This window comes from Mesorhizobium sp. CC13 (genome assembly GCF_039907765.1).
Classification (GTDB): Bacteria; Pseudomonadota; Alphaproteobacteria; order Rhizobiales; family Rhizobiaceae; genus Aminobacter.
Genome location: NZ_JARDJI010000006.1, coordinates 1 through 113662, shown reverse-complemented (window position 1 = coordinate 113662; position 113662 = coordinate 1). Strand labels below are relative to the sequence as shown.

106 protein-coding genes, 2 tRNA genes and 2 pseudogenes (1 of these 110 cut by a window edge) are annotated in these 113662 nt (G+C 65.7%); 36 read left to right on the top strand and 74 right to left on the bottom strand.

The features are described from left to right. The 3 genes from PV773_RS11125 to PV773_RS11115 form a co-directional block, all read left to right on the top strand. On the top strand, positions 1-503 hold the final stretch of the coding sequence (locus tag PV773_RS11125) for an efflux RND transporter periplasmic adaptor subunit (RefSeq protein ID WP_347966400.1). 628 nt of this gene lie to the left of the window's left edge; 503 of the gene's 1131 nt are visible here — the last part of the coding sequence; the start codon falls outside the window, past its left edge; its stop codon occupies positions 501-503. A 3-nt stretch (positions 504-506) separates the two neighbouring features. Next, positions 507-3665 (top strand): efflux RND transporter permease subunit, encoded by a 3159-nt coding sequence (locus PV773_RS11120; RefSeq protein ID WP_347966399.1) that lies wholly within the window; start codon positions 507-509, stop codon positions 3663-3665. A gap of 95 nt (positions 3666-3760) precedes the next feature. Then, positions 3761-3919, top strand: a complete 159-nt coding sequence (locus PV773_RS11115; RefSeq protein ID WP_347966398.1) for a DUF3309 family protein — start codon at positions 3761-3763, stop codon at positions 3917-3919. 181 nt (positions 3920-4100) lie between these two features. Here the strand turns inward: PV773_RS11115 and PV773_RS11110 are convergent, their stop codons facing one another. Beyond that, on the bottom strand, positions 4101-5288 hold the full coding sequence (locus PV773_RS11110) for an MFS transporter (RefSeq protein ID WP_347966397.1): 1188 nt from the start codon (positions 5286-5288) through the stop codon (positions 4101-4103). 365 nt (positions 5289-5653) lie between these two features. Between PV773_RS11110 and PV773_RS11105 the strand changes: the two genes are divergently transcribed. Next, positions 5654-6499 carry an SH3 domain-containing protein gene (locus PV773_RS11105; RefSeq protein ID WP_347966396.1) on the top strand — a complete coding sequence of 282 codons (846 nt, stop codon included), beginning with the start codon at positions 5654-5656 and terminating at the stop codon, positions 6497-6499. Between the two features lie 200 nt (positions 6500-6699). On the opposite strand, the gene pyc is transcribed toward PV773_RS11105, so the two are convergent. The 7 genes from pyc to PV773_RS11070 all read right to left on the bottom strand — a co-directional run bounded on the left by pyc (position 6700) and on the right by PV773_RS11070 (position 16905). Beyond that, positions 6700-10158 (bottom strand): pyruvate carboxylase, encoded by a 3459-nt coding sequence (gene pyc, locus PV773_RS11100; RefSeq protein ID WP_347966395.1) that lies wholly within the window; start codon positions 10156-10158, stop codon positions 6700-6702. Between the two features lie 192 nt (positions 10159-10350). Beyond that, complete coding sequence (locus tag PV773_RS11095; protein ID WP_347966394.1) at positions 10351-11469, bottom strand: branched-chain amino acid ABC transporter substrate-binding protein; 1119 nt, start codon at positions 11467-11469, stop codon at positions 10351-10353. A 133-nt stretch (positions 11470-11602) separates the two neighbouring features. Beyond that, positions 11603-11950 carry a DUF6867 family protein gene (locus PV773_RS11090; RefSeq protein WP_347966393.1) on the bottom strand — a complete coding sequence of 116 codons (348 nt, stop codon included), beginning with the start codon at positions 11948-11950 and terminating at the stop codon, positions 11603-11605. 11 nt (positions 11951-11961) lie between these two features. Continuing rightward, positions 11962-12690 carry an ABC transporter ATP-binding protein gene (locus PV773_RS11085; RefSeq protein ID WP_347966392.1) on the bottom strand — a complete coding sequence of 243 codons (729 nt, stop codon included), beginning with the start codon at positions 12688-12690 and terminating at the stop codon, positions 11962-11964. After that, complete coding sequence (locus tag PV773_RS11080) at positions 12687-14579, bottom strand: ATP-binding cassette domain-containing protein (protein ID WP_347966391.1); 1893 nt, start codon at positions 14577-14579, stop codon at positions 12687-12689. The genes PV773_RS11085 and PV773_RS11080 overlap by 4 nt, the downstream gene beginning before the upstream one ends. After that, positions 14579-15997 carry a high-affinity branched-chain amino acid ABC transporter permease LivM gene (gene livM / locus PV773_RS11075; RefSeq protein WP_347966390.1) on the bottom strand — a complete coding sequence of 473 codons (1419 nt, stop codon included), beginning with the start codon at positions 15995-15997 and terminating at the stop codon, positions 14579-14581. The genes PV773_RS11080 and livM overlap by 1 nt, the downstream gene beginning before the upstream one ends. Positions 15998-16002: 5 nt before the next feature. Further along, complete coding sequence (locus PV773_RS11070) at positions 16003-16905, bottom strand: branched-chain amino acid ABC transporter permease LivH (RefSeq protein WP_340038006.1); 903 nt, start codon at positions 16903-16905, stop codon at positions 16003-16005. A gap of 820 nt (positions 16906-17725) precedes the next feature. Here PV773_RS11070 and PV773_RS11065 point away from each other — a divergent pair. Next, positions 17726-18373, top strand: a complete 648-nt coding sequence (locus tag PV773_RS11065) for a GntR family transcriptional regulator (RefSeq protein WP_347966389.1) — start codon at positions 17726-17728, stop codon at positions 18371-18373. 8 nt (positions 18374-18381) lie between these two features. Here the strand turns inward: PV773_RS11065 and PV773_RS11060 are convergent. The 3 genes and pseudogenes from PV773_RS11060 to PV773_RS11050 form a co-directional block, all read right to left on the bottom strand. Then, positions 18382-18829 (bottom strand): annotated as a pseudogene (locus tag PV773_RS11060) (PIN domain-containing protein). Positions 18830-19191: 362 nt separating this feature from the next. After that, complete coding sequence (locus PV773_RS11055) at positions 19192-19509, bottom strand: hypothetical protein (protein ID WP_347966388.1); 318 nt, start codon at positions 19507-19509, stop codon at positions 19192-19194. 376 nt (positions 19510-19885) lie between these two features. After that, positions 19886-21382 (bottom strand): CoA-acylating methylmalonate-semialdehyde dehydrogenase, encoded by a 1497-nt coding sequence (locus PV773_RS11050; RefSeq protein WP_347966387.1) that lies wholly within the window; start codon positions 21380-21382, stop codon positions 19886-19888. Positions 21383-21567: 185 nt separating this feature from the next. Here PV773_RS11050 and PV773_RS11045 point away from each other — a divergent pair, with 185 nt between their 5' ends. The 3 genes from PV773_RS11045 to PV773_RS11035 all read left to right on the top strand — a co-directional run bounded on the left by PV773_RS11045 (position 21568) and on the right by PV773_RS11035 (position 23286). Beyond that, entirely contained in the window at positions 21568-22449 is an 882-nt protein-coding gene (locus tag PV773_RS11045; RefSeq protein ID WP_347966386.1) for a LysR family transcriptional regulator, read from the top strand. Positions 22450-22511: 62 nt separating this feature from the next. Beyond that, on the top strand, positions 22512-22880 hold the full coding sequence (locus PV773_RS11040) for a hypothetical protein (RefSeq protein WP_347966385.1): 369 nt from the start codon (positions 22512-22514) through the stop codon (positions 22878-22880). 4 nt (positions 22881-22884) lie between these two features. Beyond that, positions 22885-23286, top strand: coding sequence for a VOC family protein (locus PV773_RS11035; protein WP_347966384.1), 402 nt, complete (start codon positions 22885-22887; stop codon positions 23284-23286). A gap of 3 nt (positions 23287-23289) precedes the next feature. Here the strand turns inward: PV773_RS11035 and PV773_RS11030 are convergent, their stop codons facing one another. From PV773_RS11030 to PV773_RS11000, 7 genes are all read right to left on the bottom strand, one after another. Continuing rightward, positions 23290-24543: a D-amino acid dehydrogenase gene (locus PV773_RS11030; RefSeq protein WP_347966383.1), complete on the bottom strand. Its 1254-nt coding sequence runs from the start codon at positions 24541-24543 to the stop codon at positions 23290-23292. A gap of 81 nt (positions 24544-24624) precedes the next feature. Continuing rightward, positions 24625-25167, bottom strand: a complete 543-nt coding sequence (locus PV773_RS11025) for a nucleoside-diphosphate kinase (protein WP_347966382.1) — start codon at positions 25165-25167, stop codon at positions 24625-24627. Between the two features lie 65 nt (positions 25168-25232). Then, complete coding sequence (rnk, locus tag PV773_RS11020; RefSeq protein ID WP_347966381.1) at positions 25233-25661, bottom strand: nucleoside diphosphate kinase regulator; 429 nt, start codon at positions 25659-25661, stop codon at positions 25233-25235. Between the two features lie 349 nt (positions 25662-26010). Further along, positions 26011-26529 (bottom strand): RNA pyrophosphohydrolase, encoded by a 519-nt coding sequence (locus tag PV773_RS11015; RefSeq protein WP_347966380.1) that lies wholly within the window; start codon positions 26527-26529, stop codon positions 26011-26013. A gap of 6 nt (positions 26530-26535) precedes the next feature. Next, positions 26536-27693: a divergent polysaccharide deacetylase family protein gene (locus PV773_RS11010; RefSeq protein WP_347966379.1), complete on the bottom strand. Its 1158-nt coding sequence runs from the start codon at positions 27691-27693 to the stop codon at positions 26536-26538. A 106-nt stretch (positions 27694-27799) separates the two neighbouring features. Next, on the bottom strand, positions 27800-29128 hold the full coding sequence (locus PV773_RS11005; RefSeq protein WP_347966378.1) for a S41 family peptidase: 1329 nt from the start codon (positions 29126-29128) through the stop codon (positions 27800-27802). A 1-nt stretch (position 29129) separates the two neighbouring features. Then, a complete protein-coding gene (locus tag PV773_RS11000; RefSeq protein WP_347966524.1) occupies positions 29130-30359 on the bottom strand; it encodes a murein hydrolase activator EnvC in 1230 nt (409 codons plus the stop codon). Between PV773_RS11000 and PV773_RS10995 the strand changes: the two genes are divergently transcribed. After that, complete coding sequence (locus PV773_RS10995; protein WP_347966531.1) at positions 30286-30456, top strand: hypothetical protein; 171 nt, start codon at positions 30286-30288, stop codon at positions 30454-30456. The two genes, PV773_RS11000 and PV773_RS10995, sit on opposite strands and share 74 nt — an antisense overlap. Positions 30457-30593: 137 nt before the next feature. Here the strand turns inward: PV773_RS10995 and rlmH are convergent, their stop codons facing one another. The 4 genes from rlmH to PV773_RS10975 all read right to left on the bottom strand — a co-directional run bounded on the left by rlmH (position 30594) and on the right by PV773_RS10975 (position 33057). Continuing rightward, positions 30594-31076, bottom strand: coding sequence for a 23S rRNA (pseudouridine(1915)-N(3))-methyltransferase RlmH (gene rlmH, locus PV773_RS10990; RefSeq protein ID WP_347966377.1), 483 nt, complete (start codon positions 31074-31076; stop codon positions 30594-30596). Between the two features lie 17 nt (positions 31077-31093). Further along, a complete protein-coding gene (gene rsfS, locus PV773_RS10985) occupies positions 31094-31471 on the bottom strand; it encodes a ribosome silencing factor (protein WP_340038112.1) in 378 nt (125 codons plus the stop codon). 177 nt (positions 31472-31648) lie between these two features. Further along, complete coding sequence (locus tag PV773_RS10980; RefSeq protein WP_347966376.1) at positions 31649-32899, bottom strand: MFS transporter; 1251 nt, start codon at positions 32897-32899, stop codon at positions 31649-31651. Beyond that, positions 32878-33057 (bottom strand): hypothetical protein, encoded by a 180-nt coding sequence (locus tag PV773_RS10975; RefSeq protein ID WP_347966375.1) that lies wholly within the window; start codon positions 33055-33057, stop codon positions 32878-32880. Before PV773_RS10975 ends, PV773_RS10980 begins: the two co-directional genes overlap by 22 nt. A 54-nt stretch (positions 33058-33111) precedes the next feature. Between PV773_RS10975 and PV773_RS10970 the strand changes: the two genes are divergently transcribed. Next, entirely contained in the window at positions 33112-33942 is an 831-nt protein-coding gene (locus PV773_RS10970; RefSeq protein ID WP_347966374.1) for an AraC family transcriptional regulator, read from the top strand. Here the strand turns inward: PV773_RS10970 and PV773_RS10965 are convergent. From PV773_RS10965 to obgE, 4 genes are all read right to left on the bottom strand, one after another. Continuing rightward, positions 33932-34579 (bottom strand): nicotinate-nucleotide adenylyltransferase, encoded by a 648-nt coding sequence (locus tag PV773_RS10965; protein WP_347966373.1) that lies wholly within the window; start codon positions 34577-34579, stop codon positions 33932-33934. The two genes, PV773_RS10970 and PV773_RS10965, sit on opposite strands and share 11 nt — an antisense overlap. A 275-nt stretch (positions 34580-34854) precedes the next feature. Continuing rightward, the gene (locus tag PV773_RS10960) at positions 34855-36135 is read right to left on the bottom strand and encodes a glutamate-5-semialdehyde dehydrogenase (protein WP_347966372.1); all 1281 of its coding nucleotides are present in this window, start codon (positions 36133-36135) and stop codon (positions 34855-34857) included. 4 nt (positions 36136-36139) lie between these two features. Beyond that, positions 36140-37282: a glutamate 5-kinase gene (proB, locus tag PV773_RS10955; RefSeq protein WP_347966523.1), complete on the bottom strand. Its 1143-nt coding sequence runs from the start codon at positions 37280-37282 to the stop codon at positions 36140-36142. Between the two features lie 17 nt (positions 37283-37299). Further along, on the bottom strand, positions 37300-38337 hold the full coding sequence (gene obgE / locus PV773_RS10950; protein ID WP_347966371.1) for a GTPase ObgE: 1038 nt from the start codon (positions 38335-38337) through the stop codon (positions 37300-37302). 120 nt (positions 38338-38457) lie between these two features. On the opposite strand from obgE, the gene PV773_RS10945 reads away from it, so the two are divergent. Beyond that, on the top strand, positions 38458-39318 hold the full coding sequence (locus PV773_RS10945; RefSeq protein ID WP_347966370.1) for an endonuclease/exonuclease/phosphatase family protein: 861 nt from the start codon (positions 38458-38460) through the stop codon (positions 39316-39318). A 6-nt stretch (positions 39319-39324) separates the two neighbouring features. Here PV773_RS10945 and PV773_RS10940 read toward each other — a convergent pair whose 3' ends face one another. From PV773_RS10940 to rplU, 3 genes are all read right to left on the bottom strand, one after another. Beyond that, positions 39325-39915 (bottom strand): GNAT family N-acetyltransferase, encoded by a 591-nt coding sequence (locus PV773_RS10940; protein ID WP_347966369.1) that lies wholly within the window; start codon positions 39913-39915, stop codon positions 39325-39327. 119 nt (positions 39916-40034) lie between these two features. Continuing rightward, a complete protein-coding gene (gene rpmA / locus PV773_RS10935; RefSeq protein ID WP_347966368.1) occupies positions 40035-40304 on the bottom strand; it encodes a 50S ribosomal protein L27 in 270 nt (89 codons plus the stop codon). A 24-nt stretch (positions 40305-40328) separates the two neighbouring features. Then, the gene (gene rplU / locus PV773_RS10930; RefSeq protein ID WP_347966367.1) at positions 40329-40760 is read right to left on the bottom strand and encodes a 50S ribosomal protein L21; all 432 of its coding nucleotides are present in this window, start codon (positions 40758-40760) and stop codon (positions 40329-40331) included. Positions 40761-41190: 430 nt separating this feature from the next. Here rplU and PV773_RS10925 point away from each other — a divergent pair. Then, a tRNA-Ser gene (locus PV773_RS10925) sits at positions 41191-41280 on the top strand. 129 nt (positions 41281-41409) lie between these two features. Here the strand turns inward: PV773_RS10925 and PV773_RS10920 are convergent. The 8 genes from PV773_RS10920 to rfbA form a co-directional block, all read right to left on the bottom strand. Beyond that, a complete protein-coding gene (locus PV773_RS10920) occupies positions 41410-41649 on the bottom strand; it encodes a hypothetical protein (RefSeq protein WP_347966366.1) in 240 nt (79 codons plus the stop codon). 148 nt (positions 41650-41797) lie between these two features. Continuing rightward, on the bottom strand, positions 41798-43057 hold the full coding sequence (locus PV773_RS10915) for a glycoside hydrolase family 99-like domain-containing protein (protein WP_347966365.1): 1260 nt from the start codon (positions 43055-43057) through the stop codon (positions 41798-41800). Positions 43058-43059: 2 nt separating this feature from the next. Further along, positions 43060-43896: a glycosyltransferase gene (locus tag PV773_RS10910; RefSeq protein WP_347966364.1), complete on the bottom strand. Its 837-nt coding sequence runs from the start codon at positions 43894-43896 to the stop codon at positions 43060-43062. Continuing rightward, entirely contained in the window at positions 43893-44876 is a 984-nt protein-coding gene (locus tag PV773_RS10905) for a rhamnan synthesis F family protein (protein WP_347966363.1), read from the bottom strand. The genes PV773_RS10910 and PV773_RS10905 overlap by 4 nt, the downstream gene beginning before the upstream one ends. Positions 44877-44888: 12 nt before the next feature. After that, on the bottom strand, positions 44889-45791 hold the full coding sequence (gene rfbD / locus PV773_RS10900; RefSeq protein WP_347966362.1) for a dTDP-4-dehydrorhamnose reductase: 903 nt from the start codon (positions 45789-45791) through the stop codon (positions 44889-44891). Next, positions 45788-46867, bottom strand: a complete 1080-nt coding sequence (rfbB, locus tag PV773_RS10895; RefSeq protein ID WP_347966361.1) for a dTDP-glucose 4,6-dehydratase — start codon at positions 46865-46867, stop codon at positions 45788-45790. The genes rfbD and rfbB overlap by 4 nt, the downstream gene beginning before the upstream one ends. Next, positions 46864-47427: a dTDP-4-dehydrorhamnose 3,5-epimerase gene (gene rfbC, locus PV773_RS10890; RefSeq protein ID WP_347966360.1), complete on the bottom strand. Its 564-nt coding sequence runs from the start codon at positions 47425-47427 to the stop codon at positions 46864-46866. The genes rfbB and rfbC overlap by 4 nt, the downstream gene beginning before the upstream one ends. Then, the gene (rfbA, locus tag PV773_RS10885; RefSeq protein WP_347966359.1) at positions 47420-48301 is read right to left on the bottom strand and encodes a glucose-1-phosphate thymidylyltransferase RfbA; all 882 of its coding nucleotides are present in this window, start codon (positions 48299-48301) and stop codon (positions 47420-47422) included. Before rfbA ends, rfbC begins: the two co-directional genes overlap by 8 nt. A gap of 649 nt (positions 48302-48950) precedes the next feature. On the opposite strand from rfbA, the gene PV773_RS10880 reads away from it, so the two are divergent. The 3 genes from PV773_RS10880 (at position 48951) to PV773_RS10870 (ending at position 51209) form a co-directional block, all read left to right on the top strand. After that, positions 48951-49544, top strand: coding sequence for an ankyrin repeat domain-containing protein (locus PV773_RS10880; RefSeq protein ID WP_347966358.1), 594 nt, complete (start codon positions 48951-48953; stop codon positions 49542-49544). A gap of 11 nt (positions 49545-49555) precedes the next feature. Then, positions 49556-50026, top strand: a complete 471-nt coding sequence (locus PV773_RS10875) for a nucleoside deaminase (protein WP_347966357.1) — start codon at positions 49556-49558, stop codon at positions 50024-50026. Positions 50027-50111: 85 nt separating this feature from the next. Then, positions 50112-51209: a CaiB/BaiF CoA-transferase family protein gene (locus tag PV773_RS10870; RefSeq protein ID WP_347966356.1), complete on the top strand. Its 1098-nt coding sequence runs from the start codon at positions 50112-50114 to the stop codon at positions 51207-51209. 63 nt (positions 51210-51272) lie between these two features. On the opposite strand, the gene PV773_RS10865 is transcribed toward PV773_RS10870, so the two are convergent. The 7 genes from PV773_RS10865 to PV773_RS10835 all read right to left on the bottom strand — a co-directional run bounded on the left by PV773_RS10865 (position 51273) and on the right by PV773_RS10835 (position 57138). After that, positions 51273-51671, bottom strand: coding sequence for a F0F1 ATP synthase subunit epsilon (locus PV773_RS10865; protein ID WP_347966355.1), 399 nt, complete (start codon positions 51669-51671; stop codon positions 51273-51275). Continuing rightward, complete coding sequence (locus PV773_RS10860; RefSeq protein WP_340038044.1) at positions 51671-51910, bottom strand: hypothetical protein; 240 nt, start codon at positions 51908-51910, stop codon at positions 51671-51673. The genes PV773_RS10865 and PV773_RS10860 overlap by 1 nt, the downstream gene beginning before the upstream one ends. A 1-nt stretch (position 51911) precedes the next feature. Continuing rightward, positions 51912-53453 (bottom strand): F0F1 ATP synthase subunit beta, encoded by a 1542-nt coding sequence (atpD, locus tag PV773_RS10855; protein WP_347966354.1) that lies wholly within the window; start codon positions 53451-53453, stop codon positions 51912-51914. 60 nt (positions 53454-53513) lie between these two features. Continuing rightward, a complete protein-coding gene (locus PV773_RS10850; protein WP_347966353.1) occupies positions 53514-54398 on the bottom strand; it encodes a F0F1 ATP synthase subunit gamma in 885 nt (294 codons plus the stop codon). A gap of 16 nt (positions 54399-54414) precedes the next feature. Then, complete coding sequence (gene atpA / locus PV773_RS10845) at positions 54415-55944, bottom strand: F0F1 ATP synthase subunit alpha (RefSeq protein WP_340038047.1); 1530 nt, start codon at positions 55942-55944, stop codon at positions 54415-54417. After that, positions 55944-56504, bottom strand: a complete 561-nt coding sequence (locus PV773_RS10840) for a F0F1 ATP synthase subunit delta (RefSeq protein ID WP_347966352.1) — start codon at positions 56502-56504, stop codon at positions 55944-55946. Before PV773_RS10840 ends, atpA begins: the two co-directional genes overlap by 1 nt. 238 nt (positions 56505-56742) lie before the next feature. Next, a complete protein-coding gene (locus PV773_RS10835; protein ID WP_347966351.1) occupies positions 56743-57138 on the bottom strand; it encodes a DUF4345 family protein in 396 nt (131 codons plus the stop codon). A 110-nt stretch (positions 57139-57248) separates the two neighbouring features. Between PV773_RS10835 and PV773_RS10830 the strand changes: the two genes are divergently transcribed. After that, entirely contained in the window at positions 57249-57797 is a 549-nt protein-coding gene (locus PV773_RS10830; protein ID WP_347966350.1) for a class I SAM-dependent methyltransferase, read from the top strand. Position 57798: 1 nt separating this feature from the next. Here the strand turns inward: PV773_RS10830 and PV773_RS10825 are convergent, their stop codons facing one another. Continuing rightward, positions 57799-59982 (bottom strand): primosomal protein N', encoded by a 2184-nt coding sequence (locus PV773_RS10825; RefSeq protein WP_347966349.1) that lies wholly within the window; start codon positions 59980-59982, stop codon positions 57799-57801. Between the two features lie 85 nt (positions 59983-60067). Here PV773_RS10825 and fsa point away from each other — a divergent pair, with 85 nt between their 5' ends. Next, positions 60068-60721 carry a fructose-6-phosphate aldolase gene (gene fsa, locus PV773_RS10820; RefSeq protein ID WP_347966348.1) on the top strand — a complete coding sequence of 218 codons (654 nt, stop codon included), beginning with the start codon at positions 60068-60070 and terminating at the stop codon, positions 60719-60721. 60 nt (positions 60722-60781) lie between these two features. Here the strand turns inward: fsa and PV773_RS10815 are convergent, their stop codons facing one another. Then, positions 60782-61219: an Lrp/AsnC family transcriptional regulator gene (locus tag PV773_RS10815; protein WP_347966347.1), complete on the bottom strand. Its 438-nt coding sequence runs from the start codon at positions 61217-61219 to the stop codon at positions 60782-60784. Positions 61220-61352: 133 nt separating this feature from the next. On the opposite strand from PV773_RS10815, the gene PV773_RS10810 reads away from it, so the two are divergent. Continuing rightward, positions 61353-62249, top strand: a complete 897-nt coding sequence (locus PV773_RS10810) for a DMT family transporter (RefSeq protein WP_347966346.1) — start codon at positions 61353-61355, stop codon at positions 62247-62249. Here PV773_RS10810 and PV773_RS10805 read toward each other — a convergent pair. From PV773_RS10805 to leuS, 3 genes are read right to left on the bottom strand one after another with little or no spacing between them, the layout of a single operon-like run. After that, positions 62246-63376, bottom strand: coding sequence for an AAA family ATPase (locus tag PV773_RS10805; RefSeq protein WP_347966345.1), 1131 nt, complete (start codon positions 63374-63376; stop codon positions 62246-62248). The two genes, PV773_RS10810 and PV773_RS10805, sit on opposite strands and share 4 nt — an antisense overlap. A gap of 25 nt (positions 63377-63401) precedes the next feature. Beyond that, a complete protein-coding gene (gene lptE / locus PV773_RS10800) occupies positions 63402-63965 on the bottom strand; it encodes an LPS assembly lipoprotein LptE (protein WP_347966344.1) in 564 nt (187 codons plus the stop codon). Then, complete coding sequence (gene leuS, locus PV773_RS10795; protein ID WP_347966343.1) at positions 63952-66570, bottom strand: leucine--tRNA ligase; 2619 nt, start codon at positions 66568-66570, stop codon at positions 63952-63954. The genes lptE and leuS overlap by 14 nt, the downstream gene beginning before the upstream one ends. A 143-nt stretch (positions 66571-66713) precedes the next feature. Between leuS and PV773_RS10790 the strand changes: the two genes are divergently transcribed. Continuing rightward, on the top strand, positions 66714-67376 hold the full coding sequence (locus PV773_RS10790) for a YggS family pyridoxal phosphate-dependent enzyme (RefSeq protein WP_347966342.1): 663 nt from the start codon (positions 66714-66716) through the stop codon (positions 67374-67376). An 82-nt stretch (positions 67377-67458) separates the two neighbouring features. On the opposite strand, the gene PV773_RS10785 is transcribed toward PV773_RS10790, so the two are convergent. The 3 genes from PV773_RS10785 to PV773_RS10775 form a co-directional block, all read right to left on the bottom strand. Next, positions 67459-68565 carry a branched-chain amino acid ABC transporter substrate-binding protein gene (locus PV773_RS10785; RefSeq protein ID WP_347966341.1) on the bottom strand — a complete coding sequence of 369 codons (1107 nt, stop codon included), beginning with the start codon at positions 68563-68565 and terminating at the stop codon, positions 67459-67461. 263 nt (positions 68566-68828) lie between these two features. After that, positions 68829-69956, bottom strand: coding sequence for a DUF2235 domain-containing protein (locus PV773_RS10780; protein ID WP_347966340.1), 1128 nt, complete (start codon positions 69954-69956; stop codon positions 68829-68831). 110 nt (positions 69957-70066) lie between these two features. After that, positions 70067-70339: an aspartate-semialdehyde dehydrogenase gene (locus tag PV773_RS10775; RefSeq protein ID WP_347966339.1), complete on the bottom strand. Its 273-nt coding sequence runs from the start codon at positions 70337-70339 to the stop codon at positions 70067-70069. 308 nt (positions 70340-70647) lie between these two features. On the opposite strand from PV773_RS10775, the gene acs reads away from it, so the two are divergent. Then, the gene (gene acs / locus PV773_RS10770) at positions 70648-72603 is read left to right on the top strand and encodes an acetate--CoA ligase (protein ID WP_347966338.1); all 1956 of its coding nucleotides are present in this window, start codon (positions 70648-70650) and stop codon (positions 72601-72603) included. A 529-nt stretch (positions 72604-73132) separates the two neighbouring features. On the opposite strand, the gene PV773_RS10765 is transcribed toward acs, so the two are convergent. Then, positions 73133-73402, bottom strand: coding sequence for a PepSY domain-containing protein (locus PV773_RS10765; RefSeq protein WP_347966337.1), 270 nt, complete (start codon positions 73400-73402; stop codon positions 73133-73135). A gap of 68 nt (positions 73403-73470) precedes the next feature. Further along, positions 73471-73683, bottom strand: coding sequence for a DUF1674 domain-containing protein (locus tag PV773_RS10760; protein WP_347966336.1), 213 nt, complete (start codon positions 73681-73683; stop codon positions 73471-73473). A 99-nt stretch (positions 73684-73782) separates the two neighbouring features. Between PV773_RS10760 and htpX the strand changes: the two genes are divergently transcribed. From htpX to purH, 4 genes are all read left to right on the top strand, one after another. Continuing rightward, positions 73783-74793, top strand: a complete 1011-nt coding sequence (htpX, locus tag PV773_RS10755; protein WP_347966335.1) for a zinc metalloprotease HtpX — start codon at positions 73783-73785, stop codon at positions 74791-74793. Further along, positions 74784-76193, top strand: coding sequence for an RsmB/NOP family class I SAM-dependent RNA methyltransferase (locus PV773_RS10750; protein WP_347966334.1), 1410 nt, complete (start codon positions 74784-74786; stop codon positions 76191-76193). The genes htpX and PV773_RS10750 overlap by 10 nt, the downstream gene beginning before the upstream one ends. Positions 76194-76295: 102 nt before the next feature. Then, a complete protein-coding gene (locus PV773_RS10745; protein WP_347966333.1) occupies positions 76296-78026 on the top strand; it encodes a heparinase II/III family protein in 1731 nt (576 codons plus the stop codon). A gap of 131 nt (positions 78027-78157) precedes the next feature. Further along, complete coding sequence (gene purH / locus PV773_RS10740; protein WP_347966332.1) at positions 78158-79774, top strand: bifunctional phosphoribosylaminoimidazolecarboxamide formyltransferase/IMP cyclohydrolase; 1617 nt, start codon at positions 78158-78160, stop codon at positions 79772-79774. Between the two features lie 126 nt (positions 79775-79900). On the opposite strand, the gene PV773_RS10735 is transcribed toward purH, so the two are convergent. Then, on the bottom strand, positions 79901-81277 hold the full coding sequence (locus tag PV773_RS10735; RefSeq protein ID WP_347966331.1) for an MFS transporter: 1377 nt from the start codon (positions 81275-81277) through the stop codon (positions 79901-79903). A 117-nt stretch (positions 81278-81394) separates the two neighbouring features. Beyond that, complete coding sequence (locus PV773_RS10730) at positions 81395-86200, bottom strand: NAD-glutamate dehydrogenase (protein WP_347966330.1); 4806 nt, start codon at positions 86198-86200, stop codon at positions 81395-81397. A 399-nt stretch (positions 86201-86599) separates the two neighbouring features. Here PV773_RS10730 and PV773_RS10725 point away from each other — a divergent pair, with 399 nt between their 5' ends. Beyond that, a complete protein-coding gene (locus PV773_RS10725) occupies positions 86600-86914 on the top strand; it encodes a YciI family protein (RefSeq protein WP_347966329.1) in 315 nt (104 codons plus the stop codon). A gap of 61 nt (positions 86915-86975) precedes the next feature. On the opposite strand, the gene typA is transcribed toward PV773_RS10725, so the two are convergent. The 3 genes from typA to PV773_RS10710 all read right to left on the bottom strand — a co-directional run bounded on the left by typA (position 86976) and on the right by PV773_RS10710 (position 92151). After that, positions 86976-88796 (bottom strand): translational GTPase TypA, encoded by a 1821-nt coding sequence (gene typA / locus PV773_RS10720; protein WP_340038073.1) that lies wholly within the window; start codon positions 88794-88796, stop codon positions 86976-86978. 132 nt (positions 88797-88928) lie between these two features. Next, positions 88929-89888: a small ribosomal subunit Rsm22 family protein gene (locus PV773_RS10715; protein WP_347966328.1), complete on the bottom strand. Its 960-nt coding sequence runs from the start codon at positions 89886-89888 to the stop codon at positions 88929-88931. A gap of 214 nt (positions 89889-90102) precedes the next feature. After that, positions 90103-92151 carry a M3 family metallopeptidase gene (locus PV773_RS10710; protein ID WP_347966327.1) on the bottom strand — a complete coding sequence of 683 codons (2049 nt, stop codon included), beginning with the start codon at positions 92149-92151 and terminating at the stop codon, positions 90103-90105. A 130-nt stretch (positions 92152-92281) separates the two neighbouring features. On the opposite strand from PV773_RS10710, the gene PV773_RS10705 reads away from it, so the two are divergent. After that, a complete protein-coding gene (locus PV773_RS10705) occupies positions 92282-92758 on the top strand; it encodes a MarR family transcriptional regulator (RefSeq protein WP_347966326.1) in 477 nt (158 codons plus the stop codon). After that, the gene (locus PV773_RS10700; RefSeq protein ID WP_347966325.1) at positions 92755-94002 is read left to right on the top strand and encodes a multidrug effflux MFS transporter; all 1248 of its coding nucleotides are present in this window, start codon (positions 92755-92757) and stop codon (positions 94000-94002) included. The genes PV773_RS10705 and PV773_RS10700 overlap by 4 nt, the downstream gene beginning before the upstream one ends. A 17-nt stretch (positions 94003-94019) precedes the next feature. Here PV773_RS10700 and PV773_RS10695 read toward each other — a convergent pair whose 3' ends face one another. From PV773_RS10695 to PV773_RS10680, 4 genes are read right to left on the bottom strand one after another with little or no spacing between them, the layout of a single operon-like run. Further along, positions 94020-94427 (bottom strand): nuclear transport factor 2 family protein, encoded by a 408-nt coding sequence (locus tag PV773_RS10695; RefSeq protein WP_347966324.1) that lies wholly within the window; start codon positions 94425-94427, stop codon positions 94020-94022. A gap of 29 nt (positions 94428-94456) precedes the next feature. Beyond that, positions 94457-95206: a DUF429 domain-containing protein gene (locus PV773_RS10690; protein ID WP_347966323.1), complete on the bottom strand. Its 750-nt coding sequence runs from the start codon at positions 95204-95206 to the stop codon at positions 94457-94459. Beyond that, complete coding sequence (gene pdxY, locus PV773_RS10685) at positions 95203-96108, bottom strand: pyridoxal kinase PdxY (protein ID WP_347966322.1); 906 nt, start codon at positions 96106-96108, stop codon at positions 95203-95205. Before pdxY ends, PV773_RS10690 begins: the two co-directional genes overlap by 4 nt. 4 nt (positions 96109-96112) lie before the next feature. Next, positions 96113-96370 (bottom strand): hypothetical protein, encoded by a 258-nt coding sequence (locus tag PV773_RS10680; RefSeq protein WP_347966321.1) that lies wholly within the window; start codon positions 96368-96370, stop codon positions 96113-96115. Between the two features lie 101 nt (positions 96371-96471). Between PV773_RS10680 and PV773_RS10675 the strand changes: the two genes are divergently transcribed. The 5 genes from PV773_RS10675 to ppa all read left to right on the top strand — a co-directional run bounded on the left by PV773_RS10675 (position 96472) and on the right by ppa (position 100090). Continuing rightward, positions 96472-97107, top strand: coding sequence for a LemA family protein (locus tag PV773_RS10675; RefSeq protein ID WP_347966320.1), 636 nt, complete (start codon positions 96472-96474; stop codon positions 97105-97107). 207 nt (positions 97108-97314) lie between these two features. Beyond that, complete coding sequence (locus PV773_RS10670; protein WP_347966319.1) at positions 97315-98148, top strand: YgcG family protein; 834 nt, start codon at positions 97315-97317, stop codon at positions 98146-98148. A gap of 7 nt (positions 98149-98155) precedes the next feature. After that, positions 98156-98794 (top strand): TPM domain-containing protein, encoded by a 639-nt coding sequence (locus PV773_RS10665; protein ID WP_347966318.1) that lies wholly within the window; start codon positions 98156-98158, stop codon positions 98792-98794. A 140-nt stretch (positions 98795-98934) separates the two neighbouring features. After that, positions 98935-99441 carry a GNAT family N-acetyltransferase gene (locus tag PV773_RS10660; RefSeq protein ID WP_347966317.1) on the top strand — a complete coding sequence of 169 codons (507 nt, stop codon included), beginning with the start codon at positions 98935-98937 and terminating at the stop codon, positions 99439-99441. Positions 99442-99553: 112 nt separating this feature from the next. Then, complete coding sequence (ppa, locus tag PV773_RS10655; RefSeq protein WP_347966316.1) at positions 99554-100090, top strand: inorganic diphosphatase; 537 nt, start codon at positions 99554-99556, stop codon at positions 100088-100090. Between the two features lie 198 nt (positions 100091-100288). Here the strand turns inward: ppa and PV773_RS10650 are convergent, their stop codons facing one another. From PV773_RS10650 to PV773_RS10640, 3 genes are all read right to left on the bottom strand, one after another. After that, positions 100289-100894, bottom strand: a complete 606-nt coding sequence (locus tag PV773_RS10650) for a hypothetical protein (protein ID WP_347966315.1) — start codon at positions 100892-100894, stop codon at positions 100289-100291. 98 nt (positions 100895-100992) lie between these two features. Beyond that, complete coding sequence (locus PV773_RS10645) at positions 100993-101307, bottom strand: DUF167 family protein (protein ID WP_347966314.1); 315 nt, start codon at positions 101305-101307, stop codon at positions 100993-100995. An 11-nt stretch (positions 101308-101318) separates the two neighbouring features. Beyond that, entirely contained in the window at positions 101319-101609 is a 291-nt protein-coding gene (locus PV773_RS10640) for a YggT family protein (RefSeq protein WP_347966313.1), read from the bottom strand. Between the two features lie 279 nt (positions 101610-101888). Here PV773_RS10640 and PV773_RS10635 point away from each other — a divergent pair. Together PV773_RS10635 and PV773_RS10630 are read left to right on the top strand one after the other, a co-directional pair. Next, positions 101889-101964 (top strand) — tRNA-Ala (locus PV773_RS10635). Between the two features lie 287 nt (positions 101965-102251). Continuing rightward, the gene (locus tag PV773_RS10630) at positions 102252-103013 is read left to right on the top strand and encodes a DUF1194 domain-containing protein (RefSeq protein WP_347966312.1); all 762 of its coding nucleotides are present in this window, start codon (positions 102252-102254) and stop codon (positions 103011-103013) included. Positions 103014-103056: 43 nt separating this feature from the next. Here the strand turns inward: PV773_RS10630 and PV773_RS10625 are convergent, their stop codons facing one another. The 7 genes from PV773_RS10625 to PV773_RS10595 form a co-directional block, all read right to left on the bottom strand. Continuing rightward, complete coding sequence (locus PV773_RS10625) at positions 103057-104100, bottom strand: GlxA family transcriptional regulator (protein WP_347966311.1); 1044 nt, start codon at positions 104098-104100, stop codon at positions 103057-103059. Between the two features lie 54 nt (positions 104101-104154). Then, positions 104155-105027 carry a methylenetetrahydrofolate reductase gene (locus PV773_RS10620; RefSeq protein ID WP_347966310.1) on the bottom strand — a complete coding sequence of 291 codons (873 nt, stop codon included), beginning with the start codon at positions 105025-105027 and terminating at the stop codon, positions 104155-104157. 176 nt (positions 105028-105203) lie between these two features. Continuing rightward, entirely contained in the window at positions 105204-106136 is a 933-nt protein-coding gene (locus PV773_RS10615) for an ABC transporter permease (RefSeq protein WP_347966309.1), read from the bottom strand. Beyond that, a complete protein-coding gene (locus PV773_RS10610; protein ID WP_347966308.1) occupies positions 106133-107197 on the bottom strand; it encodes an ABC transporter permease in 1065 nt (354 codons plus the stop codon). Before PV773_RS10610 ends, PV773_RS10615 begins: the two co-directional genes overlap by 4 nt. Next, on the bottom strand, positions 107187-108713 hold the full coding sequence (locus PV773_RS10605) for an ABC transporter ATP-binding protein (protein WP_347966307.1): 1527 nt from the start codon (positions 108711-108713) through the stop codon (positions 107187-107189). Before PV773_RS10605 ends, PV773_RS10610 begins: the two co-directional genes overlap by 11 nt. Before the next feature lie 79 nt (positions 108714-108792). Further along, positions 108793-109809 carry a BMP family protein gene (locus tag PV773_RS10600; RefSeq protein WP_347966306.1) on the bottom strand — a complete coding sequence of 339 codons (1017 nt, stop codon included), beginning with the start codon at positions 109807-109809 and terminating at the stop codon, positions 108793-108795. Between the two features lie 62 nt (positions 109810-109871). Continuing rightward, the gene (locus PV773_RS10595) at positions 109872-111086 is read right to left on the bottom strand and encodes an aminomethyltransferase family protein (protein WP_347966305.1); all 1215 of its coding nucleotides are present in this window, start codon (positions 111084-111086) and stop codon (positions 109872-109874) included. A gap of 154 nt (positions 111087-111240) precedes the next feature. Between PV773_RS10595 and PV773_RS10590 the strand changes: the two genes are divergently transcribed. Further along, positions 111241-112077, top strand: a complete 837-nt coding sequence (locus PV773_RS10590; protein WP_347966304.1) for an AraC family transcriptional regulator — start codon at positions 111241-111243, stop codon at positions 112075-112077. A 300-nt stretch (positions 112078-112377) separates the two neighbouring features. After that, the gene (locus tag PV773_RS10585; RefSeq protein ID WP_347966303.1) at positions 112378-113415 is read left to right on the top strand and encodes a porin; all 1038 of its coding nucleotides are present in this window, start codon (positions 112378-112380) and stop codon (positions 113413-113415) included. A gap of 171 nt (positions 113416-113586) precedes the next feature. On the opposite strand, the pseudogene PV773_RS10580 reads toward PV773_RS10585, so the two are convergent. Then, positions 113587-113662, bottom strand: a pseudogene (locus PV773_RS10580) (S-formylglutathione hydrolase); the annotation flags it as partial.

Below are 113662 nucleotides of genomic sequence, written 5' to 3'. Positions count from 1 at the left end.
TTCTCGCCAAGGGCGAGATCAGCGAGCGCGACCTGCGCTACATCAAGATCGGCGACGAAGCCGAGGTCCGGTTGGTCAACGGCGACGTGGTGAAGGGCAAGCTGCGCTACGTCAGCCGCGATGCCACCGCCCAGACCCGTACCTTCCCCGTCGAGATCGCGATCCCCAATCCCGACGGCACGATCCCGGCCGGCATGACCGCCGAGATCACCATTCGCGCCAAGCCGGTTGATGCCGTGATGCTGCCGCGTTCGGTGGTGACACTGGGCGAGAACGGCGATCTCGGGATCCGCGCCGTCGATGGCGCCTCGAAGGTGGTGTTCTTCCCGATCGACCTCGTGGACGACACGCAGAAGGGCCTCTTGCTCGGCGGCATTCCGGCCGACGCACGGATCATCGTCGCCGGCCAGGACCTGGTCAGGGAAGGCGACGAGGTACAGGCGCAACCTGCCAACGAGGCGATGGTCAAGAAGCTCGTCGTAGACGCAACCGGGACCCAGTGATCCATGGATATCGTCAAGCTTGCGATCCGCAATTCGCGGCTGACCCTATCGGTACTGATATTCCTGGTGATCGCCGGTACGCTCGCGTACCGCGCGGTCCCCAAGGAGGCCGAGCCGGACGTCGCCATTCCGATCATGTATGTGAGCCTCGTCTATCAGGGCATCTCCCCTGAGGACGCCGAACGGCTGTTGCTCCGCCCCGTCGAATCGCAGCTCAAGAGCCTGAAAGGGCTCAAGGAGATGAAGTCGAACGCCTACCAGGGCGGCGCCAACGTCATCGTCGAGTTCGACCCCTCGGTGGACCTGGGCGACGCGCTGATCGACACGCGCAACAAGGTGCAGGACGCCAAGCGCGACCTGCCGGCGGGCGTCGAGGAGCCGACCGTCAACGAGGTCAACCTCTCGGAATTCCCGGTTCTCGTCGTCACGCTTTCCGGTGACGTGCCTGAACGCGCGCTGACTGCCGCGGCCAAGCAGCTGCGTGACCAGATCGAGGAAGTGCCCGGCGTGCTGGAAGGCACGCTGCAGGGTTCGCGCGACGAACTCGTCGAAGCGATCATCGACCCGGTCAAGCTGTCGTCCTACGGGCTGCAGCTCGACCAGATGATCCAGGGCATCGGTCAGTCCAACAGCCTCGTCGCCGCCGGCGCGATCGAAGGCAGCGAAGGCAAATACGCCGTCAAGGTGCCGGCCCTGATCGAAACACCCGAGGACGTGGCGCGGCTGCCCGTCGTCGCGACGCCGAACGCCGTCGTGCGCGTGCAGGACCTGGCAACCGTGCGCTCGACCTTCAAGGACGCCGAGACCATCACCCGTCTCGACGGCAAGCCGGCGATCGCGATCGAGGTCAAGAAGCGCATCGGCGCCAACATCGTCGAGACCATCGAAGGCGCCAAGGCGGTCGCGGATGCGTTCGTGAAGAACGCCCCGCCGGGGCTGAAGGTCACCTACACCCAGGACAAGTCGGTCTTCGTCAACCAGCTTCTGTCCGACCTCCAGAACCACGTGCTGATCGCCGTCATCCTGGTCTTCATCGTCATCCTCTATGCGCTGTCGGGCAGGGCCTCGCTGCTCATCGGCCTCGCCATCCCGTCATCGTTCCTGATGGGCATCCTGGCGCTGGCGCTGATGGGCTACACGATCAACATGATCGTGCTGTTCAGCCTGATCCTGGCGGTCGGCATGCTGGTGGACGACGCCATCATCGTCACCGAATTCGCCGAACGCCGCATGTCCGAGGGCATGCCCAAGGAGGAAGCGTTCGAACTGGCGGCCAAGCGCATGGCGGGCCCGGTGATCGCGGCCACCATGACCCGCATCGCCGCCTTCTCGCCGCTGCTGTTCTGGCCCGGCATCATCGGCGACTTCATGAAGTACCTGCCGATCACCCTGATCGTCACGCTGGCGGCGTCGATGGCCTATGCGCTGATCTTCGCGCCGACGCTCGGAGCGATCTTCGCCAAGGCTCCGGTCCACGATGAGGAACACCTCAAGGACGGCGCCTACATGGCCGTCGTCAAGAAGGCCGTGCACTATCCGATCACGGCGCTCGTGCTGACCCTCGCGCTGCTCGCCGGCGGCTTCTATTCCTACGTCAAGTTCGGCAACGGCGTGGAGTTCTTCCCGACGGTCGAACCGGACTACGGCCTGCTCTACGTGCACGCGCGCGGCAACCTCTCGCTCGACGAGATGGACGCCGCCACGCGCGAGGCCGAGAACCGGATCCTCGGCTGGCCCGGCATCAAGTCGGTCTATACACGCTCCGGCAAGTCGCGCGGCGGCCAGGACATTCCCGAGGACGTCGTCGGCGTGATCCAGTACGAGTTCATCGACTGGCGCGAACGCAAGTCGGCGCATGTCATCCTCGATGAACTGCGCACGGTGATGGCCGGCATCCCCGGCGTCGACGTCGAAGTGCGCGTACCCGACGCGGGGCCGCCCAGCGGCAAGCCGATCCAGGTGCAGCTGTCGGCCGTCGACCCGACCGGGCTCAACGACTACGCCAAGAAGGTCGCGGCGGCCGTTACCAAGGTGCCCGGCGTCATCGACATCTCCGACGGCCTGCCTCCGCCCGGCATCGACTGGGCGCTCGAGGTCGACCGCTCCAAGGCCGCCCAATACGGCGTCAGCCCGACGGCGGTCGGCACGGTGGTCCAGCTGGTCACCACGGGCCTCAAGCTCACCGACTATCGTCCGGCCGGCGCCGACGACGCGGTCGACATCAGGCTGCGCCTGCCGGAAGACCGCCGCACGCTCTCGGCGGTCGACCAGTTGCGCATCGTCACCCCGCAAGGCTCGGTGCCGATCTCGAACTTCGTGTCACGCAAGCCCGAGCCCACGGTCGGCGTGCTGAACCGCATCGACGGCAAGCGCACGATCACCATCCAGGGCAACGTCGCCTCCGGCTTCCAGGTCGCGGCAGTACAGGGCGAGGTCAGCAAGGTCGTCGGCGACATGGCGCAGCCCGGCATCGACTGGAAGCTGGCCGGCTCCAACGAGGACAGCGCCGAAGCCAGCGCCTTCCTGAGCAACGCCTTCGGCGCGGCGATCTTCCTGATCTTCATCGTGCTGCTCGCGCAGTTCAACAAGTTCACCAGCGTGGTGCTGGTGCTGACCTGCGTGGTGATGGCGACGGTGGGCGCGCTGCTCGGCATGCTGCTCACCGGCCAGGCCTTCGTGATTGTCATGTCGGGCATCGGCATGATCGCGCTGGCCGGCGTCGTGGTGAACAACAACATCGTGCTGATCGACACCTATGACCGGTTGCGCGACGAAGGCTGGAGCAAGCTCGACGCCGTGCTGCAGACCTGCCGCGAGCGCGCCCGGCCGGTGGTGCTGACGGCACTGTCGGCGATCCTCGGCGTGGCGCCGATCGCCTTCGGCCTCGGCCTGGAGATCTTCCACCAGGAAACGACCATCAACGCGCCCTCGACCCAGTGGTGGATCGCGCTGTCCTCGGCCATCGTCTTCGGCCTGTCCTTCGCCACCGTGCTGACGCTGGTGGTGACGCCGGCGATGCTGATGGTGTTCACCCGCGAGAAGCGCAAGCCGGGCCAGCGCGGCTGGATCAGCCGGCTGTTCCGCCGCGGCAAGAAGCAGGAAGAGCAGGCCGCGCCGGCGGCGGGCGAACCTGCGACGGCATTCCCGAAGGCCGCCGAGTAGGCACGCCGACAGGATCCGAGAAAAAGGCCGCCCGGAACGTCCGGGCGGCCTTTTGCGTTCAACCTCGACACAATCACAAGACGAGGCAGAACGAGATGACCCTCACCACCCTGCTCCTCATCATCCTGATCCTCATCCTGATCGGCGCGGTGCCCGCCTGGCCGCACTCCCGCAACTGGGGCTACGGACCGTCGGGCATCGTCGGCATATTGCTCGTCGTGCTGCTGGTGTTGCTGCTGCTGGGAAGGATCTGACGGTTCGAGCCGAGGCGATCCGGGAACAGGGCGAAGCGGTTTTCCGTACGGAATTGCCTCAAGACAAGATGGCGCGGCGGCACGGCGTGTGACCAGCCAGCCGCGACGCCGTAGGACGCGGGCGAGCGAATGCATTCTGCGCATGCCTCGCGCCGAAGCCTTACCGAGAGGAGCGAAAGCTCTATTCGGCCGGAGCCGGCTGAGCCACCGCCCTGAAGTCGGCGTGGCGGGCAAGGCCGGCCATCAGGCAGACGACGACCAGCAGCCCCGACAGGGCCACGAAGATCGGTGCGAAGCCGGTGAACTGGGCGACGAAGCCGATCGCAGAGGGTGCCACCAGGATGCCGGAATAGCCCATGGTCGTGACGACGCTCATGCCGATGCCAGGCGGCACGCCGGGCTGGTTGCCGGCGGCAGAAAAGGCGATCGGCACCATGTTGGCGACGCCGAGACCACAGATCGCGAAGGCTGCGATGGCGATCCACGGGTTCGGTGCGAAACCCGCGGCCAGCATGCCGGTTGCCGCGAGCAGCGCCGAGACCCGCAGCGTGTTCACCGCGCCGAAGCGGTTGCGCACGCCGTCGCCGAGGAAGCGCATCAGCGCCATGATCCCCGAAAAGGCGGCGAAAGCGAAGCCGGCCGTGGCGATGTCGGCCCCCAGTTCCTGTTTGAGGTAGAGCGCCGCCCAGTCGAGGACGGCGCCTTCCGGGACCATGGAAAACAGCGCCATGATGCCGACGAGATAGATGGTCGGCATCCGCGGCAGCCGGAAATGCTGGTGCTCGTGCGCCACCGGCTTGTCTTCCGCGATCAGGCCGCGCAGCGCGACCGCCGTCATGGCCGCGGCCGCGGCCGTAACCATGCCGGCATGGACGAGATGGCCGAAATTCTGGATCACGATGCCGCCGAGCCCACCGCCGACGAAACCGCCGAGGCTCCAGAAACCGTGCGACGACGACATGATCGCCCGCGACAGCTTCTTCTCGACCGCCACCGCATTGGCGTTCATGGCGACGTCCATGGCGCCGATCGACCCGCCGAAGATGAACATGGTGACCGCGGCCAGCCAGACGTTGGGCGCCAGCGCCACGAGCAGCAGCGCGAATACCACGACCCAGGCAAAGCCGACGACTACCGGCCGCGAGCCCCGCTTCGACATAAGGTAGCCCGAGAACGGCATCGCCGTCAGTGCGCCTAGGCCGAACACGAGGATCAGCAGGCCAAGCACGAACTCGGAGATAGCGAGGCGAGACAAGAGCAGCGGGATCTGCGGCGCCCAGCTTCCTGTGACGAAACCGTTGATGAAGAAGGCCGCAGCGACGGCCCAGCGGGCCCAGGCGGGTTTGGCATCGGCATTCAAGGCATTCATGGAGCGCGCTCCTAGCACATGCACATGGCGACCGAAATCGTCTTCAGCCGGCGGCCCGTGCCTGGGTTCGAAGGTGATAGGGATCGAGCGATCCCCCGGCGAGTTGCATCGCCATCGGAGACAATCCTTAAATCGATTTAATTCCCGGTCAAGGCAAGCGTCGCCGCAACCATTGGGCCAGACCGGTAACAAAAGTTAACGATTGCCCGAATTCCGTCGAATAGCGCATGTAGGCGACGTCTGAGGAACTGCGGCGGGGACAGGCAACACCATCCGCTTGCGCGTTCAGCACCTTGCATGCCGTTACGGGTTGGGGGGTCGATGCCGGCTGGTGGCCGGGTCGCACCATTGTGGAGTCCTGTGCCATGAATACCCCCGCATTCCGGCTTGCCGGAATTTCCGACCAGGTCGGCGATCACGTCCGCCGCGCCCACCGGCTTGTGCCGCAGTTCGGCATGTCGCCCCTTCTTGCCAAGATCGTCGCCGGCGGCAGCGTGGCTGTGCTTGCAATCGTCGTTGCCGGCGTGATGATCGGGAGCGATCCCACGCCGGACCCGACCCAGACGGCTGCCGTACCCCACCCCCAATTGCCGCAGACAACCGGCACGAAGGCATCGGTATCCGTTGCAAAGCCCGCGCCCGCACCCTCGCCGGCCCCAACGGTCTCCAGCGGCACGGCTGCCGCCGGCGAGCAGCCCGACCCGACGCGGCTTGCAGCAGCCCCGGTGTCCGCCGTGACGGCCCGCTTCGAGAGCCTGGACGCCGCAGCAACGACCGGACCGGACGAGCGTGGCTCGAGCGCCGTCGAGCCGTTGCTCGAAACCAAGCCCATCCAGCCGCCCGAGGCGACCGCGGCGGCGCCCGAAGGGCTGCGCGGCTCGATCGACGTCGAGGTGGCCGAGACCGAAGCGGAAGTGGCCATGCTCGAACAGACGACCGGCATGATCGACACGCAAGCGACCGACAATCCTGCCGACGGGCCATTGCCCGACCTGCAGCCGGCGAAGGTCGTCAAGTATGCCAACCTGCGCGACGGACCTGCCGACGAGGCCAAGGTGATCGCCGTCGTGCCGGCAAATGCGGCGATCGAGGCCGAGACCGGCTGCAACTGGTGCACGGTCGTCTACAAGGACCAGCGCGGCTACATGTACAAGAGCCTCATCCGCCGCAGCGTGGCCGAAGAGGCGAAGGCCGGCCAGGGGCTGTTCTGAGCCCCTGGAAACAGGCTGAGGCAGCTCCCGCGCGCCTCTTCGTCAGGCGGAATGGGAACCTAACTTGAAGTCCCTTTCACCGCCTCGCCCCTTCGACAAGCTCAGGGCCCGGCACCTCTCCCCACTTCGTGAGGCGAGGAACCCAAGTCCTGCAAGGCCTGCCGCTGTCAGCGCCTGCCTGACAACCGACCGCGCGAGCATCAGCCGTAGACGACGAGCAGGTCCTTGGCGTCGATCTGGTCGCCGGCGCGCACCAGCACCTCGGCGATCGTGCCGTCGCGCTCGGCATGCAGCGCCGTCTCCATCTTCATCGCCTCGATGGACAAAAGCACGTCACCGGCCTTGACCGGCTGGCCGGCCAGGACGGCGAGCGTCGAGACCACGCCCGGCATCGGGGCGCCGACATGGGCGTCGTTGCCGGCCTCGGCCTTGCGACGCGCCTTCGAGGCGGACGCGCCATGGGCCCGGTCCGGCACCTTGACGCGGCGCGGCTGGCCGTTGAGCTCGAAGAACACCGTGACCATGCCCTTCTCGTCGACGTCGCCGACGGCGAGGCAGCGGATGACCAGGGTCTTGCCCTTCTCGATGTCGACGAAGACCTCGTCCTCCGGCTCCATGCCGTAGAAATAGGTCGGCGTCGGCAGCACGCTGACCGGGCCGTAGGTCTCCTGGGCACCGGCGAAGTCGGTGAACACCTTGGGATACATCAGCCACGACGCGAACTCGCTCTCCGAGAGCTTCCGTCCCAGCTTGGCCTCGATGTCCTTGCGGCCGGCCTTGAGGTCGGCCTGCTTCAGCAGCGAGCCGGGGCGCACGGCGATCGGCGTTTCGCCCTTCAGCGCCTTCTTCTGCAGCGCCGCCGGCCAGCCGCCGGGCGACTGGCCGAGATCGCCGCGCAGCATCGACACGACGGAGTCCGGGAACGCGATGTCCTTGGCCGGATTCTCGACGTCGGCGACGGTGAGTTCCTGGCTCACCATCATCAGCGCCATGTCGCCCACCACCTTCGACGACGGCGTGACCTTGACGATGTCGCCGAACATCAGGTTGACGTCGTGATAGGCCTGCGCCACCTCGTGCCAGCGGGTTTCGAGGCCGAGCGAGCGCGCCTGCTCCTTGAGGTTGGTGAACTGGCCGCCCGGCATCTCGTGGAGATAGACTTCCGAGGCAGGCCCCTTCAGGTCGCTCTCGAAGGCAGCATACTGGTTGCGCACGGCCTCCCAGTAGAACGAGATGCGCCGGATCCATTCGGGATCGAGGCCCGGGTCGCGGTCCGAACCGCGCAGCGCCTCGACGATCGAGCCCAGGCAGGGCTGCGAGGTGTTGCCGGAGAAGGCGTCCATCGCCGCATCGATCGCGTCGACGCCGCTCTCGACCGCCGCCAGCACCGTGGCACCCGAGAGGCCCGAGGTGTCGTGCGTGTGGAAGTGGATCGGCAGGTCGGTGGCTTCGCGCAGCGCCTTGAACAGCGCCCGCGCCGCGGCCGGCTTGAGCAGGCCGGCCATGTCCTTGACGGCGATGATATGGGCGCCGGCAGCCTCGAGTTCCTTGGCGAGCCCGACATAGTATTTCAGGTCGTACTTGGCGCGGTTCGGGTCGAGGATGTCGCCGGTGTAGCACATCGCCGCCTCGCAGAGCTTGCCCTCGGCGCCCACGGCGTCCATCGACACGCGCATGTTCTCGACCCAGTTGAGGCAGTCGAAGACGCGGAAGAGGTCGACGCCGCCGGCGGCGGCCTGGCGGACGAAGTGCTGGACGACGTTGTCCGGATAGTTGGTGTAGCCGACGCCGTTGGCGCCGCGCAAAAGCATCTGCAGCAGGATGTTGGGCGCGGCGCGGCGCACCTTGTCCAGCCGCTCCCAGGGATCCTCGGTGAGGAAGCGCATGGCGACGTCGAAGGTGGCACCGCCCCAGCATTCGAGCGACAGCAGTTGCGGCAATGCCCGCGCATAGGTGCCGGCGATCTTGGCGATGTCATGCGTGCGCATGCGGGTGGCCAGCAGCGACTGGTGGCCGTCGCGCATCGTCGTGTCGGTGATCAGCACCTGCTTCTGGGCGCGCATCCAGGCCGCGAACTTCTCGGGCCCGAGATCGTCGAGCTTCTGCCTGGTGCCGTCGGGGATGGAACCGGTGAACCACGGCACGACGGGCGCCGCGGCCTCCGGATTGGGCATGGCGCGACCGCGCGTCTCGGGATGGCCGTTGACGGTCACGTCGGCGAGATAGTTGAGCAGCTTGGTGGCGCGGTCCTGGCGCTTGACCTGGGCGAACAGCTCCGGCGTCGAGTCGATGAACCTGGTCGTGTAGGAATTGTCGCGGAAGGCCGGGTGGGTGATGATCGCCTCGAGGAAGGTGAGGTTCGTCGCCACGCCGCGGATGCGGAACTCGCGCAGCGCCCGGTGCATGCGGGCGATCGCCTCGTCGGGGGTCGGCGCCCAGGCGGTGACCTTCTCGAGCAGCGGATCGTAGAAGCGGGTGATGACCGCGCCCGAATAGGCCGTGCCGCCGTCGAGGCGGATGCCGAAGCCGGTGGCGCCGCGATAGGCGGTGATGCGGCCATAGTCCGGGATGAAGTTCTGTTCCGGATCCTCGGTGGTGATGCGGCACTGCAGCGCGTGGCCGTTGAGCCTGATGGCGGCCTGTGCCGGCACGCCCGATTCCGGCGTGCCGATGGCAAAGCCGTCGAGGATGTGGATCTGCGCCTTGACGATGTCGATGCCGGTCACCTGCTCGGTGACGGTGTGCTCGACCTGGATGCGCGGATTGACCTCGATGAAGTAGAACTTGCCGGTGTCGGCGTCCTGCAGGAACTCGACCGTGCCGGCGCCGATGTAGCTGGTTTCGCGGGCGATCTTCAGCGCATGGCCGCAAAGTTCCTGGCGGAGCGCGTCGGACAGATAGGGCGCCGGCGCGCGCTCCACGACCTTCTGGTTACGGCGCTGGATCGAGCAATCGCGCTCGAACAGGTGCACGGCGTTGCCGTGGGTGTCGCCGAGGATCTGCACCTCGACATGGCGGGCGCGCTCGATCAGCTTCTCGAGATAGACCTCGTCCTTGCCGAACGCGGCCTTGGCCTCGCGCTTGCCTTCCATCACCTCGCGGACGAGGTCGGCCTCGCTGCGGATGGCGCGCATGCCGCGGCCGCCGCCGCCCCAGGATGCCTTGAGCATGACCGGATAGCCGATCTCGGCGGCGAGCTTCTTCACCACCTCCATGTCGTCGGGCAGCGGCTCGGTGGCAGGCACCACCGGCACGCCGACCTCGATGGCGAGGTTGCGCGCCGCGACCTTGTTGCCGAGGCGGCGCATCGTCTCCGGCTTCGGCCCGATGAAGGTGATGCCGTTGGCCGCACAGGCCTCTGCGAACTCCGGGCTTTCGGACAAAAGCCCGTAGCCGGGATGGATGGCGTCGGCCCCGGACAGCTTGGCGACGCGCATGATCTCGTCGATCGACAGATAGCTTTCGATCGGTCCCATGTCCTTGGAAAGCCAGGCACCGCGGCCGACCTGGTAGCTTTCGTCGGCCTTGAAGCGATGCAGCGAGTATTTGTCCTCTTCCGCCCAGATCGCCACGGTTTTGAGCCCCAGCTCATTCGCCGCGCGGAACACGCGGATGGCGATTTCGGATCGGTTGGCGACGAGGATCTTGCTGATCGGCACGTAAACTCTCCAGGCTCCGGAATTTCAGGGGCGGCGAATGATTAGCGCGATTATGCTGCAGCGCAACCAAAAACACGCACCCTTAAACCGATTTAAATTCCCTAGGGTCAGGGAGCCTGATCTTGCCCGCCGGCAAATGAAAAATGCCCGGCGTAGAGCGCCGGGCATTGTCGCAATCAGGGCAGTAGGAGCTTACTGCTGCTGGACGTAGGTGTACTTGCCGTCCGCACCCTTCTTCCACTCGTACATGACGTAGCCGGGCAGCTTCGGATCGCCCTTCTCGTCATAGGAGATGTCGCCGAGAGCGGTCTTGAACGGACCCTTCTCCTTCATCGCCTTCGCCACTTCCTGCGGATCGACCGAGTTGGCGGCCTTGGCCGCACCGGCGATCACCTGCATGGCAGCGTAGGAATAGAGCGTGTAGGCTTCCGGCTCGAAACCCTGCGAGCGGAACTTCTCGACCAGGTCCTTGTTCTCGGGGATCAGGCGCGGGTCCGGACCGAAGGTGTTGAGCGTGCCTTCGACGGCGTCGCCGGCGATCGAGGCGAGTTCGTTGGAGACGATGCCGTCGCCCGAAACCAGCTTGGCCTTGAGGCCCTGGTCGGCCGACTGGCGGATGATCAGGCCGGCTTCGGTGTGGAGGCCGCCCCAGTAGATGATCGAGACGCCGGCTTCCTTCATCTTGGCGATCAGCGCCGAGAAGTCCTTGTCGCCGATGTTGACGCCTTCATACATGACTTCGGTGACGCCGGCGGCGTTCATCGCCTTCTTGGTTTCGTCGGCGAGGCCCTGGCCGTAAGGCGTCTTGTCATGGATGACGGCGATCTTGGCGTCCTTGAACTTCTCGGCCAGATAGGCGCCGGCGATGCCGCCCTGCTGGTCGTCACGGCCGCAGGTGCGGAAGGTGTTCCACAGGCCGCGTTCGGTGAACTTCGGGTTGGTCGCAGCCGGGGTGATCTCGAGGATGCCGTTCTCGGCGTAGACTTCCGAGGCCGGGATCGAAACGCCCGAGTTGAAGTGGCCGACCACGAACTTCACGCCATCGGCGACGAACTTGTTGGCCACCGAGATGCCCTGCTTCGGGTCGGAGACGTCGTCGCCGACGACGACCTTGACCTGCTCGCCATTGATGCCACCGGCCGCATTGATGTCCGCCGCGGCCTGCTCAGCGCCCTTCTGGAGCTGCGCTCCGAAAGCGGCGTTGGGGCCGGTGATCGGACCGGCGACGCCGATGATGATTTCGGCCCATGCGCTGCCGCTGAACGCCACGAGCGCGGTCAGCGCAACTGCCGACAAAAGTGATTTTTTCATTGAAACACTCCCATTGTTGAGTGGGCGTGGATGTTCTTTCATGCGATGCCCACCCATATCGCAGAAAGGTGAGTTTGCCGATTTTCCGGCAGTTGTCACGCCGATTCATGGCGAATCGGCGCGTGGTGACCCCTCAGGACTTTGGCCTCCAAGAAAGAGGCGAAGCCTTTTCATAAAGCCAATGGTATTGCTTCACCATCTGGTTGGTGCGCGTATATTTATAGCCAAGCGTTGCGAAAATGAGCAGCACGATGGTGTCGACGACATAGTATTGCAGCGAAAACATCGTGCCGCCGAACAGCGCATGGTGAATGAAGCGGACGCCGATGCCCAACCCGAGGATGTAGAGCACCAGCTTGCCGTAGGTCCGCCAGGTCTGCGCGCAGGCGCGGCCTGTCATCCAGGCCGCCCATCCGCCCAGCAGGCAGGTGACGAAGAAGAACTGCCAGATCGAGGCTTCCTCGTAGAGAATGCCCTGCATGATGCTCACTCCTAGTGGCGGCCGCCTTCGAGATAGGCGGCGCGAACTTCGGGATCGGCGAGTAGGTCCTTGCCGGTGCCGCTCATGGTGACGACGCCGTTGACCATGACATAGCCGCGCGTGGCGAGCTTGAGCGCGCCGAAGGCGTTCTGCTCGACGAGGAACACGGTGAGCCCCTGCGTGCGGTTGAGCTCGCGGATGGCGTCGAAGATCTGCTTGACGATCAGCGGCGCGAGACCCAGCGAAGGCTCGTCCAGCAAAAGCAGCTTCGGTCGCGCCATCAGCGCGCGGCCGATCGACAGCATCTGCTGCTCGCCGCCCGACAGCGTGCCGCCGCGCTGGCCGATGCGCTCCTTGAGCCGCGGGAACAGGGCGAACACCTTCTCGACGTCCTCGTTGTAATATTTGAGGTTGTCGAGGCTGGCGCCCATCTGCAGGTTTTCCATCACCGTCATGCGCGGGAAGATGCGCCGGCCTTCCGGCGACTGCGCGATGCGCATCCTGGCGATCTCGTGCGTCGGCATTTCGGTGATGTCCGTGCCGGCGAAGTTGATGGTGCCGCGGCGCGCCCTGGGGCTGCCGAAGATGGTCATCATCAGGGTCGACTTGCCGGCGCCATTGGCACCGATGAGCGCGACGATCTCGCCCTCGTTGACCGAAACGTTGACGCCGTTCAGCGCGCGGATATTGCCGTAGTAGGTCTCGACGCCCCTGATGTCGAGCAAGGTCTTCGCCGTCACTTGCCACCTCCGCGCTTGGCTTTCGCCGGCTTGGCCGCTTCACGCGCCAGCGCCTTGGCCTGCCCCACCCAGTCTTCCCGCCCGATGCGGCCGTCGAAGGCCAGATAGGCCTCGGCCGCCGCAATGTCGGCCTTCTTCCACGACGCGATCTGGTCGAAATGGAAGATGCCGTGCTCGTTGAGCTTCTTCTCGTTCACCGGACCGATGCCCTTGATGTCGATCAGCCGGTCGGCCACGCCGCCGCGCGGAGCGGGCAGCGTGTTGGCGATCGTCTTGGGGGCGGCTGGCTTGGCTGCCGCCGGCTTGGCCGGTGCCTTCGCAGGCTTTGCCACTGGTCCGGCTGCAGCCTTGGCTGGCTTGGCCGCCGGCTTCGCGGGAGCCTTTGATTCCGCCTTCATTGCCGCCACAGGGGCAGGCTTGGCGCTGGGCTTGGGCGCCGGGGAGGATTTGACCGCCGGCTTGGCGGCAGGCGCGGCCTTGGCAGGCCCGGTCGCGGGCTTGGCTGACGACGCGGCCTTCACAGCGGCCTTTGTCGTAGCCTTGGGTGCGGGAGCAACCTTCGGCGCTTCGGCCTTTGCAGCTGGCTTCTTCGGAGCTTGAGCCGGTGCGGCCTTGGCCGCTGGCTTGACCGGCTCCTTGGCCGCCGCCGGCTTGACCGCCACAGGTTTTGCCGTCATGGCGGCAGGCTTCGCCTCAACCGCTTTCGCCGTGGGCGCGGCAGCGGCCTTGGTCGAAGCCGTCGACTTCGGTGCAGCTTTCCCGGCCTTTGCCGGTTTCGCCGCCGGCGCCCACATCAGCCCTGCGACGGGCGCCTTTGCCGCCTTGGCCGCCGGGGCCGTCGCTGCGGCAGGCTTTGCCGATTTCGCGGCCAGTGCCTCGACCTGCGCCGCCTTCGAGGCAGCCTTCGAGACCGGCACGGTCTCGCCATGGCCGTCGGTATGGACGACGGTCTCGCTGACGGGGCCGGCCATCATCGAAGCGGATGTGTTGGGGCCGTGGGCCGGATCCGGCACGCCTTCGAGTTCCTCGATGACCTGTTCGTCGCCGACCTCGACCAGCACCTCGCCGACCTCCTCGTCGTCGACGCCGAGATAGGCGGCGATGACCTTGGGGTCGGTCCTGACGGAAAGCGGATCACCGTCGGAGATCTTGCGGCCATACTCCAGCACCACGACGTGGTCGGAGATCTGCATCACGACCGACATGTCGTGCTCGATGAGCAGGATCGACGTGCCCGTATTGTCCCTGATGTCGTTGAGCAGGGTGTTGAGCGCCAGCGACTCCTTGGGGTTGAGGCCCGCCGCCGGTTCGTCGAGGCAGAGCAATTCGGGGCCCGTGCACATGGCCCGCGCGATCTCGAGCCGGCGCTGCGCGCCGTAGGGAAGGTCGCCAGCCGGGTCGTCGGCACGATCGATCAAGTCGGCCTTCTCCAGCCAGTGCTTGGCAAGGTCGATCGACTCGGCCGAGGCCTTGCGGTAGCCGCCGAGGCCGAGCAGCCCCATCACCGTGTAGCCGGAGGCCTTCATCAGCTTGTTGTGCTGCGCCACCAAAAGGTTCTCGAGCAGGGTCATGCCCGAGAACAGGCGGATATTCTGGAACGTGCGCGCCACCTTGGCCTTGGCCGTGATCTGGAAGTCCGGCATGCGCTCGAGCAGGAATTCCCCGCCCTCGCGGCCGTTGAACCGGATCATGCCCTCGGTCGGCTTGTAGAAGCCGGTGATGCAGTTGAAGACGGTGGTCTTGCCGGCGCCATTCGGCCCGATCAGCGCGGTGATCTCGCCGCGCCTGGCTTCGAAGGACAGGTCGCCGATGGCGACCAGGCCGCCGAATTTCATCGACAGATGTTCGACCTCGAGGATCGGCTTGTTCATGGAAACGCTCGCGTTCATCAGCCGTGACCTTCCTTGGTGAAGGCGCTGGAGACGGCCTTCCGCTCATGCAGGAAAGCGGTGGGTTCTCGACTGCCGACGAAACCTCGCGGCTTCCACAGCATCACGACCACCATGGCCATGCCGAACAGCAGCATGCGGTAGAGTTCGGGCGTGAAGTCGGAACCGAAGACGAGCTTCAGGAACTCCATCTCGCGCAGGATTTCCGTGCCGCCGATCATCACAGCCGCAGCGACCGCTATGCCCACCAGCGAGCCCATGCCGCCAAGCACGACGATGGCCAGGATGATGGCAGACTCGATGAAGACAAAGGACTCGGGACTGACGAAGCCCTGGCGGGCGGCGAAGAACGAGCCGGCGAAGCCGCCGAACATGGCACCGGTGGCAAAGGCCGTCAGCTTGGTCGTCGTGGTGTTGATGCCGAGCGAGCGGCAGGCGATCTCGTCCTCGCGCAGCGCTTCCCAGGCGCGCCCCACCGGCATGCGGCGCAGGCGGATGGTGACGAAGGCCGTCAGCAGCGCAAGTCCAAGGATCAGGTAGTAGAGGAAGATCTTGTAGTAGGCGCCGGACTGGGCGATGCCGAGCACCTTAGCGATGTAGTTCGGGTCGGAGACGTTGAACGACATCAGGCCGAAGAAGCTGACCTTCGGGATGCCGGAGACGCCGGCAGCACCATTGGTCACCTCGCGCCAGTTAATCAGCACCAGGCGGATGATCTCGCCGAAGGCCAGCGTCACGATGGCCAGGTAGTCGCCGCGCAGGCGCAGCACCGGGAAGCCCAGCATGACGCCCCAGAAGGCGGACATGATGCCGGCAACCGGCAGCAGGATCCAGAACGACCAGCCGAGCTGGGTGGCGAGCAGCGCATAGGCATAGGCGCCCACCGCATAGAAGGCCACGTAGCCCAGGTCGAGCAGGCCGGCGAGACCGACGACGATGTTCAGGCCCCAGGCCAGCATGACGTAGATCAGGATCTGGATGCCGAAATTGTCGACCCACTTGAGCGAGCCCTGGAAACCTCCGGCAAGCGAGCCGTTGATCAACGTAAGCAAGAGGACGACGACGACCGGGTAGACCAGCAGCACGCCGATACCGATCTTGGAGAAGTTCTTGCGGACGAAGCCCGCCTCCTCGGCCACTGGTGCCGCCTTGGCGCGTTCGGCCTTGCGCCGGTCGATGGCCGGACGGACGAAGGCCGTCATGACGAAACGGCCGAGCATCACCAGTCCGACGATGACGGCGAGCGTGCCCCAGCGCTGGACGAGGATCAGCTCGTTGCGGATGTTCTGGTCGGTCTTGAGGCCGATGAACAGGAAGAACAGGCCAAAGGAGATGGCGCCGGCAATGAGCGCCTCGCGAAGGCCGCGCTGGATGGGAGTGGTGGCGTCTTCGCGTGTGGCTTGGGCGATATTGGCCATGTTTCTCAGACCTTCTCGACTTCAGGCCGGCCGAGGATGCCGGAGGGGAGGAAGATGAGCACGATGGCGAGGATCGAGAACGCCGCGACGTCCTTGTAGTCGATGGAGAAATAGGCCGACCACATGCTTTCGATGAAGCCGATCATCAGTCCGCCAAGCATGGCGCCGGGCAACGACCCGATGCCGCCCAGAACGGCTGCGGTGAAGGCTTTGACGCCCGGCACGAAGCCGTCGGAAAAGGCGACGACGCCGTAGTACATCAGGAACAGCGTGCCGGCGACGGCGGCAAGGGCAGCGCCCATGATGAAGGTGATGGAAATGGTGCGGTCGACGTCGATGCCGAGGAGCGCTGCCATCTTGCGGTCCTGCTCGCAGGCCCGCTGGGCGCGGCCGAGCGAGGTCTTGTTGACCAGGTACCAGAACAGCGCCAGCAGCGAGACGGTGACGATGACGATGATGATCTGCTTCAGCGAGATCGAGATGCCGCCGACATTGTAGACCTGGCTGACCATCGGCGGGATCGGCTTGTTGCGCGGACCCTGCGTCACCTGCACGAAGTTCGACAGCGCGATCGACATGCCGATGGCGGTGATCAGCGGCGCCAGCCGGAACGAACCGCGCAGCGGCCGGTAAGCCACCTTCTCGATGGTCCAGTTGTAGAGGCTGGTCATCAGCATCGCCACGACCATCATGATGAGCAGGGCCACGACCACGGGCACCGAATAGAACATTGCGGTGAGGATCAGGAACACGATCAGGGCGACGAAGGCCCCGAGCATGAAGATGTCGCCGTGGGCGAAATTGATCATGCCGATGATGCCGTAGACCATCGTGTAGCCGATGGCGATGAGGCCATAGATAGACCCCAGCGTCAGCCCATTGACCATCTGCTGGACGAAATATTGCATATGAATGCAGCTCCCCTGGAACGTCGCGCCATGCCCGCGTTCCTTTTCGTATTTCCCCTAGTCCTAAAGTTTCGAGCCTGGATTGCAACGTGATTTTTAAGCACCGTTGCGCCTTGTCGGACGGCCTTTGCGGCCACCCATGTTGTTATGCTGTCCAGGCTCTGGACCATCGCGAACCTATCATTGGCTCAACGCAATGTCCTTGCCGATTCCGGCAACTTTGCGCGCCACTGTCGAAGAATGTAGCGCCGAACTCCCCGACCGCAACAACTCCTTGCGTCGCCTTGCCGATATCCCTCCTAAGATTGTCTAGACATAACGGCCGCTTCCGGTGCCCAGAATACGACTATTTTACTATGACCCTAGGTCAGGCGGATCGCGCCTTGTCGATGGGGATCGCGCTCGCTCCGTCATGCCTCCCCAGCCTCCGATCGACGGCATGTTCATCGGGCTGCCGGCCGCCGCAACCTGGCTTCGAAACCCCTAGGCAGCCGGCCGACGAGAAATGAGGGCACTGCCGGCGCGGGGCGCCTCCGCCAGCTTGATGCCTTGGACACGATAGGTCGAGGTTGGACAGACCGGTGATCTGTGCCGCGTCCTCGTGCCCCCGACCATCCCGGCTTGCGCCAGCATCGGCCTGTGCCGATCGAACTGGGCAGGCCGTCTCGCCCGACCTCGATCGGCAGCGCGCGCAGCGTCCCGTCCAACTGGCTACCGGCTTGATATATCCGTGATATATCATTTGACGGCCGATGCTGTTTCTCGAGATTCGGTTCTGATATATCAAATATATATCATTTTCCTTTCAATGGATTCGGTCATGAGGCCTGAGAAACTGGAGCCGGCTGCGACACGCGCCCACCACGAGCTGGAACGGCTTATCGTGACCCTCGAGCTGGCCCCAGGCAGCATCGAAACCGAAGGCACGCTGATCGATCGGCTGGGCCTCGGCCGCACGCCGGTGCGCGAGGCGATCCAGCGTCTTGCCTGGGAAGGGCTGGTCGAAATCAGGCCACGGGCCGGACTGGCGATCGCGCCCCTGCACCCCGGCGACTGGCTTCGCGTGCTCGATGCGCGCCGCGGCGTCGAGGTGGTGCTGGCGCGCTCGGCCGCGCGTTTCGTCACCCGCGACGCCGCAAGCCAGTTCCATGAAGCGGCACTCGCCATGCAGAAGGCGGTGATCGCAGCCGACGTGCTCGGCTTCCTCGCCGCGGACAAGGCGATCGGAGAGGCGCTGGCGCTTGCCGCCGACAACGACTTCGCAGCAAGCCTCATAACCCCGCTGCAAACCCACAGCCGCCGATTCTGGTTCCGCTACCAGCGCGAGGCCGGCCTCGCTGCCTCCGCCGAACATCATGTGGCGCTCATCCGCTCGATCCTCGAGCACGACGAGGACGGCGCCGCCGCCGAGGCCGATCGGCTGATGTCGATGCTGCGCAGCCATGCCGAGGCGGCCGCGACGCGCTAGGCTAGACCCTAAGGCTTGAGCATCGCCGCCAACAGCGGATTCGGTTGATCCGCGAACGGATTGACCACCGTCACCCCTGCCCATGTGAAGCCGTCCTGCATGTCCTCGGACAGCAGCTGCCGGCAGCCGGCGCTGGACGCGACGCCAAGCATGACGGCATCCCAGATGCTCAGGCGGTGATCGGTGGCCACTTCCGCTGCCTTGAGCAGAACTTCGGCCGTGGTGTCCGCGACTGTAAACGTATCGCGCCATTGCAGGATCGCGTCGCGGGGCCACGGATGGGCTTCTGCCTGCCTTGCGCACCAGTACGGTGAAGAGTTCGCCCAGGGCCTGGACCGGCACCACGGTTTCATCTTCCGGGACACGTGCAAGGAGATCGACTGCGATTGCCGCACGCGCGGCGCCGTCGACGCCTTCAGCATAGGCCAGGATGTTGGTGTCCAGTGCGAGCCTCATCAGTCGTCGTAAAGCTCTTCGCGCTTCCAGCGCCCAGAGCTGACGACTGGCTGTCGACGCAATCGATCCAACAGAAGCTGCTTGGCGGCGTTCTGAAAGGGGCCGGGTTGGGTGGCGGGCACCATGCGCGCGACCGGGCGCCCATGCTGGTCACCAGGAAGCTGTTGCCGTCGCGAACTTCGCGCAGGAGGCGGAAGAATTCACGGTTTGCATCGGCGGCCGAAATCGTCTCGTCCATTCCAGCACCATATTGTAGTAAATTATACTACTTTATCCTGGCAGCCTCCGATATTCAAAGCTGACCAATCCGACACGCCATTGGGCAGGTTCGCGGTGGCGCCGACGATGCCAGGCCGATGCGCCTATGCCCCGCGCCCGGTGACTGTCACGGCCCCGATGCTTTCCCAACCGTCGCCGGCCGCGACGATGCAGCTTCGGCCCCTGACATCGGTCATCAGCATCGTCCAGGTGCCGCTCGCCGCGACGAAGACCTCGATGATCGCCGCATCGCCGGCCAGGCCGTAGCCGATGCGCTTCTCCTGAAACGCTTCGGCAAGCCGCGCCACCAGGTCGTCGTGGTCGCTGCAGACGAATTGCGCTTGGGCCGAGTTCACACCGACCATCGCCACGAGGGCGACGGCGGCAATCCTCATCCATCGAAACGAAAAACAACGTGCCATGTGGCACCTCCTTCGCCTTCGCGATCCGGCAAAGAAGAGGCACATGGGCAGCCTCAAGGCGCCGGAGCGCTCCAGGCCGGGCCCGACGTCTTCATCGCGTCGCTCCTTTCTGGTTTCCGGTCTGTCGTCCATGAACGCGCCATCGCGTTCCTACATGAATCGATATGGTGCGTTTGCCAACGCGCAACAAGCCCCACGCAAAGCGGCCCGGACGATCGTCCGGGCCGTTGTCTTTTGAAGACCTCGTGGTGGGTCTCGGTTCGTGGTGGGGTCTAGTTCATCGTCGGGATGACGAACTCGTCGCCGTCCTTGATGCCTCGCCCCGCGCCCGCAGCCGCATCGCGGCGAGGACGCGCAAACAAGGAGCCCGTCGGGCCTAGTTCATCGTCGGGATGACGAACTCCGCACCGTCCTTGATGCCCGACGGCCAGCGCGAGGTGACCGTCTTGGTCTTGGTATAGAAGCGGAACGCATCCGGGCCGTGCTGGTTGAGGTCGCCGAAGGACGATGCCTTCCAGCCGCCGAAGGTGTAGTAGGCGATCGGCACCGGGATCGGCACGTTGACGCCGACCATGCCGACCTGGACGCGGGAGGCAAAATCGCGTGCCGCATCGCCGTCGCGGGTGAAGATGGCGACGCCGTTGCCCATCTCGTGGTCGTTGGCGAGCTTGATGGCGTTCTCGTAGGTCGGCGCACGCACCACCGACAGAACCGGGCCGAAGATCTCTTCCTTGTAGATGCGCATTTCCGGCGTCACGTTGTCGAACAGGCAGCCACCCATGTAGAAGCCGTTCTCGTAGCCCTGCATCTTGAAGCCGCGGCCGTCGACGACGAGCTTGGCACCTTCCTTCACGCCGATGTCGACATACCCCTTGATGCGCTCCAGCGCCTCACGGGTGACGACCGGGCCGAAGTCGGCCGAGGAATCCGTCGACGGGCCGACCTTGAGGCTTTCGACGCGCGGGATCAGGCGTTCCATCAGCCTGTCGGCGGTGTCGTGGCCGACCGGAACGGCGACCGAGATCGCCATGCAGCGCTCGCCGGCCGAACCGAAGCCGGCGCCGATCAGCGCGTCGACGGTCTGGTCCATGTCGGCGTCGGGCATGATGATCATGTGGTTCTTGGCGCCGCCGAAGCACTGCACGCGCTTGCCGGCCGCGCAGCCGCGCGAATAGATGTAGTGCGCGATCGGTGTCGAGCCGACGAAGCCGATGGCCTTGATGTCCGGATCGTCGAGAATGGCGTCGACCACTTCCTTGTCGCCGTTGACGACATTGAGGATGCCCGCGGGCAGGCCGGCTTCGATGAACAGTTCGGCGATGCGCAGCGGCACGCCCGGATCGCGCTCCGACGGCTTCAGGATGAAGGCGTTGCCGCAGGCGATCGCCGGGGCGATCTTCCACAGCGGGATCATGGCCGGGAAGTTGAACGGGGTGATGCCGGCGACAACGCCGAGCGGCTGGCGCATCGAGTAGACGTCTATGCCGGGGCCGGCGCCATCGGTGAACTCGCCCTTCATCATGTGCGGGGCGCCGATGCAGACCTCGACCACTTCGAGGCCGCGCTGGATGTCGCCCTTGGCGTCGGCGATGGTCTTGCCGTGCTCGCGGGCCAGCAGTTCGGCGAGGGCGTCGTATTCCTTGTTGACCAGTTCGAGGAAGCGCATCAGCACGCGGACGCGGCGCTGCGGATTGGTGGTCGCCCAGGCCGGCTGTGCCGCCTTGGCGTTCTCGACCGCGGCGCGCAATTCCTGCGCCGAGGCAAGTGCCACGGTGGCGCGCACCGTGCCGTCCATCGGCTGCATCACGTCCTGCTTGCGCCCGCTGGTTCCGGCGACACGCTTGCCGCCGATGAAATGACCGTAATCGACCATCTGCTCTCTCCCATTTCCTTGTTGGTGGCCCATTGTCCTGCTTTGCGACGGCCTTTGCAACGCGAGGGCAAACGCAACCGTTGTGCGCTAATTATAGCCCTAAGTCGCATTGAATGCGATTTCGTGCATAGTAGACTTTGCCGACCCATTACCGGGGGAGAAGCATCCATGTCGACGGGGGCTGCATGAACTGGGACGACGTCCGCATCTTCCTCGCTGTCGCGCGCACCGGCCAGATCCTCGGCGCGGCGCGGCGACTGGAGCTCAACCACGCCACGGTTTCGCGCCGGGTCGCCGCCCTCGAGGAAGCGCTGAAGACCAAGCTCTTCCGGCGCCTGACCACCGGCAGCGAGCTGACGCCTGCGGGCGAGCGTTTCCTCGAGATCGCCGAGCGCATGGAAGCCGACATGCTGACCGCCCGGGCCGAGATCGCCGGCGAGGGCGACGAGGTGGCCGGCACGGTGCGCATCGGCGCGCCCGACGGCTTCGGCGTCGCCTTCCTGGCGCAGCGGCTGGGGGCGCTGACCACCCAGCACGCCGACCTCAAGATCCAACTCGTGCCGGTGCCCCGCACATTCTCGCTGTCGCGCCGCGAGGCCGACATCGCCATCACCACCGAGCGCCCGAGCGAGGGGCGCCTCGTGGCGGTGAAGCTGGTCGACTATTCGCTCGGCTTGTTCGCCTCGCGCGCCTATGCCGAGCAGAACGGCCTGCCGGCAGGACGGACGGACCTGTCCGATCACCGGCTGATCGGCTACGTGCCCGACCTGGTCGTCAGCCCCTCGCTCGACTATGCGGCGGAGTTCAGCCCGACCTGGGAATCGGCCTTTTCCATCTCTTCGGCGCTGGGCCAGGTCGAGGCCGTGCGCTCGGGGGCGGGCATCGGTATCCTCCACACCTTCATCGCCCGCACCGTTCCGGAGGTCGTGCCGGTGACGGCGATTGCACCCATCCGGCGCGCCTACTGGCTGGTCTACCACGAGTCGGTACGGCCGCTGCGCCGCATCCAGACCGTGGCGGGCTTCATCACCAAGGCGGTGGAGCGCGAGCGGGCGCTGTTCGTCTGACGCCTCTTCCGACAATCGCACACATCCGCTAACTTTGCGCCGCGCCGATGTGAGGAGATTGCTTGCTGCCCCGCCCCTATATCGCCGGCCTGCCGGCTTCCCTCCGCACCACTGCCCTGCTGGCGCGGACCGGCCACACCCGCCAGGAGATCGCCTGGCTGCAGCGGCTTGCCGACACCGCGCTCCGCCAGCGCATCGCCGAGATCAGGCGCCGCTGGCGTACCTTCGGCGGCGGCACGATCGAGGAACTGCCGGGGCTTGCAGGCGCCCTCGCCTTCGGCCGCATCAGGCGCTCTCTGCTCGAAGCGGCCCGGCAGCAAGGTGCCCTGCTCGCGAGCCACGACCCCGACGGGCATCTTGCCGTGATCGGCACCTCACAAAACCGGTTGCCACGGCAACCAAGGGAGCGTGCAACCCAATCCATGGAGTAAACGCATGTTCGGCAAGAGCAAGCTGGGCAACATCTGCTACTACGTCTCCGACATCGACCGGACCGAAACCTTCTACCGCGACGTCATCGGCCTCGACGTGCAGCGCATGGACGGCGACGGGGAGACTGGAGGCGACTGGCTCATCGCCAGCACCGTCAACGGCGTCGACCTGATCTTCTTCAGGATGGAATCGCGCCCCGGCAATTCACCCATCATCGTCTTCGATATCGCCGACGGCGGCATCGACGACGTCGTGTCGACGCTCGCCGGCAAGGGCGTGACCATCGTCACCCCGGTGAGTCACGCGCCGGGCGGCTGGTCGGCCGACATTGCCGATCCCGACGGCCACACCATCTCGATGTATCAGTCGGCGGAAGCGCCGCGGTCGCTGAGAAAGGTGGCCTGATCCTCAGAACCAGTAGCGCTGCGGCCCCAGCCCGCTCGCGTCGATCTCCGGCTCGCGGCCGGAGATCAGGTCGGCCAGGACCTTGGCCGAGCCGCAGGCCATGGTCCAGCCCAGCATGCCGTGGCCGGAATTGACGTAGACATTGGGGATTTTCGTCCTGCCGATGACCGGCGGCCCGTCGGGCGTCATGGGCCTCAGCCCGCACCAGTAGCTCGCCTCGCGCAGGTCGCCGACCCCGAACAGTTCGCGCAGCGACCGCTCCAGCTGCACCCGGGCCTGTTCGCGAAGGGTCAGGTCGAAACCCGACATTTCCGCCAGTCCGCCGACCCGTATGCGGCGGCCGAGCCGGGTGATCGCAATCTTGTTGGCCTCGTCGATCACCGTCGATGCAGGCGCGGCACCTTCGTCGGCGACCGGAACCGTCAGCGAATAGCCCTTCAGCGGATAGATCGGCACGCGCTGCTTCAGCTTGCGCATGAAGCGCTCGGTGTAGCTGCCGGTCGCAAGCACGAAGGCATCGGCATGGCCCATTCCGCCGGCGGCGACAGCCCGCACCACCTTCCCGCCCTCCATGTCGAAATGGAAAATCCGGCTGTCGAACCTGAAGGTGACGCCGCGCTTGGCCGCGAGATCCACCAGCCGTTCGGTGAACAGCCGGCAATCGCCGGTCTCGTCGTCGGGCAGGCGCAGGCCGCCGGCGATCCTGTCGCGCGCACCGGCCAATCCCGGCTCGGCGGCAATGCAGCCATTGGCATCGAGAATTTCGTAAGGCACCTGGAACCTGTCGAGCATCGCAACGTCGGCGGCGGCGCGATCGAACTGTTCCTGGGCACGAAACAGCTGCAGCGTACCGTGGCTGCCCTCGTCGTAGGAAATGCCGGTCGCCTCGCGCAGCACGCGCAGCATGTCGCGGCTGTATTCGGCCAGCGGCATCATCAGCGCCTTGTTGGCCGCGTAGCGCTCTGCGGTGCAGTTGCCCAGCATCCGGGCCAGCCAGAGCCAATATTTGGGATCGAATTTCGGGCGGAAGACGAACGGGCCGTCCTTGGTGAACAGCCACCTGAGCGCCTTGAGCGGCACGCCGGGCGCGGCCAGCGGCGATGCGTAACCGGACGAGATCTCGCCCGCATTGGCGTAGCTGGTCTCCTGGGCCGGGCCCTTCTGGCGGTCGAAGACGACCACCTCGTGACCGGCCTCGGCGAGGTAGTAGGCGGTCGTGACCCCGATCACGCCGCCGCCGATAACCACAACCCTCATTGCGCCCCCAGTAGGCGCATGGCACCGGTCTCCATGCGCATGTCCGAACCCCGCAGACCCGACGCCGCGGACGGCGCGGCCTCAGGCTGCGGAAGGCCCGGGATCGTCGCCACTGTCCGAGATGTGCCGGATTTTTTGCCGCACGCCAAGTGGCTGCTGCTCGTCGGCGCTGAACACCAGCACCGGGAAACGGCGCCCCGCCATCGCAGCACCGGGCTCGGGCGTGGCCGGCTCAGGCCGCGCCGCCTCTGGCTGGTAGAGGATGTCGGCGACATGGATGGTCTCGGCTGTTCCGCGGCCGCAGTCCACGACGATCGACTGTCCCTTGCGCAGCCCGAGCAGCGCCAGCCCGCGCGGCACCGTGATCGGCATGGTCAGGCCGACCATCCCCTCCGTAGCGCCCTGCGTGACGACCCGCGTGTGGCGTGCGCCACCGTTGACGGTGAAGATCACGCGGCTGTTCAGCGTCACCACGTCGGGATCGGCTTCATTCGAAAACACCACCTGTGCCGAAGCGAGCTTGCGGCGCAACAGGTCGACGAGCGGACCGCCGGACCAGGCCAGGCGGTCGAGCATCGTCTTGACGATTGCAAAGTCCTTGGTCGTCAGCTGACATCGGGTCATGACACGTCTCCACCGGCGCGGCCATCGGCTCTGCACCTGCAACGTTCGGGAAATCGGGAAGCCTCTCAGTTGGCGTCGTCGCGCGGCGCCTCGACGGAGACGATCTCGAACTCGAGCCGGCGGCCGTCGCGCGACGTCCAGGCGACCGACTGGCCTTCGCGCAGGCCGATGAGGGCCGCGCCGACGGGGGTGAGGATCGAAATCCTGCCCTCGGCGATGTCGGCCTTGCCGGGATAGACCAGCGTCACCGTCTTGACCTCGCCGTCGCCGCTGCGGAACGTCACCTTCGAGCCCATGCGGATGACCGTGGCCGGGATGCGGCTGAGCGTCGTCACCTTGGCGCGGTCCATTTCGGACAACAGTTCTTCGGCGATCTCGGGCAGGCGGTCCAGGCTCGATTCGGCAAGGCCGGTCAGCCGGGCGTAGTCGTTTTCGCTCACCACGATGTTGTGCTCGCGGCGTTGCTTGATGTTCTGGCGCAATGCAGACCTCATGTATTCGTCCGGCCGGCGCAGCTTGCGGGAATGCGCGCGACCGGTCATCCGCCAACGCGGATGTATGTGTGTTCACACCGGACCGCGACGCGGCCAGGTGCAATTGATCCTATGCGTTGGAGAAAATGCCCCTAAGGCCCGGACGTCGCATGGCGACCGAGCCGGGGCTAGGATCCCGCGATGGGGCAAACCCTGAAAAGGGCAAAGCTGCCGATGTGAGCGAAATTGCACATCGCCGAAGGGTTGCCGACCGGGCATCGCTTGTCAAGGGTGGCGCTTGGTCGCCCGCCCAGACGTCGAAGAACGATTGTCCGTCAAACGGTTACGCGAACGACGCGCGAGCGGCCCGTCATGGCACGAGGTGCCCGAACGCGGAGACCACCTCCTCGTAGACCTTGCGCTTGAACGGCACGATCAGCTCCGGCAGCTCGCGCATCGGCTTCCACGCCCAGCGGTCGAACTCGGCTGAATGGCCGCCGGGAGGCGGATCGATGGCGATCTCGTTCTCGTCGCCTTCGAAGCGGAAGGCGAACCATTTCTGCGTCTGGCCGCGGTACTTGCCCTTGAACGCGATCCCGATCAGATGTTCCGGCAGATCGTAGTTGATCCAGTCGGGCGCTTCCGCGAGCAGCGAGACGCTGCGCATGCCGGTCTCCTCGTAGAGTTCGCGCATCGCCGCCGGATAGGGCTCCTCGCCCTTGTCGATGCCGCCCTGGGGCATCTGCCAGAGCTGGTCGGTGTTCGCCAGTTCGCTGTCGGGCTCGGCGATGCGCCGGCCGGCCCAGACAAGCCCCCGGGCATTCAGCACCATGATCCCGACACAGGGGCGGTAGGGCAGGTCCCGCGGATCGACCTTGTTCTTCGGCATGTCTTGCTATCCTCGTTCGGGGTCGGTGGCGACGGCAGAGATCGGCACGATCTCGATGCCGCGCTTGCGCACTTCGCTGGCCCACGCTGCCACGGCGTCGACGGTAACTCCGAAGGCATTGCCGGTGCCGACGGCGAACCCCTTGGCGCGCGCCGTCCGCTCCAATTCGTCGAGCCTGTCCAGGATCGCGCCACGCTCCTGCACGGCGTCGATGATCGCATCACCCGCGGCGAACGGCACGCCGTTCTTGAGCGCCGTCTCGGGCGCCAGGCTGCGCGCCGACGAGCCGTCGTCGAGATAGCCTATGCCGCGCTTGCCGAGTTCCGCCATCATCACGCCCATCGCCCCGGGGCTCGTCGAGTAGCGCGCGCCCATGTAGTTCATGACCGCCGTGTAGTTGGTCGTGCGCGACAGGACCCAGCGCAGGTTCTCGAGGTTTTCGTCCGCGCTGGCATCAACCTTGAGCGTGTTGCGGCCGGGATTGACGTTGGGAAAATCGAAAGGCTCGAGCGGCACCTGCATGACGATCTCGTGGCCCTCGCGCCGCGCCGCCTGCATCCAGCGACCGAGGCTGTTGCCCTGCGGCGCGAAGCCAAGCGTGATCTCGGGCGGCAGCTTGCCGATCGCCTCCTGCGTTCCGGTCTGGGACAGGCCGAGGCCGCCGATGACGATCGCGATCCTGGCGCCGCGCGCGCCCGACCAGGCCCGCGCATAGACGTCGAAGGGCCGGCGGCCGTCGGCGGCGCGGACCGGCAGCGGCCCCGTCGGGCTGTCCTCGACCAGTGCCTGGTCGGGGAGGTGCGCGATCCTGAGGTTCTGCCCGACCGCAGACGGATCGCGGATGACGACGACGCCGCTTTCGCCGGCCGGCGGGTTCACCTTGATGATGGCCGGACCGCCGCTGCGGACGGCGGCCGGCAGCTTGGTTTCCACTTGAGGTTTCGCGGCGACAGGCGCTGGCTGAGGCTGGACGACGGCCGCGGTCTCGGGAATGCGAAACGGCTGCTCGCGCAGCGCTATCATGGCCGACACGGCGGCGACCGCGGCGGCGCCCAGGCCGGCGGCCACGGCTCTCTTGCGCAGCCCGGGCGCGCGCCGCGTACCGGAAGGCGGACGCAGCCCCTGCCCGAGCGGACGGTCGATGTCCTTGTCGATCTGCACCACGCCGTGTCCTGCGGCCGAAGCCGGCCCCGAATCAAACTGCCGGAACCTTGCGGTCCCGGCAGCATCGCATTGCCCGGTCGAGCAGGCCAGCCTTTCGCCGCCGGCCCTACTGGTTGTTCATCACTGCCTTCTCGGGATTGGGCGGGAAGGACGGATCGGTCTTGATGCCGCGAAGCAGGTCCAGCGCGTAGTTGAGCTGGATGTCGTCCTTGGGCTCCGGCGGCACGTAGGCTGCCGAACCCGAACCCTGGTCGCTCTCTTCCGCGCCCTTGATGTGGCCCTTGAGTGCCGACTCGCCGCGGGTCACGTCGCGTCCCTGCAACTCCGCCGGCAGCGGCTGGTCGACCTTGACGTCCGGCGTGATGCCCTTGCCCTGGATCGATTTGCCCGACGGCGTGTAATAGAGCGCCGTGGTCAGGCGCAGCGCGCCGTTCTCGGCCAGCGGAATGATGGTCTGCACCGACCCCTTGCCGAAGGACTGCGTGCCTACGACGGTCGCGCGGCGATGATCCTGCAGCGCACCCGCGACGATCTCGGAGGCGCTTGCCGAGCCACCGTTAACCAGGACGATCAGCGGCTTGCCGCCGATGTCGTCGCCGCTGCGCGCGTCGAACCGGGTGATGTCCTTCGGGTCGCGGCCGCGGGTCGAGACGATCTCGCCACGGTCGAGGAAGGTGTCGGACACGCTCACCGCCTGGTCGAGCAGGCCACCGGGGTTGAGGCGCAGGTCGAGCACGAAGCCCTTCAGCTTGTCCGCGGGGATCTGCTTCTCGATCTGCTTGATGGCATCCTGCAGGTCGTCATAGGTCTTTTCGGTGAACGAGGTGATCTTCATGTAGCCGACGTCGTTCTCGACGCGGAACTTGACCGCCTTGACCTTGATGATGTCGCGCTTGATCGACAGCTCGATCGGCTTGTCGGCGCCCTCGCGCAGGATCGTCAGCTTGATCGAGGTGTTGACCAGGCCGCGCATCTTCTCGACCGCGTCGTTCAGCGTCATGCCGCGAACTTCCACGCCGTCGATCTTGGAAATGTAGTCCCCCGCGAGCACGCCGGCCTTGGCGGCAGGGGTGTCGTCGATCGGGGTGATGACCTTGACCAGCTCGTTCTCCATGGTCACCTCGATGCCGAGGCCGCCAAACTCGCCCTTGGTCTGGACGCGCATGTCCTTGGCGGCTTCGGCGTTGAGATAGGACGAGTGCGGGTCGAGCGAGGTCAGCATGCCGTTGATGGCATTCTCGATCAGCGACTTCTCGTCCGGCGGGGTCACGTACTGGCCGCGCACGCGTTCGAAGATGTCGCCGAAGATGGCGAGCTGGCGGTAGGTCTCGGAGCCTGCAGCGTTCGCCGTCGAACCGGGTGCGCCGTAAACGAGGCTCATCGCTGAGGCACCCATCAGCGCTCCGGCAAGCAGAAGCGACAGTTTACGCATCATTTCACGTCCTTCCAGAGGTGCGGTCCGCCCACCACGGGGCCGGATCGACGGGTTTTCCATCCTTGCGGAACTCTACGTACAGCTCCGGCGTCGCATTCGCATTTCCCGAGGCAGAGGTGCTCGCCACCCTCGCCTCTCCCATCGCACCGATCGGTTCGCCTGCAAGAACGGACTGACCCGGCGCGACGCTGATTCTGCTCATCCCCGCCAGGACGACATGATAGCCGTCGCCGGCATTGAGGATCAAGAGTTGACCATAGGAGCGGAAAGGCCCCGCATAAAGAACACTTCCATCCGCCGGAGCCGTCACGATGGCGCCCGATTGTGTCGCAACCATGTCCCCATACATGGTTCCGCCGCTGCCATCGTCCGCCCCGAACCGGCGTTTGATGCGTCCCGTGACCGGCAGCGCGATTTGTCCCTGCAGCACGGAAAACGGAGCGGAAGCAACGAGTTGGTTGGCCTCTGGCACCTCAGGCACGACCGGCCCTTTGGCCTTTCCGGCGGCCGCCTCGGCAGCCTTGCGCTCGACCTCGGCGGTGGCCGCCTTCCTCGCCGCCTGCTTGTCGAGGGCGGCGATCAAATCTTTGAGACTTTCCGACCGCGCGGCCAGTTCGGCGGCCTTCTTCGTCTCCTCGGCGAGCGCGGTCTCGGATTCCCCCCGCAGCCGCTCCTTGGCGGCCAGGAGCAGGTCGAGGCGCTCCTTCTCGCCCGCCTGCGCGGTCATCGCCGTCTTGAGGCGGTCGCGCTCGGCCTCGATCGAGGTGACCACGCGCGTCAGCTCTTTCAGGTCGGCCATCAGGATTTCGGTCTCGGAGCGCAGTTCCGGTACCACTGCCCCGAGCAGGATCGCGCTGCGCACCGACGACAGTGCGTCCTCCGGCTTGACCAGGATCGCCGGCGGCGGGTTGAGCCCCATGCGCTGCAGAGCGCCCAGCACCTCGGCCAGTACCCCGCGGCGCAGGGTGAGCGAATTGCGGATTCCCGACTCCTGCTCCTTCAGGCCGTCGACCTTGCCGGCGATGTCTTCGATGTCCTGCGCGAGCTTGCGCTCGGTTTTGGCCGATTGGATGAGTGCTGCCGTGATCGAAGCGTAGTCCTTCTTCATCTGGGCGATCTCGGCCGACAGCTTCTCGCGCCGGTCGGCAGACACCTGGATGTCGCGGGCAACCGCCTCGAGTTCCGACCGCGTCCGGTCGGGGTCCGGCAAGGGCGGGCCGACCTGCGCCAATGCGGCGCCCGAGGCGAGCCCGATCAGCGCCGCGGCGAGCACGCCGCGGCATGGCCTGCGCCACGCCTTCAGGGGAAATTTCCGCGCCATCAGATGATCCGGTTTTAAGCTCGCGACCTTAGTGGCGCCATCGTTAACGAACCATCAACCATAACGCCGGGCATTGCCGCGAGAGGCGACGATTGGCCGGCCATTTTGTCGAATTTGCGGGCGCTCGGGGGCTGTCGCAAGCGGTCATGCGCGGTGGTAGGGGTGCCCCGAAAGGATGGTCGAGGCGCGGTAGAGCTGCTCGCCGAGCATGATCCGCACCATCTGGTGCGGCCAGGTGGCGGCGCCAAACGAGATCAGCAGCCGGGCATCGTTGCGCAGCGCCTCGTCATGGCCGTCCGGGCCGCCGATGGCGATCATCAGCCCGCGCTGGCCGCTGTCGCGGAGCGCGGCGATCCGGTCGGAAAATTGCTGGGACGACAGGTTCTTGCCGCGCTCGTCGAGGAGAATCAGCACCGTGCCCGGGCCGAGTTGCGACCTCAGCCTGTCGGCTTCCTCGCGGCGGCGTTCGTCGACGTCGCGCGCCCGGCTCTCGGCGATCTCGGTCACGCCCCCGAAATCGAGGCCAAGCGGCCCGCCGCTCTTGGCAAAGCGGTCGAGATAGCGGTCGGCGAGTTCCTTCTCGGGGCCGGCCTTCATCCGGCCCACGGCATGTATCCAGACCTTCATCCCCGACGCTTGACGGCTCAGTGAACCGTTTCTTCCTCGAGATCCGGCGCCTGCCACATCTTTTCGATGTTGTAGAACTCACGGATTTCGGGACGGAAGACGTGGACGATCACATCGCCTGTGTCGACGAGCACCCAGTCGGCGCCGGACAAGCCCTCGACGCGCGCATTGCCGAAGCCGGCATCCTTGAGCGCCTTGAGCAGGTGGTCGGAGACCGCCGCGACGTGACGGTGCGACCGGCCCGAGGCAACGACCATGTAGTCGCCCAGGCTGGACTTGCCCTGAATGTCGATGGAGACGATGTTTTCGGCCTTGGAGTCTTCCAGACTGTCAAGGACCGTCTTGAGGGCACGGGAGACAGCGTCAATCTCGCTTATCCCGGCCGGCGAAGGCAGGATTTCCGCCTTCTTCCGCAGTGCTGTTCTCAGTGTCTTTCCTTTCCGACAAGAACAACCAAATCACCCCGGACTCAGGGCGACACCATTTAGATAGGCAGAGTTGGGCGACAGTTTCAAGACAGAGGCCGACATGCGGCCTCATTACGCGACATCGGATCCCACCCGCAACGCCGGCTAAGGGTCGATGGACGGGGGCACCTGCGCCGCCATGGGCGAAAACGCGCCCGTCTCGCCCGCCGGCACTGCGCGGCTCGTACGCAGGCGCCAGAGCACGAAGGCGGAGTAGGCGGCGGCAATGACGATCGCCACATACATGAACGCCTGGGTGCCGTAGACGGCCGTCAGCAGCGTGCCGATGCCGGGAACCACGAAACCCGACAGCGACCAGGCAAACAGCATGCTGCTCGACAGCGCCACCAGGTCGTCCTTGCTGGCGCGGTCGGAGGCATGCGCATTGGCGAGCGAATAGATCGACTCGCTCGCACCGCTCCAGACGATGTAGATCGCGACCATGATCGGCAGGGCACTGCCGTCGAAGCGGCTTGCCGCGAGGCCTGCGACGACCACGAGCAGGCTGGCCGCCACCAGCACGAATCGACGGTCGGTGCGGTCGGAGATCCAGCCGAAGGGGATCTGGAACAACAACGTGCCCAGCGGCATGGCAAACAACAGCGTCGCCACCTCCTGCTGGTCGAGCCCGATAGCCGTCGCGTGGATGGGGGCAAAGCCGGCGATCATCATCGACAGGCCGCCCACCGCCAGCATGCCGGCGACACCGACGGGCGAGATGCGCCAGGCGCGGGCCAGGGCCACGGAGGCAGCCCGCGGCGCCGGCGGCTGGCGCAGGCGCGTTAGCCCGACCGGCAGGATCGAGATCGCATTGAAGGCGATGCCGAGCAGCGGTGCTTCGGCATTGGAAATGTCGACGAAACGCAAAAGGAACGAGCCGCCGCCCAGGCCGACGACATAGGCGACGTAGAAGATCGCCATGACCCGCCCGCGTATGTCGTTGCCCACGGCATCGTTGAGCCAGCTCTGGGCGACGATGAACATGCCGCAGATGGCGAAGCCGTAGAGCGCCCGCGCGCCGATCCAGACGAGCGGATAGGTGCCGGCGCCGATCACCGCGTTGGACAGCACGATCAGGGCCGAGAACACCAGATAGGCGCGGGCATGGCCGACCCGGCGCACCAGCGTGCCGGTGAGCAGGCAGCCGGCGAGCCCGCCGGCGGAAAGGCCTGTGAGAATGGAGCCGGCCCAGGTCGGAGCGTAGCCCGCCGCACCGAGGCTGACGGGGATGTAGCCGAACATCAGGCCGTTGCCGACGGCGACCAGCGCCATCGCCGCGATCACGCCGGCGACCGCGATTGCCGGCGTCCGCTCGCCCTCTTCGTCCGCAGCTGTCACATCGTCCTGCTGATCCATCCGGCGAGTTTCGCCTGCCAGTAGCCCTTGCGCAGCCGCAATTGCGACATGGACCGCCCTGGCTTGGCCAATAGAGCGGACTGGATCAAAAGCGGGCGGATAGCGTTTTTCTCCATCGACAGCGGCGCAAAAAAGCGCTGAGCAGCAATCACGATCAAACGGGACGTCCCGCCAGCAGGCATATCAGGGGCGTCCTCATGCCGGAAACACCAATGACCCCCGTTCAAAAAGCCATCTGGTTCATCGAGAGCCACTATGCCGGGGACATCGGGCTCGACGAGGTCGCCGCCATAGGCGGGGTCTCGCGCTTCCACATGTCCCGCGCCTTCGGTGCCGCCACCGGCCACTCGGTCATGGGTTATGTCCGTGCCCGCCGCCTGACGCGGGCGGCCGGCATGCTTGCCGATGGCGCGCCCGACATCCTGGCGGTCGCGCTCGACGCCGGCTACGGCTCGCATGAGGCGTTCACCCGGGCCTTCCGCGACCGCTTCGGGCTCACGCCCGAAGAGGTACGCGCGAACGGCGCCGTGCCCCAGCCTTTGATCATGGAGCCCATCAAGATGGACGAATCCTTTGTCGACAATCTCGCCCAGCCGCGCTTCGTCGACCGCGACGCGCTGCTCGTCGCCGGCTTCGGCGAGCGCTACACCAGCGAGACCAGCCACACCATCCCCTCGCTCTGGCAGCGCTTCGGACCGCATTTCGGTAACGTGCCGGGACAGAAGGGCATGACCGGCTATGGCATCTGTTGCAACTTCGACGACGACAGCTTCGAGTACATAGCCGGTGTCGAGGTGTCCGATTTCTCGGAGCTGACGCCGGAATTCAGCCGCCTGCGCATCCCGCCACAACGCTATGCCGTATTCGCCACCACCGAACACATCTCGATGATCCGCCGCATCACCAACACGGTGTGGAGCAAGTGGCTGCCGACATCGGGACATCAGGCCGCCGACGGCCCCAATTTCGAACTCTATCCCGAGAGTTTCGACCCGGTGACCGGCAATGGCGGCTACGAGCTCTGGATTCCGCTCAAGAGCTAGGCTTTTGCTTGGCCGAACCGTTCCTCAGTGCCGTCGACGACAGCAGCGAACGCGGCCCGTGGATGAAGGTCCATGAAGGGGCCTTCATCCGCGCCAGGCGTGGTGCATCGCCCTCGTCGACGCGCGCATAGTCGAAGGTCTTGGCGACGACCGACGACAGGAAGGACAGCGTCGCCCCCGGCCGGTCGATGACCGCAATCGGAAACGTCATGACGATCTGCCGCCAGCGCTGCCAGTGGTGGAAGTCACGCAGGTTGTCGGCACCCATGATCCAGACGAAATCGACGCCCGGATTGCGCGCCTTGATCAGGGCCAGCGTGTCGGCGGTGTAGCGCACGTGATGGCTCGCCTCGAAGGCCGTGACCTTGACGCGCGGATCCTTGGCCACCTGCTCCGACAACTCGATGCGCCTGGCGAGCGGCGCGAGCTCCCGCGTGCTCTTCAGCGGGTTGCCGGGGGTGACCATCCACCACAGCTGGTCGAGCTGCAGCCGCCGCATGGCGATCTCGGCGACGAGACCATGGCCCGCGTGCGGCGGATTGAACGACCCGCCGAACAGCCCGACCTGCATGCCCTTCATCGCATGCGGCATGCGCAGGTATTTCTGGGGAACTGGCGGACTGGAAGGGGAGAGCATAGCGCTAGGCACCCCCACCCCTAGCCCCTCGCCACAAGGGGGAGGGGGATTTGTTCGCCATCGTGTCGGCTAAGATCATCGAAGATTGTCGCCGGACGGGCGTGCCGTAAAGTCCCCCTCCCCCTTGTGGGGACGGGCTAGGGGTGGGGGTATCCGGCCACCACAGCCTATCCAAACATCCATAGGCGATTGCCCTCCCCTTGAGGGGGAGATGCCCGGCAGGGCAGAGGGGGGTGATTGCGCGCAAAGCCGTCACACCGACCCGATGCTTCCCGTCACGGCCGGAGCTGGCCGTTGCCGCGCACGCGGTACTTGAACGACGTCAGCTGCTCGACGCCGACCGGCCCGCGCGCGTGCATCTTGCCGGTAGCGATGCCGATCTCCGCACCCATGCCGAACTCACCGCCATCGGCGAACTGCGTCGAGGCGTTATGCAGCAGGATCGCCGAGTCGATCTCGTTGAAGAAGCGCTCCACCGCCTTGGCGTCCTCGGCGACGATGGCCTCGGTGTGGTGCGAGGAGAACGTCTCGATATGCTCGATGGCGCCCGAGATGCCGTCGACCAGCTTGGCCGAGATGATGGCATCGAGATATTCGGTCGACCAGTCCGCCTCGGTCGCGGGCTTTGCGTCGGCGAACGCCGCCAGCACGTCCGCGTCGGCGTGGATTTCGCACCCTGCCGCACGCAGGGCCTCGAGCACCGGCACGAGATGGGTCGAGGCCACGGCACGGTCGACCAGCAGCGTCTCGGCCGCACCGCAGATGCCGGTCCGGCGCATCTTGGCGTTGACCGCGATCGCCACCGCCATGTCGAGCTTGGCCGACTTGTCGATGTAGAGATGGCAGATGCCCTCGAGATGGGCGAATACAGGCACGCGCGCCTCGGTCTGCACGCGCTCGACCAGGCTCTTGCCGCCGCGCGGCACGATCACGTCGATGTTGCCCGTGAGCCCCTTGAGCATCTCGCCGACGGCGGCGCGATCGGTCACAGGAACCAGCTGGATCGCATCCTCCGGCAGGTTCGCCGACTTCAGGCCCTCGACCAGGCAGGAATGGATCGCCAGCGACGAATTGAGCGAGTCCGACCCGCCGCGCAGGATCACCGCATTGCCGGCCTTGAGGCACAGCGCGCCGGCATCAGCGGTCACGTTGGGGCGGCTCTCGTAGATCACGCCGATGACGCCGAGCGGCGTGCGCACGCGCTCGATATGCAGCCCGTTGGGACGATCCCATTCGGCGATGGTCTCGCCGACCGGATCCCTGAGGTCGGCGATCGCGCGAATGCCGTCGGCCATGTCGCGGATGCGACCGGGCGTGAGCTTCAGACGGTCCATGAAGGAGCCGCTGAGGCCAGCCTCCTCGCCGTTCTTCACATCGATGGCGTTGGCGTCGAGAATCTCGTGCTCGCGGCGCAGGATGGCGTCGGCCATGCCGATCAGGGCGGCGTGCTTGCGCTCGGCGCTGGCTGTGGCGAGTGGGCGCGCGGCAGCCCGGGCCTTGCGGCCGATCTCGGCCATCAGCCGCGCCGTGTCCTGGCTCTCGTGCGCCTTCAGCATGTCCTCACCCTTCCGCCTGCGCCGGCACCGCGTCCGCATGGCTCACCACCAGGTCGTCGCGATGGATCATCGCCGAACGCGCTTCATAGCCGAGCACGGTCTCGATCTCGGTCGACTTCAGCCCTGCGATCCTTACGGCATCCGCAGCGTCATAGGCAACCAGCCCGCGCGCGATCTCGCGCCCCTCGGGCGACAGGATCGCCACCGTGTCGCCGCGCGAGAAATTGCCGCTGACGAGCCTAACGCCCGCAGGCAGCAGCGACTTGCCCGAGAGCAGTGCGCCCACCGCACCAGCATCGACGGTGAGCCGCCCGGCAGGTTCGAGCTGGCCGGCGATCCAGGTCTTGTAGCCCTTCACCGGATTGCCGCTCGGGCGGAAATAGGTGGCGCGCTCGCCGCGCTCGATCGCCATCAGCGGCGACAGCCTGGTGCCCGCCGTGATGATCATCGCCGTGCCCGACGCGGTCGCGATCTTGCCGGCGTCGAGCTTGGTGCGCATGCCGCCACGCGACAGCTCGGAGGCGGCAGCGCCTGCCATCGCCTCGATGTCGGGCGTGATGCGGTCGACGACGGGAATGAACCTCGCGTTCGGGTCATGCGCCGGCGGGGCGGTATAGAGCCCGTCGATGTCGGACAGCAGCACCAGAAGGTCGGCGCCCATCATGGTCGCCATGCGGGCGGCCAGACGGTCGTTGTCGCCGTAGCGGATTTCGGTGGTGGCGACCGTATCGTTCTCGTTGATGACGGGCACGGCCTTCATCTTGAGCAGCGTCGAGATGGTTGCCCGCGCATTGAGGTAGCGGCGGCGCTCCTCGGTGTCGCCGAGCGTCACCAGGATCTGGCCCGACTTCAGTCCCTTGCGGCCGAGCGCATCCGACCAGGCGCCGGCCAGCTCGATCTGGCCGACTGCAGCTGCCGCCTGGCTTTCCTCGAGCTTCAGCGCCCGCTTGCCGAGGCCCAAGATTGTGCGGCCGAGCGCGATGGCGCCCGACGAGACCACCAGCACGTCCGCGCCGGCCTCGGCGAGCGTCGCGATATCGTCGGCCATCGAGGCCAGCCATTCACGCTTGAGGCCGGTCGAACGGTCGACCAGCAGCGCCGAGCCGATCTTGACGGTGATGCGCTTGTAGGTCCGAAGCGAAGGAATGGTCATGTCGGTCGGGCCTACTTCATCCAGCGCGCATCGGCGGGGGCGACGTCGCCGCTTGCCTGGCGCGCTTCCTCGACCACGCTCATCAGGGCGCGCAACGTCTCCTCGACGCCCTCGCGGGTGACCGCAGAAAGCAGGATCGGAGCGCGGCCGGCAGCGCGCTTCAGCGAGGCGACCTTCTTCTTGCGCGTATCGGGATCGAGCGTGTCGACCTGGGAGAGCGCCACGATCTCGGTCTTCTCGGCCAGGCCGTGCCCATAGGCTTCGAGCTCGCCGCGCACGACCTTGTAGGCCTTGCCCGGGTTCTCTTCCTGCGCCGAAACCAGATGCAAGAGCACGCGCGTGCGCTCGACATGGCCAAGGAAGCGGTCGCCGATGCCGACGCCCTCGTGGGCGCCCTCGATCAGGCCGGGAATATCGGCGATGACGAACTCGCGCGCATCGATGCGGGCGACGCCCAGGCCCGGATGCAGCGTGGTGAACGGATAGTCGGCGATCTTCGGCTTGGCCGCCGTGACGGAGGCGAGGAAGGTCGACTTGCCGGCATTGGGCAGGCCGACGAGGCCGGCATCGGCGATCAGCTTGAGCCTGAGCCAGATCCACATCTCCTGGCCTTCGAGGCCGGGGTTGGCGCGACGCGGTGCCTGGTTGGTCGAGGTCTTGAAATGCTGGTTGCCGAAGCCGCCATTGCCGCCCTTGGCGAGCAGGAAGCGCTGCCCGACCTGGGTCAGGTCGCAGATCAGGGTCTCGTTGTCTTCTTCATAGACCTGGGTGCCGACGGGTACCTTGAGCACGATGTCGGCGCCCTTGGCGCCGGTCATGTTGCGGCCCATGCCGTGGATGCCGGTCTGCGCCTTGAAATGCTGCTGGTAGCGATAGTCGATCAGCGTGTTCAGCCCGTCGACCACCTCCAGCCAGACGTCGCCGCCGCGGCCGCCGTCGCCGCCGTCGGGACCGCCGAACTCGATGAATTTTTCGCGCCGGAACGACACCGCGCCCGCACCACCGTTGCCGGAGCGGATGTAAACCTTGGCCTGATCGAGAAATTTCATCGGACTGTTCGTCTTCTGCTGTTATCTGGTTGTTTCAGCGCACCTGCCATAGCGCAAGGCGCGGCGAAGGGCGAGAGCGGATTGGGCGCGGACGCTTTGCCGCGCGATGAGGGGAAGTCGATGAAGCTGGTCACCTACAACACCCAATATGGCGTCGGCCGCGACGGGCGCTACGACCTCGAGCGCATCGCCCGCGCCGTCGACGGCGCCGACATCGTGGCGCTGCAGGAGGTGACCCGCAACTTCATGCGCAACAACATGGCCGACATGGTCGAAGGGCTGGCACGGCTGCTGCCCGACTACTTCCATGTCTACGGCGCCGCCATGGACATCGACTTCGGCATGGTCGGCGACGATGGCAAGCCGGCCAACAAGCGCCTGCAGTTCGGCAACATGGTACTGTCGCGCTGGCCGATCGTGGCGTCGCGCAACCTGCTTCTGCCGCGCAGCCGGCGCATCAGCCGCGGCAACCTGCAGCGCGCGGCACTCGAGGCGCTCGTCATGGCGCCTTCCGGTCCCCTGCGTGTCTATTCGGTGCATGTCGACCATGTCAGTCAGGAGGAACGGACCCTGCAGATCCGCCACCTCAAGGAGCGGGCCTACGCTTACGTGATGGAAGGCGGCGCCATCACCGGTGCCGCCGAATACGGATTCCCCGAGCTCCCCTGCCCCGAGGAATTCGTGCTCATGGGCGACTTCAACATGGTGCCCGGCTCGCCCGAGCACCTTGTGATGACCGGCGTGCCCGACCCGGTCGAAGGCCCCCAGATCGTCGCCCATCACCCTGTCGACGCCTATGCCCTGGCTGGCGGCGTCCCGGACGGATCGGTCTCCTGGACCGACGCGACCCATCCGGAAAAATCCCGCCTCATCGACTACGCCTTCGTCCAGGCCGACCTTGCGGCGAAGGTCAAATCCGTCCGCATCGACACCGACGCGGACGGCTCCGACCACCAGCCGGTATGGGTCGAGCTGAACTGAGCCCCCTCAGAAGCGCGCCCACGACCTCAGGCTCGCCCAAGTCTTGCGGTCGAGCCGGTAGCGCTCGACCGGCACCTGGCCGGCGACGATCGAATTCAGCATGCCCTGGCCGGCATACTGGAAGCCGCACTTGTGGATGACCCGCCGCGACGCCGGGTTGATGACCCGGCACGAAACGTTGAGCACGTTGGCGTCGGTCGCGCGGAAGGCGAGATCGACCAGCGCATGCGCGGCTTCCGTGGCATAGCCGCGCTTCCAGTAGGGCTCGCCGATCCAGTAGCCGAGTTCGAGGCCACGGTCGGTGGCATTGAGGCCGGCCGAGCCGACGAAGGCGCCGCTGTCGGCGAGGGTGATCGCATAGACGACGCCGCCGCCACGCTTGGCCCGCGCCATAGACAGGAACGCGCGCGCCTCGGCCTCGCCATAGGGGTGCGGCATGCGCGACAGCATTTCGGCGACGTGGCGATTGTCGGCGAGCTGCACCAGTTCGGGGATATCGTCCTCGTGCGGCGGACGCAGGACGAGCCGCTCCGTCAGCAATATGGGGCAGTCGATCGACAGCCTTTCGTCTTCGAAATCTTCCTTCTCGGCAACCATTTCAATCCTCCAGGCAAAAGAAAAAGGGGAGATGGCGACCCATCTCCCCTGATCCTTTTCCTGGCTTGGCCAGACACCGGTTCCCGAGATGGGGCGCCGGTGTTGTAGTGCGGAACCGGCTACTCCGCGGCCTTCGGCATCGGGTTTACCGACACGTAGGTTCGGCCGTTGGCTTTCTTGGCAAACGACACGGCACCAGCTTCCAGAGCAAAAAGGGTATGATCCTTGCCCATGCCGACGTTGGCGCCGGGATGCCAGGTGGTGCCGCGTTGACGAATGATGATGTTGCCCGCAATCACGGCTTCGCCGCCGAACTTCTTCACGCCAAGGCGCTTCGACTCAGAATCGCGACCGTTGCGCGACGAACCGCCAGCTTTCTTATGTGCCATTGGTGTACTCCTTCAGTCGCTCTATTACTCTGATTCCGCGACGGCTGCAGCCTTTTTCGGCGCTGCCTTCTTCGCGGGCTTCTCGGCGGCTTCTTCAGCCGCGGCTTCGGTCTTGGCCGCCGCCTTCTTCGAAGGCTTGGCACCGCCCGTCAGGATCTCCGCGATCCGGACCGCGGTGTAATGCTGGCGGTTGCCGCGCGCACGGCGCGAGTTCTGGCGACGACGCTTCTTGAAGGCGATGACGGTCGGAGCGCGGCCCTGCTCGACCACTTCCGCCGTGACCACGGCGCCGGCCACGAAGGGCGCGCCGATCTCGGCCTTGTCGCCCTCGCCGACGGCGAGAACTTCGACGAATTCAACGGTCTCACCGGCGACACCGGCGACCTTCTCGATCTTGATCACATCATTGGCGGCGACGCGGTACTGCTTGCCGCCCGTTTTGATGACTGCGAACATTTTATGCCTTTCGCTGTTCGGTCGGCCTTGTTGGATCACTGGGTGGTCCGGGCCGTCTTTTTGTCAGTCGTTACGGGTTCAAAAAACAAGCGGCGCAGAGAACCCTCCACGCCGAATGCAGGCGTCCCGTAACCGATGGTTGTCGCGAAGTCAAGGCAAACGACGGCAAAAGCGCGTTCGCGCGCCAGGCCACCCGCGGCGGTCGCGTCTCCAGCATGTGCGGTGCCATCCGCATGCGGGTGCACTGATGACGATCGAGCGCGGCCGCCTTACGGCCGGCCGTCACCATAAGTGGAGGCAACGAAACGGCTTCCGAAGCATGACTCGTCGCGGTGGTGAAAGATGCCGCAACGAAACGCAGATTTGGCCTTGTGTGATCGGCGATCAGTCGTTATCTAGTGCGCCGCGCCGGCAAGGCCGACCACGCTGCGGAGAAGTGGCTGAGTGGTTGAAAGCACCGCACTCGAAATGCGGCATACTCGCAAGGGTATCGGGGGTTCGAATCCCTCCTTCTCCGCCATTCCCCCTGAAATCCAGGCACCCTGACCCGCAACGGGCGGCGCCTGTCCGCACGCCGACGGCAATCTGGGCTCGACCGAGACTCGCCCGGTCGAACCGCAGCGCGATTACTGGAACAAGCTCAGGATGCTTAGATGCCCAGCAGCTTCTTGGCTTCGTTGAGGGCTGCTTCCGACCCGGCGTGGTCGCCGGACTGGTGCAGGGATTCGCCCTGGGCGCGCAGTTCCTTGACCTTCGTCATGTCGGCCTCGGCGAGCTTCGCCGACGGCAGCGCCGCATCTATTGCAGCCATGATGGTCGGACAGGAACTGGCAAAGGCGGTGGCGGGGAAAATTGACAAGGCAAATGCAAGCGTGATTGCACGTAACATGGCCGTTTCCTCCAAGCCGGCCCGCGGAATGCGGCGTTCGACAACCGGCGGTCGCGATGATACACGGGCACTCGCGCGGCAACAATCGCGCGTCGTTGCCGCCGATTGGCCAGGCTCGCAGGGGGATCCATATCCCGACAGGCTCCCGCTATTTGGCATAGTCCCTGATGGCGGATGCGCAGGCCTCGAGATAGGCATAGCCATATCGCAGGTCGGGCTCCAGATAGGCTCCTTCGCCCCATTCGTTCCACGCATTGACGAAAACCAGCCTTTCACCGGCGGGGTTCGCAGCTGCGCGACGCATGGCATGGGCGAGCCAGCCCTGGAACAGATCTGGGGTCGACCCGTCATAGATCTGGGCCGAGGTCGGGCGCCGCGCGCTGTTGTCCCAGGCGGGCATGACGCCCGGATGAACCACTCCCGTTGACGTCCCCTTGGCGGTCTCCGCCGCCACCACGTCGCCGTAGCTGCGGATGCGGCCGCCTGTCCGGGCAGGCGAGACGGCAAGCTGCCCCTCTATGTTGGGCGTGCTGACGCCATGCGGCGGAAATTCCGACAAGGCATCCAAGCCGTGACCGGCGTGACCGGAGAAATCGAACGCGTTGGTCGCAACCAGATAGATGCCGGGGTAGCCCATCCGCTCCATTTCGGCACGCCAACGCGCCACGGTGCCCGCAAGATCCGGGAACAGCCCGGCGCGGTAGATCGTCAGGACCGGCTTGCCGTCGATCCTGAGATAGCGGGGGTCGCGGAAATATTTGTCCAGGTCGCGGATGACGGCGATGTCGTCTTCAGGCGAATGTCGCTGAGCCATGAGCACGTCCTGCTCGCGTCCCGTCCACCTGCGCGACCAGCTTTCATTGGCCCAGCACAGGCAAAACGGCAAATCGAGTTCGGAAGCCTGGAGGAAATGATCCAGCGGCCTTTCGAGCAGCCGCTTTCCACCGAACCAGTAGAAATGGAAGCAGAAGGCCGAGATGCCGTAAAGCTTGGCGAGTTCCACCTGCCGGCGCATCACCTCCGGCAAGCGCAGGTCGTAGTAGCCCAGCTCACCGGGAAGCCGAGGCTGGTAATGCCCCTTGTAGACGGGAAAGGCGCGGGCGACGTTGCGCCATTCGGTGAAGCCTTTGCCCCACCATTCATCGTTCTCCGGGATGGGGTGGAACTGCGGCAGGTAGTAGGCGATCAGCCGAACGTCGGTGGGCGGCGGCGGCGCCGAGGCAATCGGCACGAAATCCTTCGCCGGATACCTGCCCAACGCGTTGTCGACGTGCCAATCATGCAGGCCGCGCGTTGCCGCGCGCGCCGACTGCCAGCCGCCCGGGCGCGCAATGCGGCGCAACGCCGCCCACAGCCAGCGGGACAGCGAATGTTGCTCGCGCCAGGGTGCGCCGGACTGCGGCTTCATTGCTATTTCCCGATCTGGTCCATCGGACCGCCGCTCAGCCCATGCAGGAAGCCGAGCAGTTTCTCGCGCCGCGCGCCATTGAGCAGCACATGCGGGGACAGCAGCTTCAGCCATGCCCGGTGGCGCTCGGCCGGCAGATCGAGCCGCAGACGATGCTTGTTCATGACATAGACGAGGGATCGCCCCATGGCCTCGCCCTTGATCCGGCCCGAGCGAGACGACCGCAGGCTCGAATTGCCCTCGGCATGGTCGACCATGGCGCCGGCGGCCAGGCGCAGTTCGACACCCGCCTCCCGCAGTCTCACGCTGAGATCGTCGTCTTCGTGGAACAGGAAGATCCTCGGATCGAAGCCGCCCACCATCTCGAAATGGTCGTGGCGCATGAAGATGCACGAACCGTGCAACACCGGGATCACGCAGTCACCATCCGGGGGGGAGCCGCGCCAGCATTGAGATGCCGGCAGCAGTCGCGACCATTTCCGGAACCTCCGCCGTGAGCCCGAATAGATGCGCGGATTGAAGGCGGCGTTGGGAAATGCCGCCGCGGCTGCGACAAAAGCCTCGATCGCGCCTGGTTCGAAGCGCATGTCGGGATTGGCGAACATGAGGAAGGTAGCGTCGCTGGCAGCCGCCCCGATGTTGCACGCACAGCCATAGCCGACATTCTCACCGATCTCGACGACCTTCGCCCCCGCGGCGCGCGCCACCGCAACGGTGTCGTCCGTACTCGCATTGTCAGCGACGATGACGCTGACGAAGTCAGGAACGCTGTCCAGGAACACCTGCAGCACCGCCCCGCTGTCGTGCGTGACGACGATGATGTCGAGGTCAAATTTCATGGCGCCTCGTTGCCTTGGACCGGTAAGGCTTGGCCGGCCAAACTTGGATCGCTCTCATCTCCGTCTTTTGTAACACTCACCTGATCAACGGTCGTCCCCGCCGGCCGCCTGCCGCGTATCATGTGACGCACTTTTCTTTCCAGCTTTCGACCCTGTTCCCTGACTTGGGCCAGGAACCTCGATTGCGAAGCCCCTTCAAAGAGCGTCCCAGCAAATTCTGCCGCCGAGTTGAACCGAGCAGTCGCAGTCGGGCTTGAAGTGACGGCCACCCGCATCGAATTTCGAACAGTTCCTAGGGTCATGCAACGCTCCAACGCATGCGCCAGTGTTCCGTCAACTTGACCCGCTTCCTGCTCGAACTCCTGATCGTCAAATTTGAGGCGCAGCAAAGGATCCAGCGCGGAGACTCGCGCAGCAAACATCGTTCCCGCACAGAACCCCTGTTGATGGACCTCGCTTCTGGTCAGCCCGAGACGGGAGGCGATTGAAAGAACGCGATCCTCGTTGGGACCAAGATGCGCCTCGATTGGCAGATAGAAGCCCTCAGGACAAATTATTCCTAATCCAGCATCGTCCTTGAAGGCAATAAAATTTGCAAGAAATGCTTCCGGCGAAATCAAATTCGCCAATATAGAATCACGCCACTTACTTCCATTTTTCAAATGAGGAGATTTCTTAGTATGAACTTTTATGATATATTCAAAATTCTCGGTACGAATTCCCGGATAGATCCTCCAAAAGGGCAGGACATCGCGCCCGCGATTTGTCACGATGTCCAGCTGAAAAGGCTGGCCGGAAGCCTGAAGAGCCCAGCGGATTCGATATTCATGCTCGGCGACAGTTGTAACAAAATACTTCTTGTTCAGCGGAAGATCGGCCAGATAGGATAGTATTTCTTCAAAAACATCAGGATAGTAGGCGTGGATCGCGAACGCCACCCTCACACCGAGGCGTGATAGATCAGACCCGATCTCATTCAAGGCAACCACTGCTTAAATGCCTCCAGCTAGCACGAGGAGACCAAGAGTCAGTACCCTCACCACTGCTTCGACCCTCTCCCGCCACTCGCCTGCCCGATAGCCGAAGTCGCGATGGAAGGCATCCGAATTGAGCTCGGAATTTGCCGGTCGCGGCGCTTTCGCCGCCCACGCCTCGCTGCCGATCGGCTCGACCTCGGCCCAGGGGCCGCCAAGAGCCTTGCTCGTGGCCATCACATGCCGCGCCAATTCGTACCAGCTTGCGCGCCCCTGCCCCGCGAGATGATAGAGGCCCTGCGGAAAGCGGCCTTCGCGGCGCCGGACCAGGGCCGCGGCAAGCAGGCCGTCGGCGATGTCGTGCGCCTCCGTGGGATTGCCGAACTGGTCGGCCACCACTTGCAGCCTGTCTCGGGTCTGTCCAAGGCGCAACATCGTCTTGACGAAATTGTGGCCATAGGGACTCACGACCCACGCCGTCCGGATCACCATGTGGTCTGGGTTGCCGGCGCGGACAGCCTCCTCTCCCGCGAGCTTGCTGCGGCCGTACACCGTCTGCGGATTGGTCGGGTCGGCCTCGAAATAAGGACGCGGGGACCGGCCGTCATAGACGTAGTCGGTCGAGACCTGGACGAGGGGGATGCGCCGCAAATGCGTCAGCCGCGCGATTTCGGCCGGCGCCTCGGCATTGATCCTGAATGCGCGATCGGGCTCGTCCTCCTGCTGGTCGACCGCCGTGTGTGCCGCGGCGTTGATGACGAGGTCGGGCACAACCGCCTGGAGGACTGGCACGAAGCTTGCCGGGTCTTCAAGTTCGAGATCGGGCCGGCCGACACAAATGATCTGGACGCCGGCCGTCGCGGCGCGGGCCGCGAGCGCGCGCGCGAGTTGGCCGGATGTCCCCGTGACGAGTATCTTCACTGGGCGCCGACCAGTCCCTGACGCGCCCCGTCGAAACGCTGCTCGCGGATCGGCCGCCACCACCAGCCGTTTTCGAGATACCAGTCCACCGTGTGGGCAAGACCGGATTCAAAAGTTTCCTGCGGCCGCCAGCCGAGCTCGCGCTCCGACTTGGTGGGATCGATTGCATAGCGCCTGTCATGGCCCGGACGGTCGGCGACGAAGGCAATGAGATCGAGATGGGATTTGCCGTTGCTCCGAGGCCGGCGCGCATCGAGCAGCGCGCAGATGGTCTCCACCACCTCCAGATTGGTGCGTTCCGCGCGCCCGCCGATATTGTAGCTTTCGCCGACCTGGCCCTTGGTCATGACGGCCTCGAGCGCCCGTGCATGGTCTTCGACGTACAGCCAGTCGCGCACATTGGCGCCCTTGCCATAGACAGGCAGCGGCCGCTCGTCCAGGGCATTGGCGATGACCAGAGGGATCAGCTTCTCCGGGAAATGGTAGGGACCGTAGTTGTTGGAGCAGTTGGAGAGGACCACCGGCAGGCCGTAGGTCTCGTGCCAGGCGCGGACGAAATGGTCGGAGGCCGCCTTCGACGCCGAATAGGGCGACGACGGCCGATAGGGCGACTCCTCGCTGAACACCCCGGAATCGAACGGCAGGTCGCCGAACACCTCGTCGGTCGAGACGTGATGGAAGCGGAAGTTCTGCTGCCTCGCGGCATCCAGGCCGCGCCAATGATCGAGTGCCGCCGACAAAAGGCTGACCGTGCCGACGACATTGGTGGACACGAACTCCATCGGCCCGTCGATCGACCGGTCGACATGGCTTTCTGCTGCCAGGTGCATGATCCTGTCGACCTTCTCGGTCGCCAGGATCTGCCTGATCGCACCGGCGTCGCAGATGTCGGCCCGATGGAAGGCGTAATTCGGATGACCTTCGATGTCGCGCAGCGAGGCCAGGTTGCCCGCATAGGTCAGCTTGTCGAGATTGACGACCCGGTAGCCGCCGCCGGCAACCAGATGCCGGCACACCGCCGAACCGATGAAGCCTGCGCCGCCTGTGACGAGAACTGTCTGTACTTCTTGCTTCACGGGTAGACGAATCCGGTTTCGATTTCGGAGAGGCGGGGTGCCGCGCCGTCCTTCGCCGACACGGTGATCTCCGCGGCGGGAACAGGCCAGTCGATCGCAATATCTGGATCATCGAAACGGACCGAGCGGTCGTTCGGCTGCGAATAGGGTGCGGATACCTTATAGACCACCTCGGTGTCGGGCTCGAGCGTTACGAAGCCGTGAGCAAATCCCTTCGGCACGAGGATCTGGTTCCACTTCTTCTCGGAGAGGGTAACTCCCACCCATCGGCCGAAGCTCGGCGAACCTTTGCGGATGTCCACCGCCACGTCGAAGACGGACCCGCGCAGCACGCGCACCAGCTTGTCCTGCGCCAAGGGCGGCGTCTGGAAGTGCAGCCCGCGTAGCACGCCGCGTGGGGCCGAATACGAATGATTGTCCTGCACAAATTCGATTGCAACGCCGGCTTTCGCCAACTTTTCGGCGTTCCAGGTCTCGGAGAAGAAACCCCGTTCATCCTGGAACTTGGGCGGCACGATTTCGAGGACCCCGTCGAGGCCGAGGCTGCGGACCTCAACCATGCGCGATCTCCCGGACCCGGCGCTGGAGGTAGCGCGCGTAGTCCGTCTTGCCCAGCACGGCAGCCCGCTGCATGACCTCCGCTTCCGTAAGCCAGCCGAGTTCGAACCCGATCTCCTCGGGGCACATGATCTTGATCCCCTGGCGGTGCTCGATGGTGCGGACGAACGACGACGCCTCGTGCAGGCTGTCGTGGGTGCCAGTGTCGAGCCACGCATAGCCGCGGCCCAGGCGGACGACGTGCAACTGCCCCCTGTCGAGATAGGCGCGGTTGACGTCGGTGATCTCCAGTTCGCCACGCGCCGACGGCCTGATCGACGACGCGATGTCGACCACTGAATTGTCGTAGAAATAGAGGCCCGTCACTGCCCAGTTGGAGCGTGGCTCGACCGGCTTCTCCTCGATGGACAGGGCTTGCCGGGTGGTGCGGTCGAATGCAACCACGCCGTAACGCTGGGGGTCGTCGACCTGGTAGGCGAAGACCGAGGCACCGCGCTCGCGGGAGACTGCCTCGCGGCAACGCTCTGACAGCCCGTCGCCGTAGAAGATGTTGTCGCCCAGGATGAGCGCGACCGAACTGTCGCCGATGAAGTCGCGCCCGATGACGAAGGCTTCGGCAAGGCCGTTGGGTGCGGCTTGCTCGGCGTAGGAGAACGCCACGCCGAAAGCCGAACCATCGCCGAGCAGTTGCTGGAACTGCGGCAGGTCGCGCGGCGTCGAGATGATCAATATGTCTCTGATACCCGCCAGCATCAGAACGCCGAGCGGATAGTAGATCATGGGTTTGTCGTAGATAGGCAGTATCTGCTTCGAGACCGCCAATGTTGCCGGATAGAGCCGGGTTCCGCTTCCACCGGCCAGGATTATGCCCTTCACCACCGAGTTCCGTATGTCGAGTTGCCGCTGACCCCCGCCCGGCTGAGATTCGCGCGACTGTATGACAAACGCTGAAACGGCGCCATGCATCCTCGCGTGTGCTCGTACAGATTTGATTTCACGTCGTAATATGACGAGAAAGCCAGCTTTGCAGCCTCCACCGCCCGGATCATTGCACGTTATGATTGCAGTGTCATGCTGACTGGCGGGCGGCCGCCATCTTTGGGGCGAAGACGCTCGCGGCGACGATTCCATCGATCGGGTATCGGGAGGACCTTGCCCCTGCACACCGTGCGCTCGGGTCACCGCGCGGCCGCTGAAGTTGCGCCCGTCGATAACGCCAAGAGGTTCGAGGAGAGCCGAGGCAGACGGACATTCAGTTTCCAAATATACCTCATTGGGATATTTAATTTTGAAATGCCCATGCCGCTTCCTATTTGGCTTGCAAGTCGTCTGCCAGTTCTGGGCCACCAGCGGGCAACGAAGTCACAGCCGGCATCCGGCCGGCGCAGGCGCCCACGGCCTTCCCTGTCGATGGCGGCTGCAACGATAGTCAGGAAGAACCGCGATGCCCAAGGCACTATCCGTATTCCTTTATGCATTGATCGCCGTCCTGACGTGGTTTTCACCGGCATCGGCAGGAGGGGACATGCTCGAGCGTGAACTGTACCAGGCAGCGGAAAGAGGCAACGCCGCTTCCATCCAGCAACTTCTGGCCAAGGGGGCCAAGATCGATGCCAGGGACGACGCAGGCCGCACGGCGCTGCTGATCGCCACCCACGCCAACCAGGTCGAGGCGGCAAGGGTGCTGATCGAGGCAGGAGCCAACGTCAACGCCAAGGACAACATCGACGACAGCCCCTATCTCTATGCGGGAGCGCGCGGCCATCTGGAAATCCTGCGCATGACGCTGGCCAACGGTGCGGACCTCAAGAGTACCAATCGCTACGGCGGTACCGCGCTCATTCCGGCTTCCGAGCGCGGACATGTCGAGACCGTACAGGCGTTGATCGAGGCGGGGGTCGACGTCGACCACGTCAATAGCCTCAACTGGACGGCCCTGATGGAGGCCATCGTTCTGTCCGACGGCGGCCCCCGACACGTTGCGATCGTCAAGCTGCTGGTCGACGCCGGCGCCGACGTCAACATCCCCGACGGCGACGGCCTGACGCCGCTTCAGAATGCCCGGAGTCGCGGCTATTCGGAGATCGAGAAGATACTGGTCTCCGCCGGCGCGCGCTGAGGAGGGTTGCGATGAACAAGACGGAGCGCTTTCTCTGCGAGGCGGTCGAACTCGCGCGCGCAAACATAGCCAGGGGCGGCCGTCCGTTCGGCGCCGTGGTCGTGAAGGACGGCGAAGTCATCGCCAGCGGCGTCAACGAGGTGCTTTCGACCAACGACCCGACCGCACATGCGGAGATGTCCGCGGTGCGGGCGGCGAGCCAGGTGCTGGGCTCGCCACGGCTCGACGGCTGCGCGGTCTATGCCAGCGGCAATCCCTGCCCGATGTGCATGGCCGCGATGCGCATGGCCGGCATCGCCGAGGTGGCCTATGCCTACTCGAACGATGACGGCGAGCCTTTCGGCCTGTCCACCGCCGCCATCTATGCCGATCTGGCGAAACCTGTGGCCGAGCAGTCGATGAAGATCGCCTATGTCCCCGTGCGGCCGGACGAGGGATTGCATCTCTATGCCGAGTGGAAGACCGCATCTTCGCAAACCTAGGCATGCAATCCGCTTGATATCCACCGCGGCAGTCTTCACAGGTCCCCCCGCGAACCGCTAGCCTCTGCCGCAGGGAGTGGCGAAGATGTCGAGACCAGCCAGGGGACCGCTCGTCGGCCTGCGCATCGTGGAGTTCGTCGGGCTTGGGCCGGCGCCGTTCGCGGCGATGCAATTCGCCGACATGGGCGCCGATGTCATCCGCATCGCCCGACCGGGCGCCGAGGCAGTTCCGCCCGACCCGATCTGCGGTCGCGGCCGCCCGACGGTGGACGTCGATCTGAAGGACCCCGACGATGCGGAAATGGTGCGAAGGCTGATCGACGAGGCCGATGCCCTTATCGAAGGTTTCCGGCCCGGAGTGATGGAGCGGCTCGGCCTCGGGCCGGAAGCGCTGATCGTGCGCAATCCGCGCCTGGTGTACGGGCGCATGACCGGCTGGGGCCAGACCGGCCCGCTCGCGCCCCACGCCGGCCACGACATCAACTACATCGCGATTTCCGGCGCGCTCGCGGCCATCGGCCCGGCCGAGCGGCCGCTGCCGCCGCTCAACCTCGTCGGCGACTTCGGCGGCGGCTCGATGTTCCTCGTAGCCGGCATGCTGGCAGCACTCTGGTCGGCGCAACGCACCGGCGAAGGCCAGGTCGTCGACTGCGCCATCTGCGACGGGGCAATCCAGCTGATGGCGATGATGCATGACATGGCTGCGGCCGGCTGGTGGCAACCGGGGCGGGCCTCCAACCTGCTGGATGGCGCAGCGCCCCACTACGGAGCCTATGAATGCTCAGACGGCGCCTTCATTGCCGTCGGGCCGATCGAACCGCAGTTCTTCGAGCTGTTCCGCAAGGCAATCGGGCTGGAGGAGGACGCGCACGCCCTGCGCGCCGATCCCCGCAACTGGGCAGCACTCAGGGAGAGGATCGCAGCGCGCATCCGCACCCGGCCGAGAGCCGAGTGGCTGGCCCTGCTCGAACATTCCGACGCCTGCGTCTCACCGGTGCTCGACATGAAGGAAGCGGCCGAACATCCGCACCTCGTTGCGCGCAGGAGCTTCGTCGAACTCGACGGCCTGGTGCAACCGGCGCCCGCGCCGCGCTTCTCGGCGACGCCGACGGAGGCGCATACCCGGCCGGCGACCCCGCTGTCGATCGATGAAGCCGTCGCCGCATGGACCAATCGCCGATAGCTCAAACGAAGAAGCCGCCGGTCAAGAGACCGACGGCTTCTCAATTCTCGCAGACTTGCGGCGTTAGATCGCCAATTCCAGCGTCGAAAGGTGGTTCAGATAGGCTTCCGCCTTCGAACGCGTGCCGTCGTCCTTGGCGTCGGTCACATCCTCGCGGGCGTTCTGGATGCGGCGCAGCAGTTCGGCGCGGTCGATGTCCTTCACCGCCGTCGCCGATTCGGCGAGCAGCGTGCAGCCGGCCGGCACGATGTCGGCGAAGCCGCCGAACACCACGTAGCGCTCTTCCTTGCCGCCGGCGGTCTTGACCGTCACGACGCCCGGCTTGACCGTGGTCATCAGCGGCGCATGATTGGCCATGACCGTCATCTCGCCTTCCGAACCGGGAATGACGACAGACTCGACCTGTTCCGAAACGAGCAGGCGCTCGGGCGAGACCAGTTCGAATTTGAATGATTCGGCCATTATTGCCGCGCCTCTTTGGCTAGAGCTTCCACGTCCTGAATGTGGGTACCGCAGAATGGGCAGTACGCCACTGCTTGATCCATGAAGCCCAGACCGTCCTCGGTCTCGACGAGCCCCACAACCATCATCAGAACTTCATCTTCTGACACATAAATGGTCGGAGATGCCGGCTCGGGAAGCTCCGCCGTAGCCGCTCGTAGAGCGTCGCAGCAGAAATCGGAGTCGGCATCTTCATCCATCTTACGCCGCTTCCGCAGCCAGGCGCTGGGCCTTCTCGATCGCCATGTCGATGCCGCCGACCATGTAGAAGGCAGCTTCCGGCAGGTGGTCGTACTCGCCTTCGACCAGGCCCTTGAAGCTCTTGATCGTGTCTTCGAGCGGAACCAGCTGGCCCGGCGAACCGGTGAACACCTCGGCGACGAAGAACGGCTGCGACAGGAAGCGCTCGACCTTGCGGGCGCGGGCAACCGTGACCTTGTCCTCTTCCGACAGCTCGTCCATGCCCAGGATGGCGATGATGTCCTGCAGCGACTTGTAGCGCTGGAGGATTTCCTGGACGCGGCGGGCGACCGAGTAGTGCTCTTCGCCGACGATCAGCGGGTCGAGCATGCGCGAGGTCGAGTCGAGCGGGTCGACGGCCGGGTAGATACCCTTTTCCGAGATCGCGCGGTTGAGAACGGTCGTCGCGTCGAGGTGCGCGAACGACGTTGCCGGCGCCGGGTCGGTCAGGTCGTCGGCGGGCACGTAGATGGCCTGCACCGAGGTGATCGAGCCCTTGGTGGTGGTGGTGATGCGCTCCTGCATGGCGCCCATGTCGGTCGCCAGCGTCGGCTGATAGCCCACGGCCGAAGGAATGCGGCCGAGCAGAGCCGACACTTCCGAGCCCGCCTGGGTGAAGCGGAAGATGTTGTCGACGAAGAACAGAACGTCCTGGCCCTGGTCGCGGAAGTGCTCGGCGATGGTCAGGCCCGAGAGGGCGACGCGAGCGCGGGCGCCCGGCGGCTCGTTCATCTGGCCGAACACCAGGGCGCACTTCGAACCTTCGGTCGAGCCGTTGTTCTCGTGCGGGTCCTTGTTGACGCCCGACTCGATCATTTCGTGATAGAGGTCGTTGCCCTCGCGGGTGCGCTCGCCAACGCCGGCGAACACCGAGTAACCGCCGTGCGCCTTGGCGACGTTGTTGATCAGTTCCTGGATCAGAACGGTCTTGCCGACGCCGGCGCCGCCGAACAGGCCGATCTTGCCGCCGCGTGCGTAGGGAGCGAGCAGGTCGACGACCTTGATGCCGGTGACCAGGATCTGGGCTTCCGTCGACTGCTCGACATAGGCCGGCGCGTCCTGGTGGATGGCGCGGCGCGACTTGGTCTTGACCGGGCCGGCTTCGTCGACCGGCTCGCCGATGACGTTCATGATGCGGCCGAGCGTCTCGTCGCCGACCGGAACGGTGATCGGCGAACCCGTGTTGGCGACGGGCTGGCCGCGGACCAGACCTTCGGTGGTGTCCATGGCGATGCAGCGCACGGTGTTTTCGCCGAGGTGCTGGGCAACCTCGAGCACCAGGCGGTTGCCGCTGTTGTCGGTCTCGAGCGCGGTCAGGATGGCCGGCAGCTCGCCGTCGAAAGCGACGTCGACGACGGCGCCGATGACCTGCGTGACGCGGCCATTGGCACCCGCGGCGATTACCGTCTTCTCGACCTTGGCAGCGGCTGCCTTCGCAGGCGCCGCCTTCTTTGCTGCGGGGGCCTTTTCCGCCGCCGCTTTCGGAGTAGCTGCTTTAGCCATCGATGTAACCTCTGTGTCCGTTCCTTGTTTCACGCAAACCCTGCCCTCGGGGTCGCGTGCCTAGAGCGCCTCGGCGCCCGAAATAATCTCGATCAGTTCCTTGGTGATCTGGGCCTGACGCTGGCGGTTGTAGGTGATCGTCAGCCTGTTGATCATGTCGCCGGCGTTGCGCGTGGCGTTGTCCATCGCGCTCATCTTGGCACCCATTTCGCCCGCCGCGTTCTCCAGCAGCGCCCGGAAGATCTGCACCGAGATGTTGCGCGGGATGAGGTCGCCGAGGATTTCGCTCGGCTCCGGCTCGTATTCGTAGATGGCGCCGCCTGCGGCTGATTCATCCGCCGTGGCCGAAGCGGCCGCCGCCGGGATGAGCTGCTGCGCGGTCGGGATCTGGCTGATCACCGACTTGAATTCGGAGTAGAACAGCGTGCAGACGTCAAAACCGCCTTCGTTGAACAGCGTGATCACCTTCTTGGCGATCATGTCGGCGTGCACGAAACCGACCTGCTTTGCATCGCGCAGTTCGACGCGATCGATGATCAGCGACGCGAAGTCGCGGCGCAGCACGTCGTAGCCCTTCTTGCCGACGGTGATGATCTTGACCGTCTTGCCCTGGCCCTGCAGCTTGCGCACGTGGTCGCGGGCCAGACGCGAGATCTGGCTGTTGAAGCCGCCGCAAAGGCCACGTTCGGCCGTGCAGACGACGAGCAGGTGCACGTCGTCCTTGCCGGTTCCGGTCATCAGCGCCGGAGCATCGCCGTCGCCGCCGACCGCCTGGGCGATGTTTGCGAGAACGGCACCCATGCGCTGCGAGTAGGGACGCGCAGCCTCGGCGGCCTCCTGGGCACGACGCAGCTTCGCCGCGGCGACCATCTGCATCGCCTTGGTGATCTTCTGCGTCGCCTTGACCGAGGCGATGCGGTTGCGGAGGTCTTTTAGCGAGGCCATGCCTTATCCGTCAGTGTCAGGCGAAGTTTTTCGCGAAAGCGTCGATGTGGGCCTTGAGCTTGCCGCGCAGGTCGTCGCTGAGCGCCTTCTCGGTACGGATACCGTCGAGGACGTCCTTGCCTTCCGAATGCAGGTGCGCCAGCAGGCCCTGCTCGAACTTGCCGACCTGCTTCAGGGCGAGCTTGTCGAGATAGCCGTTGACGCCGGCGAAGATCACCGCGACCTGCTCTTCCGTCTTGAGCGGCGAGAACTGCGGCTGCTTGAGCAGCTCGGTCAGGCGCGCACCGCGGTTGAGCAGACGCTGGGTGGCGGCGTCGAGGTCCGAGCCGAACTGCGCGAAGGCCGCCATTTCGCGGTACTGCGCGAGCTCGCCCTTGATCGAGCCGGCGACCTGCTTCATCGCCTTGACCTGGGCCGACGAGCCGACGCGCGACACCGACAGACCGACGTTCACGGCAGGACGGATGCCCTGGAAGAACAGGTTGGTCTCGAGGAAGATCTGGCCGTCGGTGATCGAGATCACGTTGGTCGGGATGTAGGCCGACACGTCGTTGGCCTGCGTCTCGATGACGGGAAGCGCGGTCAGCGAACCGGCGCCGTTCTCGTCGTTGAGCTTGGCCGCGCGCTCGAGCAGGCGGGAGTGCAAGTAGAAGACGTCGCCCGGATAGGCTTCGCGGCCCGGCGGGCGGCGCAGCAGCAGCGACATCTGGCGGTAGGCGACGGCCTGCTTGGACAGGTCGTCATAGGCGATCAGGGCATGCTTGCCGTTGTCGCGGAAATATTCGCCCATGGCGCAGCCTGCGAACGGCGCCAGGAACTGCATCGGCGCAGCGTCCGAAGCGGTCGCGGCGATGACGATCGAGTATTCGAGCGCGCCACGCTCTTCGAGCACCTTCACGAACTGCGCGACGGTCGAGCGCTTCTGGCCGACGGCGACGTAGACGCAGTAGAGCTTTTCCTTTTCCGGGCCGGCGACGTGGATCGCCTTCTGGTTCAGGATGGTGTCGAGGATGATGGCGGTCTTGCCGGTCTGACGGTCGCCGATGACCAGCTCGCGCTGGCCGCGGCCGACCGGGATGAGCGCGTCGATGGCCTTGAGACCGGTCGACATCGGCTCGTGCACCGACTTGCGGGGAATGATGCCGGGAGCCTTGACGTCGACGCGGCGGCGCTCCTTGGCCTTGATCGGGCCCTTGCCGTCGATCGGGTTGCCGAGGGCGTCGACGACGCGGCCGAGCAGCTCCGGACCGACCGGAACGTCGACAATGGCGCCGGTGCGCTTGACGGTGTCGCCTTCCTTGATGTCGCGGTCGCTGCCGAAGATGACGACGCCGACATTGTCGCTTTCGAGGTTCAGCGCCATGCCACGGATGCCGCCCGGAAACTCGACCATCTCGCCCGCCTGGACGTTGTCGAGACCATAGACGCGGGCGATGCCGTCACCTACCGACAGGACCTGACCGACTTCGGAAACTTCGGCTTCCTTGCCGAAATTCTTGATCTGGTCTTTCAGAATTGCGGAGATTTCCGCGGCGCGGATGTCCATCAGCCGACCTCTTTCAGTGCAAGCTTGAGCGAATTGAGTTTGGTTTTGAGCGACGTATCGATCTGGCGCGAACCCATCTTCACGACGAGACCGCCGAGCAGCGAGGGATCGACCGAAACGGTGATCGCGACATCTTTGCCGGCCACGCCCTTCAGCGCCGTCTTGAGTTCGGCAAGCTGGGCGGCCGTCAGGTCATGGGCCGAAGTCACCTCGGCCGCCACTTCGCCACGATGCTCGGCGGCGATGCGGCGGAATGCTGCGATCATGCCGGGCAGGACGAACAGGCGGCGGTTGCGCGCGACCAGGCGCAGGAAATTGCCGGTGAGGCCGACGATCTTGGCCTTGTCGGCGATCGCCGCAATGGCCTTTTCCTGCTCTTCGCCGGAGAAGACCGGGCTCTTGATCAGGCGCTCCAGGTCGGGGCTGCCCGCGAGCAACTCTGCGAAACGGCCGAGGTCGGCTTCGACCTTGGCGACGGCGCCGGCTTCGAGCGCGAGATCGAAGAGCGAACCCGCATAGCGCTCAGCAACACCGGAGATTGGCGAGGAAGATTGGGTCACGGACCGTCTTTTCTCATGTCTGACAGGCCGCAAGATTCTTGGCGCGAGTGTGATAGACCCAGCTAAATCTTTGACCTTACTGCGTTATTTGACCCCGGAGCTCGCGTCAGCCGCATCCCCCCGGCCGAAAGTCGATTGCCGTCTAGCACAGGCTTTTGAGGACCGCAACACGTCCTCTAGCAGGCTTTCGGGCACTATTGTCGCATCTTGGCGAGGAAGACGCCGGGTAGGCGCCGATTCAGGGCCAGAAGCCGAAAACAAACCCAAGGGGTAGGGCCGCCAATGCCAGTTCGATGACCGCCGCTACCCAGTTGTATGGGGTGTTGGCGCCGTCCGACATCATGGCCACGATGCGCCCGAAGGCCGTGAGCAGCCAGGACACGCCAAGCGCCATGTAGAGCCAGGGCTGGGCGAGCAGGATCGCGCAAAGGCCGACGCCGAGGAAAAACCCCGCCATCGTGGAGCGTCCCTGGGCGATCGCCTCCGGATGGTCGGGGCGGGGCTGGAGCCTGAGCAGCCGAAAGGCGATGCGCGGCGCGAAGAACAGGATCACGCCGAACAGCAGCGTGACGGCCGCCGAACCCCAGGCCAGCCATTCGCCCTGGCTCATCGGCCACGGAAATGCGAACTCCATATTTCCCCCTCCGGCTTCCGCATCGCCGACGCGCCGCGAATCCCGGAGGATCATAGCCGACCCGGCAAACAGTACCAGAGGAGTAACTGGCGAAATGCCGGCGATCGGCTATGCTCCCCGGGGAACGCCGGGAGGGGGACATGGCGATACCGGAGAGGATCAGTTGGTCGATCGGCCTCCTGCAAGTCGGCCCAGGTGACCACATTCTGGAAATCGGCTGTGGTCGCGGCGTGGCCTTGGCCGAGGTCTCCGGGTTGCTGGTCGCTGGCCATATCGTCGGGCTCGACCGCTCCGACAGCGCAGCGAAGGCAGCCATCGAGCGAAACGCGAAAGCGATCGCCGCAGGCAAGGCCGAAATCGTGCAATCCACCCTGGCCGATTACGCGGCCCCGAACAGGACCTTCGACAAGATCTTCGCCATCAACGTCAACCTGTTTTGGCTGGAGGCGATGCGCGAGCTTGCCGTGCTGAAACCGCTTCTTGCTGCGGGCGGCAGGCTGTTCCTGTTCTTCGAGCCGCCGAGCGCCGGCCAGATCGACACCATCAGGCGCGCCATAGAGGTTCGGCTGAAGGCCGCCGGCTATGTGGTCGACGAGGTGGCGACAGGTCCGACGCCGACCCCGCCGCTGCTAGGCATCATCGCCCGACCCGGGACTTAGGCTAGAGAAAGCTCTGCGGGTCGATGTCGACCTGCACGCGCACCGAACCGCGCACCTTGGGACCCTCGGCCAGCATCGCGCGGATGTATCCCTGGATATCGGCGCGGCGTTCGGCCTGCACCAGCAGGCGGAAGCGGTGGCGCCCGCCGACCAGCGCCAGCGGCGCCTCGGCGGGACCGAGCACGTGAACGTCCTGAGCGGCCTTGGCGGCCCGGCGCAGCCCCCGCGCATGGCTCTCCGCCTCGGCGCGCGTCGCGGCGCTGACGATGATGCCCGCTAGCCGGCCGAAGGGCGGCAGCGCGGCGCGCTCGCGCTCGACGATCTCGCGTTCGTAGAACGCCTCCGAATCGCCGGAGACGATCGCCCGCATCACCGGATGGTCGGGCTGGAACGTCTGCAACAGGCCAAGGCTCTTCTTGCCGGTGCGGCCGGCGCGGCCAGTCACCTGCGACAAGAGCTGGTAGGTGCGCTCGGCGGCACGCGGGTCGCCATTGGCGAGTCCGAGGTCGGCATCGACCACCCCCACCAGCGTCATGTTCGGGAAGTTGTGGCCCTTGGCGACGAGCTGGGTGCCGATGACGATGTCGGCCTCGCCGTTGGCGATGGCCTCGAGTTCGAGCCTCAGCCGCTTCACGCCGCCCAGCATGTCGGACGACAGGACGATGGTGCGGGCATCGGGGAAATGCTGTACCACCTCCTCGGCGATGCGCTCGACGCCCGGGCCACAGGCGACCAGGTGGTCGAAGGTGCCGCATTCCGGGCAGGCCTCGGGCCGCTTCTCGCTGTGGCCGCAATGGTGGCAGACGAGCTGGCCGCGGAAACGATGCTCGACCAGCCAGGCCGAGCAGACCGGGCAGCCGAAGCGATGACCGCAGACGCGGCACAGCGTCAGCGGCGCATAGCCGCGCCGGTTGAGGAACAGCAGCGACTGCTCCTGCCGGCCGAGATTCTCCCGCATCTTGCCGAGCAGCACCGGCGACAGGAACCCGCCGCGTGCCGGCGGCGAGCGGCGCATGTCGACGGTGGCGAGATGCGGCAGTGCAGCTTCGGCGAAGCGCGCCGACAGCACCGTGCGGCGATACTTGCCCTGCTCGGCGTTGACCCGGCTTTCGACCGACGGCGTGGCCGACGCCAGGACGACAGGGAAACCTCCGATATGGGCGCGCACCACGGCCATGTCGCGGGCGTTGTAGAACACCCGGTCTTCCTGCTTGTAGGCGGGGTCGTGCTCCTCGTCGACGACGATCAGGCCGAGTTCCTTGAACGGCAGGAACAGCGCCGAACGCGCGCCGGCCACCACACGGACGCCGCCCTCCGCCACCTGGCGCCAGACGCGTTCGCGCATCCGCGGCGGCAGGTCCGAATGCCACTCGGCCGGCTTGGTGCCGAAGCGGCTCTGGAAGCGCTCGAGGAACGCCTGGGTCAACGCGATTTCCGGCAGCAGGATCAGCACCTGCCTGCCCTTGTCGAGCGCTGCGGCGACAGCCTCGAAATAGACCTCGGTCTTGCCCGACCCGGTGACGCCGTCGATCAGGCTGACGCCGAAGCGGTCGGCGGCCACCAGCTCGCGCAAATCCTTAGCCGCCAACTGCTGCTCGCCGACGAGTTCGGCAGTCGAATAGGATGTGTCCGGCGCGGCCACGACCGGTCGCGGCGGAATCATCACCGTCTCGAACACGCCCTGCGCCTTGAGGCCATCGACGACGGTCGACGACACGCCGGCGGCATGCGCCAGGCCCGAGCGCGTCCACGCCATGCCGTCATTTGCCATCTCCAGGACGCGCTCGCGCGCCGCGGTCATGCGGTCGGGGCTGGCCTCAGTGCGGACGATGCCTTCCGTCCACGGCTCGGGGTCGAAGGCTTCCGGCGCGCGCAGGATCATGCGCGCCACCATGCCGGGCGGCGAGATCGTGTAGTGCGCCACCCAGTCGACGAAGCGCCGCATCTGCTCGCCGATCGGCGGACAGTCGAAGACATGCGAGATCGGCCGGAGCTTCTTCGGATCGACCGTCTCGACCGGTCCGTCCCAGACGATGCCGGCCACTTCGCGCGGTCCGAGCGGCACGCGCACGATCGAACCGGCCACGACGTCCATGCCTTCGGGCACCGCATAGGAGTACGCCCGCTCGGCCGGCATCGGCACGAGCACGGGTGCGGCCCTTCTTGTTGGCGAATCGGCGGTCATGACGCGTGACCTTGCCCCGAACTTGGTTTAGAGCAAAGGCCGACCCGTTGGGTGCCCCCCAAGCCCCGCCACGAAGGAGACTGAAATGAAGTTTTTCGTCGACACCGCCGACGTCAAGGAAATCCGCGAGCTCAACGAGCTCGGCCTGCTTGACGGCGTCACCACCAACCCGTCGCTGATCCTCAAGTCGGGCCGCAACATCGCCGAAGTGACCAAGGAAATCTGCGACATCGTCGATGGTCCGGTTTCGGCGGAAGTCGCTGCCACCGAATATGCCGAGATGATGAAGGAAGCCGAGGTGCTGTCGAAGATCGCCGACAACATCTGCATCAAGGTGCCGCTCACCCTCGACGGCCTCAAGGCCTGCCGCGCGCTCACTTCGGACGGCCGCCTGGTCAACGTCACCCTGTGCTTCTCGGCCAACCAGGCGCTGCTCGCCGCCAAGGCCGGCGCCACCTTCATCTCGCCCTTCATCGGCCGCCTCGACGACATGGCCGTCGACGGCATGGAGCTGATCGCCGAGATCCGCCACATCTACGACAACTACGGCTTCGACACCGAGATCCTCGCCGCTTCGATCCGCTCGACCGAGCACGTCAAGCGCGCAGCCCTCATCGGTGCCGACGTCGCCACCATCCCGCCGGCAACGCTGAAGGCGCTGGTCAAGCATCCGCTGACCGACAAGGGCCTCGAGATGTTCCTGGCCGACTGGGCCAAGACCGGGCAGAAGATCGGCTGATCCTTCCCGCCAAGACGAAGAAGCCGGCGCCACCAGCGCCGGCTTTTTCGTGTCTGGAGGTCAGCTCAGCGGCGGCAATCGCCGTTTCACCGGCTGCGCCTTGACGATCGAGCTGTTGGTTTCGGCCTTGTCGGTGATCTGGTCGAGGATCTTGTCCAGCTCGTCGATCGAGCGGATGTGCAGCCGGGCGACAAAGCAGTCGTCGCCCGTCACCTTGTCGCATTCGGAGAATTGCGGGATCTGCTGGATCAGGTCCTGCACCACATGCAGCTTGCCGGGCAGCGGCCGGATGCGGACGATGGCCTGGAGCGTGTAGCCAAGCGCTGCCGGGTCCACCTCGATGGTGAAGCCGCGGATGACGCCGCGCTCCTCCAGCCGCTTCAGCCTTTCCGATGCGCTCGGCGACGACAGGCCGACCCGCTGGGCCAGCTCTTTCAGCGAAATCCTGGCGTCCTCGACCAGGATTTCGACGATGCGCCGGTCGATATCGTCAAGCACGCCACGCTCCGAAGGCATATTCCTGAACCGACCTTACATTATCAGGCTATATCGAGCAAATGGCTCTGCCACGCCATGGTTTTCAGCCCTGTCCCTGCGGATAATACGCATGACCTAGCAAGGGAGCAGCCACATGACGGACACAACGCGCGGCACTGTCGAGATGACCGCGGCAATGGTGATCTCCGGCACGATCGGGCTGTTCGTCGTGCTGTCCGGCCAGCCTGTCATGTCGGTTGTGTTCTGGCGCTGTGCCTTCGGTGCGCTGACCCTGCTGGCGATCTGTGCCGGGCTCGGCCTGCTCCGGCCCGACGTCATCACGCGCCGCCAGATCGCCTATGCCGTCATCGGCGGCATCGCCATCGTCGCCAACTGGGTGCTGCTCTTCGCCGCCTTCCCGCGCGCCTCGATCTCGATCGCGACCGCCGCCTACAACACCCAGCCCTTCATGCTGGTGGCCCTCGGCGCGTTGCTGTTCGGCGAGCGCATCACGCTCGCCAAGCTCGGCTGGCTGCTGGTGGCCTTCACAGGCATGCTGCTGATCGTCGAGGGCAAGTCGGGCGCTGCCCATGTCGGCTCCGACTATGTCGGCGGCATCCTGCTCGCCCTTGGCGCCGCCTTCCTCTATGCCATCGCGGCGATCGTCGCCAAGAAACTCAAGGGCGTGCCGCCGCACCTGATCGCGCTGATCCAGGTCGTGGTCGGCGTCGTCATGCTGGCGCCCTTCGCCGATCTCGGCCGCCCGCCGGCCGACCTGCGCAGCTGGGCCATCCTCATCGCTATTGGCGTCATCCACACCGGGCTGATGTACATCCTGCTCTACGGTGCGATCCAGAAGCTGCCGACCAACCTCGTCGGCGCACTATCCTTCATCTACCCGGTGGTGGCGATTGCGGCAGATTACATCGCCTTCGGCCAGCGCCTGCAGGCCCTGCAGCTCGCCGGCGCCGCCGCCATCCTGCTCGCCGCCGCGGCCATGACGCTGGGCTGGACATTTTCGCAACGGCAAGCCAGCCCGGAAGCCGGCTAGTCGTCGTCGGGCATCTCGCCGGTGATGCGCATGCCCTCAATGCTGGTCGCGCCATCGTTGCGTAGCACCGTCATCGAACGGGCGCCGGTACGATCGCGCACGAGGTCCGCCAGCTCGCGCGAATGGGTGACGATCCAGACTTGCGTGCGCTCCGCCGCCGCCGCGATCATGTCGGCCAGCGCCGGCATCATGCGCGGATGCAGGCTCGCCTCCGGCTCGTTGAGCGCGATGAGCTTCGGCAGGCGGTAGGACATCAGCGCCCCGGCGAGCGCCAGGAACCTGATCTGCCCGTCGGAAAGCTCCTGCGGGCGGAAGATGCGCTGCGGGAACTCGGGCAGCACCAACCCGAAGGTCGCCGTCTCGGCCGGCACCGGAACGTCGAGCTGGGCTCCGCCCAGCGCCTCGGCGATGCAGCGGTCGAGTTCGACCGTGTCGCCGCGGATGTGCCTGAGCGTCGCGAACACCGCCGCCAGGTTGGCGCCATCCTCGTCGAGCATCGGCGAGGTCGTCGCGAGCGCCGCCCGGCGCGCCGGCGACTCCGTGTCGGTGCGGAAGCCGTGATAGAAGCGCCAGCCGCCGACGGCGGCACGCATGTCGCCGACCTCCGGATAGCGCCCTGCCCCGCCGAGCAGCGCCAGCGCCGTCTCGGAATTCAGCACACGCTCGGGATGTTCGACCCGCCGGCCGTCGGCGTCGCGGGCGAAGACTGCCTGGCCCTTGCGCGACATCATCTCGACCGGGCGCCTGCCCGCATCGACGCTCAGGGTCTCTTCCTTGACGTGGGGTTCGAAGGCAAAGCCGGCGGAGACGGGGGGCGGCAGGCCGATCTCGACCTTGTAGGCGTGGCGCGCCGCCGTCTCGTCGTCGAGGAACTCGGCATCGATGACGACGCGGACCGGCTGTCCGGTTCGCCTCTTGCCCGACCACAGGGCCGAACCCATGCCGCCCTCGCCGGCGATCTCGCGGGCGAGCGTGCCTTCGGCCGAAGCCTTGATGAGCTGCAGGGCGCGATAGAGATTGGACTTGCCGACCCCATTCTCGCCGACGAAGACCGAGACCTGGCCGATGTCGAGCCTGATGGACCGCAGCGAGCGATAACCGGCAGCCGAAAATGACGTCAACCGCATCGAGCGATCCCGCCCTCCGCCCGTCTCAGCCCTTGGACATGTCCTGGGCTATGGCGAGCCTGAGCAACTCGGCCAGTTCGCGCGCCGCCCGGTTGGAGGCGTCGCGCTGCGCCCGCATGTTGGCGAACTCCTGGCGCGGCCGGTCATAGGATGCCGACACGTTGCGCCGTCCGGCAGCTATGCGCTTGCCGGTGCGGTTCTCGGTGATGACATAGGTGCCGGTCAGCGTGACCGTACCCGCCGTGGGCTCGTCGTCTTCGGCCGTAACCGGCGCCAGCAGCGCCGATTCGGTGAGCTCCGAGACGGAAAGCTCCATCGTGTAGGGCGCGCTTGCCTGCTGGCCCGCACCGCCGTTGAACAGGAAGATCAGCTGGTTGCGGACTTCCTGGCCATAGCGGGTGTTGACCGGCTTGATGTTGATCGAGGCCAGCTGCGTGGCCGTGCCGGCTTCGACACCGGCCGACGCCGGGCCGTCCGAATAGAGCGGACGAACCGTGCAGGCGGAGATCAGTACAAGCGACGCCGCCAGGGCCAGCCCGACAGCAGATCGCGACGAACGCGGAGTTGTCCGCGCCTCAGGCAACGACATTGACGATCCTCTGCGGAACAACGATCACCTTGCGCGGAGCCTTGCCGTCGAGTGCCTTCTGCACTGCTTCCAAAGCCAGCGCCGCTTTTTCGACCGCCACTTGATCTGCGTCGCGGGCAATTGTCAAATCCGCACGCTTCTTGCCGTTGATCTGCACCGGATAGGTGATCTCGTTGTCGACGACGAGCGCCGCATCGAAGGCCGGCCACTGCCGATCGGCCACGAGCCCGTCCCCGCCGAGCGCCACCCAGCACTCTTCGGCGAGGTGCGGCATCATCGGCGCGATCATGACGATGAGGATGTCGATCGCCTCGCGCAGCGCCGAAACCGTCTCGGCCGGAGCCTTGCCGGCGGCAGCGTCGGCCAGCGGCGCCTGCAGCGCGTTGCTGAGTTCGTAGATGCGCGCGACGGCCTTGTTGAAGGCGAGCTTGCCGATGTCCTCGCCGACCGACTTCAGCGCCTTGTGCGCCGCCTTGGAAACGGCCGCCGCATCGCCGTCATGCGCTGCCTTCGGCTCGGCCTTGGCCAGCACCTCGGCCGATTCGGAGACCAGGCGCCAGACGCGCTGGACGAAGCGGTGGGCCCCCTCGACGCCGGCCTCGGTCCAGATCACGTCGCGCTCGGGCGGCGAATCCGACAGCATGAACCAGCGCGCCGTGTCGGCGCCGTAGCTGGCGATGATGTCGTCGGGATCGACCACGTTCTTCTTCGACTTCGACATCTTCTCGATCGAGCCGATCTCGATGGGCGTGCCATCTGACAGCAGCGCCGCCCGGCGCTTGCCGTCGACATCCTCGATCTTGATCTCGGCCGGCGTCACCCAGCCGTTCGGACCCCTGTAGGTCTCATGCACGACCATGCCCTGCGTGAACAGGCCCTTGAACGGCTCGGCGAGGTTCAGATGGCCGGCCTCGCGCATGGCGCGGGTGAAGAAGCGCGAATAGAGCAGGTGCAGGATCGCATGCTCGATGCCGCCGATATACTGGTCGACCGGCAGCCATTCGTTTGCGGCCTTCGGATCGGTCGGGTCGTTCTCCCATGGCGCGGTGAAGCGCGCGAAGTACCACGACGAGTCCACGAAAGTGTCCATCGTGTCGGTCTCGCGGCGCGCATCCTTGCCGCAGTTCGGGCAGGCGACATGGCGCCAGGTCGGGTGACGGTCGAGCGGATTGCCGGGACGGTCGAACTCGATGTCGTCGGGCAGCTTGACCGGCAGGTCGGCCTTCGGCACCGGCACGACCCCGCAGTCGTCGCAATGGATCATCGGGATCGGGCAGCCCCAGTAGCGCTGGCGCGAGATGCCCCAGTCGCGCAGGCGGAACTGAACCTTGCGCTCCGCCATCGGCCGGTTGCCGATCGAGATCTGCTCCAGCCGGTCGGCCACGTCGTTGAACGCGGCCTCAGGCTTCATGCCGTCGAGGAAGCGCGAATTGATCATCACGCCGTCATCGGTATAGGCCTCCTCGGTGACCTGGAAGGTCGCGGCATCGCCGCCTTCCGGCATCACCACCGGGACCACCGGCAGGCCGTACTTGTTGGCGAAGTCGAGGTCGCGCTGGTCGCCCGACGGGCAGCCGAAGATGGCGCCCGTGCCGTAGTCCATGAGCACGAAGTTGGCGACATAGACCGGCAGCGTCCAGCTGTCGTCGAAGGGGTGCACCACGCGGATGCCGGTGTCGAAGCCCTTCTTCTCGGCGGTCTCGAGCGCTGCCACCGACGTGCCCATGCGGCGCACGTCTTCCATGAAGGCGGCGAGTTCGGGATTGTTCTCGGCAGCTTTCCTGGCCAGCGGATGATCGGCCGAGATCGCCATGAACGAGGCGCCGAAGATCGTGTCCGGGCGCGTCGTGTAGACCTCCAGCTCGGTCTCGCCGGCGGGTGCCGTGCCCTTGGCCAGCGGCCAGCGGATCAACAGGCCTTCCGACCGGCCGATCCAGTTGCGCTGCATCAGCTTGACCTTCTCGGGCCACTCGTCGAGGCCTTCCAGCGCGTCCGACAGGTCCTGGGCGAAGTCGGTGATCCTGAAGAACCACTGCGTCAGCTCGCGCTGCTCGACCAGGGCGCCGGAACGCCAGCCGCGGCCGTCGATGACCTGCTCGTTGGCGAGCACGGTCATGTCGACCGGGTCCCAGTTGACCTTCGACGACTTGCGCGTCACCAGCCCCTTCTTGACGAAGTCGATGAACAGCATCTGCTGGCGGTGGTAGTAGTCGACGTCGCAGGTGGCGAACTCGCGGCTCCAGTCCAGCGACAGGCCCATCGACTTCAGCTGGCCGCGCATCGTGTCGATGTTCTGGTAGGTCCAGTCCTTGGGATGGACCTTGTTCTGCATGGCGGCGTTTTCCGCCGGCATGCCGAAGGCGTCCCAGCCCATCGGATGCAGCACGTTGCATCCCATGGCGCGGCGATAGCGCGCCACGACGTCGCCCATCGTGTAGTTGCGGACGTGACCCATGTGGATTCGCCCCGACGGATAGGGGAACATCTCGAGCACGTAGTACTTGGGCCGCGGATCGTCGTTCTTCGTCTCGAAGAGCTTTGCGTCGGCCCAGGCCTTCTGCCATTTGGGTTCGGACGCGCGCGGATTGTATCGTTCGGTTGCCATCGGATGTTTTTCACTTAAAAGCGTGCGTGGACCGGGGCGAAAACCCGCGGTTCAGGAAATCGTTGTCGGGTGTTCATCATGGATTCCCGGACCCGTCAACTCCGGCAGGCAGGGGGCGGGCAAAAAGCAGCAGGGCCAGCGGCATGGAAAAGTCGGTCGAACAGCTAGCGCTGGTGAAGCACAAGATAGGTGCGGCGGAGCGCGAGGCCAACAGGCCTGAAGCTTCGGCAACGCTGGTTGCCGTATCCAAGACCTTCGACGCCGAGCACATCCGACCCGTCATCGAGGCGGGCCAGCGCGTCTTCGGCGAGAACCGCGTCCAGGAAGCGCAAGGCAAGTGGCCGGCGCCGAAAGCCGAGTTCCCCGATATCGAGCTGCATCTCATTGGCCCCTTGCAATCCAACAAGGCGAAAGAGGCCGTTGCTCTGTTCGACGTCATCGAGACGGTCGACCGGGAGAAAATCGCCGCCGAGCTGGCCAGGGAAATCGAACGCCAGGGCCGCGCCCCGCAGCTCTACGTGCAGGTCAACACCGGCTCCGAGCCGCAGAAGGCCGGCATCGAACCGCGCGAAGCCGTCGCCTTCGTCAAGCGCTGCCGCGAGGTCCACGGGCTAACGATCGAAGGCCTGATGTGCATCCCGCCGGCGGACGAGAATCCCGGTCCGCATTTTGCCCTGCTCGACAAGCTCGCGCGCGAAACGGGTGTCGAAAAGCTGTCGATGGGCATGTCGGGCGACTACGAGCTCGCCGTCGCCTTCGGCGCCACCAGCGTGCGCGTCGGCTCGGCAATCTTCGGCGCAAGGTGAGCTCCGCCCAAGCCACCGACGATCCAGAAAAAGGCCGGAGCTTTCGCCCCGGCCTCGTCAATCTCGCAAGTGTTGGCGCGGTTTACTCGGCCGCGACGATCTTGCCGCCTTCCCACTTGAACAGCGAGAAGCTCGGCGAGGTCAGGTCCCCGCTTTCGCCATAGGTCAGGTTGCCGATGGCGGTGGTGATCGGCTCGCCCGACTTCAGCACTGTAGCAACCGCGGCCGTATCGTCGGCCTTGCCGGCCTTCTCGATCCCGGCCTTGAGCACCTCGACGGCTGCATAGGCGTTGAGCGTGAACGCCTCGGCGGGGATGCCCTTGTCGGTGAGGATCTTGACTGCATCGGCCGATGCCGGGTTCTTCAGCGCGTCGGCGGCGTTGGTGAACAGCGTGCCGGCTGCCGCCTCGTTGCCGATCGCCCAGAACTCGGTGTTCGACAGACCCTCGCCGCCGATGATCAGCGCATTGACGCCGCCGTCCTTCAGCTGGCGCGCCAGGAGGCCGCCTTCGGGGTGGTAGCCGCCGAAGTAGATGACCTCGACATTGTCGGCCTTGAGGCGTGTGATGAGCGCCGACAGGTCCTTCTCGCCGGGGGTGAGCGAGTTGTACTGCACTTCGGTCACGCCGCCCTTGTTCAGTGCCGCCTTGAAGGCGTCGGCCAGGCCCTTGCCGTAGGTGCCCTTGTCGTGAATCACCGCGACGCGCTTGTCCTTCATGTTCTTGAGCACATAGGCGGCGGCCACTTCGGCCTGCTGGTCGTCGCGGCCGCAGGTGCGCAGCACGTTGGTGAGACCGCGGGTGGTGAGGTCCGGCGCGGTGGCGGTCGGCGTGACCATCAGGATGCCGTTCTCGGCAAAGACGTCGGACGCGGGAATGGCGACGCCCGAGGTGACCGGGCCGACGACATACTGCACGCCTTCGCCGACGAGCAGGTTGGCAGCCGAGACGCCCTGCTTGGGATCGCCCGCGTCGTCGGCGAGCTTCAGCACCACCTTCTCGCCGAGGATGCCGCCCTTCTCGTTGATGGCATCGACGGCCGCCTGGGCACCGTTCTTGACCTGGTCGCCATAGGCTGCCACCGGGCCGGTCAGCGGCGCCACCAGGCCGATGGTGATGTCGGCGCGCGCGGCCGATGCGAAGGCAAGCATCGCGACGAGCGAAACGCCCGCAAAAGTCTTCAATTTCATGACGTAATCTCCCTTTGAGCCGCCATGCCCATAGGGTCCGGCGGAAGTTGGAGAACGGCGTGCGTCGAGGTTACGACGGCGCGCGCTCTGCCACTTTGACAAGGCGCTCTTTCCTCTGGCGTGCGAACGCGCCCGCCCGGAAAGCGCACTGTCGCGGCAATAGCTTGCCAACGACCGCACGGCAAGCGGCCCAGCACCGCAGGCCGGGGAATTGAGTTGTGCCAGCATTGCAGAGGAGATGCCGAGTTCCTACCGCGACGACGTCAGTAATAGCGCTCCACGCGCGGGTGCGGCCTCAGCGGTTCGGGTCTGTAGTCCGGAGAGAAGTCGTCGAAGCGCTGCTCGATGTCCGGGCAGAGCCGATCGATGTCAGCCGCCTGCGCCCGCACGGTTCGCTCACCGGGCCGCCAGAAAATGCCGAACCCCGTGCGCTCGTCGTGAGCCGCCCCCTGCAGCTTGTCCTCGAGATCGACGGCCAGCGGAAAGTCGAGACCGGCCAGTGCCCGCACCCGGTCGAGCATCCAGTCGAGGCTGACGTGGGAGAGCCTGTCGTCATCGTCGTATCCCCCGCCGATGTCGGAGTGCACGCCGGGAAACCAGCATTGTTCGATGACCTGCCCCCGGGCCCGACCCTCGGCGTCGACATCCTCCCAGAGCACCGGCGCGAACGACTTGCGATTCTCGTCGACGGACAGCGCATGCAAGCCGACGGGGATCCGCACCGAGAGTTCGTTGTCATGGAACTCGTGCTTGAAGGGATTGACGACGTTCATGATGCCGGGCAGGCCGAGCGCCCTCACCGTATCGAACACGCCGATCACGTCGGGCGTGGCCTCGGCCGCGGCGTAGCTTGCGCCAAACGCAGCACCTGCAGCCTGCCGCTTCGGTTTTTCCTTGATCTTGTATGCGGCAACCGCCTCGTCGGCGATGGCGCGCCGCCGCCTGGCGCCGGCGCCTTCCTTGTCCCGCGAGATCGGGGCGCCATTGTCGGAAGTCGCTATCCCGCACGTTGCCAGCACGCCGCCGAGGCAGCGAACCGTGTAGGCGCCGCGGCTGAAGCCGAAGCAGCCTATCTTCATGCCCGGCTCCCAAGCCAGCATCAGGGACTCGTAGCAGTCGACGATGTTGGCCGTGATGCCCCAGCCGGTTGCCTTGCTCCAGAGATTGCGGAGCGTTCGCGTCCAGCCCCATGTGCCCGCCTCCGGGGCGCCGAGCCCGGCATCGTAGAAGGCGCGCACGCCCGGCCGGCCGTCGATCGCCGCATACATCTGGAACACGTTGGTGTGCCTGACATTGCAGAATTCGGGCTCGGCGCCGTCGTCGGCGCGCACGCCGCGCTGCCCCGTCCCGTCGGAGAAGATGAGTACCCAAGCGCTTGCGGACTCAGGCATGCCGGTTTCCGCGATTGACCCCGATCGGGCTATATCACAATTTACAGTTGTGGATCAATATCTGCCAAATTCATGAGTTGAACGAAGGGCGATTTCGGACCTGCGCGGACCTAATGCAGGAGAAGTTCGCCATCCACCCGGCGCCATTCGTTCGGCGCGATCAGCTTGCGGTGGGTGTAGTGCACCGAGTGCAGCGGCCCGTCGAGCTTGGCGCGCCAGAACTCGATGAAGCCGAACAGGATCGGAAATTTCGGCGCCAGATCGTAATCCTGCCAGATATAGGTCTGCAGCAGGTGCGGATGGTCGGGCAGACGGTAGAGTATCTCGGCCGTGGTCAGGCCGTAGCCCTTGAGCATCAATTCCAGTTCAGAAGCGTCGCGCATCGCAAGCCCTTCCGTGTCGAACGGCTCCTCACCTCACAGCTTGCGCCAAGATGGTTAACCGTCCGCTAAATCAACGAAAATCGCATATGATAGTTCCAAGAAATCAGCAGTTTAGCCCTCGACCTCGGGCCTTGCTGATAGCTATATAGCGGCGGCGATTTGCCGCTACGGAATGACCGCGGCCAAATCCAAGGTCTAATATTGTGGCGAGGCGCGAATTGATAATAATGCGCGCCAACGCGGCTCCAACGCCGCCGTCCGACGGCCACAAGGAACCGCCGGATCGTTTCCGGGAGGAAGGGAGAAAAATGTCCGAAGTCCGTGTCCACCGCGTCCAGCCGGCGTGGAAGAAAAATGCGCTGATCGACAACGACACCTACCTGAAATGGTATGCCGACAGCGTGAAGAACCCCGATAAGTTCTGGGGCAAGCACGGCAAGCGCATCGACTGGTTCAAGCCCTACACCAAGGTCAAGAACACCTCCTTCACCGGCAAGGTCTCGATCAAGTGGTTCGAGGACGGCCTGACCAACGTCTCCTATAACTGCATCGACCGCCACCTGAAGAAGCGCGGCGACCAGGTGGCGATCATCTGGGAAGGCGACAATCCCTACGACGACAAGAAGATCACCTACAACGAGCTCTACGAGCACGTCTGCCGCCTCGCCAACGTGCTGAAGAAGCACGGCGTCAAGAAGGGCGATCGCGTCACCATCTACATGCCGATGATCCCGGAAGCGGCCTATGCGATGCTCGCCTGCACCCGCATCGGCGCGATCCATTCGATCGTCTTCGGCGGTTTCTCCCCCGACGCGCTCGCTGGCCGCATCGTCGACTGCGAATCGACCTTCGTCATCACCGCCGACGAAGGTCTGCGTGGCGGCAGGACGATTCCGCTGAAGGAGAACACCGACAAGGCGATCGACATCGCCGCCAAGAGCCATGTCCTGGTCAAGGACGTGCTGGTGGTGCGCCGCACCGGCGGCAAGGTCGGCTGGGCGCCGGGCCGCGACCACTGGTACCACGACGAGGTTCGTTCGGTGAAAGCCGAATGCAAGCCGGAGAAGATGAAGGCGGAGGATCCGCTGTTCATCCTCTACACCTCTGGTTCGACCGGCAAGCCCAAGGGCGTGCTGCACACCACCGGCGGCTATCTCGTCTATGCCTCGATGACCCACCAGTATGTCTTCGACTACCATGACGGCGACATCTACTGGTGCACGGCCGATGTCGGCTGGGTCACGGGCCACAGCTACATCGTCTACGGCCCGCTCGCCAACGGCGCCACCACCCTGATGTTCGAGGGCGTTCCGAACTATCCGTCGGCCTCGCGCTTCTGGGACGTGGTCGACAAACACAAGGTCAACATCTTCTACACCGCCCCCACCGCCATCCGCGCCCTGATGGGCGCCGGCGACGAGAACGTGAAGAAGACCTCGCGCAAGAGCCTGCGCGTGTTGGGTTCGGTCGGCGAGCCGATCAATCCGGAAGCCTGGCAATGGTATTTCGACGTCGTCGGCGAGAAGAAGGTGCCGATCGTCGACACCTGGTGGCAGACCGAGACCGGCGGCATCCTGATCACGCCGCTGCCGGGCGCCACCGATCTCAAGCCCGGCTCGGCGACGCGGCCGTTCTTCGGGGTCAAGCCGGAGCTGGTCGACAACGAGGGCAAGGTGCTCGAGGGCACGGCCGACGGCAATCTCTGCATCACCGATTCCTGGCCGGGCCAGATGCGCACCGTCTATGGCGACCACGAGCGCTTCATCCAGACCTACTTCTCGACCTACAAGGGCAAGTATTTCACCGGCGACGGCTGCCGCCGCGATGACGACGGCTTCTACTGGATCACCGGTCGCGTCGACGACGTCATCAACGTCTCCGGCCACCGCATGGGCACCGCCGAGGTCGAGTCGGCGCTGGTCAGCCACGACAAGGTTTCCGAGGCGGCGGTCGTGGGCTACCCGCACGACATCAAGGGCCAGGGCATCTACAGCTACGTCACGCTGATGGCGGGCGTGGAGGCGACCGAGGACCTGCGCAAGGAACTCGTCACCCATGTCCGCAAGGAGATCGGCGCCATCGCCTCGCCCGACAAGGTCCAGTTCGCGCCGGGCCTGCCCAAGACGCGCTCGGGCAAGATCATGCGCCGCATCCTGCGCAAGATCGCCGAAGACGATTTCGGCGCCCTCGGCGACACCTCGACGCTGGCCGATCCGGCCGTGGTCGACGATCTCGTCGCCAACCGCCAGAACAAGAAGGCCTGACGGCTTTTCCCTAAGGGCGCGGGGGGACTTCCTCACCATTGATGCGACCTGTGCCTTTTGGGTACTTGCGCAATCGGCAAAAGCAACCCACCTTTGCGTCCGTGTTCAACGAACTGAAAGGAGGTGATCCGATGTCGAGTGATTTCGTTTTCCTGAACGTGGCCTCTGCGGATTGCCTTCTCGGGAAGCAGCCTTCCTGAGCTACGCATGACGTGCGGTCAGTGATGCCAAGGCATCACGGCTGACGGCCGCGCCACGGACGAAACACGGGAAAGGCCGCTCCTTCGCCAAGAAGGGCGGCCTTTCTTCTTGGAGCCAGATTCCAGGAACAGTGCGAAGCGGTTTTCCGTCCGGAATGCATCCAAACAAGGAGATGGAGCGTCCTCGCGATTCTAAGGGCGCTGGAAAATGCCCTGAATTCGCCGCACCAGCTTTCGCGCCTGCCGCCGGCATGGGCACGCACCAGGCCATCGCCGAGCATCGACGCGACCGCATAGCCCTTTTCGGTGCCGGCCGGATTGGCAATCGCCTACAGCCGCGGCTCGCCGCTCACCACGTCGATCTTGATTTCGACCTTGGCCTTGTCCGTCGTGTAGTAGATCACGTCGTAGTAGCCTTCGCGGTTCCATTCCACTTCCGAAACATAGCGGAACTGGCCGCGCTGCTCGATCCTGGCGATGATCTCGGACAGCTTCAGCGATTTCTCAGGCGGGATGGGCGGCTCCTTGGTCTGGGCCTGCACCTGGGTGGCCACGAAAAGGGCCACGATGAGCACCGCAAGGACTGTCGATCTGGTCATGGCCTTCCCCTCCTTCACAATGTGCGAGGGAAACGAACGACAACCTTCGGTGGTTCCCGAACGGATGCTCAGAAGTCGCTGGTCAGGCCCTTGATCTCCCAGTCGCCGTAGCGTCCCGGCTCGAGGCCGCCGCGTCCGCCGAGTTCCCTGGCGACCTTGCCTTCCTGTGCCCTGTAGGCTTGGCGCCGTGCCTCGGCCTCCGCCAGCGCGCGCTTGGCGGCAGGCGAAAGCTCCTTCGGCGCCGGCGTCTCCGCGTCGGTTTCTGGCTTGAAGTCGTTCATCGGATTCCTGTGAAGATGATTGAAACGGAACCTGCCCTCTCCCATCATATAGCGAAGGCTGGCGCGATCTGCACCCCCGCGCGGCTACGGGAGTTGACGATGAACATGATGCGAACGGCGATGCTGCTGGCGACCATGACGGCGCTTTTCATGGGCGTCGGCTATCTGATCGGCGGCAGCGGCGGCATGACCATCGCTTTCTTCCTGGCGGCGGGCATGAACCTGTTCAGCTACTGGAACGCCGACAAGATGGTGCTGCGCATGAACAACGCCGTCGAGGTCGACGAGCGCAATGCGCCCGAATACTACGCCATCGTGCGCGGGCTCGCCGCCAATGCCGGCCTGCCGATGCCCAAGGTCTACCTGATCGACAATCCGCAGCCCAACGCCTTTGCTACCGGCCGCAATCCCGACAATGCCGCGGTCGCCGCGACCACCGGCCTGCTGCAGCGTCTCGGCCGCGAGGAAGTGGCCGCCGTCATGGCCCACGAACTCGCGCATGTGCAGAACCGCGACACATTGACCATGACGATCACCGCGACGCTCGCCGGCGCCATTTCCATGCTCGGCAACTTCGCCTTCTTCTTCGGCGGCAACCGCGACAACAACAACCCGCTCGGCTTCGTCGGCGTGCTGGTGGCGATGATCGTCGCGCCGTTGGCCGCCATGCTGGTGCAGATGGCGATCAGCCGCACCCGCGAATACGCCGCCGACCGGCGCGGCGCGGAGATCTGCGGCAACCCGCTCTGGCTCGCATCCGCCCTTGACAAGATCGCCCGCAACGTCGAACGCATCCACAATCCCGAAGCAGAGCGCAATCCCGCCATGGCGCCGCTCTTCATCATCAATCCGCTTTCCGGCGAGCGCATGGACAATCTCTTCTCCACTCACCCCAACACCGAAAATCGCATCGCCGCGCTGCAGGCGATGGCGCAGGACGGCGCTGGCCGTCCGGCAGCCCGCCAGGCCCAGCCGCAGCCGAGCCAGGCCGCGCCTTCGGACGCCGGCCCGTGGGGCGGTCGTCCCGCCGAGCAGCCGCAGCCCGAGCAGCCGCGCCAGTCCGGTCCCTGGGGCCGCAATCCCTCCGGGCCGAAGGGCCCGTGGTCGTGACGGACGCGACACGCGGCCGCCCGCGGCATCGCCCGAACGCCGGTAGCAAGAGGCCGCCGAGACGGGACACTGCGCCCAATGCCCCCGGCCTGGCTGCGCGCATGGCGGCGGCGCGCCTGCTCGCCGCGACCATCGACGCCAGGACCCCGCTCGACGGGCTGACCGACCATGAGCACGGCCATCCGCAGTTCCGGGCGCTGGACATGCGCGATCGCGGCCTCGTGCGCGCCATCCTCGCCACCGCCCTGCGCCATCGCTTGACCATCGAGAAGCTGATCGCGCGCCGACTGGAAAAGCCGCTGCCGGCCAATGCGACGGCGCTTTCCCACATCCTGCATGTCGGGGCGGCGCAGATCCTTTTCCTCGACGTACCCGACAGCGCGGCCGTCGACCTTGCCGTCACCCACGCCAAGTCCGACCCGCGCACAGTGCGTTTTTCCGGTCTCGTCAACGGCGTGCTGCGGGCGCTCGCCCGCGCCAAGGATGCCGAACTGCCGCAGGCGATGGCAGACACGGACGACGCGCCCGAATGGTTCGTCGCCCGGCTTGTCGCAGCCTACGGGGAGGACCAGGCAAGCAAGATCCTGGCCGCCCACCGGCTGGAATCGCCCGTCGACTTCACCGTCAAATCCGATCCCGGACGATGGGCCGAGGCTTTCGGCGGCATCGTGCTCCCGACGGGCACCGTCCGCATCGAGAAGCTGGGCGGGCCGGTGTCGGACCTGCCGGGCTTTGCCGACGGCGCGTGGTGGGTGCAGGACACCGCGGCAGCCTTGCCGGCCAGGCTGTTCGGCGACATCGCCGGCAAGCGCGTCGCCGACCTCTGCGCCGCCCCCGGCGGCAAGACCGCCCAGCTCGCGCTCGCCGGCGCGCAGGTGACGGCCGTCGAAGCCTCGAAGAACCGGCTGACCCGCCTTGCCGCCAACCTCGACCGGCTCGGCCTCGACGCCGAGAAGGTCAATGCCGACCTGCTCGCCTACGAGCCGGCGGAATTGTTCGACGCAGTCTTGCTCGACGCGCCCTGCTCCTCCACCGGAACGGTTCGCCGCCATCCCGACGTGTTGTGGACCAAGTCGCCTGAAGACGTCGCCAAGCTGGCCACCGTGCAGCGCAAGCTGCTCGACGGCGCGGTCAGGCTCGTGAGGCCCGGTGGCACGATCGTCTTCTCCAACTGCTCGCTCGATCGGGAGGAAGGCGAGGCGCTCGTCGCCGCGTTCCTCGCCGACCACCGCGGCAGGATCGAACTCGACCCGATTCGGCCCGACGAGGTGCCCGGCATCTCCGCCTTCGTCACAACCGAGGGTTATTTGCGCACCACCCCGGCAGGGCTCGATCTCGGCAATCCGGCGATTTCGGGCCTCGATGGCTTCTTCGCCGCACGGTTCCGCCGCGCGGCCTGAAAGGCCGGCCTAATTCATCCAGCGGTTGTTAACGCAAAATTCACTCTCGCGCGCGCCTGTGAAACCACCTAACGTGGCCGGGCCTGGGTGTTCAGGAGAGAAATGTCGATCGCGGCGGACAACACGACGCGCCTTTGGGCGCTCGTCGCCAGGGAGTTTTGGCGCAAGACGCGCCGGCGCCTCCGCGCCGGCCCGATCTATCGTTGGCGCTACTCCGGGCGCACGCCCGAGCGCGTGCTGATCGCCCCTCCCGACCTGCGCCTCGCCGATCCGCAGATCGCGCTCGAGATCTACTACGGCCGCTTCCCGCTCTCGGGCCACCTGGTCGAGACCGGCGGCCAGTCGCCCTTCCTCGTCGAGGTGCCCAATCGTGGCTGGCAACGCAGCCTGCACGGCTTCCGCTGGCTGCGCCACATGCGTGCCGCAGGTACCGAGCTCGCGGCGGCAAACGCCCGCGCGCTCGTCTCCGACTGGATCGCCATGCACGGCAACCGCATCGCGGGCGTCGCCTGGGAGCCGGCGACCACCGCCAAGCGCATCATCGCCTGGCTGCAGCATTCGTCCGTCGTGCTGCAAGGCGCGGAATTCGCCTTCTACCGCGCCTTCCTGCGCTCGCTGGCGATGCAGATTCGCTACCTGCGCTCCATGGCTCGCGAGATGCCCGACGGCAAGGACCGGCTCAGGGCGCGGGTAGCGCTTGCCTTCGCCGCGCTTTCGCTGCCCGTGCCGTCCACCGCCCTGCGCTCGGCCACCCGCAACCTGGCCGACGAACTCGACCGCCAGATCCTGCCCGACGGCGGCCACGTGTCGCGCAATCCGATGGTGGTGCTCGAGATCCTGGCCGACCTTCTGCCGTTGCGCCACACCTACGCCAACCAGGCGGAGCAGCCGCCGGCCGCACTGATCCACGCGGTCGACCGCATGCTGCCGGCGCTGCGCTTCTTCCGCCACCAGGACGGAAGCCTGGCCCGCTTCAACGGCATGGGCGCTACGATCCAGGATCGCATCGCGGCGATCCTTCGCCACGACGACACCGGCGGCTCGCCGCCGCTGCACGCCACCCACTCGGGCTACGAGCGCCTGTCCATGGGCGGCACGACCGTCATCGCCGACACGGGCACGCCGCCGCCGGTCGAGGTGTCGAACCACGCCCATGCCGGCTGTCTCTCCTTCGAGATGTCGTCCGGCCGCCAGCACTATATCGTCAATGCCGGCATCGACACCTACGGCGTCGCGGACTTCCGGCCGCTGGCCCGCGCCACCGCCGCGCATTCGACCGTCACCATCAACGACACCTCGTCGGCCAGCTTCGCGCACTCGCAGCGCCTCAGCGACCTGCTCGGCAGCCCCCTGGTCGGCGGACCGCGCTCGGTGCCCTGCCAGCGCACCGACAAGGCCGGCATGCAGGGCTTCATCGCCAGCCACGACGGCTACGCCCAGCGCTTCGGCCTCCACCACGAGCGCGAAATTTCGCTCTCGGCCGGCGGCAGCATCCTTTCGGGCTGCGACCGCATCCTTCGTTCCGGCGGTTCGCAATCGAGGCGCAACGGCCCCGAGGCTGTGGTCGTCCGCTTCCACGTCCATCCCGACGTCCAGCTCTTCCGCGACCAGAAGGAGCGGCTGGTGCTGACCGGTCCCGACCTGGACACCTGGGTCTTCGTCTCGCCCGACGTGCCGGCCGATGTCGAGGAGTCGATCTTCTTCGCCGGCCTGGCCGGGCCGCGCCGCAGCCGCCAGATCGTGCTGTCCTTCCGGGCTTCGGAAATTTCGGAAGTGCATTGGCAGTTCTCGCGCACCCGCATCATCAGCCGGGTCGACAGCCCGCGCGGCTGAGCGCACACCGCTCGCCCGCCATAGGCGGAAAGCGGCCGAAGCGACGGGTCGCGCCTTGATTTCCGGGCCTCATGTGCTAGGCCGCCCGCGAGAGACGCATCTTCCCAACCCAGCCGTGAAAGGCCCCTCGCATGGCCGTCGTGTCAAAGAAGATTCCAGCCCCCGATCTCGTCCCCGTGCGCCGCGCGCTGCTGTCGGTCTCCGACAAGACGGGCCTGATCGATTTCGCCCGGAGCCTCGCCAACATCGGCGTCGAGCTGGTCTCGACCGGCGGCACGGCCAGGAGCATCGCCGCCGAAGGCATCGCCGTCCGTGACGTCTCCGAACTCACCAACTTCCCGGAAATCATGGATGGCCGCGTCAAGACCCTGCACCCCTCAGTGCATGGCGCGCTGCTCGGCGTCCGCGACGACCCCGAGCATGCCGCGGCCATGGCCGCCCACGGCATCGAGCCCATCGACCTGGTGGTGGTGAACCTCTACCCCTTCGAGGAAGTCCGCAACTCAGGCGGCGACTACGCCTCGATCGTCGAGAACATCGACATCGGCGGCCCCGCCATGGTGCGCGCCTCGGCCAAGAACCACGCCTATGTCGCCATCGTCACCGATCCGGCCGACTACAAGCAGGTGCTCGACGCCATCGTCGCCAACAACGGCGCCCTGCCTCTCGCCTTCCGCAAGAAGCTCGCCGCCAAGGCCTTCGCCCGCACAGCGGCCTATGACGCAGCCATCTCCGGCTGGTTCGCCGACGCGCTCGAGATCGAGAACCCCGACTGGCGCGCCTTCGGCGGCCGCCTTGACAGCGTCATGCGCTACGGCGAGAACCCACACCAGTCGGCCGGCTTCTATCTCAGCGGCGACAAGCGCCCCGGCGTCGCCACCGCGACCCAGCTGCAGGGCAAGCAGCTCTCCTACAACAACATCAACGACACCGACGCCGCCTTCGAGCTCGTCGGCGAGTTCGATCCGGTCCGCACGGCTGCGGTCGCCATCATCAAGCACGCCAACCCCTGCGGCGTTGCCGAGGGAGCGACGCTGAAGGCAGCCTATGAGAAGGCGCTCGCCTGCGATCCGGTCTCGGCCTTCGGCGGCATCGTGGCTCTGAACCGCATCCTCGACGCCGAGGCCGCCGAGGAGATCGTCAAGATCTTCACCGAGGTCATCATCGCGCCCGGCGCCACGCCCGAGGCACAGGCCATCGTCGCCGCCAAGAAGAACCTGCGCCTCTTGGTTACCGGCGGCCTTCCCAATCCGCACGCAGCCGGACTTGCGGTCAAGTCGGTGGCAGGCGGCCTGCTCGTGCAGTCGCGCGACAACGCGGTCGTCGACACTCTCGACCTCAACGTCGTCACCAGGCGCGCGCCCAGCCAGCGCGAGCTGGAGGACCTGAAGTTCGCCTTCCGCGTCGCCAAGCACGTCAAGTCGAACGCCATCGTCTATGCACGCGACCTCGCCACAGTCGGCGTCGGCGCCGGCCAGATGAGCCGTGTCGATTCGGCCCGCATCGCCGCGCGCAAGGCGCTCGACGCCGCCGAGGCAGCCGGTCTCGCCGAGCCGCTGACCAAGGGGTCCGTGGTCGCCTCCGACGCCTTCTTCCCCTTCGCCGACGGGCTGCTGTCAGCCGTCGAGGCGGGCGCCACCGCCGTCATCCAGCCGGGCGGCTCGATGCGGGACGACGACGTCATCGCCGCCGCCGACGAGCACGGCATCGCCATGGTCTTCACCGGGGTGAGGCACTTCAGGCATTGAACTGCCTACCCTCCCCCTTGTGGGGAGGGTCGATCCGCGAAGCGGAGCGGGGTGGGGGTCCAGAAGCGAATTCACCCCCACCCGGCTCGATGCGCTCGCCACCCTCCCCACAAGGGGGAGGGTATCTCACTCCGCCTCGTCCGCCGGATAGGGCGTGCCCAGAAGCACCAAGAGCCCGCCGAGCAGGAACAGGATGATCATCGCCATGCCGAGCCGCGGCGAGCCGGCCGCGGCCGTCACGCTGGCGACCAGGAACGGCGCGAGGAAACTCGTCGCCCGGCCCGACAGCGCATAGATGCCGAAATAGCGGCCGGCCTCGTCGGCCGAGACGCTGCGCGCCATGTAGGAGCGCGACGAGGCCTGCACCGGACCGAAGGCGATGCCGACGAGCAGGCCGAAGGCGATGTAGGCCTTTTCCGCCGGTGTGGAGAACAACCCCGGCCCATCGGCGCCCGGCATCTGCCAGAGGCCGAACAGCGTGTAGCCCGGTCCGGTCGAGACGATGCCGATGGTGGCGAGCGTCAGCAGCACCAGCGACATCACCACCACCGCTTTCGACCCCAGCGCCGTGTCGAGCCGGCTGGCGACCAGGCAGCCGAAGATGGCAATGACGTTCAGGATGATGCCGTAGATGCCGATCTCGGTGATGGTCCAGCCGAACATCGCCGCTGCAAAGGCGCCGCCAAGGCCAAGCAGCGCGTTGACACCGTCCTGATAGACCATGCGCGCGATCAGGAAGCGGAAGATGCCGCTGCGCTTGCGCACCTCGCGGAGCGTCGACTTGAGCTCCGCCAGCCCCTCGCGCACCGCCGGGCCGATGGCCATGCCCTTGCCGCTGTCGGGGGTGAACAGGAACATCGGCAGGATGAAGATGAAGTACCACAGCGCCGAGATCGGCCCGGTGGCGCGGGCATCCTCGCCCAGCCTGGGGTCGATCCCGAACAGCGGGTCGGCACCGACGATGGTCTTGCCGGTGTCGGGCGAGCCGGCGAGGAATGCCACCACGAAGATCAGCACGATCATGCCGCCGAGATAGCCCAGGCCCCAGGCGATGTTGGAGACCTTGCCGATCTCCTCCTTCGACACCAGCCGCGGCATCATCGAATCATTGAAGACGATGGAGAATTCCGCCGCCACCGATGCGAGAGAGAACAGCAGCACGACCGGCACCAGCGCCGACCCGGGCTCGGCGAACCACAGCATGCACAGGCTGAATATCTTGATGGCGGCGAAGCAGCCGATCCATGGCTTGCGCGGGCCGGTCTGGTCGGCGATCGAACCCAGCACTGGTGACAGGATGGCGATGACCAGGCCGGCCGCGGCAATGCCGTAGCCCCAGGCCGCCTGCCCCATCGCCGGATCGGTGGCCATGCGCGAGACGAAATAGGGTCCGAAGATGAAGGTCGTGACCACGGTGAAGAAGGGCTGGGCGGCCCAGTCGAACAACATCCAGCCCCAGATGCCGCGCCGGGGCGTGCGCCCGGCAACAATCGTCTCAGCCATGGTCCCTCCACGAACGCGGCCGCCCCGCGCCGGATACGTTCCTAGCGCCGCAGGCTTGCACGATCCTGGACGAAGAGGCCCGCCGCGGCAACCGCGGCAGGCCAAATGGGCAGGCGGTCACCTCGCCGAGAGGTCGCTCATCAGGCCGGCAGCCACCGTCAGCCGCGACACGCTGATGTCGCCGCCCTCGGTCAATGCCTGCAGCCTCTCGCGGATGCGGCCGATGCGCTCGCCACCTGCCTCGAGCCATGCCGTCACAGGATCGGCGGCACTGCCGAAGCCCGTCAGCGTGGCGACGGCGATGCCCCGGCGCGCAGCGCCGATGGTGTCGGACGCCCGTGCCAGCGCCATGCCCTCGTAGTAGTCGGCAGTGGAGATCGCCTGTGCGGCATCCTCGATGCGCGGGATGCGGAACGCCTCGCTGACGCCGAAGAACGCCCTCGCGGCGGCGACGATGTCGGCGCCGGCGGTCTTCGCCACCAGGGCGATGTCGGGGACCAACTCGCCCACCTCGAGCAGCGACAGCCGCTCGGCGAGCTTTTCCGGTGCGCCGGCGGCGGCAAAGCCCGCCTTGCGGCTCTGGATGCGGTCGCGGGTGAAGCCAGGCAGCATACCCTCGAACTTGTGCTCGAGTGCCGTGCGCGCCTGCCGCAGTTCCTCGATGCGACTCACCAGCGGGGCGTCGCCGTGCTCGTTCCTGAGGTACCAGCCGCTGGTGGCAAACAGGAGGCGGCTCACCGCCTGATAGAGGTCGAGCTGGGTCAAGCCGTCGACGACGTTGTCGAGTGCGTCGATCTCGGCATAGAGCGCCGGCAGCGCGAAGCCGTCGCGCACCACCGCAAACACACGCGCCACATCCGCCGCCGTCCGTCCGCTCGCCTCCTGCAGGCGGTTGACGAAGGACGGCCCGCCGCGATTGACGAGGTCGTTGACGAGCACGCGCGTGATGATCTCGCGCCGCAGCCGGTGGCCGCCGATCTCGACATCGTATTTCTTCGCCATCCGCTCGGGGAAATAGCCCATGAGGTCGCGCGCGAGATGCGCATCGTCGGGCAAATCGCTGGCGATGATATCCGAGAACAGCACGATCTTGGCATAGGCCAAGAGCACACCGAGCTCGGCCCGCGTCAACGGCTCGCCGCGCGCCTGACGCTCGGCAAGTGCTGCGGCACTCGGCAGGTTCTCGACCCCGCGGTCGAGCAGGCCACGCCCTTCGAGCGTGCTCATGAACCGGCCCTGATGCGCGATGTCCTGCAATCCGCGCCGCTGCGCCAAGGACAGCGCGAGCGTCTGCTCGTAGTTGTTGGCAAGCACCAGGCCGCCAACTTCCTCGGTCATCTCGGCCAGCAGCTTGTTGCGGGCCGGACGCTGGAGCGACCCCTTCCGCATCGCAGAAGCCAGCGCGATCTTGATGTTGACCTCGACGTCGGAGGAATTCACGCCGCCCGAATTGTCGATGGCGTCCGAGTTGCAGCGCCCGCCCTTGAGGCCGAACTCGATGCGCGCCCGCTGCGTCGCGCCGAGATTGGCGCCCTCGCCGATCACCTTCGCGCGCAGCTCGCCCGCGGTGACGCGGATGGCGTCGTTGGCGCGGTCGCCGACTTCCTGGTTGGTCTCGCCGATCGCCCGCACATAGGTGCCGATACCGCCGAACCACAGCAGGTCGACCGGCGCCTTGAGGATGGCATTCATGATCTCGGTCGGCGAGGCCGAGGTCTTTTCGAGGCCGATGGCGGCTGCAGCCGCCGGCGACAGCGTCACCGACTTCTGCGACCGCGACACGATCGTGCCGCCCGACGAAAGCTTGGACTTGTCGTAGTCCTGCCAGCTCGAGCGCGGCAGGGCGAACATGCGCTTGCGCTCGGCAAACGACGCTGCCAGGTCCGGATCCGGATCGATGAAGATGTCGCGGTGGTCGAAGGCGGCGATCAGCCGGGTCTGCTCGGAGAGCAGCATGCCGTTGCCGAACACGTCGCCCGACATGTCGCCGACGCCGACGACGGTGAAGGGCGAGGTCTGGATGTCGCGGTTCATCTCGCGGAAATGCCGCTTGACCGCCTCCCAGGCACCACGCGCGGTGATGCCCATCTTCTTGTGGTCGTAGCCGGCCGAGCCGCCCGAGGCGAAGGCATCGTCGAGCCAGAAGCCGTGACCTTCGCTGATCGCATTGGCGGTGTCGGAGAAGGTGGCCGTGCCCTTGTCGGCGGCGACGACGAAGTAGGGATCGTCGACGTCGCGCCGTATCACGCCGGCGGGCGGCACCACCTTGTCGCCGTCGAGATTGTCGGTGATCGACAGCATCGACGACACGAAGTTGATATAGGCCGCCTTGCCGGCCTCGAAGACGGCGTCACGGCTGCCGCCGACGGGCAGGCGCTTGGGGAAGAACCCGCCCTTGGCGCCGACCGGCACGATGACCGCGTTCTTGACCTGTTGCGCCTTCACCAGGCCAAGCACCTCGGTGCGGTAGTCCTGGGCGCGATCCGACCAGCGCAGGCCGCCGCGGGCGACCGGGCCGAAGCGCAGATGCACGCCCTCGACCTCGGAGCCATAGACGAATATCTCGCGCCACGGGCGCGGCTCGGGCAGGCCGTCGACGCTGCGCGAATCGAGCTTGATCGCCAGCGACTGGCCACGCTCCTTCTTGCCGGCGACGAAGTGGTTGGTGCGGAGCGACGCCTCGATCAGGTTGACGTAGCGCCGGATGATGGTGTCGTCGTCGATGTTGGGCACGCCTTCCAGCGCGTCCTTGATCTTGGCCTTGAGATGCTTGGCCGTGACCAGCCCGTCCTTCTCCTGCGCCGGGTCGAGTCGGGCAAGGAACAGTTGGTGCAGCCCGCGCGCGATGTCGGGATAGCGGTTCAGGGCTGCCGCGATGAAATCCTGGCTCTGCGGAATGCCCGCCTGCTGCAGATAGCGGCCATAGGCGCGCAGGATGACGATCTCGTTGGAACCCAGCCCCGCCGTCTGGGCAAGCGCATTGTAGCCGTCATTGTCGGCATCGCCGTTCCAGACCGAAAGGAACACCTCCTCGAACAGCGCGCCTCCATCGTCGAGGTCGATCGGCTGGCCGTAGGCGTTCTCCAGCTCCATGTCGTGGATGAATATCTGGTCTTCGCCCTTCTCGCCGAGCTCGAACGTCCGCTCGCTGATGACGCGGAAGCCCATGTTCTCGAGCAGCGGCACGCGCCGCGACAGCGCCACCGGCGCGGCGTGATGATAGATCTTCAGCGACGCCTGTTCCGGCGCCTGGCCGGTATCGCGGTAGCAGTCGATGACGATCGGGTTCGAAGGACCGATGCTGGCGATGCGCCCGGCGTCGACCAGTGCCGCCGCCGGCGAGAAGCTGTTCTGGTAGTCTTGCGGGAAATGGTTGGCGAGGCTGACGAGCGAGGCGGGGGAGCCGGCCTCGGCGGAAGCTTCGCGCAGTCCGTCCTCCCAGGTGCGAACCATGTCGCGGATCGCCGCCTCGATGGTCGATTGCTCGACCTTGGGCGTCTTGCCGCCGGAGCGGCCGATGATGAAGTGGACGCGCGCCAGCCCGCCCTCGGGGAAGGCCGGGTAATAGGCCGACAGCCGGCCCTCGAACACCGTCTTCAGATAGGCGCCGATCTTCTCGCGCACGACCGAATCGTAGCGGTCGCGCGGCACGAAGACGAGGACCGAAACGAAGCGGTCGAACTGGTCGACGCGCACGAGAGCCCGCACCCGCGGCCGCTCGATCAGGCCGAGGATCGCCTCGGAATGCTTGCGCAGCGTCGGCACGGCGACCTGGAACAGTTCGTCGCGCGGATAGGATTCGAGCACGTTGGTCAGCGCCTTGCCCGAATGGTCGGCGGGATCGAAGCCCGACTTGTGGATCACCGCCTCCGCCTTGGAGCGCAGGTAGGGGATCTTCATGACCGAGCGCGTGTAGGCGGTCGAGGTGAACAGGCCGACGATGCGCAGCTCGCCCGAAAGCTGGCCCTTGGCGTCGTAGGTCTTGACCCCGATGTAGTCGAGATAGGCACGGCGATGCACGGCCGACTTGGCATTTGCCTTGGTCACGATCAGCGGGTCCGGGCCATGCAGGAAGGCGCGGATCTCCGGCGTCGTCGAGGTTGCGTCGACGGTGTCGCGGCGCAGGACAAGCACGTCGGGGTCGGCGAGGATGCCGAGGCCCGGCTTGTCGGCGCGCTCCAGCGTGCCGCTCTTCTCACCGCCGGTATATTTGAACTCGCGCATGCCGAGGAAGGTGAAGTTGTCGTCGCGCAGCCATTCGAGGAAGGCGATGGCCTCGGTCACCGCGTTCTTGTCGAGCGGGATCGGCGCGTAGCGGAACTCGGAGATCGCCTGGTCGAGCCGCGCCAGCATGCGTTTCCAGTCGGTCACGGAAGCGCGCACCTGGCCGAGCAGCTTCTTCAGCCGCTCGCGCAGCGCTTCCGCCGCATCCTTGCCCTGGGCCGGGATATGCACGTGGATGACGCTGACCTTGTCGGCGGCCTCATCGCCCTTGTGGCTGCCGCCGTCGCTCAGGATCTCTTCGACGCTCGAGCGGCCATGGCGCACATGGATGACCGGATGGGTGACGAACACCGGCTCGCCCGCCGCGTCGGTGATTTCGCCGAGCACCGAATCGAACAGGAACGGCATGTTGTCGTTGACGACCGTCACCACCGTCACGGGCCGGCCGTGACGCACGAGGCCGGCCTCGGTCTCGATGTCTATGACCGAAGAGCCCTTGCGGTGCTTCATCACCGCCTTCTCTGCCAGTTGCGCCGCACGCTCCAGCATGCCGGGTTCGTAGTCGGCCACGTCTTCTGCAGGAGCGCGGGCAAGCAGCAGTTCGAGAAGCTGAGGCGGCCGGTTGGCGGATTTGGTGGATTGCGAAGAAGAAGAAGCGGCCTTGGCGGTCTTTGCCTTGGACTTCACGGATGCGGCCATGACGTCAGTATCTCCCGTCCCGTCATATATGCTTTTACGACTATCGTAGCAGAAGGCCTGCCGTTAGCGACAAAGGTTTGACGAAAGGTATGGAAAAATGCCTGCCCGATAGGCGCAACCTGCCTATTCGACAGGCTGACGCAGCGTCCGCAAGCAATGCCGCCACGCCAGGTTGCCGACAAAAGCGTCAGGATCGCGCTGCGATGGCTGCGGCCACTCTGCTGCGCTCACCCGATTCGCGATTCGCATCGCCCGCCTGCTACGCAGAAGCCGGCGTGCCTGGGCGGCCTTGAATCTGCTCGATCCGCGCAATCCGGGCTTGTCCATGACACGCTTCGGGCGGATGGTTGCGCTGCGCCGGCCGGAAGAACCGGCATGACGGCGCCAGGGAGGCAGGTCATGACCAAGTTTCTCTTCGTCTATCACGGCGGCTCGATGCCGCAGTCCGAGGAAGAAGGCGCCAAGGTGATGAAAGCCTGGACGGACTGGTTCGCCGGTCTGGGCGCTGCCGTCGTCGACGGCGGCGCGCCGGTCGGCAAGTCGCAGACGATCTCGCCGGGCGGTTCGGTGGCCAACGACGGCGGCGCCAACCCCGCAAGCGGCTATTCGGTCATAGACGCCAAGGACCCGGCCGATGCGGCGCGCATCGCCAAGGGTTGCCCGATCCTCGATGCCGGCGGCTCGATCGAGGTCGCACCCATCATCCAGATGTAGCTGCAGACAAAAAGGGCGCCTCCAGTGGAGACGCCCTTTCGAAGTTCCGGAGAGCCGAGGCTTATGCCGCGCCCTTCGACTTCTCGAAGCGCTTGCGCTCGTTCGGGTCGAGATAGAGCTTGCGCAGGCGGATGGTCTTAGGCGTCACCTCGACCAGCTCGTCGTCCTGGATCCAGGCGAGCGCGCGTTCCAGCGTCATGCGGATCGGCGGGGTCAGCTTGACCGCCTCGTCCTTGCCGGCGGCGCGTATGTTGGTCAGCTTCTTGCCCTTGAGCACGTTGACTTCCAGGTCGTTGTCGCGGCTGTGGATGCCGATGATCATGCCCTGGTAGACCTTGACGCCGGCGTCGATGACCATAGGTCCGCGATCTTCCAGGTTCCACATCGCATAGGCCACGGCCTCGCCCTGCTCGTTGGAGATCAGCACGCCGTTGGTGCGGCCGGGCAGTTCGCCCTTGTAGCCCTGATAGGAATGGAACAGGCGGTTCATCACGGCCGTGCCGCGCGTGTCGGTCAGAAGCTCTGATTGGTAGCCGATCAGGCCGCGGGTCGGCGCATGAAACACCAGGCGCTGGCGGTTACCGCCGGAAGGCCGCAGCTCGACCATCTCGGCCTTGCGCTCGCTCATCTTCTGCACGACGACCCCGGCATGCTCCTCGTCGACGTCGATGACGACTTCTTCGATCGGCTCCTGCAGTTCGCCATTCTCGTCCTTCTGCATGACGACGCGCGGACGCGACACGGCCAACTCGAAGCCCTCGCGGCGCATCGTCTCGATCAGCACGGCCAGCTGAAGCTCGCCACGGCCCGACACGAAGAACGAATCCTTGTCGGCCGATTCCTCGATCCTGAGGGCAACGTTGCCTTCGGCTTCCTTGAACAGGCGGTCGCGGATGACGCGGCTGGTGACCTTGTCGCCTTCGGTGCCGGCCAGCGGCGAGTCGTTGACGATGAAGGACATGGTGACGGTCGGCGGATCGATCGGCTGGGCATGCAGCGGCTCGGTCACGGCCGGGTCGCAGAATGTGTCGGCGACGGTGCCCTTCGACAGGCCGGCGATGGCGACGATGTCACCCGCCTGTGCTTCCTCGATCGGTTGGCGCTCGAGGCCGCGGAAAGCCAGGATCTTCGAGACGCGGCCGTTTTCGAGCAGCGAGCCGTCATGGTGAAGAACCTTCACCGCCTGGTTCGGCTTGAGGGTGCCGGATTCGATCCGGCCGGTGATGATGCGACCCAGGAACGGGTTGGCCTCGAGAATGGTGCCGATCATGCGGAACGGGCCGGGGTTAACGGTCGGCGCCGGAACGTGCTTGAGCACGAGGTCGAAAAGCGGTGCCAGGCCCTGATCCTTCGGGCCTTCCGGATTCTCGGAAACCCAGCCGTCACGGCCGGAACCATAGAGGATCGGGAAGTCGAGCTGCTCGTCGGTGGCGTCGAGGGCCGCGAACAGGTCGAACACCTCGTTGATGACTTCCTGGTGGCGGGCGTCCGGACGGTCGATCTTGTTGATGACGACGATCGGCTTCAGGCCGACCTTGAGCGCCTTGCCGACCACGAACTTGGTCTGCGGCATCGGACCTTCGGCGGCGTCGACCAGCACGATCGCGCTGTCGACCATCGACAGGATGCGCTCGACCTCACCGCCGAAATCGGCGTGGCCAGGGGTGTCGACGATGTTGATGCGGGTGTCCTTCCAGTCGACCGAGGTCGCCTTGGCTAGGATGGTGATGCCGCGTTCCTTTTCGATGTCGTTCGAGTCCATCGCGCGCTCGGCGACGCGCTGGTTCTCACGGAAGGAGCCGGATTGCTTGAGGAGCGCATCGACGAGCGTGGTTTTGCCATGGTCGACGTGCGCGATGATCGCGATATTGCGGAGGTTCATATGATAACTCGGGAGCGTTGCCGGCACAGCCTGTCGACGCGCCGCGTTTTCGGTTGGCGGGCTCATACAGGTTTTTTCGCAGGTGCGAAAGGGGGGCGGACAAATCGACTGAGATTCAGCGCGCCGGCAAGCTTACAAAATGTCGCCCCAGTCCGCCCGGCGGGCGCGCTTGAACAGGTCGCCGTCGCGCTTGGTCAGAAGCCGCTGTTCGGCCGAACCGTCGGCCAGGCAGAGCTTCACGTCAACCTTGCCCGAGCCGCCACGGGCCGGCGCAAGCACCCTGGCGTCGAAGGATTCGGCCGGCTGGCGGGCGGCCGCTACGAAGATGTACTTCTCGTCCTCCCACGGCACGTCGCCGCGCTTGGTCAGCCGATGCAGGCGCGAACGGGCTACGCGGCGCGAGAAATGGCACCAGTCAGGCTCGGCGAGCGGGCAAGGTTTTGAATGCGGGCAGGGAGCGACCAGATGCGCCCCGCGCTCGATCAGCAGCGCCCGTACCGCCATCACGCGCTTCCAGCCGGCGGGGGTGCCCGGCTCGACGATGACCAGCAAGCCGTCAGTCGCGGCCCAGAGCCTTTCCACCAGCGCCAGCCCCTCGGCCGGCGACAGTTCGTCCAGCACATAGGCGAGCGTCACTAGGTCGGCCTTTCCCGCGTCGATGGCCTTGCTGGCGTCGGCCGACGTCCACTCGACCCTCTCGAGCCCGGCATGGGCCGACAGGGATTCGCCAACTTTGCGGATCGAAGGGCTCGCCTCGAGCATCCGGGCCGACGCCAGCGACGGCCAGCAATCGGAGGCTGCCCAAAGTGCCGTGCCTGGACCGGCTCCGACATCGAGCAGGCTCTTCGGCGCGAAGTCCGGGATCAGTTCGGTAGCGCTTTCGAGGCTTGCCCTGACAGCGGCAAAGGTCGCCGGCAATCTTGTCGCCAGATAGGCACGGGCGAACATTTCGTCCGACAGGTGCAGGCGGCCGTCACGCAGCTCGGCGCGGTAGCGCTTAGACAGCGTGTCGGCAGCACGCTGCAACTCGGCGAGCGGCACGCCGTCCAGCGCCCGGTCGACCGCCGCCCGCAATGCTGCCGGTAGTTCCATATGTCATACCTCAACGGCCGCGATCTTTCGCACCCCCCTCTGCCCTGCCGGGCATCTCCCCCACAAGGGGGGAGATTGGCCGTCATCAGCGCTATCGCCCAGCAATTTCGCGAAGAAACGTCGGCGGCGAAGCTGCTGATCTCCCCCCTTGTGGGGGAGATGTCCGGCAGGACAGAGGGGGGTGGGAAGGAACTCAACCCCGCCGGATTGCCCCTTAAACCAACCCGCGCTTTTCCATCATCGCTTCCGGCGACGGCATCTTGCCGCGGAAGGCCTTGTAGAGCTCTTCCGGATCGGCGGAACCGCCGGCCGAATAGATGTGCTTGCGCAGCTTCTCGGCCATGTCGGCGTTGAAGGCGTCGCCCGTCTCCTCGAAGGCCGCGAAGGCGTCGGCGTCGAGCACCTCCGACCACATGTAGGAATAATAGCCGGCCGAATAGCCCTCGCCCGAGAACACGTGCAGGAAATGCGGGGTGCGGTGGCGCATGACGATCGCCTCGGGCATGCCGAGCTTTTCCAGCGTCTCGGCTTCGAAGGCAGCGGGCTCCGCCGGCGCGTCGGGACGCGCATGGTAGGCCATGTCGACCAACGCCGACGAAGTGAACTCGACGGTGGCGAAGCCGGCGCCGAAGGTCTTGGCTGACAGCATCTTGTCGAGCAGTTCCTTCGGCATCGGCTTGCCGGTCTTGTAGTGCAGCGCATGCTTTGCCAGCACCGCCGGCACCGTCAGCCAGTGTTCGTAGAGCTGCGACGGCAGTTCGACGAAGTCGCGGCTGACCGAAGTGCCCGAGACCGACGGCCAGGTGACATCGGTCAGCATGCCGTGCAGCGCGTGGCCGAATTCGTGGAACAGCGTCTTGGCCTCGTCGAGCGACAGCAGTGCCGCCTCGCCTTCCTTCGGCTTGGCGAAGTTCATGATGTTGTAGATGATCGGCGCGGCGCCGTGGCCCAGCTTGTAGCCCGACTGCAGTGAACTCATCCACGCGCCCGAGCGCTTCGAGGGCCGTGCGAAGTAGTCGGCCAGGAACAGGCCGCGCTTGCTGCCGTCGGCATTGAACACCTCGAAGACGCGCACGTCGGGATGCCAGGCGGCGATGCCGGGCACTTCTTTGAAGGTGATGCCGAACAGGCGGGTGGCGACGTCGAAGCAGGCGTCGATGATGCGCTCGAGCTGCAGGTACGGCTTCAGCTCCGCCTCGTCGAAGGCGTATTTCTCGGCGCGCAGCTTCTCCTGGTAGAAGCGCCAGTCCCAGGCGGCCAGCTTCTCGTTGCTGCCGGCGCTTGCTGCCAGGCGCTGCAGCTCGGCCTCGTCGGCCGCCGCCTTCTCGCGCGCCTTGTTCCACACCGGCTCCAGCAGCTCCATCACCGCCTTCGGTGTCTTCGCCATGGTGTCGTCGAGTTTCAGCGCCGCATAGCTCTCATAGCCCAAAAGCTTGGCCTTCTCGGCACGCAGCCGCAGGGTATCGCGCACGACAGCGGCATTGTCGGTCTCGCCGCCTGTTTCGCCGCGCCCGGCAAACGCCTTGAACGCCTTCTCGCGCAGGTCGCGCCGTTCGGAGAAGGTGGTGAACGGCTCATAGATCGAACGCGACAGCGTGACGGCATATTTGCCCTTCTGGCCGCGCGTTTCTGCAGCCTGGGCCATAGCCCCGCGCACGAACTCCGGCAGGCCGGCGAGATCGCCCTCGTCGAGGAACAGTACCCATTCCTTTTCGTCGGCGAGCACGTTCTGGCCGAACCTGGCGCCCAGCGACGCCGCTTCCTCGTTGATCGCCGCCAGCCGCTTCTTGCCCTCGGGGTCGAGCTTGGCACCCGAACGGACGAAGCCCTTCCAGCTTTTCTCCAGTACCCTCAGCGTCTCGGCATCGAGGCCGAGCGAGGCGCGGCGGGAATAGAGGTCGTCTATGCGCCCAAACAGCTTCTCGTTCATCGAGATTTGAGAGAAATGGCGGGCCATTTTCGGTGAAATCTCGCGCTCCATCGCCTGGATCGCGTCGTTGGTGTGGGCGCCGGCGCGGCACCAGAAGATCGCCGAAACGTGGTCGAGCGCCTCGCCTGCCAGTTCCAGTGCCTCCAGCGTGTTGGCGATGGTCGCCGGCTCGGCATTGTTGGCGATCGCCTCGACCTCGGCCGCATGCGCGGCAAGGGCTGCATCGAACACCGGTCCGAAGGCGCCGTCCTCGATCCTGGTGAAGTCGGGCAGGCCGAGCGGGCCGGTCCAATGGGTCAGCGGATGGCGCGCGAGATCGGTCGTGGCGGACATGAACAGCTTCCTTGATTGGCCTTGGGTGCGGACCGTCCCGATGTAGGGCTGCGACCGGGACTGCGCAACCGCCTTGACGCGCCGCATCCGATAAACTAAGCAAACCATATAATAAGGATTACTTATCATTATGGCTGCCAGCAGCGACACCGAGACCTTCGGCTTCATCGTCACCGATATCGCCCGGCTGATCCGCGCCGAAATGGACCACCGTACCACCGAGGCGGGGCTCGGGCTCACGACCGGCGAAGGCCGGGTGCTGTTCAACGTCCGCCGCGCCGGCCCGATCCGGCAAGCGGCGCTCGCCGAGCGGCTCGGCGTCGAGGCGATGACGCTCAGCGGGCTCATCGATCGCCTCGAAGGCAAGGGCTATGTCGAGCGGCAGCCCGACCCCGCCGACCGCCGCGCCAAGCTGGTGACGCTGACCGAAGCCGGCACGGCAGTGGTTGCCCGGATCGAGCCGATCGCCGCCGGCATCCGCGGCGACGCCGCGCGCGGCATCGATCCCGACGATTGGAAGCGCGTTCTCGCCGCCCTCCGGATTTCGCGCCAAAACCTGCTCGCGCTCCGGGCCGAGGCGCAGTCCGGCGAGAGTGCGGCGGCATGAACATGCGTACGGAAATGGCCCCCGCCGAGGCTGTTGCACCCGAACCGATCATGAGCGAGCGCCGGGTATCGCTGATCGGCGGCCTGATGGTCGCCATCGGCCCGATCTCGCTCGCCCTGTTCACCCCGGCCATGCCCGAGATCGTCAAGGCCTTCGGCACCACCGAGGCGGCGGTGAAGATGACGCTGTCGCTCTATTTCGGCGGCTTCGCCTTCGCCCAGCTCGTTTGCGGACCGCTCTCGGACGGCTTTGGCAGAAGGCCGATCACGCTCGCCTTCATGGCCATCTACCTCGCCGCCAGCGTGCTCGCCCTGCTCGCCCCCAACATCGAGACGCTGGTCGTCGCCCGCTTCCTCCAGGGCGTGGGCGCCGCCGTCGGCGTGTCGGTGTCGCGCGCGGTCGTCCGCGACGTCTTCACCCACGAGCGCTCGGCCCGTATCATGAACATGATCGGCATCCTGCTGGCGCTCGGCCCGGCGATCGCGCCCACCCTCGGTGGCGTGACGATGGAACTCTTCGGCTGGCATGCCATCTTCGTCGTCATGGTTCTGCTCGGCGTCGTCGTCATGCTGGTGACGATCTTTGCCCTGCGCGAAACGGTGCAGCGCGACCTGAGCCGCATCCGGCCGGGCGCGCTCATCCGCTCCTACGGGTCGCTGCTGCGCAGCCCCTATTTCATCCTGTGCAGCCTGGTCGTCGCCGGCACCTCAGGTGCCATCTACACCCAGGCGACGGTGCTGGCATTCATCCTGATGGATCGCGTCGGCCTGACCGCCACCCAGTTCGGCATAGGCATGCTGATGCAGACGGCGAGCTTCATGCTTGGCGCGCTCATCACGCGCCGGCTGATGCCGCGCTTCGGCGCGGCTCGCCTGGTGCCGTTCGGCCTGATCTTCGTCGCCCTGGGTTCCATCTCGATGGCGATGCTCCTGCGCATGTACGAGCCGACCTTCCTGCTCGTCATGGGTCCGATCGGCATCTATGCCTTCGGCATCGCCATGGTCCTGCCGGCGATGATGACGGCAGCCCTCGCCCCCTTCCCCAAGAATGCCGGCGCGGCTTCCGCGATGATGGGCTTCTTCCAGATGGGCGCAGGCCTCGTCGGGGGCACGGCCTCAGCCATGATCGGCGATCCGGTCACAGCCCTTGCCACCGTCATCCCGATCATGGGCCTCATGGCCATCATTTCCTGGTTGGGCTGGAGCCGACTGCCCGAACCGTCCATCATGACGCGGCTGAAATAGCTTCCGTGCAACGGCAGCTAGATGCCGTAGCAGTTCTCACCGAGGCTCACCTGCGAAATGGCGACGACCCGTTCGCCCCTGATGGTGAAAATCTCCCGCATCAGCGTGTCGTTGCTGGGGAAATCGTAACAGGCAAGGCCGGTCGTGACATCGCCGTCCCTGCTCTCGACCCTATGGCGGATGGCGGCACCCGCCACGGCCGCCTCCCACTCGTCCATCGACGCGATGAATTCGGCCTTGGTCTGGGTAACGCCGACATCATCGAGACGGATCTCGGCATTGTCGGCAAGCAGGCCGGCGAGTGCTGCCCGGTCGACCTCAAGCAGCGCCTCGTACCAACGGTCGACGACATCGCTTCCCTGGGCGGAGGCAAGGGCGGCCACCAGCAGGGTGGCGGCTGCGACAAGCTTCAGCATTGCCGTCATGGCCGGCCTCCCGCTTCGGACCCAGGGCATCAGGCCCATATCGCCACCGGAATGCCATGGGCATCGTATCCCGGCGGGGTCGGAAAGCTTCCGGTTTCGCCGCGCCGGTGGCGCTCGGCAACCAGCATCATCGCGCAGGCGTCGAGGAAGTCGTCCGTCGCAGCACCCCGCGGCGGCGGCCGATCGAGATCGTGCCCTGCCCGCGCCAGCAGCGCCTTGCGCTCCTCCATGCCGGCAGGGTTGACCCTGCTCTTGATCTTCTTCGGGAGGCTCATCGCACGCTCGCCGTTGAGCCTCCAGAATGCCACCTCGGGATGCGATTCGATCACCCGCCCGCGCAGGTCCGGCCGCTCCATCATCAGCGCGTCGATCTCGCGGATCTTGGAGAATATGCCGAAGGCCTGGATCGACACGCCGCGAGGCGGCGATGAAGTCCGCATCGCGACCTCGCTTGCCCGCCGGTGCGCCGCATGCCAGGCGTCGAGATCGGTGAACGCGGCGGTCTCGGCGTGCACCGCCGCCCGCGACGGGATCGAAAAGACGCTCGACTGCCGTTCGCCCAGCAAGGGCCGCACGAGGGCCTCCGGCCCGCGGCCGCCCCTTCCAGAAAGCTCGGGCAGTCCGATCGGCATGTCGACGGCGACGGTCGCATCGTCCGGCAGCGCGGCGAGCAATCCTGCGAAGCCGGCGAACACCCTGGCCGCGGGCAGCAACTCGGCGTCGTGCCGGATCACCGCGACCCAGCCGGCCTTGCAGCCGTCGACGCCGGCAACCGTCACGCCTCTGACTCCATGCCGGGTTTTCGGCTCCGCGAAGGGTGAATGAGATTGCGCAGCTCCACCTGTGCCATCGGATGCGACAGGCTCTGCGCATCGGTTTCGAGCTGCAGTTCGTCGCCGCCGCGCCTCGAGGTGCGGGCGAGGATTTCGTAGACGGATGCGGTGGTCGTCTGCAGCGCCTTGGCCATGGGCTGGCCAGCGAGCAGCCGCGCCAGGAACACCGCGGCCGTCAGGTCGCCCAGGCCGTTGGGCGGGCGCTCGACGGTACGGTGCTCGGCCAGCATCGCCTGCGCGGCCGTCACCAGCAGGTTGCCGGTGCCGCCCGTCATCATCGCCGGCGCCGACGTCACCAGCATCGTCGCAGGTCGTGCGGCAAGTGCAGCCGCCATCGTTGCGCGCATGTCCTCCAGCGTGGTGCCGGCCAGCCATTCCAGCTCGTAGCGATTGGGGGTGGCGATATCGGCCAACGGCAAAAGCGTATCGCGGATACCCGTGGCAAGGGAATCGGCGACATAGAGCCCGCTGGAATCGCCGATGACGGGATCGCAGACATAGAGTGCCCGCGTGTTCTTCGCCTTCACGGCCCTGACCAGGGAGGCCACCGCCTCGACCTGCCCCGGTTCGCCGAGATATCCCGACAGCACGGCCGCCACCTCGCCGAGCCACGGCGCGCGTTCGAGGTCGGCCATGAAGGCCGCGAACTGCTCGGCGGGAGGAACGATCCGCGTGGCCCGGCCATGCCCGGGGTGCCAGGGCAGGATGACGGTGGGAACGGCCCAGACCGGATGGCCGAGCGTCTCCAGCGCGAACACCGCCGCGCGGTTGCCGACCGATCCACGCGCCACATGGCTCGACACGACGATGACCGCGCGCGGCGCGGCTTGTTCGGCCCGAACGGTCATGAGCTCATCCGCCCCGCACCAGAAAGTTCACCAGCCAAAGGATCAGCCCGATGGTCAGCACGAAGCCGAGGATGCGGCCGATGCGCGTGCCGATATGTTCGATGCGGTCGGACTTGTCGACGTCGGCGGCGCCGAGGTGGTCGGCCATCTCGCCGGCCTTGCGCCTGACGAAGGCCCCGCCGCCGGCGTCGCTCTCCCGCGCCACGCGGTCGAGAATGCGGCGCGATTCCTTCTCGCCATCGCTGTTTCTGGGCGACGCCATCGTCGAATGTCTCCCGGCGACTTTGCCGTCTGCGCCCGGTTTTCTCCTGACGCGTTTGTGATAATGCTTTGCCATCGGTTGCTTTGTCGAGGACATTCACAATGCAGATGCGCGCTTCGTCGGCACTTCCTTCCTTCCGCCTTCTTCGGGCCTTCATCTTCCTGGTGCTTGCCATGCCGCTGCTGTCTGCATGCGGCTACAACACGATTCCCACCCAGGAAGAGCAGGCCAAGGCGGCCTGGAGCGAGGTCCTGAACCAGTACCAGCGCCGTGCCGACCTCATCCCCAATCTGGTCGAGACGGTGAAGGGCTATGCCGCGCATGAGAAGGACACGCTCGAAGGCGTCGTCGAGGCCCGCGCCAAGGCGACCCAGGTGACGGTCACGCCCGAAACGCTCACCGATCCCAACGCCTTCAAGACCTTCCAGGACAACCAGGCCGGCCTGACCAGCGCGCTGTCGCGGCTGCTCGCCGTGGTCGAGAACTACCCCGACCTCAAGGCCAACCAGAACTTCATCGCCCTGCAGGCGCAGCTCGAAGGCACCGAGAACCGCATCGCCGTCGCCCGCCGCGACTACATCGAGACCGTCCGCGTCTACAACACGTCGCTCAAGACTTTCCCGGCCATGCTGTGGAACACCTTCTGGTTCCGCGGCGAGCCGTTCCAGAACTTCACCGTCGCCGAAGACAAGCTCGAGGCGCCCAAGGTGAATTTCGGCACCAGCCAGGGCGGGTGATCAGCCAAGCGCGGCGATTTGGCTGACATCAACATGCAAGCGGGCGCCTGGACACCCCCCTCTGGCCTGCCGGCCATCTCCCCCGCAAGGGGGGAGATCACGCGGACGCACGGCCTGCGCCCATCGCAAAGACTGAAAGCCCAGCACCGAGGCCGAAGCTGCCAATCTCCCCCCTTGCGGGGAAGATGGCCGGCAGGCCAGAGGGAGGTGTTCAAGCACTTCCCTGCGATTCTAGCATTCCTACTTTTGCTGTTCGCAGCCCCCGCCCTCGCCGCCGAACTCCCCAGCCTCACCGGCCGCGTCGTCGACGACGCCAACATCATCGATCCGTCGACCGAGGCGGAGCTGGTTCAAAAACTCGCGGCCTTCGAGCAGAAATCGTCCGACCAGATCGTCGTCGCCACCATACCCGGCCTCGACGGCGAGGAGATCGAGCCCTACGCCAACCGCCTGTTCCGCGCCTGGAAGCTCGGCCAGGCCGGCGAGGACAACGGCGTGCTGCTGATCGTCGCGCCCAACGACCGGCGCATGCGCATCGAGGTCGGATACGGCCTCGAGGGCTCGCTCACCGACCTGCACACCAAGCTCATCATCGAGAACACCATGGTGCCGGCCTTCCGCGCCGGCGATTTCTCCGGCGGCATCTCCAAGGCCGTCGACGACATCATCATGGTGATCGAGGGCGACGGCGCCGAGCTTGAGGCCCGCGCCAAGCGCAACGAACAGACGGGCCTGTCGGGCTGGAGCGAAGACGAGATCATCTTCTTCATCTTCCTCGCGCTCTGGGCCGCGATCTTCTTCGGCGGCATCGCCACGTCGATCCTGCCGCGCATCTACGGTCGCAAGCTCGGCCCCGGCCGCTACGAGTGGCTCGGCATGACCTTCGACTACACGCAACGCTCGCGGTCGTCGCGCGGCGGCTGGACCTCGGGCGGCGGTGGCTGGTCGGGCGGCGGTGGCGGCGGCTGGTCGTCCGGTGGCGGCGGTTTCTCCGGCGGGGGCGGCTCGTCGGGCGGCGGCGGCTCCTCGGGAAGCTGGTAGGGACGAGATGACGGCACCAACCCTCAATCCCGGCGACCACGACCGCATCGCAGCAGCGATCCGCGGTGCCGAATCGCAAACATCGGGCGAGATCTATTGCGTCGTCGCGCGCCGCAGCGACGGCTATTTCTTTCCCGCGGCCTTCTCCGTCACCCTGGGGATCCTGTTGGTGAGCCTGGCTGCCGCAGCCGCGCTCGAATACTGGTGGATCGCCGTGCGCCTGCCGCACTTCGTCATCGTCCAGGTGCTCGCGGCCGCGGCTGCCTGCGCGCTCATATGGCTGTTCCCTGGCCTCAGGCTGTGGCTGGTGCCGCGCAGCCTGCTCTGGCGCTCCGCGCACGCCAATGCGCTTCGCCAGTTCTATGCCCGCAACATCCACCTGACCAATGCGCGCACCGGCGTGCTCGTCTTCGTCTCGATCGCCGAGCGCTACGCCGCGGTCATCGCCGATGCCGGCATCAACGCCAAGGTGGAACAGGGCCAATGGGACGGCATCGTCGCCGAACTCATCGGCAATGCGCGCGACGATCGGCTCGCCGATGGCTTCGTCGCTGCCATCGCCCGCGTGGGCACCCTTCTGGCCAGGCACTTTCCGGTCCAGCAAGGCGACGCCAACGAACTGGACGACCATCTCGTAGAGATCTGAAGCCGGGCTGATTCCCGGCAGCCGGGTGTGTCCTATTGGACTCACCCGCAGTGCGACGCACAGCCGCGGACCCAAAAGCGGGGGTGCTGGAGTCGCCGACTCTTTGCAAGGATCGCGACGCGGTTTATGGTTAAGAAATCATGAACACGCTGACGATCGATATCAGGAAAGCCGAGCCCCGCGACGCGGATGCCATCGCCGAGGTCCATCACGAGGCCTGGCGCGGCGCCTATGCCGGCATCATCCCGCACCGCGCGCTGACGGCCATGATCAACCGTCGCGGCGGCGAGTGGTGGGCAAACGCCATCCGTCGTGCCGCAACGGTGCTGGTCATCGAGATCGGCGGCAAGATCGCCGGCTATGCCACGCTCGGCCGCAACCGCGCCCGCGAGTTGAAGCAGCAGGGCGAGATCTACGAACTCTACCTCCGCCCCGAATGCCAGGGCATCGGCCTCGGCACCCGCCTGTTCGCCGCGGCGCGCCAGCGGCTCGCCGACCACGGCCTCAAGGGCATGGTGGTCTGGGCACTGGAGGAGAACGACAACGCGCTCGCCTTCTACACCGGCGCCGGCGGCCGCGACGTCGCCGAAGGCGTCGAGGTGTTCGACCAGAAGGCGCTGAAGAAGGTCGCCTTCGTCTGGGAGTGATCCCGGGCGCGGCACCCTCGCCTTTCGTCGCAATCGAGCGAAATCAATATTGCATTGCACGCGCGGCCCAACGCGGCTATCGGGAGGCACCTTAAATCTGGAGCTTCCCCTCATGCGCATCGATGCCATCGCGATCGGCAAGAACCCGCCTGAAGACGTCAACGTGATCGTCGAGGTGCCCGTCGGCGGCCAGCCCATCAAGTACGAGATGGACAAGGAAGCCGGCACGCTGGTCGTCGACCGCTTCCTCTACACCCCGATGACCTATCCGGGCAATTACGGCTTCGTGCCCCACACGCTCTCCGGCGACGGCGATCCGATCGACGTGCTGGTCTGCAACACCCGCCAGCTCATCCCCGGCTGCGTCATCAACGTGCGCCCGATCGGCGTGCTGGTGATGGAAGACAACGCCGGCCAGGACGAAAAGGTCATCGCCGTTCCCTCGCCGAAGCTCACCCGCCGCTACGAAAACGTCTTCAACCACACCGACCTGCCCGAGATCACGCTCAAGCAGATCGAGCACTTCTTCGAGCACTACAAGGATCTCGAGCCCGGCAAGTGGGTCAAGATCGGCGGCTGGCACGACGCGGCCTACGCCAAGAAGATGATCGTCGAGGCCATCGAGCGCGCCAAGCAGCTCAAGGCCTGAGGCAGCCTGTCGAACGCGCCTTCTCTGCAGCAAGCGGAGAAGGCGCGGCGTCGCTTTTGTCGCTCCCGGCCGGAAGCGCCGGGACATGCCAGCCGTCTAGAGCAATTCCAGGAAAGGCGCGCAGCGGTTTTCCGTCCGGAATTGCGCAAAAACAAAGAGATAGAACGTTTCCGCGATTCGAAGAAAAGTGGAACTGCTCTAGTTCGCCGTCTTGTCGACGCTGAGGAATTCCGGCATCGGCTCGCCGACGATGACCCTCTCGCCGGCACCGCAGGCAAAGTCCCGGACCTGCTCGTCCGCCAGTCTGCGCGCCATCTCGTTGGCGTTGGGCTTGCCACTGGCCAGCACCAGCCCGACGACGCAGCCTTCGGCCTTGCCGGGCTGGCCCACCTTCGCCACCACCAGCACCTCGACCTGCCTCGACTGGTCCGCATCGTCCTGGACATACCAGCGATGAATGGTCGCGAACGGGACTCCGTCCATGGCGGAGATCCGCCACTCGATCCTGCCGCCGGTCGAGTTGAAATGGCCGAAGCTCTGCCAGGGGATCCGGTCGAGGTCCGCAGGTGGAAATCCGTAGAAGACGGATTCACGCAGATCGGCCGTGAACATGACCACCGGATAGCCCCGATAGCCGGGGCAGACGAGATTGGCGAAGTCGCCTTCGTCGGCAGCGGCCTGGTCGAAGGTCACGCAATCCGGTCCGGCGTTGACATCGGAATAGGCGCTAGAAATCTCTTCCGCCGAGGCGGGCTGCCAGGCCATCGCCACCAATGCCGCCGACGCCAACAGCAATTTCCGCATCTTCGACCCTCCCCTCACAGGGCCGGAGCGGCGACGCGGATCGCCATCGTCCCCGGCGGCCGGATTATGCCGTGCCGGCCGCTTCCCATCCAGTGGGTTCAGTGGGGCGCAAGCCTTGCGAGCTTGCCGGCAATCTCGCCGGCCGGGCCGAGGATCCGCACGGTCTTCAGCCGCGACGTGCCGCCGGCCACGAGCGACACCGACTTTTTCGGAAGCCCGAGTTCCGCGGCGAGCAGCTTCTCCAGCGCCGTATTGGCCGCGCCGTTCTCCGGCACGGCGCGCACCCTAGCTGTGAGGTGGCTGCGCCCGTCGGCCGCCGTCTCGACGCCTTCGACCGCATCCTTCGCCGATCTCGGCGTCAGCCTGACGAAGAGATCGATGCCGTCGCCGCGCTCGCGGAAGAAGCCGGACACCGTAGCCCCGGTCAGAGCACCATCGGCGCGATGGTCGTGACGATGAACTGCCTGACGAAGAACAGGGCGAGCAAAAGGACGATCGGCGAGATGTCGAGGCCGCCGAGATCGGGCATGAAGCGGCGGATCGGTCGGAGCGCCGGCTCGGTGAGGCGAAACAGCATGTTGCCGATGGTGCCGACGAACTGGTTGCGCGGGTTGACCACGTTGAAGGCATAGAGCCAGGAGAAGATCGCCGAAGCGATGATGATCCACCAGTAAAGGTCGAGGGCCAGGACGATCGTCTGAATGAGGGCGAGCATGCCGTTCTCCAATGAATTGCCGACATTTAGACATTGCACGCCTGAGCGGCAAGCCCTGCCGCGGCTGGCTGCCTTCGCGACCGGGCGTGCGGCAGCGTATTGCGAGCTGGCCCTCGGCCGCTCGATCGTCTCCGTCACGACGTTGCCAGATACCGCTAGTCGGGACGAAGGACGAGGTCCGGAGGAGCCCGTCCCGCATCCGACAAGCCAAGTTGATCGCGAAGCAAACCTTGCTTGACATCCGCCCCGCACCACCAATAAATGCGCCATCCGCTGGACGGGGCTGTAGCTCAGCTGGGAGAGCGCGTCGTTCGCAATGACGAGGTCAGGGGTTCGATCCCCCTCAGCTCCACCAGCGGAATTTCCTCAACGCGCCACCCTTTGCCCGGCTCGGAGTTGTGCCGACCTTCGCCGTCCGGTCACGGCGACACGGCGAGGTTCGGTTTGGCCTGGTTTTGCAGGCAGACGGGCGGGCCCCGAGAGCACGGCGATGATCGCCGCCGACACCAACCCCAAAAGCGCTAGCTCCTTTGGCCACCTGTCGGGTGGATTGGTTGCGGTGTAGCATCGATCCCGTACCACCAGGAATTGCTGGAAGCACCTTCATCCCATCGAGGCAACGCTCTTTGGAGGAGCACGGCCATGGGCTTGTACTCCCTCGTCGGATCAACGGCGATCGTGGCTGCCCTGGCCTGGGTTGGCGCGGAAGCCAGCGCCACCGAAATCGACACCGCCATCGTGTTCGCGGTCGATGTCTCGGGCTCGGTCGATCCGGCCACTGCCGAGCTGCAGCGCGAGGGTCATGCCGCGGCGATCTCCTCGCAGGCAGTCCTTTCGGCCATCGCCCGCACCCACGCGGGCTGCATCGCGATCACCTATGTCGAATGGTCCAGCTACGGCCGGATGCGCTCGGTGCTGCCTTGGACGAATGTCTGCGGGCCAGAAGATGCACAGGCCGTGGCATTTGCCATCCGCAAGGGCGGCGACAGGGGGCTTGGCTGTGAAGCCATGTGCCGGACGTCCATCTCCTTCGCCATAGATCTGAGCGTCAAGCTCCTGGAGAGCCACGCGGGAAACGCGTCCAACAAGATCATCGACATCTCCGCCAATGGCATCAACAACGACGGTCTGCCGGTCGAGGAAAGCAGGCTGAGGGCGGTCGCTGCCGGCTGCACCATCAACGCCATAGCACTGCCCGAGATCCGGCTTGGTGTTCCGCAGGAACTCACCCGATACTTCGCCGACAATGTGATCGGAGGTCCACATGCCTTTGTCATGCCGCTTGCCAGTCCGAGCCTGTACTCGTCGGCCTTGCGCCAGAAGCTTGTGAAGGAGATCAGCCTGGCAGACCCAATTGCCGACGTCGCCTCACTCGCACGACTGGCGATGCCGGAGATGCGGTGACCGCCGAGGAGACATTTGCCGCTCGGCATGCCCCGCCGCTACTTCAGCAGCACCGGAGCTGGCTCGGCAGCACGCTGAAATGGTCCTTGAAACTCTTGGAGAAATAGGACGGCGACATGAATCCGCAGGCGACGGCGATATCGGTGATCGGCATGTCGGTCAGTTCGATCAACTGGCGCGCCCGGCGCATCCGCAGCTTGATGTAGTACTGGCGCGGCGTGGTCGAAAGCAGGCGCTCGAACAGTCGCTCGACCTGGCGGCGCGACAGGGCCGCCCAGCGCGCGATCTCGATCAGCGGCAGCGGATCCTCGACGTTGCGTTCCATTTGCTGGATGATCTGCATCAGCTTGCGGCCGCTTGCGCCATGGCGCAAGCCGGGTGGCGCCGACTGGCAGCTCGCACCGTCGCGCCAGCGGTCGGCGGTCAGATGCTGGCAGATGCTTCTTGCCAGCTCCGCGCCGCACTGCCGCTGGACAAGGTCGATCGCCAGGTCGAATGCGGCGAAATCGCCCGCGCAGGTGACGATCTGGCGGTCGCTCACGAACAGGGCGTCGTCGACCTCGAGGTCGTAGAAGCTCTCCGCGAACGCCGCCATCTTGCTCCAGTGGATCGTGCAGCGCCTGTCGCCAAGCAGCCCGGCATCCGCTAGCAGCCAGGCGGCGGTGCCCAGCGCATAAAGCGGCACGCGGGCACGGGCGGCGCGGCGCAGGAAGGCGCGCAACTGGTGGGTGCTGTACCTCTCCACCTCCTGCCCGGCGCAGATCATGAATGCAGGCTGCCGCGTCGATTGCCCCTCCAGCAGCCCTTCGAAACGCCTCGCAACGCCGACGGAGACGCCACTGGCACTGGTGACCGGCTGGCCATCGATGCTCGTCAACCGCCAGCTAAAGAGTTTTCGGCCGGACAGGACATTCGCGAGGTTGAGCGGTTCGATCAGCGCGGCCAGCGACAGCTGCGAAAAGCCGGGCAGGAGCAGGATCTCGACGTCCAGGACATCGCCATGGAATTGGTCGGAGGCCGGCTCAACCTGCAGCCCTCTTTGCTCACCATGCGCTTGGAATCCGGCATGTTTGTACGGCGCATTCATCGCTGGCTCTTTCTCTGTCTCCCCCGGCCCCTCGATCCCTGCCTCAGCGGCACGTCAGTCCGCGCGCCTGCCGCGATAGTCCTTGAGCCAGGAGAGCGACTTCTCCCAGCCGCCGAACGGAAACAGATGCACGAAGATGCGGGGGGCATCGGACGGCAGGTCGGCCTCTATCGCCCTGATCAGGTCGCCCGGGTCCTTGTCCGCCAGGACATTGAACAGGCCGACGCCCGAGCGCCGTAGGGCGGCGAGCGACGGCCCCACGCCGCACATCATGGCGAACTTGATGAGCTTGGTCAGCGAGGTGACGCCGGCCAATCCGAGGTGGACCGGTACCCCCGGATAGTTGCGGTGGAGGTTCATGGCCCAGGCCGCCATCATCGCGCCGTCGAAGGCGAATTGCGAGACGATGCGCGGGGCCAGGCCGCGGTCGTGGCAGATGGCGATCTTGCGCAGCAGCGCATGGGCGAGCGCGTTCTGGCTGATCGCCGGGTGGCCTTCCGGGTAGCCGCCGATGAAGGCTGTGGCGAAGCTGCTGTCGGCGATGACCGGATGGGCGAGAAGGTCGGCGGCATCTTCTAGCGGGCCGCCGGCCGACAGCGGATTGCCGCCGACGAACAGCGCCTCGGTGACGCCGTTGCGGCTGTGCGCCTCGACGAGGTCGGTGAACTCCCGGGCCGTCGAAAAATGCCTGGCGCCGAGATGTGGAACGGGAACGAAGCCGGCCTGCTTCAGCAGCCTGGCCGCCTCGACCTGCATGGCGATGGGCTTGCCCTCGAGATGGGTCAGAAACACGCGCGAACCACGCGGAAATGCTTCGTCGGACGGCGTGAATCCGGCTGCCTGGGCCGGCGCCAGTTCGATCGATACCCCCTCGCCCACGAGATTGGGCAGGGGCAGCGGCGAAAGGCGATGCTTGAGTTCGGGCATGGTGATCTCCGGCACAAGGGGAGCGCGCGCCGGCTCGGGTCTCCGGCTGTGATGTCGGCGAAGGGGAGGAGGACGCTCAGCCCCGGATCAGGGCGGCGAAAAATCGTAGGCATATTTCGGCCTGGCCGGCGCAATGCCCGCCGGCGGCGCAAAGGCCCGATGGCAAAAACGATCGATCATGACCGCGCGTAGCTCTCGCCGAGTGCAGCCGGCTGGCGGCTCTTGCCCTTGGCCATGACGATGATGGCGATCGAGATGACATAGGGCAGCGCCAGCAGCAGCTGGTACGGTACGGCTGCCCCGATCGCCTGGCTGTGGGTGGCCACCGATTCCAGGAAGGAGAAGGCGAGTACTGCGAGCGTCACCCGCAGCGGATGCCAGTTGCCGGCAATCAGCGCCACGACCACCAGCCAGCCGCGGCCGGCCGAAAGCTCGGGGACGAAACGGTCGGAGAAGCCGAGCATCAGGAACGCGCCGCCAAGGCCGGTCATGGCGCTGCCGAAGACGGTGGCAGCATATTGCCGGGCGGCAACGTTGAGCCCCATCGTGTCGAGCGCTGCCGGGTTCTCGCCCAGCGCGCGCAGTTCGAGCCCGGTCCGGGTGCGGTAGAGGAAGGCCCACACGACCGGCACCAGCGCGAAGGCGGCGTAGGTCAAGAGCCGCTGGTCGAACAGCACCGGGCCGACGACGGGAATGTCAGACAGATAGGAAACCGGCACCGTGCCGATGCTGTCGAAGGTCGGCTGCGCCTTGCCCTTCACAAAGCTGCGGAACCAGAACAGCGTCAGCCCACTCGCAAGAAGGTTGATGCCCAGGCCGGTGATGAAATGATCGACCCTGAGGGTGACGCTCAGGAAGGCAGTGATGACGCCGAGCACCATCGCGGCTGCTACCGCCGCAGCGAAGGCGGTCGCGTGGTCGCCGGTCACCGCATAAACGATATAGGCCATGAAGGCGCCGGTCAGCATCGTGCCTTCGACGCCGACATTCCAGATGCCGGCACGCTGGGTCACCAGTTCGCCCATGGCCGAGAGCAGCAGCGGCGTGGCGATGCGGATCGTCGCGGCGAGCAGGCTGACGAGGATGGCTTGCTGAAACAGTCCGCTCATTTTGCCGAGCTCCATGTGAGGCGGTAGCGGGCGAGCGCCGTGCCGCAGAGGACGAAGAGGAGGATGGTGCCCTGCATCGCCTGGATCAGGGAATCCGGGACGCCGCTCTGGATGCGCATGTCGACGGCGCCCGAGGACAGGCCGCCGAACAGGATGGCGACCGCCACGGTTCCGGCCGGGCGCAGGCCGCCGACCATGGCGACGATGATGCCGCCATAACCGAGGCCGAACAGGTAGTCGGCCTTCAGGCGATGCTGGACGCCGAGCAATTCCACCCCGCCGGCCAGACCGGCAAGAGCACCTGAGAGCAGCATGGTGACGAGCACGATGCGCGGCACGTCCATGCCCATGAAGCGCAGCGCGGTCTGGTTGGCGCCGAGAGCGCGCATGTCGTAACCCGATGACGTGCGCTCGAGCAGCAGGTGGACTGATATTGCCGCGGCGATCGCGAACAGGATGCCGGCATGCAGCGGCCCCGAAAGTTGCGGCAGCCAGGCCGGTTGCGCCAACAGCGGCGTCTGGTGGTAGGCGACGGTCGTGCCCGCCTCGGTCCACGGCCCGCCCGAAAGCAGCCAGGACAGCAGGTAGACGACGATGTAGTTGAGCATGACCGTCGAGAAGATCTCGTTGACCTCGTAGCGGTTGCGCAGCACCGCCGCAATGCCGGACATCGTCGCGCCGCCGAGCATGGCACCGGCTATGGCAAGCGGCCCGACGACAAGAAGCGGCGCGTCCGGCAGCGAAGAGGCGACCCAATATGCGCCCATCGCGCCGGCATAGACCTGGCCCTCCTGGCCGATGCTCCATATCCGTGCCCGGAAGACGACAAGTGCGGCGAGCCCGGTGAAGATGAGCGGCGTTGCGTCCACCAGCGTGCGCAGGATGGCGCGCTGGCTGCCGAAAGCGCCGCGCAGCAGGGCGGCGAATGCCGTGGAGACATCGGCCGACGAAAGTTTCAGCAGTACAGCTGTGGCGGCAAAGCCCGCCATGATCGCCAGGCCATAGGACATGCCCTGCCAGAGCAGGCTGGAGGCATGGCGCTGTTCGAGCTTAATGTGCACGGGCTTCACCTCCCGGAATGGCCTGGCCGGCCATCATCAGGCCGAGATGCTGCGGGGTCGTCGCTGCAGGCTCGACCACGCCGACGATCTTGCCGCGATGGATGACGGCGATGCGGTCGCACAGCGTCATCAGGTCGTCGAGTTCCTCCGATGCCAGGAGGATGCCGAAACCCTCTGCCTTCTTGGCCAGCAGCTGCCGGTAGACATAGTCGATGACGCCGAGGTCGAGCCCGCGCGTCGGCTGGTTGGCGAGCAGCAGCGAGGTGCTGCGCTGCAGCTCGCGGGCGAGGATCACCTTCTGGGCATTGCCGCCCGAGAGGCGGTCGACCCGGGCGGCGCTGTCCCTGGCGGCGACGCGGTATTCCGACATCCTGTCCGTGGCAAAGGAGCTGATCGCCTTGCGGTCGAGGAACGGCCCCTTGCGGAAGGCGCAATCATGGTGCCGGCCGAGAACGATGTTGTCGGCAATGGTGAAGCTGCCGATGAGGCCCTGGAGATAGCGGTCATCAGGGATGTGGCCGACGCCGAGGTCGATGACGTCCCTGGTCGAGCTTGCGGTCACATCCTTGCCGTCGATGCTGATGCGGCCGGCCTCGAGCGGCCGCACGCGCATGATGGTCTCGAACAGTTCGCGCTGGCCGTTGCCGGCGACGCCGGCGAGGCCGACGATCTCATGCGAACGCACCTGGATGCTCAAGCCGTCGAGCACGCGGTGGCCGCGCTCGCCATTGACATAGACGTCGTTGAGGTCGAGCACGATCTCGCCCGGCAGTTCGCGGCCCTGGTTATAGGACGGCGACACCTTGCGCCCGACCATCAACACCGACAGTTCTTCGGGCGATGTCTCCGCGGTCCTCAGTGAAGCGACGAGCTTGCCGGCGCGCAGCACCGTGACGCGGTCCGAACGCATCACCTCGCGCAGCTTGTGGGAGATCAGCACGATCGCCATGCCGGCGCCGCGCATGCGCTCAAGCGCTCCCATCAGCCGGTCCGATTCCTGCGGGGTCAGCACCGCCGTCGGCTCGTCGAGGATCAATATCCGCACGCCGAGGAACAGCACCTTGATGATCTCGACCCATTGCTGCAGGCCGACAGGCAGTTCCTCGACGATGGCGTCAGGGGAAAGCTCGATGCCGTAGTCCGAGCACAGGGCCGCCAGGCGCCGGCGCGCGGTCTTCGTGTCCAGGAACAGCCCCCTGCCGCCGGCGCCGACCAGCACGTTCTCGATGACGCTCAGCCGCCCGACGAGCTTGAAGTGCTGGTGGATCATGCCGATGCCGAAACGCAGTGCCTCGGCCGGCGAACGCAGTTTCACGGGCTTGCCGTCGATCGCCAGCTCGCCGCCGTCCGGCTCGACATAGCCATAGAGGCAGCCGGACAGGGTGGATTTGCCGGCACCGTTCTCGCCGAACAGGCAATGGATTTCGCCAGCATGTATTTCGAGCGACACGCCGTCCAGCGCAACGACGTCGCCATATCTCTTGCTCAATCCGCTGGCCTGCAACGCAACAGTCATTTCCGTGGAACTCCTCCGGCGCATCAGCGCTTCTTCACGGCCCGCCGGTCTCCTCCCCGGCGGGCCGCACCAGGTCCGCCTATTGCGAAACCGGCAGTGCCGTATCGAGCGGCACCTTGAGGCTGCCGTCGCGAATGGCCTTCTCGGTTTCCGCGACCTTTGCCTTCACCGCTTCGGGCACCTTGGCGTCGAGTGCGTGATAAGGCGCCAGCGCCACCCCGCCTTCGGCCATGGAGAACCAGCGCGGCTCGGCATTGCCCTGATAGGGCGCGCCCTTGGTCGCACGGTTCCACCACTCGTCGATGATCCAGTTGATGTCGGGGTCCCAGAGCGCGACGGCGCTGGTCACCACGTTCTCGGGCGCGAAGTAGTTCTCGTCGGCCTTGCTGCCGAAGCAGTAGACCTTGTTGAGCTTGCAGGCCTCGAAATTGCCGGTCAGCTGCAGGATGCCATCGACGCCGGTCGCCACCTGGGCGTTGGTGTATTCGGCGGCCTTGCCCGGGTCGTACCAGGACTCGACGAAGGCGACGCGCTGCTTGGTGTCGGCGCGCATCTGCCGGGCGCCTGCGAAGAAGGCGTTGATCTCGTCGTTGATATCGTCGCCTGGGAAGGTTCCGACCACGCCGAGCGAGCCCGACTTGCTCATGCCGCCGGCCAGCATGCCGCTCAGATACGACGCCTCGTGGACGCGCTTGTAGATCCAGTACTGGTTGCCGCCCAGCGGCTGGTTGCCCGAACCGACCACGGCGAACGCCACGTCGGGGAACTCGTCCTTCACCTTGGCCACCTGGTCCGAATAAGGCCCGTGGCCCCAGATGATCTGGTATTCGCCGGACTCCGCATAGATCCGCATCGCCTCGGCTGCATCGTCGTCGAACACCGGGTCGCCGACGGTCCATTCCACGTCGAGCCCGTGCGGCTTTGTCGCCTTCACCCGTTCCAGCGCGGCGATCAGGCTGCTTTGCCACGACGACTCGACTCCGCCGGTGAGCACCAGCGCGATCTTCACCTTGGTCGGCTGATCGGCGAATGCCGAGCCGACCCCGATGGCGCACACCGCCGCCACCACTGCAATCCCTTTGCGAAACATCGACATTCCAAGGTTCCTCCCTTTGTCGTTCGCGGCCGGGCGCGTTCGGCCCGGCCCAACTCTCAGGCTCAGGCGGAGCGCTTCAGCGCGGTGAACGGCGTCGCCACCTGGCGGGTAGACACCAGCCCGAGGACGCGCCCGGTCTCGTCGGTCCACTCGGCCTGGATGTCGGCGCGGTCGACCTCGATCAGATCCGCGCCCAGGCAGGCAAAGCCGATGATGGCGCCGACCGTCGGGCTCCAGGTGACACTGGTGGCGCGGCCGACGACACGTCCGTCATGCACCAGCTTCATCGCCTGCCAGCGAACACGCGGGCAGAGATTGGGTGAGACGTTGGCGCGCCTGTAGAGGGCGTAGATTTCGTCGGTGTCGAAGACCAGGCCGGTGAAGCCGTTGGAGCCGTGGCCATTGGCGCGCTGCGCTTCGAGCGCCGCCTTGCCGACGAAGTCGCTTTTGCTGAGGTCGACCAGGCGCTCGAGCCCGAGTTCCTTGGGCGTGACCAGGTTGTCGGCGTCGAGCACCCCATGGGCGAACTGCAGCTCCGGTCCGGCGCCGGTGTAGTCGGCACGGATCAGGATGATGCCGGCTTCGACGCGGGCGATGTCGGCGGCAAACTCGCCCGCCGGCACGATGCCGAAATCCTGCCCGGCCCGGCGCACCGCAGCCCAGACGGCGGCGCCGTCCTGCCGGTTCAGCCAGATCTCGTAGCCAAGTTCGCCGGTGAAGCCTTGCCGGACCACCTCGACCTCGGCACCGCCGATGATCGCCTTGCGGATGCGGGAGAAGCGGAACTTTTCCCAGCTTTCGCCCGTCGCCTTCTCGAGCGTCAGCGTCGAATTCGGCCCCTGCAGCGACAGGATGCCGATCTCGTCGGTGACGTCGCGGATCGAGACCTCGAAGCCCTTCGCATGACGCTCGCACCATTCGACCGCCGAGTCGCCTGACAGGCGATAGACATTCTCGGCGATGCGCAGCACCAGCCCGTCGGAGACGACATGGCCGCTCTCGGCGCACAGCGGCGTGTAGATGGCATGTCCGATCTCCATGCTGGCGATCGGGCGGGTGATCAACCGGTCGAGCAGCGCGGCGGCACCGGGGCCGGCGATCTCGGCCTTGGGCAGCGGCGACATGTCGATCATCGCACCGGTGGTGCGGATCGCCCGGATCTCCTCCTCGACGTCGCTGAACATGTCGGGCACGAGGTAGCGGTCCCATGCGTACCACCAGCGTGTCGCATTGTTCGCACTCGAGTGGCTGTGAAACGGGGTACCCTTGAATTCCATGGTGGCTCTTGCCCTCTGCGTCCGTTCATTAGCCGGACGATATGAAAGGGCGGGCGGAGCGTGAATGACTTTGAGACCTAGAAACATGTCTCCATGTCAGATAGCTTTGGCCTGAGAGCCCAGCTGCCAGCAATGCCGAAACTGGGAGGCTTGCATGAGTTCGATCGTTTTCGCCGGGGGACAGACGTTCTCGTTCGGCGACGCCACTTATGAGAACGGCGGCTTCTTCGGCCCGATGAAGCTCGCTTATCTGCAGATCCTCGCCGTGTTCGAAGGCCATGCGAAAGTCGGCAGCGACGAAGGCGACTTCGAGGTCAATGCGGGCGAGGCGGCACTGATCCTCAACCGCATGCCGATCTCCTTCCTCTATGCTCGCGACCGGCGAACACGGGTGGCCTGGTGTGAGACGGCGCCTTCGGCGATTTCGAGCCTGGTCATGAAATCCTGGCGCAGCGGACCCGACATCGTTCCGCTCGACAACCGCATCCACCAGCTGATGCTGCTCGGCGTGGAACTCGGCAACTCGTCGCGTTCGGGCGTCAACGAGGTGCGCAATGCCATCGGCCAGGCGCTATGCAGTTCCTTCGTGCTCGGCGTGCAGGACAAGGAGAACCTCGGTTCGCTGCCGGACGTGGTGCAGCGCGCCAAGGCTTTCATCGACACCAATTTCAAGAAGCAGATCACTGTCACCGACGTCGCCGACGCGGCCATCGTCAGCCGCCAGCACCTGACGCTGCTGTTCGTCAGGCATATGGGCCTCACCCCCGCCCGCTACATCTGGCATGTGCGCGCCTCGCAAGGGGCGGCCATGCTGATGAACAGCGGCACGCCGATCGCCCGCATCGCCTATGAATGCGGCTACCAGGACCCATTCCACTTCTCCCGCCATATCCGCAAGGCTTTCGGCCAGACGCCACGTGAGCTCAGGACCGGCAAGGGATTTCGCATTTCGTCGCTCGATGCCGAAGACATGGAAAACACGACTTTCTAGCGCCGGAGATGGCACGGCGGGCGGGCCATCTGCTCTTATGGCCGGACGCGTAGCCGGCTGATCTTACTTCTGGACATGTCTTCATGCCTTGGCGGCATGTCACACTGTCCCCCGATCCCGTAGCTTACAAAAGCCGCATCTAATAAGCCCAGACAGACAAGTGGCGTCCTGAATTCGCCTCGCGCCTCCCCTGCCTTACTGGCAGGGGTCGAACCCTTCGTTCGTGCCGCATCGGGCAAAGCCAGGGGGGTGCGGCACCGGCAGCGATGCCGGTTCGACAACCAAAGCGAGGGGACTGGAATGCGATTGAACAGACTTGCGCCTGCGCTGGCCGCCGGCGCCACCCTTTGGGCTGCCTTCGGCACCGGCAGCGCCTTTGCCGCCGATGCCGAAAGCCTCGACCACGTCCGCGTCTGCGACGTCTACGGCACCGGTTTCTACTACATTCCCGGTACCGAGACCTGTCTCAGGGTCGGCGGTTATCTCCGTCTCGAAACCGGCTTCGGCCCGCTCTTCGGCGTCGATGTCGACGGCGACGGCGACCGCGACACCTACTACACGCTGGCCCGCTTCCAGCTGCAGACCGACGCCCGCGCCGAGACCGAATTCGGCACGTTCCGAACCTATGCCAACATCAATTTCCAAGAAAAGCGCGACGCTGCCGATGCTGTCCAGAGCGCCGAGATCGAGATGGCGATGATCGAGCTGGGCGGCTTCTTTGCCGGCGTCAACGACTCGCTTTTCATTACCCAGACCTACTATGCCGGCGCCGTGTCCAACGACGCGATCGTCGGCTACGGGCCGTTCACCACCACCATGCTCGGCTACACCTACACCGGCTCGAACGGGCTGACGCTGGCGGCCGCGCTCGAAGGCGGCTGGGGCGAAGACGTGATCGACAGCTACATGCCGCGCGTCGTGATCGGCGCAGCCTACGCCCAGGACTGGGGCAGCGTGACCGCCGTTGCGGGCTACGATTCGGTCGCAGAGGAGTGGGCTGGCAAGCTCAGGATCGACTTGACCGTCAACGACAGCATCTCGATCTGGGCCATGGCCGGTGCCAAGACCGACGACAGCGATCCCTACTCGCAATTCTATGGCGTGTGGGGCGGGCGCTGGGCTGTCTGGGGCGGCGGTGCTGCCAAGCTGACGGACAAGGCGACGTTCAATCTGCAGCTCGGTTACGACGCTCAGGAGAATTTCGCCGCGGTCGCCAATGTCGCCTGGAAGGTGGTCGACGGCCTGACCGTCTCGCCGGAAGTCGGCTACTACGACAATTTCGACCTGGCCGACGCCGATGCGCTCGGCGGCTTCGTCCGCATCCAGGCGGATTTCTGACGGAAGCATCCTCCCATGCTGCCCGTCACGGCGTCCGGAACCTGCACCGGACGCCGTTTTCGCTTAGCGCATTTCCAGGAAGTGCGCAGCGGTTTTCCGTCCGGAATTGCGTCAAAACAAAGAGATAGAGCGTTTCCGCGATCCGAAGAAAAGCGGAAGCGCCCCAGGTCCTCACCCCAGCCGTTCGGCGTGCCACCTGAGGTGATCGTCCATGAAGGTGGAGATGAAGTTGTAGGAATGGTCGTAG

Excerpts from the sequence above, each read along its gene's own strand:
- PV773_RS11120 (WP_347966399.1), top strand. The coding sequence starts at position 507 with ATGGATATCGTCAAGCTTGCGATCCGCAATTCGCGGCTGACCCTATCG.
- PV773_RS11115 (WP_347966398.1), top strand. The coding sequence starts at position 3,761 with ATGACCCTCACCACCCTGCTCCTCATCATCCTGATCCTCATCCTGATC.
- PV773_RS11110 (WP_347966397.1), bottom strand. The coding sequence starts at position 5,288 with ATGAATGCCTTGAATGCCGATGCCAAACCCGCCTGGGCCCGCTGGGCC.
- PV773_RS11105 (WP_347966396.1), top strand. The coding sequence starts at position 5,654 with ATGAATACCCCCGCATTCCGGCTTGCCGGAATTTCCGACCAGGTCGGC.
- PV773_RS11095 (WP_347966394.1), bottom strand. The coding sequence starts at position 11,469 with ATGAAAAAATCACTTTTGTCGGCAGTTGCGCTGACCGCGCTCGTGGCG.
- PV773_RS11090 (WP_347966393.1), bottom strand. The coding sequence starts at position 11,950 with ATGCAGGGCATTCTCTACGAGGAAGCCTCGATCTGGCAGTTCTTCTTC.
- PV773_RS11080 (WP_347966391.1), bottom strand. The coding sequence starts at position 14,579 with ATGAACGCGAGCGTTTCCATGAACAAGCCGATCCTCGAGGTCGAACAT.
- livM (WP_347966390.1), bottom strand. The coding sequence starts at position 15,997 with ATGGCCAATATCGCCCAAGCCACACGCGAAGACGCCACCACTCCCATC.
- PV773_RS11070 (WP_340038006.1), bottom strand. The coding sequence starts at position 16,905 with ATGCAATATTTCGTCCAGCAGATGGTCAATGGGCTGACGCTGGGGTCT.
- PV773_RS11065 (WP_347966389.1), top strand. The coding sequence starts at position 17,726 with ATGAGGCCTGAGAAACTGGAGCCGGCTGCGACACGCGCCCACCACGAG.
- PV773_RS11055 (WP_347966388.1), bottom strand. The coding sequence starts at position 19,509 with ATGGCACGTTGTTTTTCGTTTCGATGGATGAGGATTGCCGCCGTCGCC.
- PV773_RS11050 (WP_347966387.1), bottom strand. The coding sequence starts at position 21,382 with ATGGTCGATTACGGTCATTTCATCGGCGGCAAGCGTGTCGCCGGAACC.
- PV773_RS11045 (WP_347966386.1), top strand. The coding sequence starts at position 21,568 with ATGAACTGGGACGACGTCCGCATCTTCCTCGCTGTCGCGCGCACCGGC.
- PV773_RS11035 (WP_347966384.1), top strand. The coding sequence starts at position 22,885 with ATGTTCGGCAAGAGCAAGCTGGGCAACATCTGCTACTACGTCTCCGAC.
- PV773_RS11030 (WP_347966383.1), bottom strand. The coding sequence starts at position 24,543 with ATGAGGGTTGTGGTTATCGGCGGCGGCGTGATCGGGGTCACGACCGCC.
- PV773_RS11025 (WP_347966382.1), bottom strand. The coding sequence starts at position 25,167 with ATGACCCGATGTCAGCTGACGACCAAGGACTTTGCAATCGTCAAGACG.
- rnk (WP_347966381.1), bottom strand. The coding sequence starts at position 25,661 with ATGAGGTCTGCATTGCGCCAGAACATCAAGCAACGCCGCGAGCACAAC.
- PV773_RS11015 (WP_347966380.1), bottom strand. The coding sequence starts at position 26,529 with ATGCCGAAGAACAAGGTCGATCCGCGGGACCTGCCCTACCGCCCCTGT.
- PV773_RS11005 (WP_347966378.1), bottom strand. The coding sequence starts at position 29,128 with ATGATGCGTAAACTGTCGCTTCTGCTTGCCGGAGCGCTGATGGGTGCC.
- PV773_RS10995 (WP_347966531.1), top strand. The coding sequence starts at position 30,286 with ATGTCGCGGGCAACCGCCTCGAGTTCCGACCGCGTCCGGTCGGGGTCC.
- rlmH (WP_347966377.1), bottom strand. The coding sequence starts at position 31,076 with ATGAAGGTCTGGATACATGCCGTGGGCCGGATGAAGGCCGGCCCCGAG.
- PV773_RS10980 (WP_347966376.1), bottom strand. The coding sequence starts at position 32,899 with ATGGATCAGCAGGACGATGTGACAGCTGCGGACGAAGAGGGCGAGCGG.
- PV773_RS10970 (WP_347966374.1), top strand. The coding sequence starts at position 33,112 with ATGACCCCCGTTCAAAAAGCCATCTGGTTCATCGAGAGCCACTATGCC.
- PV773_RS10965 (WP_347966373.1), bottom strand. The coding sequence starts at position 34,579 with ATGCTCTCCCCTTCCAGTCCGCCAGTTCCCCAGAAATACCTGCGCATG.
- PV773_RS10960 (WP_347966372.1), bottom strand. The coding sequence starts at position 36,135 with ATGCTGAAGGCGCACGAGAGCCAGGACACGGCGCGGCTGATGGCCGAG.
- obgE (WP_347966371.1), bottom strand. The coding sequence starts at position 38,337 with ATGAAATTTCTCGATCAGGCCAAGGTTTACATCCGCTCCGGCAACGGT.
- PV773_RS10945 (WP_347966370.1), top strand. The coding sequence starts at position 38,458 with ATGAAGCTGGTCACCTACAACACCCAATATGGCGTCGGCCGCGACGGG.
- PV773_RS10940 (WP_347966369.1), bottom strand. The coding sequence starts at position 39,915 with ATGGTTGCCGAGAAGGAAGATTTCGAAGACGAAAGGCTGTCGATCGAC.
- rpmA (WP_347966368.1), bottom strand. The coding sequence starts at position 40,304 with ATGGCACATAAGAAAGCTGGCGGTTCGTCGCGCAACGGTCGCGATTCT.
- rplU (WP_347966367.1), bottom strand. The coding sequence starts at position 40,760 with ATGTTCGCAGTCATCAAAACGGGCGGCAAGCAGTACCGCGTCGCCGCC.
- PV773_RS10920 (WP_347966366.1), bottom strand. The coding sequence starts at position 41,649 with ATGTTACGTGCAATCACGCTTGCATTTGCCTTGTCAATTTTCCCCGCC.
- PV773_RS10915 (WP_347966365.1), bottom strand. The coding sequence starts at position 43,057 with ATGAAGCCGCAGTCCGGCGCACCCTGGCGCGAGCAACATTCGCTGTCC.
- PV773_RS10910 (WP_347966364.1), bottom strand. The coding sequence starts at position 43,896 with ATGAAATTTGACCTCGACATCATCGTCGTCACGCACGACAGCGGGGCG.
- rfbC (WP_347966360.1), bottom strand. The coding sequence starts at position 47,427 with ATGGTTGAGGTCCGCAGCCTCGGCCTCGACGGGGTCCTCGAAATCGTG.
- PV773_RS10880 (WP_347966358.1), top strand. The coding sequence starts at position 48,951 with ATGCTCGAGCGTGAACTGTACCAGGCAGCGGAAAGAGGCAACGCCGCT.
- PV773_RS10875 (WP_347966357.1), top strand. The coding sequence starts at position 49,556 with ATGAACAAGACGGAGCGCTTTCTCTGCGAGGCGGTCGAACTCGCGCGC.
- PV773_RS10870 (WP_347966356.1), top strand. The coding sequence starts at position 50,112 with ATGTCGAGACCAGCCAGGGGACCGCTCGTCGGCCTGCGCATCGTGGAG.
- PV773_RS10865 (WP_347966355.1), bottom strand. The coding sequence starts at position 51,671 with ATGGCCGAATCATTCAAATTCGAACTGGTCTCGCCCGAGCGCCTGCTC.
- PV773_RS10860 (WP_340038044.1), bottom strand. The coding sequence starts at position 51,910 with ATGGATGAAGATGCCGACTCCGATTTCTGCTGCGACGCTCTACGAGCG.
- atpD (WP_347966354.1), bottom strand. The coding sequence starts at position 53,453 with ATGGCTAAAGCAGCTACTCCGAAAGCGGCGGCGGAAAAGGCCCCCGCA.
- PV773_RS10850 (WP_347966353.1), bottom strand. The coding sequence starts at position 54,398 with ATGGCCTCGCTAAAAGACCTCCGCAACCGCATCGCCTCGGTCAAGGCG.
- atpA (WP_340038047.1), bottom strand. The coding sequence starts at position 55,944 with ATGGACATCCGCGCCGCGGAAATCTCCGCAATTCTGAAAGACCAGATC.
- PV773_RS10835 (WP_347966351.1), bottom strand. The coding sequence starts at position 57,138 with ATGGAGTTCGCATTTCCGTGGCCGATGAGCCAGGGCGAATGGCTGGCC.
- PV773_RS10830 (WP_347966350.1), top strand. The coding sequence starts at position 57,249 with ATGCTCCCCGGGGAACGCCGGGAGGGGGACATGGCGATACCGGAGAGG.
- PV773_RS10825 (WP_347966349.1), bottom strand. The coding sequence starts at position 59,982 with ATGACCGCCGATTCGCCAACAAGAAGGGCCGCACCCGTGCTCGTGCCG.
- fsa (WP_347966348.1), top strand. The coding sequence starts at position 60,068 with ATGAAGTTTTTCGTCGACACCGCCGACGTCAAGGAAATCCGCGAGCTC.
- PV773_RS10810 (WP_347966346.1), top strand. The coding sequence starts at position 61,353 with ATGACGGACACAACGCGCGGCACTGTCGAGATGACCGCGGCAATGGTG.
- PV773_RS10805 (WP_347966345.1), bottom strand. The coding sequence starts at position 63,376 with ATGCGGTTGACGTCATTTTCGGCTGCCGGTTATCGCTCGCTGCGGTCC.
- lptE (WP_347966344.1), bottom strand. The coding sequence starts at position 63,965 with ATGTCGTTGCCTGAGGCGCGGACAACTCCGCGTTCGTCGCGATCTGCT.
- leuS (WP_347966343.1), bottom strand. The coding sequence starts at position 66,570 with ATGGCAACCGAACGATACAATCCGCGCGCGTCCGAACCCAAATGGCAG.
- PV773_RS10790 (WP_347966342.1), top strand. The coding sequence starts at position 66,714 with ATGGAAAAGTCGGTCGAACAGCTAGCGCTGGTGAAGCACAAGATAGGT.
- PV773_RS10785 (WP_347966341.1), bottom strand. The coding sequence starts at position 68,565 with ATGAAATTGAAGACTTTTGCGGGCGTTTCGCTCGTCGCGATGCTTGCC.
- PV773_RS10780 (WP_347966340.1), bottom strand. The coding sequence starts at position 69,956 with ATGCCTGAGTCCGCAAGCGCTTGGGTACTCATCTTCTCCGACGGGACG.
- PV773_RS10775 (WP_347966339.1), bottom strand. The coding sequence starts at position 70,339 with ATGCGCGACGCTTCTGAACTGGAATTGATGCTCAAGGGCTACGGCCTG.
- acs (WP_347966338.1), top strand. The coding sequence starts at position 70,648 with ATGTCCGAAGTCCGTGTCCACCGCGTCCAGCCGGCGTGGAAGAAAAAT.
- PV773_RS10765 (WP_347966337.1), bottom strand. The coding sequence starts at position 73,402 with ATGACCAGATCGACAGTCCTTGCGGTGCTCATCGTGGCCCTTTTCGTG.
- PV773_RS10760 (WP_347966336.1), bottom strand. The coding sequence starts at position 73,683 with ATGAACGACTTCAAGCCAGAAACCGACGCGGAGACGCCGGCGCCGAAG.
- htpX (WP_347966335.1), top strand. The coding sequence starts at position 73,783 with ATGAACATGATGCGAACGGCGATGCTGCTGGCGACCATGACGGCGCTT.
- PV773_RS10745 (WP_347966333.1), top strand. The coding sequence starts at position 76,296 with ATGTCGATCGCGGCGGACAACACGACGCGCCTTTGGGCGCTCGTCGCC.
- purH (WP_347966332.1), top strand. The coding sequence starts at position 78,158 with ATGGCCGTCGTGTCAAAGAAGATTCCAGCCCCCGATCTCGTCCCCGTG.
- PV773_RS10735 (WP_347966331.1), bottom strand. The coding sequence starts at position 81,277 with ATGGCTGAGACGATTGTTGCCGGGCGCACGCCCCGGCGCGGCATCTGG.
- PV773_RS10730 (WP_347966330.1), bottom strand. The coding sequence starts at position 86,200 with ATGGCCGCATCCGTGAAGTCCAAGGCAAAGACCGCCAAGGCCGCTTCT.
- PV773_RS10725 (WP_347966329.1), top strand. The coding sequence starts at position 86,600 with ATGACCAAGTTTCTCTTCGTCTATCACGGCGGCTCGATGCCGCAGTCC.
- typA (WP_340038073.1), bottom strand. The coding sequence starts at position 88,796 with ATGAACCTCCGCAATATCGCGATCATCGCGCACGTCGACCATGGCAAA.
- PV773_RS10715 (WP_347966328.1), bottom strand. The coding sequence starts at position 89,888 with ATGGAACTACCGGCAGCATTGCGGGCGGCGGTCGACCGGGCGCTGGAC.
- PV773_RS10710 (WP_347966327.1), bottom strand. The coding sequence starts at position 92,151 with ATGTCCGCCACGACCGATCTCGCGCGCCATCCGCTGACCCATTGGACC.
- PV773_RS10705 (WP_347966326.1), top strand. The coding sequence starts at position 92,282 with ATGGCTGCCAGCAGCGACACCGAGACCTTCGGCTTCATCGTCACCGAT.
- PV773_RS10700 (WP_347966325.1), top strand. The coding sequence starts at position 92,755 with ATGAACATGCGTACGGAAATGGCCCCCGCCGAGGCTGTTGCACCCGAA.
- PV773_RS10695 (WP_347966324.1), bottom strand. The coding sequence starts at position 94,427 with ATGACGGCAATGCTGAAGCTTGTCGCAGCCGCCACCCTGCTGGTGGCC.
- pdxY (WP_347966322.1), bottom strand. The coding sequence starts at position 96,108 with ATGACCGTTCGGGCCGAACAAGCCGCGCCGCGCGCGGTCATCGTCGTG.
- PV773_RS10680 (WP_347966321.1), bottom strand. The coding sequence starts at position 96,370 with ATGGCGTCGCCCAGAAACAGCGATGGCGAGAAGGAATCGCGCCGCATT.
- PV773_RS10675 (WP_347966320.1), top strand. The coding sequence starts at position 96,472 with ATGCAGATGCGCGCTTCGTCGGCACTTCCTTCCTTCCGCCTTCTTCGG.
- PV773_RS10665 (WP_347966318.1), top strand. The coding sequence starts at position 98,156 with ATGACGGCACCAACCCTCAATCCCGGCGACCACGACCGCATCGCAGCA.
- PV773_RS10660 (WP_347966317.1), top strand. The coding sequence starts at position 98,935 with ATGAACACGCTGACGATCGATATCAGGAAAGCCGAGCCCCGCGACGCG.
- ppa (WP_347966316.1), top strand. The coding sequence starts at position 99,554 with ATGCGCATCGATGCCATCGCGATCGGCAAGAACCCGCCTGAAGACGTC.
- PV773_RS10650 (WP_347966315.1), bottom strand. The coding sequence starts at position 100,894 with ATGCGGAAATTGCTGTTGGCGTCGGCGGCATTGGTGGCGATGGCCTGG.
- PV773_RS10640 (WP_347966313.1), bottom strand. The coding sequence starts at position 101,609 with ATGCTCGCCCTCATTCAGACGATCGTCCTGGCCCTCGACCTTTACTGG.
- PV773_RS10630 (WP_347966312.1), top strand. The coding sequence starts at position 102,252 with ATGGGCTTGTACTCCCTCGTCGGATCAACGGCGATCGTGGCTGCCCTG.
- PV773_RS10625 (WP_347966311.1), bottom strand. The coding sequence starts at position 104,100 with ATGAATGCGCCGTACAAACATGCCGGATTCCAAGCGCATGGTGAGCAA.
- PV773_RS10620 (WP_347966310.1), bottom strand. The coding sequence starts at position 105,027 with ATGCCCGAACTCAAGCATCGCCTTTCGCCGCTGCCCCTGCCCAATCTC.
- PV773_RS10615 (WP_347966309.1), bottom strand. The coding sequence starts at position 106,136 with ATGAGCGGACTGTTTCAGCAAGCCATCCTCGTCAGCCTGCTCGCCGCG.
- PV773_RS10605 (WP_347966307.1), bottom strand. The coding sequence starts at position 108,713 with ATGACTGTTGCGTTGCAGGCCAGCGGATTGAGCAAGAGATATGGCGAC.
- PV773_RS10600 (WP_347966306.1), bottom strand. The coding sequence starts at position 109,809 with ATGTCGATGTTTCGCAAAGGGATTGCAGTGGTGGCGGCGGTGTGCGCC.
- PV773_RS10595 (WP_347966305.1), bottom strand. The coding sequence starts at position 111,086 with ATGGAATTCAAGGGTACCCCGTTTCACAGCCACTCGAGTGCGAACAAT.
- PV773_RS10590 (WP_347966304.1), top strand. The coding sequence starts at position 111,241 with ATGAGTTCGATCGTTTTCGCCGGGGGACAGACGTTCTCGTTCGGCGAC.
- PV773_RS10585 (WP_347966303.1), top strand. The coding sequence starts at position 112,378 with ATGCGATTGAACAGACTTGCGCCTGCGCTGGCCGCCGGCGCCACCCTT.